The organism is Streptomyces sp. NPDC093149 (genome assembly GCF_044754145.1).
In the GTDB taxonomy this organism is placed as follows: Bacteria; Actinomycetota; Actinomycetes; order Streptomycetales; family Streptomycetaceae; genus Streptomyces.
In genome coordinates this window covers 112687-225174 of record NZ_JBIVON010000003.1, presented here as the reverse complement: position 1 = coordinate 225174, position 112488 = coordinate 112687, and the positions used below count along the sequence as shown (strand labels likewise).

The 112488-nt window shown below is 69.4% G+C and carries 104 protein-coding genes and 9 pseudogenes (2 of these 113 cut by a window edge); 63 read left to right on the top strand and 50 right to left on the bottom strand.

Annotated elements, in window-relative coordinates; genetic code table 11:
* The 4 genes from ACIQCZ_RS11565 to ACIQCZ_RS11550 form a co-directional block, all read left to right on the top strand.
* Window positions 1–1557 carry the 3' portion of a putative baseplate assembly protein gene (locus ACIQCZ_RS11565; protein WP_402281575.1) on the top strand. Its footprint begins 405 nt before the window's first position, so the window shows 1557 of its 1962 coding nt (coding positions 406–1962); its start codon lies off the left edge, out of view; it ends in the stop codon at window positions 1555–1557.
* A complete protein-coding gene (locus tag ACIQCZ_RS11560; RefSeq protein WP_402281574.1) occupies window positions 1554–2117 on the top strand; it encodes a phage tail protein in 564 nt (187 codons plus the stop codon). Before ACIQCZ_RS11565 ends, ACIQCZ_RS11560 begins: the two co-directional genes overlap by 4 nt.
* A 4-nt stretch (window positions 2118–2121) precedes the next feature.
* Window positions 2122–3264 (top strand): NADase-type glycan-binding domain-containing protein, encoded by a 1143-nt coding sequence (locus ACIQCZ_RS11555; protein ID WP_402281573.1) that lies wholly within the window; start codon window positions 2122–2124, stop codon window positions 3262–3264.
* A gap of 299 nt (window positions 3265–3563) precedes the next feature.
* On the top strand, window positions 3564–4022 hold the full coding sequence (locus ACIQCZ_RS11550) for a CBS domain-containing protein (protein ID WP_402281572.1): 459 nt from the start codon (window positions 3564–3566) through the stop codon (window positions 4020–4022).
* A gap of 316 nt (window positions 4023–4338) precedes the next feature.
* Here the strand turns inward: ACIQCZ_RS11550 and ACIQCZ_RS11545 are convergent, their stop codons facing one another.
* Window positions 4339–5367 (bottom strand): alpha/beta hydrolase, encoded by a 1029-nt coding sequence (locus ACIQCZ_RS11545; RefSeq protein WP_402281571.1) that lies wholly within the window; start codon window positions 5365–5367, stop codon window positions 4339–4341.
* Window positions 5368–5423: 56 nt separating this feature from the next.
* Entirely contained in the window at window positions 5424–7040 is a 1617-nt protein-coding gene (locus ACIQCZ_RS11540; RefSeq protein ID WP_402281569.1) for a phosphodiester glycosidase family protein, read from the bottom strand.
* Between the two features lie 529 nt (window positions 7041–7569).
* Between ACIQCZ_RS11540 and ACIQCZ_RS11535 the strand changes: the two genes are divergently transcribed.
* On the top strand, window positions 7570–8655 hold the full coding sequence (locus ACIQCZ_RS11535; protein ID WP_402281567.1) for a PP2C family protein-serine/threonine phosphatase: 1086 nt from the start codon (window positions 7570–7572) through the stop codon (window positions 8653–8655).
* Between the two features lie 125 nt (window positions 8656–8780).
* On the opposite strand, the gene ACIQCZ_RS11530 is transcribed toward ACIQCZ_RS11535, so the two are convergent.
* Entirely contained in the window at window positions 8781–10067 is a 1287-nt protein-coding gene (locus tag ACIQCZ_RS11530; RefSeq protein WP_402281565.1) for a hypothetical protein, read from the bottom strand.
* Between the two features lie 278 nt (window positions 10068–10345).
* Here ACIQCZ_RS11530 and ACIQCZ_RS11525 point away from each other — a divergent pair.
* Window positions 10346–10928, top strand: a pseudogene (locus ACIQCZ_RS11525) (isochorismatase family protein).
* Window positions 10928–11074: a hypothetical protein gene (locus ACIQCZ_RS11520; protein WP_402281564.1), complete on the top strand. Its 147-nt coding sequence runs from the start codon at window positions 10928–10930 to the stop codon at window positions 11072–11074. The pseudogene ACIQCZ_RS11525 and the gene ACIQCZ_RS11520 overlap by 1 nt, the downstream one beginning before the upstream one ends.
* On the opposite strand, the gene ACIQCZ_RS11515 is transcribed toward ACIQCZ_RS11520, so the two are convergent.
* From ACIQCZ_RS11515 to ACIQCZ_RS11490, 6 genes are all read right to left on the bottom strand, one after another.
* Window positions 11069–11644 carry a hypothetical protein gene (locus tag ACIQCZ_RS11515; RefSeq protein ID WP_402281562.1) on the bottom strand — a complete coding sequence of 192 codons (576 nt, stop codon included), beginning with the start codon at window positions 11642–11644 and terminating at the stop codon, window positions 11069–11071. The two genes, ACIQCZ_RS11520 and ACIQCZ_RS11515, sit on opposite strands and share 6 nt — an antisense overlap.
* A 291-nt stretch (window positions 11645–11935) precedes the next feature.
* Window positions 11936–12583: a nucleotide exchange factor GrpE gene (grpE, locus tag ACIQCZ_RS11510; RefSeq protein ID WP_402281561.1), complete on the bottom strand. Its 648-nt coding sequence runs from the start codon at window positions 12581–12583 to the stop codon at window positions 11936–11938.
* Window positions 12580–14451 (bottom strand): molecular chaperone DnaK, encoded by a 1872-nt coding sequence (gene dnaK, locus ACIQCZ_RS11505; protein WP_402281559.1) that lies wholly within the window; start codon window positions 14449–14451, stop codon window positions 12580–12582. Before dnaK ends, grpE begins: the two co-directional genes overlap by 4 nt.
* Before the next feature lie 69 nt (window positions 14452–14520).
* Entirely contained in the window at window positions 14521–15276 is a 756-nt protein-coding gene (locus tag ACIQCZ_RS11500) for a hypothetical protein (protein ID WP_402281558.1), read from the bottom strand.
* Window positions 15277–15382: 106 nt separating this feature from the next.
* Complete coding sequence (locus tag ACIQCZ_RS11495) at window positions 15383–16717, bottom strand: RNA polymerase sigma factor (RefSeq protein ID WP_402281556.1); 1335 nt, start codon at window positions 16715–16717, stop codon at window positions 15383–15385.
* Window positions 16714–17085: a YciI family protein gene (locus ACIQCZ_RS11490; RefSeq protein WP_402281554.1), complete on the bottom strand. Its 372-nt coding sequence runs from the start codon at window positions 17083–17085 to the stop codon at window positions 16714–16716. The genes ACIQCZ_RS11495 and ACIQCZ_RS11490 overlap by 4 nt, the downstream gene beginning before the upstream one ends.
* A 257-nt stretch (window positions 17086–17342) precedes the next feature.
* On the opposite strand from ACIQCZ_RS11490, the gene ACIQCZ_RS11485 reads away from it, so the two are divergent.
* Window positions 17343–18836, top strand: coding sequence for an MFS transporter (locus tag ACIQCZ_RS11485; RefSeq protein ID WP_402281552.1), 1494 nt, complete (start codon window positions 17343–17345; stop codon window positions 18834–18836).
* A gap of 326 nt (window positions 18837–19162) precedes the next feature.
* Here ACIQCZ_RS11485 and ACIQCZ_RS11480 read toward each other — a convergent pair whose 3' ends face one another.
* Window positions 19163–20128 (bottom strand): nitronate monooxygenase, encoded by a 966-nt coding sequence (locus ACIQCZ_RS11480; RefSeq protein ID WP_402281550.1) that lies wholly within the window; start codon window positions 20126–20128, stop codon window positions 19163–19165.
* A 562-nt stretch (window positions 20129–20690) separates the two neighbouring features.
* Between ACIQCZ_RS11480 and ACIQCZ_RS11475 the strand changes: the two genes are divergently transcribed.
* Together ACIQCZ_RS11475 and ACIQCZ_RS11470 are read left to right on the top strand one after the other, a co-directional pair.
* A complete protein-coding gene (locus ACIQCZ_RS11475) occupies window positions 20691–21320 on the top strand; it encodes a DUF1707 domain-containing protein (RefSeq protein ID WP_402282149.1) in 630 nt (209 codons plus the stop codon).
* A 154-nt stretch (window positions 21321–21474) separates the two neighbouring features.
* Window positions 21475–21999 carry a GNAT family N-acetyltransferase gene (locus ACIQCZ_RS11470; protein WP_402281548.1) on the top strand — a complete coding sequence of 175 codons (525 nt, stop codon included), beginning with the start codon at window positions 21475–21477 and terminating at the stop codon, window positions 21997–21999.
* A gap of 370 nt (window positions 22000–22369) precedes the next feature.
* Here the strand turns inward: ACIQCZ_RS11470 and ACIQCZ_RS11465 are convergent, their stop codons facing one another.
* Window positions 22370–23131: a maleylpyruvate isomerase family mycothiol-dependent enzyme gene (locus tag ACIQCZ_RS11465; RefSeq protein WP_402281547.1), complete on the bottom strand. Its 762-nt coding sequence runs from the start codon at window positions 23129–23131 to the stop codon at window positions 22370–22372.
* A 64-nt stretch (window positions 23132–23195) separates the two neighbouring features.
* Here ACIQCZ_RS11465 and ACIQCZ_RS11460 point away from each other — a divergent pair, with 64 nt between their 5' ends.
* Entirely contained in the window at window positions 23196–24128 is a 933-nt protein-coding gene (locus tag ACIQCZ_RS11460; protein ID WP_402281545.1) for a MerR family transcriptional regulator, read from the top strand.
* A 440-nt stretch (window positions 24129–24568) separates the two neighbouring features.
* On the opposite strand, the gene ACIQCZ_RS11455 is transcribed toward ACIQCZ_RS11460, so the two are convergent.
* Entirely contained in the window at window positions 24569–25588 is a 1020-nt protein-coding gene (locus ACIQCZ_RS11455) for a carbon-nitrogen hydrolase family protein (RefSeq protein WP_402281544.1), read from the bottom strand.
* Between the two features lie 748 nt (window positions 25589–26336).
* Between ACIQCZ_RS11455 and ACIQCZ_RS11450 the strand changes: the two genes are divergently transcribed.
* Window positions 26337–26951, top strand: a complete 615-nt coding sequence (locus ACIQCZ_RS11450) for an MFS transporter (protein ID WP_402281542.1) — start codon at window positions 26337–26339, stop codon at window positions 26949–26951.
* A 188-nt stretch (window positions 26952–27139) separates the two neighbouring features.
* On the opposite strand, the gene ACIQCZ_RS11445 is transcribed toward ACIQCZ_RS11450, so the two are convergent.
* A complete protein-coding gene (locus ACIQCZ_RS11445) occupies window positions 27140–27313 on the bottom strand; it encodes a CsbD family protein (RefSeq protein ID WP_402281540.1) in 174 nt (57 codons plus the stop codon).
* Window positions 27314–27610: 297 nt separating this feature from the next.
* A complete protein-coding gene (locus ACIQCZ_RS11440) occupies window positions 27611–27778 on the bottom strand; it encodes a hypothetical protein (protein WP_402281538.1) in 168 nt (55 codons plus the stop codon).
* A 408-nt stretch (window positions 27779–28186) separates the two neighbouring features.
* Here ACIQCZ_RS11440 and ACIQCZ_RS11435 point away from each other — a divergent pair, with 408 nt between their 5' ends.
* Window positions 28187–28837: an HAD family hydrolase gene (locus ACIQCZ_RS11435; protein ID WP_402281536.1), complete on the top strand. Its 651-nt coding sequence runs from the start codon at window positions 28187–28189 to the stop codon at window positions 28835–28837.
* Between the two features lie 153 nt (window positions 28838–28990).
* Here ACIQCZ_RS11435 and ACIQCZ_RS11430 read toward each other — a convergent pair whose 3' ends face one another.
* The 3 genes from ACIQCZ_RS11430 to ACIQCZ_RS11420 form a co-directional block, all read right to left on the bottom strand.
* On the bottom strand, window positions 28991–29251 hold the full coding sequence (locus ACIQCZ_RS11430) for a hypothetical protein (protein WP_402281534.1): 261 nt from the start codon (window positions 29249–29251) through the stop codon (window positions 28991–28993).
* A 148-nt stretch (window positions 29252–29399) separates the two neighbouring features.
* A complete protein-coding gene (locus tag ACIQCZ_RS11425) occupies window positions 29400–30653 on the bottom strand; it encodes a M20 family metallopeptidase (protein ID WP_402281533.1) in 1254 nt (417 codons plus the stop codon).
* Window positions 30653–31255 carry a trimeric intracellular cation channel family protein gene (locus ACIQCZ_RS11420; protein ID WP_402281531.1) on the bottom strand — a complete coding sequence of 201 codons (603 nt, stop codon included), beginning with the start codon at window positions 31253–31255 and terminating at the stop codon, window positions 30653–30655. Before ACIQCZ_RS11420 ends, ACIQCZ_RS11425 begins: the two co-directional genes overlap by 1 nt.
* A 325-nt stretch (window positions 31256–31580) precedes the next feature.
* Here ACIQCZ_RS11420 and ACIQCZ_RS11415 point away from each other — a divergent pair, with 325 nt between their 5' ends.
* Both ACIQCZ_RS11415 and ACIQCZ_RS11410 read left to right on the top strand, forming a co-directional pair.
* Window positions 31581–31784, top strand: coding sequence for an antitoxin (locus ACIQCZ_RS11415; protein WP_402281529.1), 204 nt, complete (start codon window positions 31581–31583; stop codon window positions 31782–31784).
* Between the two features lie 170 nt (window positions 31785–31954).
* Window positions 31955–33102: pseudogene (locus tag ACIQCZ_RS11410) on the top strand (IS630 family transposase).
* Window positions 33103–33255: 153 nt separating this feature from the next.
* Here ACIQCZ_RS11410 and ACIQCZ_RS11405 read toward each other — a convergent pair.
* Entirely contained in the window at window positions 33256–33633 is a 378-nt protein-coding gene (locus tag ACIQCZ_RS11405) for a nuclear transport factor 2 family protein (protein ID WP_402281528.1), read from the bottom strand.
* Window positions 33634–33968: 335 nt separating this feature from the next.
* Here ACIQCZ_RS11405 and ACIQCZ_RS11400 point away from each other — a divergent pair, with 335 nt between their 5' ends.
* The 6 genes and pseudogenes from ACIQCZ_RS11400 (at window position 33969) to ACIQCZ_RS11375 (ending at window position 38000) form a co-directional block, all read left to right on the top strand.
* On the top strand, window positions 33969–34538 hold the full coding sequence (locus ACIQCZ_RS11400; RefSeq protein ID WP_402281526.1) for a GNAT family N-acetyltransferase: 570 nt from the start codon (window positions 33969–33971) through the stop codon (window positions 34536–34538).
* A gap of 21 nt (window positions 34539–34559) precedes the next feature.
* Window positions 34560–35086, top strand: a pseudogene (locus tag ACIQCZ_RS11395) (transposase); the annotation flags it as partial.
* A 465-nt stretch (window positions 35087–35551) separates the two neighbouring features.
* Window positions 35552–36061, top strand: a complete 510-nt coding sequence (locus ACIQCZ_RS11390) for a LysR family transcriptional regulator substrate-binding protein (protein WP_402281524.1) — start codon at window positions 35552–35554, stop codon at window positions 36059–36061.
* Window positions 36062–36066: 5 nt separating this feature from the next.
* On the top strand, window positions 36067–36585 hold the full coding sequence (locus ACIQCZ_RS11385; RefSeq protein WP_402281522.1) for a hypothetical protein: 519 nt from the start codon (window positions 36067–36069) through the stop codon (window positions 36583–36585).
* Window positions 36485–37126, top strand: a complete 642-nt coding sequence (locus ACIQCZ_RS11380) for a hypothetical protein (protein WP_402281521.1) — start codon at window positions 36485–36487, stop codon at window positions 37124–37126. Before ACIQCZ_RS11385 ends, ACIQCZ_RS11380 begins: the two co-directional genes overlap by 101 nt.
* 166 nt (window positions 37127–37292) lie before the next feature.
* Entirely contained in the window at window positions 37293–38000 is a 708-nt protein-coding gene (locus ACIQCZ_RS11375) for an SDR family NAD(P)-dependent oxidoreductase (protein ID WP_402281519.1), read from the top strand.
* Window positions 38001–38040: 40 nt separating this feature from the next.
* Here the strand turns inward: ACIQCZ_RS11375 and ACIQCZ_RS11370 are convergent, their stop codons facing one another.
* Window positions 38041–38415, bottom strand: coding sequence for a hypothetical protein (locus tag ACIQCZ_RS11370; RefSeq protein WP_402281517.1), 375 nt, complete (start codon window positions 38413–38415; stop codon window positions 38041–38043).
* 46 nt (window positions 38416–38461) lie between these two features.
* On the bottom strand, window positions 38462–39340 hold the full coding sequence (locus ACIQCZ_RS11365; RefSeq protein ID WP_402281515.1) for an SDR family NAD(P)-dependent oxidoreductase: 879 nt from the start codon (window positions 39338–39340) through the stop codon (window positions 38462–38464).
* Between the two features lie 136 nt (window positions 39341–39476).
* Between ACIQCZ_RS11365 and ACIQCZ_RS11360 the strand changes: the two genes are divergently transcribed.
* The gene (locus ACIQCZ_RS11360) at window positions 39477–40187 is read left to right on the top strand and encodes a TetR family transcriptional regulator (protein ID WP_402281514.1); all 711 of its coding nucleotides are present in this window, start codon (window positions 39477–39479) and stop codon (window positions 40185–40187) included.
* Between the two features lie 509 nt (window positions 40188–40696).
* On the opposite strand, the gene ACIQCZ_RS11355 is transcribed toward ACIQCZ_RS11360, so the two are convergent.
* The 3 genes from ACIQCZ_RS11355 to ACIQCZ_RS11345 all read right to left on the bottom strand — a co-directional run bounded on the left by ACIQCZ_RS11355 (window position 40697) and on the right by ACIQCZ_RS11345 (window position 44065).
* Complete coding sequence (locus ACIQCZ_RS11355) at window positions 40697–41464, bottom strand: SDR family NAD(P)-dependent oxidoreductase (RefSeq protein WP_402281512.1); 768 nt, start codon at window positions 41462–41464, stop codon at window positions 40697–40699.
* Between the two features lie 840 nt (window positions 41465–42304).
* On the bottom strand, window positions 42305–43252 hold the full coding sequence (locus tag ACIQCZ_RS11350) for an NAD(P)-dependent oxidoreductase (protein ID WP_402281511.1): 948 nt from the start codon (window positions 43250–43252) through the stop codon (window positions 42305–42307).
* A gap of 45 nt (window positions 43253–43297) precedes the next feature.
* Window positions 43298–44065 (bottom strand): SDR family NAD(P)-dependent oxidoreductase, encoded by a 768-nt coding sequence (locus ACIQCZ_RS11345; RefSeq protein ID WP_402281510.1) that lies wholly within the window; start codon window positions 44063–44065, stop codon window positions 43298–43300.
* A gap of 873 nt (window positions 44066–44938) precedes the next feature.
* Between ACIQCZ_RS11345 and ACIQCZ_RS11340 the strand changes: the two genes are divergently transcribed.
* Window positions 44939–45979: a helix-turn-helix domain-containing protein gene (locus ACIQCZ_RS11340; protein WP_402281509.1), complete on the top strand. Its 1041-nt coding sequence runs from the start codon at window positions 44939–44941 to the stop codon at window positions 45977–45979.
* On the opposite strand, the gene ACIQCZ_RS11335 is transcribed toward ACIQCZ_RS11340, so the two are convergent.
* The 6 genes from ACIQCZ_RS11335 to ACIQCZ_RS11310 form a co-directional block, all read right to left on the bottom strand.
* Entirely contained in the window at window positions 45919–46596 is a 678-nt protein-coding gene (locus ACIQCZ_RS11335; RefSeq protein WP_402281507.1) for a S26 family signal peptidase, read from the bottom strand. The genes ACIQCZ_RS11340 and ACIQCZ_RS11335 overlap by 61 nt on opposite strands.
* A 12-nt stretch (window positions 46597–46608) precedes the next feature.
* Window positions 46609–48342 (bottom strand): ABC transporter ATP-binding protein, encoded by a 1734-nt coding sequence (locus ACIQCZ_RS11330; RefSeq protein WP_402281505.1) that lies wholly within the window; start codon window positions 48340–48342, stop codon window positions 46609–46611.
* A 161-nt stretch (window positions 48343–48503) separates the two neighbouring features.
* Window positions 48504–49052, bottom strand: coding sequence for a hypothetical protein (locus ACIQCZ_RS11325; RefSeq protein ID WP_402281504.1), 549 nt, complete (start codon window positions 49050–49052; stop codon window positions 48504–48506).
* Between the two features lie 14 nt (window positions 49053–49066).
* Window positions 49067–49693, bottom strand: a complete 627-nt coding sequence (locus ACIQCZ_RS11320) for a MauE/DoxX family redox-associated membrane protein (protein ID WP_402281502.1) — start codon at window positions 49691–49693, stop codon at window positions 49067–49069.
* A 64-nt stretch (window positions 49694–49757) separates the two neighbouring features.
* Window positions 49758–49982, bottom strand: a complete 225-nt coding sequence (locus tag ACIQCZ_RS11315) for a hypothetical protein (protein WP_402281499.1) — start codon at window positions 49980–49982, stop codon at window positions 49758–49760.
* Between the two features lie 1269 nt (window positions 49983–51251).
* Window positions 51252–52388: a hypothetical protein gene (locus ACIQCZ_RS11310; RefSeq protein ID WP_402281497.1), complete on the bottom strand. Its 1137-nt coding sequence runs from the start codon at window positions 52386–52388 to the stop codon at window positions 51252–51254.
* 545 nt (window positions 52389–52933) lie between these two features.
* Between ACIQCZ_RS11310 and ppk2 the strand changes: the two genes are divergently transcribed.
* Window positions 52934–53755, top strand: coding sequence for a polyphosphate kinase 2 (gene ppk2, locus ACIQCZ_RS11305; RefSeq protein WP_402281496.1), 822 nt, complete (start codon window positions 52934–52936; stop codon window positions 53753–53755).
* Here ppk2 and ACIQCZ_RS11300 read toward each other — a convergent pair.
* Window positions 53745–54650, bottom strand: coding sequence for a universal stress protein (locus ACIQCZ_RS11300; RefSeq protein ID WP_402282147.1), 906 nt, complete (start codon window positions 54648–54650; stop codon window positions 53745–53747). The two genes, ppk2 and ACIQCZ_RS11300, sit on opposite strands and share 11 nt — an antisense overlap.
* Before the next feature lie 325 nt (window positions 54651–54975).
* Between ACIQCZ_RS11300 and ACIQCZ_RS11295 the strand changes: the two genes are divergently transcribed.
* From ACIQCZ_RS11295 to ACIQCZ_RS11275, 5 genes and pseudogenes are all read left to right on the top strand, one after another.
* On the top strand, window positions 54976–56352 hold the full coding sequence (locus ACIQCZ_RS11295) for a nicotinate phosphoribosyltransferase (RefSeq protein WP_402281495.1): 1377 nt from the start codon (window positions 54976–54978) through the stop codon (window positions 56350–56352).
* Window positions 56353–56499: 147 nt separating this feature from the next.
* The gene (locus ACIQCZ_RS11290) at window positions 56500–56961 is read left to right on the top strand and encodes a cyclic nucleotide-binding domain-containing protein (protein ID WP_402281494.1); all 462 of its coding nucleotides are present in this window, start codon (window positions 56500–56502) and stop codon (window positions 56959–56961) included.
* Between the two features lie 47 nt (window positions 56962–57008).
* Window positions 57009–57632, top strand: coding sequence for a CBS domain-containing protein (locus ACIQCZ_RS11285; protein WP_402281492.1), 624 nt, complete (start codon window positions 57009–57011; stop codon window positions 57630–57632).
* Window positions 57629–57853, top strand: a pseudogene (locus ACIQCZ_RS11280) (MBL fold metallo-hydrolase RNA specificity domain-containing protein); the annotation flags it as partial. The gene ACIQCZ_RS11285 and the pseudogene ACIQCZ_RS11280, both read left to right, overlap by 4 nt.
* 258 nt (window positions 57854–58111) lie before the next feature.
* Window positions 58112–58768 (top strand): CBS domain-containing protein, encoded by a 657-nt coding sequence (locus ACIQCZ_RS11275; RefSeq protein ID WP_402282145.1) that lies wholly within the window; start codon window positions 58112–58114, stop codon window positions 58766–58768.
* A 143-nt stretch (window positions 58769–58911) separates the two neighbouring features.
* Here ACIQCZ_RS11275 and ACIQCZ_RS11270 read toward each other — a convergent pair.
* Window positions 58912–59249, bottom strand: a pseudogene (locus tag ACIQCZ_RS11270) (hypothetical protein); the annotation flags it as partial.
* A 50-nt stretch (window positions 59250–59299) separates the two neighbouring features.
* On the opposite strand from ACIQCZ_RS11270, the gene ACIQCZ_RS11265 reads away from it, so the two are divergent.
* The 6 genes from ACIQCZ_RS11265 (at window position 59300) to ACIQCZ_RS11240 (ending at window position 64113) form a co-directional block, all read left to right on the top strand.
* Window positions 59300–59836 (top strand): GNAT family N-acetyltransferase, encoded by a 537-nt coding sequence (locus tag ACIQCZ_RS11265; protein WP_402281490.1) that lies wholly within the window; start codon window positions 59300–59302, stop codon window positions 59834–59836.
* Window positions 59837–60023: 187 nt separating this feature from the next.
* Complete coding sequence (locus ACIQCZ_RS11260; RefSeq protein WP_402281489.1) at window positions 60024–61025, top strand: Acg family FMN-binding oxidoreductase; 1002 nt, start codon at window positions 60024–60026, stop codon at window positions 61023–61025.
* A gap of 13 nt (window positions 61026–61038) precedes the next feature.
* The gene (locus tag ACIQCZ_RS11255; RefSeq protein WP_402281488.1) at window positions 61039–61758 is read left to right on the top strand and encodes a universal stress protein; all 720 of its coding nucleotides are present in this window, start codon (window positions 61039–61041) and stop codon (window positions 61756–61758) included.
* Window positions 61759–61917: 159 nt separating this feature from the next.
* Entirely contained in the window at window positions 61918–62649 is a 732-nt protein-coding gene (locus ACIQCZ_RS11250; RefSeq protein WP_402281487.1) for a helix-turn-helix domain-containing protein, read from the top strand.
* A 185-nt stretch (window positions 62650–62834) separates the two neighbouring features.
* Entirely contained in the window at window positions 62835–63296 is a 462-nt protein-coding gene (locus ACIQCZ_RS11245; RefSeq protein ID WP_402281486.1) for a cyclic nucleotide-binding domain-containing protein, read from the top strand.
* A 106-nt stretch (window positions 63297–63402) separates the two neighbouring features.
* A complete protein-coding gene (locus ACIQCZ_RS11240) occupies window positions 63403–64113 on the top strand; it encodes a response regulator (RefSeq protein WP_402281484.1) in 711 nt (236 codons plus the stop codon).
* Between the two features lie 18 nt (window positions 64114–64131).
* On the opposite strand, the gene ACIQCZ_RS11235 is transcribed toward ACIQCZ_RS11240, so the two are convergent.
* The 10 genes from ACIQCZ_RS11235 to ACIQCZ_RS11190 form a co-directional block, all read right to left on the bottom strand.
* On the bottom strand, window positions 64132–65853 hold the full coding sequence (locus ACIQCZ_RS11235; protein ID WP_402281482.1) for a GAF domain-containing protein: 1722 nt from the start codon (window positions 65851–65853) through the stop codon (window positions 64132–64134).
* A gap of 687 nt (window positions 65854–66540) precedes the next feature.
* Complete coding sequence (locus tag ACIQCZ_RS11230) at window positions 66541–67128, bottom strand: HPP family protein (RefSeq protein ID WP_402281481.1); 588 nt, start codon at window positions 67126–67128, stop codon at window positions 66541–66543.
* An 856-nt stretch (window positions 67129–67984) separates the two neighbouring features.
* On the bottom strand, window positions 67985–68656 hold the full coding sequence (locus tag ACIQCZ_RS11225) for an HAD family hydrolase (protein ID WP_402281479.1): 672 nt from the start codon (window positions 68654–68656) through the stop codon (window positions 67985–67987).
* 434 nt (window positions 68657–69090) lie between these two features.
* Complete coding sequence (locus ACIQCZ_RS11220) at window positions 69091–72132, bottom strand: alpha-mannosidase (protein WP_402281477.1); 3042 nt, start codon at window positions 72130–72132, stop codon at window positions 69091–69093.
* Window positions 72133–72352: 220 nt separating this feature from the next.
* Window positions 72353–74107, bottom strand: coding sequence for a glycoside hydrolase family 35 protein (locus ACIQCZ_RS11215; RefSeq protein WP_402281475.1), 1755 nt, complete (start codon window positions 74105–74107; stop codon window positions 72353–72355).
* Between the two features lie 48 nt (window positions 74108–74155).
* Complete coding sequence (locus tag ACIQCZ_RS11210; RefSeq protein ID WP_402281473.1) at window positions 74156–75970, bottom strand: glycoside hydrolase family 5 protein; 1815 nt, start codon at window positions 75968–75970, stop codon at window positions 74156–74158.
* Window positions 75971–76205: 235 nt separating this feature from the next.
* Window positions 76206–77051, bottom strand: a complete 846-nt coding sequence (locus ACIQCZ_RS11205) for a carbohydrate ABC transporter permease (RefSeq protein ID WP_376292306.1) — start codon at window positions 77049–77051, stop codon at window positions 76206–76208.
* Window positions 77052–77056: 5 nt separating this feature from the next.
* Window positions 77057–78046 (bottom strand): carbohydrate ABC transporter permease, encoded by a 990-nt coding sequence (locus tag ACIQCZ_RS11200; RefSeq protein WP_402281471.1) that lies wholly within the window; start codon window positions 78044–78046, stop codon window positions 77057–77059.
* Window positions 78046–79317 (bottom strand): ABC transporter substrate-binding protein, encoded by a 1272-nt coding sequence (locus ACIQCZ_RS11195; RefSeq protein ID WP_402281470.1) that lies wholly within the window; start codon window positions 79315–79317, stop codon window positions 78046–78048. Before ACIQCZ_RS11195 ends, ACIQCZ_RS11200 begins: the two co-directional genes overlap by 1 nt.
* Window positions 79318–79457: 140 nt before the next feature.
* Complete coding sequence (locus ACIQCZ_RS11190) at window positions 79458–80615, bottom strand: ROK family protein (protein WP_402281468.1); 1158 nt, start codon at window positions 80613–80615, stop codon at window positions 79458–79460.
* A gap of 155 nt (window positions 80616–80770) precedes the next feature.
* Between ACIQCZ_RS11190 and ACIQCZ_RS11185 the strand changes: the two genes are divergently transcribed.
* From ACIQCZ_RS11185 to ACIQCZ_RS11170, 4 genes are all read left to right on the top strand, one after another.
* Window positions 80771–82888, top strand: coding sequence for an alpha-galactosidase (locus ACIQCZ_RS11185; RefSeq protein WP_402281467.1), 2118 nt, complete (start codon window positions 80771–80773; stop codon window positions 82886–82888).
* Between the two features lie 44 nt (window positions 82889–82932).
* Window positions 82933–83793, top strand: coding sequence for an alkaline phosphatase family protein (locus tag ACIQCZ_RS11180; RefSeq protein WP_402281465.1), 861 nt, complete (start codon window positions 82933–82935; stop codon window positions 83791–83793).
* A gap of 706 nt (window positions 83794–84499) precedes the next feature.
* Window positions 84500–85087 carry a hypothetical protein gene (locus tag ACIQCZ_RS11175; protein ID WP_402281464.1) on the top strand — a complete coding sequence of 196 codons (588 nt, stop codon included), beginning with the start codon at window positions 84500–84502 and terminating at the stop codon, window positions 85085–85087.
* Window positions 85084–85650, top strand: coding sequence for a signal peptidase I (locus tag ACIQCZ_RS11170; RefSeq protein WP_402281463.1), 567 nt, complete (start codon window positions 85084–85086; stop codon window positions 85648–85650). The genes ACIQCZ_RS11175 and ACIQCZ_RS11170 overlap by 4 nt, the downstream gene beginning before the upstream one ends.
* A gap of 330 nt (window positions 85651–85980) precedes the next feature.
* Here ACIQCZ_RS11170 and ACIQCZ_RS11165 read toward each other — a convergent pair whose 3' ends face one another.
* Entirely contained in the window at window positions 85981–87312 is a 1332-nt protein-coding gene (locus ACIQCZ_RS11165; protein ID WP_402281461.1) for a phosphoribosyltransferase family protein, read from the bottom strand.
* A gap of 372 nt (window positions 87313–87684) precedes the next feature.
* Between ACIQCZ_RS11165 and ACIQCZ_RS11160 the strand changes: the two genes are divergently transcribed.
* Complete coding sequence (locus ACIQCZ_RS11160; protein WP_402281459.1) at window positions 87685–88164, top strand: Hsp20/alpha crystallin family protein; 480 nt, start codon at window positions 87685–87687, stop codon at window positions 88162–88164.
* Window positions 88165–88604: 440 nt separating this feature from the next.
* A complete protein-coding gene (gene polX / locus ACIQCZ_RS11155; protein ID WP_402281457.1) occupies window positions 88605–90332 on the top strand; it encodes a DNA polymerase/3'-5' exonuclease PolX in 1728 nt (575 codons plus the stop codon).
* A 202-nt stretch (window positions 90333–90534) separates the two neighbouring features.
* Here polX and ACIQCZ_RS11150 read toward each other — a convergent pair whose 3' ends face one another.
* Window positions 90535–91089 carry a DUF2231 domain-containing protein gene (locus ACIQCZ_RS11150; RefSeq protein WP_402281456.1) on the bottom strand — a complete coding sequence of 185 codons (555 nt, stop codon included), beginning with the start codon at window positions 91087–91089 and terminating at the stop codon, window positions 90535–90537.
* 252 nt (window positions 91090–91341) lie between these two features.
* Window positions 91342–91713: a hypothetical protein gene (locus ACIQCZ_RS11145; protein ID WP_402281455.1), complete on the bottom strand. Its 372-nt coding sequence runs from the start codon at window positions 91711–91713 to the stop codon at window positions 91342–91344.
* A 452-nt stretch (window positions 91714–92165) separates the two neighbouring features.
* Between ACIQCZ_RS11145 and ACIQCZ_RS11140 the strand changes: the two genes are divergently transcribed.
* Window positions 92166–92600 carry an ester cyclase gene (locus ACIQCZ_RS11140; protein ID WP_402281454.1) on the top strand — a complete coding sequence of 145 codons (435 nt, stop codon included), beginning with the start codon at window positions 92166–92168 and terminating at the stop codon, window positions 92598–92600.
* Between the two features lie 233 nt (window positions 92601–92833).
* Here the strand turns inward: ACIQCZ_RS11140 and ACIQCZ_RS11135 are convergent, their stop codons facing one another.
* The gene (locus ACIQCZ_RS11135) at window positions 92834–93256 is read right to left on the bottom strand and encodes a VOC family protein (RefSeq protein ID WP_402281453.1); all 423 of its coding nucleotides are present in this window, start codon (window positions 93254–93256) and stop codon (window positions 92834–92836) included.
* Between the two features lie 139 nt (window positions 93257–93395).
* Between ACIQCZ_RS11135 and ACIQCZ_RS11130 the strand changes: the two genes are divergently transcribed.
* Both ACIQCZ_RS11130 and ACIQCZ_RS11125 read left to right on the top strand, forming a co-directional pair.
* Complete coding sequence (locus ACIQCZ_RS11130) at window positions 93396–94385, top strand: helix-turn-helix transcriptional regulator (protein ID WP_402281452.1); 990 nt, start codon at window positions 93396–93398, stop codon at window positions 94383–94385.
* An 11-nt stretch (window positions 94386–94396) separates the two neighbouring features.
* A pseudogene (locus ACIQCZ_RS11125) lies at window positions 94397–94762 on the top strand (IS5/IS1182 family transposase); the annotation flags it as partial.
* A gap of 11 nt (window positions 94763–94773) precedes the next feature.
* Here the strand turns inward: ACIQCZ_RS11125 and ACIQCZ_RS11120 are convergent.
* Window positions 94774–95166 carry an ester cyclase gene (locus ACIQCZ_RS11120; RefSeq protein WP_402281451.1) on the bottom strand — a complete coding sequence of 131 codons (393 nt, stop codon included), beginning with the start codon at window positions 95164–95166 and terminating at the stop codon, window positions 94774–94776.
* Window positions 95163–95579, bottom strand: coding sequence for a DUF3224 domain-containing protein (locus tag ACIQCZ_RS11115; RefSeq protein WP_402282143.1), 417 nt, complete (start codon window positions 95577–95579; stop codon window positions 95163–95165). Before ACIQCZ_RS11115 ends, ACIQCZ_RS11120 begins: the two co-directional genes overlap by 4 nt.
* Window positions 95580–95857: 278 nt before the next feature.
* Between ACIQCZ_RS11115 and ACIQCZ_RS11110 the strand changes: the two genes are divergently transcribed.
* A complete protein-coding gene (locus tag ACIQCZ_RS11110) occupies window positions 95858–96337 on the top strand; it encodes a hypothetical protein (protein ID WP_402281449.1) in 480 nt (159 codons plus the stop codon).
* Window positions 96338–96591: 254 nt separating this feature from the next.
* Here the strand turns inward: ACIQCZ_RS11110 and ACIQCZ_RS11105 are convergent.
* Window positions 96592–97050: pseudogene (locus tag ACIQCZ_RS11105) on the bottom strand (PfkB family carbohydrate kinase); the annotation flags it as partial.
* Here ACIQCZ_RS11105 and ACIQCZ_RS11100 point away from each other — a divergent pair.
* A pseudogene (locus tag ACIQCZ_RS11100) lies at window positions 97039–97370 on the top strand (transposase); the annotation flags it as partial. The pseudogenes ACIQCZ_RS11105 and ACIQCZ_RS11100 overlap by 12 nt on opposite strands.
* 153 nt (window positions 97371–97523) lie before the next feature.
* The gene (locus tag ACIQCZ_RS11095; RefSeq protein WP_402281447.1) at window positions 97524–97904 is read left to right on the top strand and encodes a hypothetical protein; all 381 of its coding nucleotides are present in this window, start codon (window positions 97524–97526) and stop codon (window positions 97902–97904) included.
* Window positions 97905–97943: 39 nt separating this feature from the next.
* Here ACIQCZ_RS11095 and ACIQCZ_RS11090 read toward each other — a convergent pair whose 3' ends face one another.
* On the bottom strand, window positions 97944–98864 hold the full coding sequence (locus ACIQCZ_RS11090) for an NADP-dependent oxidoreductase (protein WP_402281446.1): 921 nt from the start codon (window positions 98862–98864) through the stop codon (window positions 97944–97946).
* A gap of 901 nt (window positions 98865–99765) precedes the next feature.
* Here ACIQCZ_RS11090 and ACIQCZ_RS11085 point away from each other — a divergent pair.
* The 15 genes and pseudogenes from ACIQCZ_RS11085 to ACIQCZ_RS11015 all read left to right on the top strand — a co-directional run bounded on the left by ACIQCZ_RS11085 (window position 99766) and on the right by ACIQCZ_RS11015 (window position 110416).
* Window positions 99766–100176, top strand: coding sequence for a VOC family protein (locus ACIQCZ_RS11085; protein WP_402281445.1), 411 nt, complete (start codon window positions 99766–99768; stop codon window positions 100174–100176).
* A 309-nt stretch (window positions 100177–100485) separates the two neighbouring features.
* Window positions 100486–101007, top strand: a complete 522-nt coding sequence (locus ACIQCZ_RS11080) for a helix-turn-helix transcriptional regulator (RefSeq protein ID WP_402281443.1) — start codon at window positions 100486–100488, stop codon at window positions 101005–101007.
* Window positions 101007–101672 carry a glyoxalase gene (locus tag ACIQCZ_RS11075; protein WP_402281441.1) on the top strand — a complete coding sequence of 222 codons (666 nt, stop codon included), beginning with the start codon at window positions 101007–101009 and terminating at the stop codon, window positions 101670–101672. The genes ACIQCZ_RS11080 and ACIQCZ_RS11075 overlap by 1 nt, the downstream gene beginning before the upstream one ends.
* A gap of 56 nt (window positions 101673–101728) precedes the next feature.
* On the top strand, window positions 101729–102214 hold the full coding sequence (locus ACIQCZ_RS11070; RefSeq protein WP_402281440.1) for an iron chaperone: 486 nt from the start codon (window positions 101729–101731) through the stop codon (window positions 102212–102214).
* Between the two features lie 782 nt (window positions 102215–102996).
* Complete coding sequence (locus ACIQCZ_RS11065) at window positions 102997–103722, top strand: dienelactone hydrolase family protein (RefSeq protein WP_402281438.1); 726 nt, start codon at window positions 102997–102999, stop codon at window positions 103720–103722.
* 39 nt (window positions 103723–103761) lie between these two features.
* Window positions 103762–104208, top strand: a pseudogene (locus ACIQCZ_RS11060) (helix-turn-helix domain-containing protein); the annotation flags it as partial.
* A gap of 355 nt (window positions 104209–104563) precedes the next feature.
* On the top strand, window positions 104564–105010 hold the full coding sequence (locus ACIQCZ_RS11055) for a hypothetical protein (protein WP_402282183.1): 447 nt from the start codon (window positions 104564–104566) through the stop codon (window positions 105008–105010).
* A 183-nt stretch (window positions 105011–105193) separates the two neighbouring features.
* Entirely contained in the window at window positions 105194–105634 is a 441-nt protein-coding gene (locus tag ACIQCZ_RS11050) for a DUF6083 domain-containing protein (protein ID WP_402281435.1), read from the top strand.
* A 150-nt stretch (window positions 105635–105784) separates the two neighbouring features.
* Entirely contained in the window at window positions 105785–106057 is a 273-nt protein-coding gene (locus tag ACIQCZ_RS11045; RefSeq protein ID WP_402281434.1) for a DUF6225 family protein, read from the top strand.
* Window positions 106058–106564: 507 nt separating this feature from the next.
* Window positions 106565–106918, top strand: a complete 354-nt coding sequence (locus ACIQCZ_RS11040) for a hypothetical protein (RefSeq protein ID WP_402281432.1) — start codon at window positions 106565–106567, stop codon at window positions 106916–106918.
* Window positions 106918–107274 carry a hypothetical protein gene (locus ACIQCZ_RS11035; RefSeq protein WP_402281430.1) on the top strand — a complete coding sequence of 119 codons (357 nt, stop codon included), beginning with the start codon at window positions 106918–106920 and terminating at the stop codon, window positions 107272–107274. The genes ACIQCZ_RS11040 and ACIQCZ_RS11035 overlap by 1 nt, the downstream gene beginning before the upstream one ends.
* Window positions 107258–107965: a hypothetical protein gene (locus ACIQCZ_RS11030; RefSeq protein WP_402281428.1), complete on the top strand. Its 708-nt coding sequence runs from the start codon at window positions 107258–107260 to the stop codon at window positions 107963–107965. The genes ACIQCZ_RS11035 and ACIQCZ_RS11030 overlap by 17 nt, the downstream gene beginning before the upstream one ends.
* 452 nt (window positions 107966–108417) lie before the next feature.
* Complete coding sequence (locus ACIQCZ_RS11025) at window positions 108418–108939, top strand: MarR family winged helix-turn-helix transcriptional regulator (protein ID WP_402281427.1); 522 nt, start codon at window positions 108418–108420, stop codon at window positions 108937–108939.
* Window positions 108940–109032: 93 nt separating this feature from the next.
* The gene (locus ACIQCZ_RS11020; protein WP_402281425.1) at window positions 109033–109497 is read left to right on the top strand and encodes a hypothetical protein; all 465 of its coding nucleotides are present in this window, start codon (window positions 109033–109035) and stop codon (window positions 109495–109497) included.
* Window positions 109498–109561: 64 nt separating this feature from the next.
* On the top strand, window positions 109562–110416 hold the full coding sequence (locus tag ACIQCZ_RS11015) for an NmrA family NAD(P)-binding protein (RefSeq protein WP_402281423.1): 855 nt from the start codon (window positions 109562–109564) through the stop codon (window positions 110414–110416).
* A 379-nt stretch (window positions 110417–110795) separates the two neighbouring features.
* Here the strand turns inward: ACIQCZ_RS11015 and ACIQCZ_RS11010 are convergent, their stop codons facing one another.
* Complete coding sequence (locus ACIQCZ_RS11010; protein WP_402281421.1) at window positions 110796–112373, bottom strand: FAD-dependent monooxygenase; 1578 nt, start codon at window positions 112371–112373, stop codon at window positions 110796–110798.
* A gap of 73 nt (window positions 112374–112446) precedes the next feature.
* On the opposite strand from ACIQCZ_RS11010, the gene ACIQCZ_RS11005 reads away from it, so the two are divergent.
* Window positions 112447–112488, top strand: partial view of a CGNR zinc finger domain-containing protein gene (locus ACIQCZ_RS11005; RefSeq protein WP_402281419.1) — the beginning only. 522 nt of this gene lie beyond the right edge of the window; only the first 42 of its 564 coding nucleotides appear in the window; it begins with the start codon at window positions 112447–112449; the stop codon falls past the right edge of the window.

The following is a 112488-nucleotide window of genomic DNA, read 5'->3' as shown; positions in this document are numbered from 1 at the left end:
CTGGTCACCGCGCCGGTGTCGGGCGAGCAGACCGACCGCACCGCGCCGCTCGGCGCGCACCAGGACATCCCGTGTTTCCAGGCCCGTCCGGAGCCGGGCGACGCCGTGCTGTTCGGACTGCCGACCGCCGTTCCCCGGTGCATCGTCGCCGTACGCCTGGACAGCCGCGTGGAAGGCGTGGGCGTCGACCCGCGGCAGCCGCCGCTGGTGTGGGAGGCGTGGGACGGTGCCCGCTGGGTCACGTGCCGGACGGGCAGCGACAGCACCGGCGGCCTGAACAGACCCGGCGAGGTCATCGTGTTCGTCCCCGCCGGGCACACCGCGTCGGTGGCCGCGGGAACCCGGGCGGGGTGGCTGCGCTGCCGGGTCACCGCGCCGGAACCGGGCCAGCCGTTCTACTCCGAGTCGCCGACGATCCGGGAGGCCGAGGTGTTCACCGTCGGCGGCACCACGGACGTCGAGCACGCGGAGACCGTCCGCGACGTTCCGCTCGGGGTCTCCGAAGGCGTCGCCGGGCAGAGGTTCTCCGTGAGCAGGGCACCGCTGCTGCTGGACGGGGAGGCTCCGGTCGTCCAGGTGTCCTCCGCGGAGGGCTGGCAGTCCTGGACCGCCGTGGAGCACTTCGGTGCCTCCTCCCCGGACGACCGGCACGTGCGGATCGACGCCGCCTCCGGCGAGTTCGTGTTCCCCCCGGAGGTACGCGAGCCGGACGGGACGATGCGCGCGTACGGAGCGGTGCCGGAGAAGGGCGCACAGCTGCGGGTCCCTCGCTACCGGACGGGCGGCGGGGCGGCCGGGAACGTCGCCCGGGGCGCCATCCGCGTGCTGCGCAGCTCGGTGCCGTACGTGGCGGGCGTCGACAACCGCGAGGCTGCCCGGGGCGGGGTCGACGGCGAGACGGTGGAGAACGCGAAGGTCCGGGCGCCCCACATCCTCCGGGTGCAGGAGCGGGCGGTCACGGCCGAGGACCACGAGATCATCGCCCGTGAGGCCGCGCCTTCCCTGCGCCGGGTCAAGTGCCTGCCCGCCGTTGCGGGTGAGGGCGGTGCGGTACGGGTCCTGGTGGTGCCCGACGCGGTCTCCGACGAGGGCGGCCAGCTGCGGTTCGAGCAGCTGATCCCGCCGGACTCCGTGCTCTCGACGGTCGCGGCGCGGCTCGACGAGCGGCGGCTGGTCGGCACCCGGCTGGTGGTGGAACCGCCGACGTACCAGGGCGTCACCGTGGTCGCGAGGCTGGTGGCGGCCGACGGTGACGTGGACCGGGTCCGCGCCGAGGCGCTCTCGGCGCTGTTCCGCCACATCGACCCCCTGCGGGGCGGCGTGGACGGGCAGGGATGGCCGTTCGGCAGGCCCGTGCAGTACGGCGAGGTCTTCGCCGTGCTGCAGGGCGTACGGGGGGTGGGCCTGGTGGACGAGGTACGGCTGTTCCCCGCGGACCCGATCACCGGGCGACGCGGGGCGGCGCAGGATCGGATCGACGTCGCCCCGGGCGCCCTGGTGTTCTCGCACCAGCATCAGGTCGTGGTCACCGCGGGCGGGGCCGGTGACGGCTCATGACCAGGGCTGCGGTACCGGGTCTCGCCAGCCGCTATCCGATCGGCGGTCTGCTGCCCGGCTTGTACGCGGACGACGACCTGGCCCAGCGGTTCACGGCGGGCCTCGACACCGTCCTGGCGCCCGTCCTGTCCACCCTGGACAATCTCCCCGCCTACTTCGACCCGGCGCTGGCCCCGGCCGACTTCCTGCCCTGGCTGTCGTCGTGGGTGGGCGCGGGCATCGATCCCGCGTGGCCCGAGGAGCTGCGGCGGGCCGTCGTCGCCCGCGCCGTCGAACTGCACCGGTGGCGCGGCACCCGCCGCGGCCTGGTCGAACATCTCCGGCTCTGCTTCGGTGTCCACGCCGACATCCGGGACGGCGGCGGCGTCGCGTGGTCGTCCGAGCCCGGCACCGCACTTCCCCCGGCTCCGACCGGCGAACTGCTGGTCCGGGTCTGGGCGGTGGGCGGGGGGCCGGTGGACGCGAGCCGCGTCCTGGACGTCGTGGCGGCCTCGTGCCCCGTACATCTCACGTGCCGGGTGGAGATCCTGCCGGGCCCGCCAGCAGAGACAGGAGGCTGATGCGATGCGTTCGTGTCCGGCGTGCGGTTCGGCCAACCGCGAGGACGACGACTTCTGCGGGAACTGCGGTTCCTATCTGGGCTGGTCCTCCCGGGCGGCGCGGAACCCACCCGCCACCAACGATGTTGACGAGTCATCAGATCACTCGGGATCGGCCGGCCCGACGACCGGCACCCCGGTCAACCCCGCCACCGGCACCACCCCGGACGCCACGGACCCCGCGCCCGGTAGCCCGCCGGTGGAACCCACCCGGTCGCGCACACCGGAACCTTCCGGGCCGCCGCCCGCGGAACCCGCGCCCGCCCCCGAGCCGCCCCCACGCCCGGCACAGCCCGCCCCCGTACGGCCGGAACCATCGGCGGACGACACTCCCGTGGTCGCGGTGCGGCCGGCCGAACCGATCGCACGGCGGCCCGTCGTCAGGCCCGTGGCGGCCGAGGAGGAACCGGACGGGCCGCCGTGCCCGGCGTGCGGCACCCCGAATCTGCCGGGGCGCCGGTTCTGTCGGCGCTGCGCCGCACCGCTGCAGACCCGGGAGCAGCCGAAGCCGCTGCCCTGGTGGCGCACGGTGTGGCCGTTCCGCCGCCGGGTGCGGACCGGATCCGGCCGGGTGCTGCGGCGGACCCTGCTGGCGCTGGCGGTCGTGGGGCTGCTGTTCGCGGGCTTCCTGCTCCTGCCGGCCGGCCGCTATGTCTACGAGGACGTGCGGGACAAGCTCGGCGGAACGGCGGAGATCAGCCCGGCCGAGACCACGGCGAGCTCGCGGGCATCCGGCCATCCCGCTGCCTCGGCCGTCGACGGACTGACCAACACGTACTGGGGGGCGCCCACGCTCGGCTCGTCACTGACCTGCGTCTTCGACAAGCCGTTCCGACTCGTCGGCGTCGTGGTGCACACCGGTGTGTCGAAGGAGCCCCGGGAGTTCCGGCAGGGGGCCAGGCCGACGCAAGCCGATCTGATCGTCACCACGTCGGACGGTGAGGTCCACGAGAAGGCGGTGACGTTCGCCGACAAGCCGGGCCCCCAGACGGTGCGGACCGGCATCAGCGATGTCGTCTCCGTCCGGCTCGTTCTGCGGGCCGCGGCCGGTCGGGGCGAGGGGCGGCCGATCGCGATCGGGGAGGTCGAATTCTTCAAGCGAACCTGAGGTGGAACAACCCGCCTGGCGACGTACGACAACACCCTCCGGTTCACCACCGAGCCGGACGGCGACGCGTTCACGTCGCTGAACGCCGTGAAAGACACGACCACCCGCACACCGGGGGCCGCGGTCGGAGCTGCGGGTTCGGGCTCCGCGGCAGCTGTTGTCGGGAGCGCACGCATCCGGTCCCGTCGGGTGCGGCGCTCGGGATCCCCGTATCGCGGACGCCTCCGGGGAGCGGTGTTGAGCCGTTCGTGTTGTGATCGATTGGGAAAGAGAAGCTCTGTCGGGAACGGGAGGAAGTCATGGCTGAGAAGCTGCGAGCGCGAGACATCATGTCCGGCGGCGTGCAGTGCGTCGGCGCGCACCAGTCGCTGTTCGACGTGGCGAAGATGATGCGCGACCTGAACGTCGGTTGCCTGCCCATCTGCGGCGACAACAACAAGCTCACAGGCCTGATCACCGACCGTGACATCATCGTCAAATGCTGTGCCGAGGGCATCGACCCGGCAACCGTGCAGGCTGGATCGCTCAATGCCAAGGTGCACTGGATCGATGCCGAGGCGGACGCCACCGATGTCCTGACCACCATGGAGGAACACCAGATCAAGCGGTTGCCGGTGATCGACGTCCAAGGCGGCCACCGTCTGATCGGCATGATCACGGAGGCCAATCTCGCGAAGAATCTGAGCGACGAACAGATCGCCGAGTTCGCGAGCCGCGTGTACGCGGTCGCCGGGACGTCCGGTCGGTCCGCAGGCTGAAGCCGGTCAAAACCCTTCGCCGAATCCCCGGAGGAGCCCAGCCGGGTCGTCCGTGATGGATGCCGCCCGGCAGGACGGAGGCGCCTCTGTACGCAGCCGAGGCCCCTGTACCGCACGCCGCACCGGTCCTCGCCACTTCGCAGGGCATCGCCATCGGTCGCGGGCCCGGGCCTCGGCGCGTCCTCATGACGCCGTCCAGGCGGTCGGAGAACTGCCGGGGCCGAAGAGGCCGGCGGCGCCGATGAGCGGTACGGTCACGCGATCCCGGCCCCGAGGATCCGGTCACAAGGCCCCGAGGATCCGGTCACAAGACCGTTCAGCCATCGGCCCTCAGGGCCTGGAGGAGCATCGGCAACGAGGCGTGCAACTCACGCTGCCAGTACGCCCAGCCGTGGGTCCCCGGCCCGTAGAAGTGGGTGGTGACGTGCTTCGCGCCCCTGCGTTCGAGCTCGCTCGCAAGGGCCTGGTTCTGCCTGTTGAAGTCCGCCTCGAGTGCGCTCGTCGTGCCCGGCGGGTCCAAGGGGCCGGTGGTGCCGTCACCGCACGACAGGTAGACGGGGATCGATCTGAGGTGCTTGGCCAGGTGGAACGGGTCGTGGGACGCCCAGACGTCACGCTGCGCGACCGGGTCGCCCCAGACCCTCAGCGGGTCGTTTCCCTGACCGGCGAAGAACCCCATGATGCGGTCCACCGACTCGTCGTTCAGGAGCGGGTGCACGGAGCCCGAGTAGGCCGCGGCGGCCTTGAACATCCCGGGGTGGCGGGCGGCATACAGCAGAGCGCCCTGGCCACCCATCGAGAGCCCCGCCACGACGCGGTTGCTGCTCGCCCCCCAGCCGTGCTCAAGAAGGAGGCGCAACTCCTTGGTGTGGAAGGTCTCCCACGCGGGGTCACCGCCCCGGCCGTGGTTCCACCAGTCGCTGTACCAGCCGTTCCAGCCGGCCTCCGGCATGACCACGAGGACATCGCGCAGGCTGTCGGTCCGTGCGATGTCGGTCCGAGCGGTCCACGACGTGTAGTCCCCGCAGCAACCGTGCAGCAGCCAGAGCGTCGGCCAGTGCCGGCCCCGGTCGCCCGGGTCCCAGCCATCGGGCGTGAGCAGACGTACGTTCACCGTCCGCCCGCCGAGGGCCGGTGAGCGGACCGACAGGTCGACCTGCCGCTCGGCGACCTGCGTGACCGCGACGACCTCGGCGCCTCTGGACGGGGCGCCGGACCCGCCCGTCTCCCGTGCGGCCGACACGGTCGGCACGGTGGCGTGCGCCGGTGTGGTCGATGCCAGGGCGAGCAACAGCGCGGCAAGGGCGAGCAGAAGGCGGAATCGGCGGATCGGGACGGCGGTCATGACGGCTCCCGGCGGTCGGTGGTCACTGGCAAGGGCGTTGTCGGACCGGGCGGGGGTCAACCCCGGTCCGGCAGGATCAGCAGCGCGTCCCCGACAGGGCGTTCGCCGGTCGCGTCGGACGGGGCGTTGATCACTCCTCCGTCGACCACCATGGTGGTCGATCCGCCGCCGTCAAGATTGACCGCGTCGCGCAGGCCGAGTGCTCGGGCGACGGCGGCACTCTCGGGGATGCTCAGCCCGAGCGCTTGCGTGCTGCGACCGTCGGCCGTGACGAGCACGGTCCTGCCCGCGGCGTCCACTCCGGCCAGCGTGCGTGGATTGCGCTTGTGCATCCAGCCGTAGTAGAAGCTCGCGTTGCCGGGCTGCACCATCCCGTCGGCGGCAGGTGTGACGTACAGCCGTCCGTCGCGGACCAGTTCGGGACCACCGTTGAGGATGCTGGTCGCCGGTGACGGGGAGACCCTGCGGCCGCTGCCGTCCCGCAGCGTCCCCTCGATGCGCAGGGGCCGGCCGACCTGCGCCAGGGCGGCCAGTTCGGTGACGCGGGTGCCGGTCGCCTGCACGGAACCGCCGTCGGCCGGCAGCGGTCCGCCGCGCGGTGAGCGCAGTTCGAGGACTCGTCCCCGGCTGTCCAGTACGGCCTCGAGGCCGTCGCCCTGCGGCGTCCGCCGTCCGTAGTCGGGCGTGAAGGCGACGAGTTCGTCGTGGTCGGTGCAGGTCACGTCGTGCAGGGGCAGCGATGTCGGAGTGTCGTCGGCCGTGCCGCCGCAGTTCCTGATCAGGCCCGGTACGCGGTCGACACCGTCCAGGGGCAGCGACGCTTCCCGGCTGACGACCCGTCCCTTCCAGCTGAGCCGGGCGACCTCGCTGTGCCGGCCGGAGTCGCGTATCACCAGGCCGGGGCGCCCGTTCACCGGCTCGCTCAGCAACCGGCCGTCGTAGACGCCGACGCCGGCCGGATCGCCCGGTGCTCCGGAGCTCGGGTCGAGGACGAAGAACCCGGCGTTGACCGCCGCGGTCGCGCCGGCAGCGGCCGCCAGCTCGCTGGTTCTCTCGCGGTTCTCCAGATCGGGCCCGTACGACGCCGTGAGCCTGCCGCGGAACCGGTCCGGGTCGATGGTGAGCACGTCGATCCGCCATGGACCGCGGTCGTCGGGGTTTGCGTCCCAGCCCGTGTACACGACGGACCCCGTGTACCCGGCCCCCTTCAGCCGAGTGCGCTCGGCCGTCCCGGCGGACTGCGAGTCGAACCGCCCGACCCGGACCCGCCATCCGAGCGTGCCGCCGGCGTAGTCGGCGACCGCCGGAGTCGTGACCTCCTCGACCCTTGCGTCGAAGCCGTCCGCCCGCGCATCGGCGGCCAGCTCCTCGGCGCTCGCCCGGTCCTTCAACGCCGACGGCGGCGCGTCGGGGTCCGGCGAGGTGGCGCCGCCGGGTATGGAGACCTCGACCGTCCACGCGAGCGCCGGGGCGTCGGCACCGCGCACGATCCGAGTGAGGGTGACACCGGGCTGCAGCGTCCGCGTGCTGCGGGTCTCGGTCAGGTCGGCGGCACCCAGCGGCAGGGCACGCGCGGGCCCCGGTCGCGGCTCGGAGGAAGCGGGCGCCGGCATGGCCCCCATCACGGCGAAGAGTGCCAGGGCCGGACACGCCCCGAGCAACTTGCGGTTCACGTACCCCCCTTGTGAAGAACGGCCCCGCAACGGTGCGTGCGACAGCACCCGCCAGTCAAGACGTGTGCACGTCAATCTCTGCACCCGTGTTCGCACGGGCATCACACCGCCGCCCGTGCTCGGATACGTCACGGCGCGCCGCGTCGACGCCTGCGCGCGGCGCGCGAAGCGACCCACCGAGGTCACGCACGGTGGTGACGCGGGCGATACGAAGGGGCTGCGCCGTCGCTCGTCGACCGCACCGTCCTGACATGCCACGGGCTGGAGCAATGACCGGTTCGAAGCCTCGCGGCCCAGCAGGATGGGCGTCTTGACCACCTCTTGTTCAGGAGTTCCGCGTGTACGGGCTGTGTGAGTGGAGCCGCCGGGAGCGCCGTCCGCGCTCGGGCCGGACCGTGGCTCCGTGCTTCGACGGGGCAGCGTCCGTGCTCGCGCCGCTCGCCGCGTGCCGGAGGGCGCAGTGAGGTGGCCGGGTCGCCCCAGGGTGGTGGGCGGCCCGGCGGCGCAGGCCGGCAGCGAGGGCCCTTCGATGCCCGCCACGCCGACATGGATGCGCTGGCTGCCCGCCTTCTACGTCGCGGGCATCCTGGCGATCGAACCCCTCACACCTGTGCAGTGGCCCGTGAGCTTCCTGCTCATCGCCCTCCCCGTGATCGCCGCCTTCGCCCACGGCCCCCGTGCCGTCGCTGCCATCACGGTGTTCGCGATCGTCTTCGAAGGGGTCCTGGCCGGCACCCCGTGCTGCGCGGGCCGCCCGGTGAGCTACGTGTGGGACCGCCACTACGTGACCGCCTATCTGTGCACCGCACTGGTCGGTGTCCTCGGCACCATCCTGGCCGCCCACCGTGTGCGCCGGGAACGCACCCTCGCCACCGTGCGTTTCGTGGCCGAGATCGCGCAGCGTGTCCTGCTCAGCCCGGTCCCCCACCGCATCGGCCCCATTCAGGTGGAGACCCTGTATCTGTCCGCCGTCGCGGAAGCACGTATCGGCGGTGATCTGTACGAGGCCGTCCCCACCACGTACGGACTCCGCATCGTCATCGGCGACGTGCGGGGAAAGGGCCTCGCCGCCGTGGAGACGGCCGCCACCCTCCTCGGCGCCTTTCGCGAGGCCGCCCACGACGAACCCGACCTCGCGGGCATTGCCCGCCGGGCGGAGAGGAGCATGAACCGCAGGGCCGCCCGCCTGGCCGGAAGCGACATGGGCGAGCGCTTCGTCACCGCCGTCTTCGCGGAGATCCCCCGCCGTCATGTGGTCCGCATCGTCAACTGCGGCCACCCACCGCCCCTGCTCATCCGCGCCGACAGCGTCACCGAGCTGGAAGCGGGCGAGCCCGCACCACCCCTCAACCTGGGCATGCTCGTCACGGATACCTACCGCATCGACGAGTACCCCTTCGGTCCCGGCGACCAGTTGCTGCTCTACACCGACGGCGTCACCGAAGCACGCGATGCCGGCGGCGCCTTCTACCCCCTCCAGCAGCGGGTCCTCTCCTGGGGCCCTCTGCCGCCCCGGGAACTCCTCGACCGCCTCCACCACGACCTGCTCGACTACAGCCACAACCGCCTCCACGACGACACCGCCGCCCTCGCCGTCCTCCATCTGCCCGACTGAGGGCTGTCCCGCAGGGTCGTCGAATGCCGCTCGGTCGCGCGTGCCGGTGACGCTCCCGGGTGTCGGTCAGGACCTCACGGGCCCCTCGTCCCGACGGGCGTTCCACTCGTGGTCGGGAGAGGGTTCTACGACGACTGGTCCGCCGGCTCGGCCGAGGGCTGACGGGCACGGCTGCGGCGGTCGTACGCCGCGCGGGCCGCCGCTCGCAACCGCACGTAGAAGGGGTTGTCCTGGCTGGTCTGCCACATGTGCAGATAGATCAGCATCTGATTGAGCACGGTGTCGTACTCGACCAGCGTGCCGGATGCGTCTCCGGCCGCCCTGCCCCAGCCCACCAGACGCTCCTTCTGCGCGACGGTGATCTTGCCCGCCTTCGCGAAGGAGTCCGCGTACCGCTCCAGTTTGTGCGGCTGAGCGCCGTAGACCAGCTTTTCCTTCAGCATCTCTTGCTGGAATTCGTCGAACTCGGGGTTTGAGGCCAGCGCCGCGTTCAGGTCATTGAGCGCCTGCTTGCGCTCGGCCGCCAGCGCCGCGACCTCCTCGTCGGTCGCCCCCGACTGCACCAGTTCCATCACCGGGCTGCTGCCGAACGCCTGGTGGGCCGCGACATGGGTCAGCTCGTGGGCGATGTGCCCCAGCAGGAAGGAGGTGCCGCCCCTGGCCTGGGTGTCGACGTTGAACGTGAACTCCGGGCCGCCGCCGTCGGTGGCCGGGTTGAGCTTCATGCCCGGCATGCCGCCCCGCGGGTACTGCATCACGGTCACCAGCGGCACCACGGCCATCAGCTCCCCGATGACGGCGCGCGTCTCATCAGGTAGTCCCTGGTCCTCACGGAGCGCACCGAGCTTCTGGACGAAGTCGCCCATCATCGCGTGGAACCGGTCCGCGGGGACGGCCTGGGCGGCTTTCTGCGCCTCACCGGCCGGCATGCGGACGTCGAGATCCGGGTTCTTCCCCTCGCTCATCATGCTGTCGAGTTCGGTCAGCAGGCCCCGGAAGACCGCCTCGGGGTCCAACTGTCCTTTCGCCGCCTCGGCCTGCTGGCCGAGCTGCTGTGCACCCTCGACGCGCGACCCTCCCTCGGCCTTGTGGGCCGCGTAGTCGCCGCACGCCTTGACGATGTCCTTGAGGGCGAGCAATCGGGCGCCCTGCCTCGTGTCCGGCAGGGCGTAGAAAGCCTTGAGCGCCCTGTCCACCTTGGTGATCTCGGAGCGGCCGCGCGGCCCGGCGGTCGCCGTGCTCTGCTTGAACTCGCCCTCGGTCATCATCCGGGACACCGTGATCAGCTGCGACACGGCCGTGTTGCCCATGGTGCTCTGCAGTTCCGCGAGGCCCTGGGGGCCGTCGCTGTTCCGGACGGCGGACGCGGGCAGCGTCCGGTGTGTCTGCCCGGGGCTCTCGTGGGTGCGCATGGCGACACGCTAGGTGGTCGCAGGCGCGGGCCCCAGGGACAGGAGGGCACGGTGCGGGCAGCCTCCTTTGCCCCCACGGCACTTGCGGGTCGGGGCGCCGCCACGGAGGCGGGCCACGCGGTGGCCGAGAAGGCCGAGTCCCCCGTTCGGTGATGGGCATGTCCGTATCTGCAAGTCGGACGTCATTGCTGACGCAGCAGTCGGGCCATAGCGTTCTGAACACGGCCCACACTCTTCGGGCCACCACTCCTCACACGACATTCGAAGGCGGTACACCCATGTCCAGAACCACGCTGCGCGAGCTCAACGGCCTCGATCGAACGCCCGCGAAACTCTCCGGGTCGACGCTGATCCTGATCGACTTCCAGAACACCTACACGCGGGGCGTGATGGAACTCGACGGCTGGGAGGCCTCTCTCGACGCCGCCGCGCAACTGCTGGCGCGAGCCCGCCAGGAGGGCACGAAGGTCGTGCACGTCATCAACGACGGCGGGGAGGGAACCCCCTACGACATCCGTGCCGACATCGGTCGGATCCACCCCCGTCTTGACGCCGATCGACGGTGAGCCCGTCGTCGTCAAGCGGGCCCCGAACGCGTTCCACGACACCGACCTCGGCACGCACGTTCCGAACAGCCAGGTCATCATCGCCGGCTGGATGACACACATGTGCGTCGCGTTCACCGCGCAAGGCGCCTTCTTGCGCGGGAACCACCCGACGGTCGTCGCCGACGCCACCGCGACCCGGTCGCTTCCGGTGGCCGGCGTCGACCTCGATGCCTGCCAGGTGCATTACAGCGCCCTCGCCACCATCGCCGACCTGTACGGGGTCGTCGTTCCCTCGCGGAAGGACATCGTCTGATGAGTGCCGGGATGCGCGGCGGCCACCCCGTCGCCGGGCTGCCGTCCGCACCGACGGCGTCCTGCGGCAACATCCTCGACGCCGCACCGGAGTTCATCGGCGCCTCGGTCACGGCGAAGACGTCCGACATGAATCGGCTCTCATGAACCCGCTGCCTGCGGGGGCGCGACAAGGTCGATCAGCTTCCTGATGAGCTCGACCCCCTGTCGGGCCATGGCACGGGGGAACTCCAGACGGGCGACCTCACCGCTGTCCACTCCGATGTCGAATCGCGATGCCTTGATCAAACCGGTCGGGGGTGCCGGCTTCGTGACCCATCCGATCCGCGCGAGCGGTATGTCGTGGAGCAGCTTCGTCGGCCGCGCCGTGGGGAAGCCGCCCAGCTTGTAGACGAGCAGCCGGCCGGTCGTCAGGGCGAGGAAGTTCCGTTCCGCGACCGGCAGATCGGGGCCGGCGGTGCGGTCCAGAGCGGCGTCACGCTGCTTGTTGAGGGTCTTGGCCATGGACGCCGAGGTGATCAGACCGCCAAGATTCCCGGTGGCGCCGCCGAGGACGTCCCCGGCAGTCCTGGTCATGATCTGTTGTACTTTGCCTGCCCGGTAGGCGCCCACCACGGCCAGAACGCGCTCGTCCTCGGCACGGGTGAGCGCGAGATGCTTCCTGACATGCGCCTCGTGCGACGGCTTCACCGTGGACTCGGCGCCATCCCTGCTCATCGATCCTCCTGCGACACACTCGCGGTCATTCCGCGGTGCACCTTATCGATGGCCTTCCCACGAGGCAGCCGTCGCGCTCGATTTCGTTCGCGAGGCTGAACTCGTGGTGACGCAGGGGCTGATGGTTCCCGCTCCCTGCGGAATCACCGCGGCGTGCGATCCACAGGGAGCCGGACGACTGCCGAACGTCGGCGGAATCGCGGGAAGTCACGGCTCGCGGCGGGCGAGCGGTTCGGCCGGGCCGGGACGCGGAACTCGCGCCGTGCGGGCCCCGGGACCTGCCCCGCGCGGCTATTCGGCGGGGGCGAGCCCTGTCACCGCTACCTGGGCCGGTCTCAGGAGGTGGTCGCCGACCCGGTAGCCGTACCGCAGCACCTCGGCACATATGTCCTGTGCCGCACCGGAGTCGTCGTAGGTGATCGCTTCATGCGTGCGGGGATCGAAGGGGTCACCCGCCGCGCCGACGGTGCGCAGGCCCAGTGCCGCCAGCCGTGCCTCAAGCACGTCGGCGAGGACTGCCGCCGCGCCGTGATCGTCGCCCTGCCGGTGGATCTCTTCCAGGACATCCAGGACCGGAAGCAGGCCGGTGAGGACGTTGACCACCGCGATCTCCCGTATCGCCAGCCGGTCGCGGCGTACCCGCTTGCGGTAGTTGTCGTACTCGGCCTGTACCCGCTGCAGGTCCGCGGTCAGCTCCGCGATCCGCTCGGGCAGCCGCGCGGCCTCCGCACGGTCGGTCCGGCCGACGCCCGGACCTGCCGTACTCGCGCCGCCCGCACCGGTCCTGGCCGAACCCGTCCCGGCCGGACCGCTCCCGGTCGTACCGGAGGCATCCGGGCATCGCCCGTCCCGGAGGGTGACCGGCGTGATCCTGCGCGGGTCGCACACCACCGCGGGCGACCGATCGCCGTGATGCTCCGAGTGAGGGTTCTTGCTCATCCGGCACCTCCCTTCCGCTCGTCGTCGACGATCTCCGCGTCGACGACCTCCTCGTCACCGGTGCCCGTGCCACCGGGCGTGCCACCGGCGGCGGTAGCGTCTGCGGCGGTTCCGCCGCCCTGGGCCTGCGCGTACAGGGCGGTACCGATCTTCTGCGCCGCAGCCGCCGCCTTCTCCGTGGCGGCACGGATCTCGGCGGTGTCCTCGCCCTTGAGCTTCTCCTTCAGCTCGGCCAGAGCCGATTCGGTCTCGGTACGCACATCCGGGGGGATCTTGTCGGCGTTGTCCCGCAGCAGTGTCTCGGTCTGGTAGACGAGGGTCTCCGCCCGGTTGCGGGTCTCGGCGGCCTCCTTGCGCCGCTGGTCCTCCTCCGCGTACTGCTCGGCCTCGCGCACCATACGGTCGATGTCGTCCTTCGGCAGCGAGGAGCCGCCGGTGACGGTCATCTTCTGCTCCTTGCCGGTGCCGAGGTCCTTGGCGGCGACGTGCATGATGCCGTTCGCGTCGATGTCGAAGGCGACCTCGATCTGCGGGACACCGCGCGGGGCGGGCGGCAGGCCGGTCAGCTCGAACATGCCGAGCTTCTTGTTGTACGCCGCGATCTCGCGCTCGCCCTGGAACACCTGGATCTGCACGGACGGCTGGTTGTCCTCGGCCGTCGTGAAGATCTCGGAACGCCTGGTAGGGATCGTGGTGTTGCGCTCGATGAGCTTCGTCATGATGCCGCCCTTGGTCTCGATACCGAGGGACAGCGGGGTGACGTCGAGCAGCAGGACGTCCTTGACCTCGCCCTTGAGGACACCGGCCTGGAGCGAGGCGCCGATGGCGACGACCTCGTCCGGGTTCACACCCTTGTGCGGATCCTTGCCGGTCAGCTCCCTCACCAGTTCGGTCACCGCCGGCATCCGCGTCGAACCGCCGACCAGAATCACATGGTCGATGTCCGCCACTTTGATCCCGGCATCCTTGACCGCGTTGTGGAACGGCCCCTTGCAACGCTCCAGCAGTGGTGCCGTGAGCTGCTCGAACTGTGCGCGCGTGAGTTTCTCGTCCAGATGCAGCGGACCCTCGGCCGAAGCCGAGATGTAGGGCAGGTTGATCGTGGTCTCGGTCGCGGCCGACAGCTCGATCTTCGCCTTCTCCGCGGCCTCGCGCAGACGCTGCAACGCCATCTTGTCCTTGGACAGATCCACGCCGTAGCCGTTCTTGAACTGCTTCACCAGGTGGTCGACGACCTGCTGGTCCCAGTCGTCACCACCGAGGTGCGTGTCACCATTGGTCGCCTTCACCTCCACCAGGCCCTCGCCGATCTCCAGCAGCGAGACGTCGAACGTGCCGCCACCGAGGTCGAAGACGAGGATCGTCTGGTCGTTCTCCTTGTCCAGGCCGTAGGCCAGCGCCGCGGACGTGGGCTCGTTGATGATCCGAAGCACGTTCAGGCCCGCGATCCGGCCCGCCTCCTTGGTCGCGGTGCGCTGAGCGTCGTTGAAGTAGGCCGGGACGGTGATCACCGCGTCCGTGACGTCCTCCCCGAGATGCGCCTCGGCGTCCCGCTTCAGCTTCTGCAGCACCCGGGCGGAGATCTCCTGCGCGGTGTACCGCTTGCCGTCGATGTCGCCGGACTCGGGAAAACGCCACTGGGTGTCCCCCATGTGCCGCTTCACCGACCGCGCGGTGCGCTCGACGTTCGTCACCGCCTGCCGCTTGGCGACCTCGCCGACCAGCACCTCACCGTTCTTCGCGAACGCGACCACCGATGGAGTGGTCCGCGTGCCCTCGGTGTTCGTGATGACCGTCGGCTCGCCGGCTTCGAGCACGGATACCACGGAGTTCGTCGTTCCCAGGTCAATGCCCACTGCCCGCGCCATCACTGCCTCCCTCATGTCTTTCACGGATGGACCTGAGCCAGCTGTTGAACGAGTGGTCTGCCTGCCGCTTCACCTCCCAGGCCCGGCCGTCGGGCGCTCCGGCCCCGATGCCCCCGGCCTGCCGCTCACTGCGCGAGGACTTCTGCGGCTGCGCAGGCTCTCGGCCTGCCGGACGATGCGGTCCACACGCTCGGCGAGATCGCGGCGCCCCTCCAGGTACGGGCGTGCCTCGGCAAGCGGCCCGACGAGACGGACGGGGTCCTTTCCGTCGAGAGCGACACCGAGTTCGCCCACGGTGACGTGAGCGGCCTCCGGAAGATCGTGGAGGGACGTGATCTCTCCGGCCAGAGTGCGCAGGTCCGCCGCGTTGCCCCGCGCCCAGGTCGAGACGGCGCGGTCGGCGGCCCGGCCATCGCGGACGGCCTGTATCCGCTGTTCCCCAGTGGTGCCCAGGTGACCTGTGCACAGTCGCAGGTATCGGCGCTCGGCGGCCTGGCGGCTGCTGACGCCCAGTGGATGAGCGATATCGGCCCAGCTGGCCCCTGCTCCACGTGCCGCTTCGATCAGCGCCGGTTCCCACACCGCCAGCCGACGGCACACGTCGCGCAACAGCCGGAGAGCGTCCAGCGCCTCTCCCGGCCCTGCCGCGTCACCGGCGATCTCCGCCCCGCCGGGTGCGCCGGCCCGGCGCACGGCGGCTTCCACCGCGCCCAGCGCCTGCGTCGCGGCGGCAAAGGACACCGGCGGACCGGGGAGGTCCGGCGTCTTCGGGGCTGTTCCGGTCACGGACAACCCACCAGGTGAAATGCGTGTCATCGTTCGCATGACATCCCACTTGTCATCCTTTGGATGACATTTTACAACCGGACCGAGAGGAGATGTCCGGTCATGAGGACCCGTCGTCGGCGCCTCGCGCCGCGCGACGGACGGCTCACGCGTCCGCTCGGCGGTCTGCCTCGCCCCGGCCGTCCGCCGCCGGAACTGCTCGGCGCACCGCCGACGTTCGAGGCCGGGACACCGCCGCACCGGGCGGGCGACCTCCGACAGCTGCTTCGGACTCTCTCACCCGGCCGGCCCGGGACTCCAGGTAGCGCTGCTCGGCGAGGCTGGCGGTGGCCTTCGCGGCGCGCCGGTAGTGCTCGTACGCCCCTGCCGTGTCACCGGTCTTCTCCAGCAGATGCGCCCGTACGGACAGCAGCCGGTGATGCCCAGCCATCCGCGCGTCACCGTCCAATGTGGTCAGCAGGGCCAGCCCGGCCTGCGGCCCCTCGGTCTCGGCGAGCGCGATCGCCCGGTTGAGGGTGACCATCGGGTTGGGTGCGATCCGTTCCAGGATCAGATAGAGGGCGTGCACCTGCGGCCAGTCGGTCTCCTCGACCGTGGCCGCGTCGGCGTGCGTGGCGGCGATGGCGGCCTGCAGCTGGTAAGGCCCCAGCGCCGAGCCTGCCAGCGACGCCTTGACCAGCCCTGTGCCCTCGTCGATCAGCCCGCGGTCCCACTTCGTACGGTCCTGCTCGTCCAGTGGCACCAGGCCGCCGTCCGTCGTCGTACGCGCCTCCCGGCGGGCATGGGTCAGCAGCATCAGCGCGAGCAGCCCGGTCACCTCGCTGTCCTCGGGCAGTTGCGCGTGCACCATCCTGGCCAGCCGGATCGCCTCGTGCGCGAGGTCGGCGCGGTGCAGTTCGCTGCCCGAGGAAGCCGTGTAGCCCTCGTTGAATATCAGGTAGAGCACATGCAGGACGACCCGTAGCCGCTCTTCGCGTTCCGCGCCGTCCGGCAGGCTGAACGAACTGCCTGCGGCCTTGATGCGCTGTTTGGCCCGGCTGATCCTGGCAGCCATCGTGGCCTCCGGCACCAGGAACGCGCGGGCGATCTCGGCGGTCGTCAGACCGCCGACCGCCCGCAGCGTCAGGGCGGTCTGCGAGGCCGCGGTCAGCGTCGGATGGCAGCACAGGAACAGCAGGACGAGCGTGTCGTCGGTGTCCGGTACGTCCTCCGGCACCACCTCGGCGGCCGTCGCCGACTCCCGCTCGCGGCGCGCGTGGTCACTGCGCATCTGGTCGATCAGGCGCCGGGACGCGACAGTCACCAGCCAGCCGCGCGGGTTGTTCGGCACACCCTCGACCGGCCACTGCACAGTGGCGGCGAGGACGGCCTCCTGTACGGCGTCCTCACACCCTTCGAACTGGCCGTGCCGACGTACCAGCACGCCGAGGACCTGCGGCGTGAGTTCACGCAGCAGGTCCTCGGTGGCTGGTGCTGTCATGCCTCCAATTGTCCATCAGCGAACATCACCTGTCGTACCTCGACCCCCAGACCCTCGATCCCGGCGTCCGGGATCTGCGATGCCAGCTCGATCGCCCGCTCCTTGTTCTCGCAGTCGATCAGGTAGAAACCGCCCACATACTCCTTGGACTCCAGGAAGGGTCCGTCGGTCACCACCGGCTGGCCGTTGCGTACGGACACCACAGCGGCCTGTGACGGATCGACCAGCGCCTGCGTGGTGATCAGCTCACCCGACTGCTTCAGCGCCTCGATGAACTTGCCGTGACCGTTGCCGATCGCCCCCTTCTCCTCGTCGGTCAACGCGTCCAGCACGGCCGGGTTCATGTGCAGGCTGATCAGGAACTTCATCTCGTACTCCTTGTGGTTCGCGAGCCCCGGCGGGGCCCTTCGACCGGTTGGTCGGAGCCATCGCCGCCGTCTTGACGTCCCCCACCGAAAAGTTCGCACCAGTTTTTCACCGTCGCATCGCCCGGACCGTGAGGTCGTCGTTTCCGCCGGCGCCCCGCCGAGCCGGGCAGGAGGAATCTCCGGCCGTGCCGATGTCAAGAAGCTCTCGACCGCTCCGACCAACCGGCGAAACGTCAAGAGAACAGGGAGTTTCGGAAATGCGAGTCAACCGGGCATGGCTGGGGCTGGCCGTCCTCATGCTGCCGACACTGCTCGTCGCCATGGACGTGACGGCGTTGCTCCTGGCGCTCCCACGGCTGAGCGCCGACCTGGGCGCCGACAACGTCGAGCAGCTGTGGATCAGTGACAGCTATGGATTCATGGTGGCCGGCCTGGTCATCACGATGGGTACGCTCGGCGACCGGATCGGTCGCCGACGGCTGCTGTTGATCGGTGGAGCTGCGTTCGCGGTGCTGTCGCTCGTGGCGGCCTTCGCAGTCGATCCGCTGATGCTGATCGTCGCGCGTGCGTTGCTGGGCGTCGCCGGCGCGACCCTGGCGCCGTCCACACTCGCCCTGATCACCAACATGTTCCACGACGAGAGACAGCGCGGGAAGGCCATCGCGATCTGGGCGACCTGCCAGTTCGCCGGCGGCGCGCTCGGACCCGTGCTGGCCGGATTCCTGCTCCAGTACTTCTGGTGGGGCTCGGTGTTCCTGTTCGCCGTGCCGGCGATGGTGCTGCTGCTGCTCGCAGGGCCGTTCCTGCTGCCGGAGTTCCGCAGCGACCAGGCCGGCCGATTGGACCTGGGCAGCGTGGGGCTGTCGCTCGTGGCGGTGCTTCTGATGGTCTACGGCATCAAGCAGCTGACCGTCGAAGGCGCGCCGGTCGTGGCGACGACGGCCCTCGCCATCGGCGCCGCCTTCGGATTGCTGTTCGTACGCCGGCAACTGCGGCTGGAGACCCCGCTCCTCGACCTGCGACTGCTGCGCAACCGCCCGTTCACAGCCGTACTCGTAGCGCTGGTCTTCGCCGGCATCGCCATGGCCGGTACGGGGCTGCTGGTGACCCAGTATCTGCAGAGCGTGCTGGGCCACTCGCCGTTCGCATCGGCGGTGCTGTTCGCACCCATGGGCCTGGGCGTGGCGGTCGGCACCATGGCCGCGCCGGCGCTGGCTCGGCGGATGAAACAGACGACCGCGATCGCCGGCGGGCTCGTGGGGTCGGCGCTGGGCAGTCTGCTGCTGGTCGGCGTCGACGGTGCGAGCGCCCTGCCGCTGGTGATGACCGGCATCGCCGTGCTGGCGCTGGGTACCGGCCCGCTGTTCGCGCTCGGCACCGGGCTGGTCGTCGGATCCGTACCGCCGGAGCGCGCCGGCTCGGCGGCGTCGATGTCGGAGACCGGCAACTACTTCGGCGGTTCGCTCGGCTTCGCACTGCTCGGTGTGGTGGCCGCAGTGGTCTACCGCGGCCGGATGAACGGAACGTCCGACTCACTGGCCGGGGCGGTCGCCGCCAGCCGACATCTTCCCGCCGACCAGGGCGCGGAACTGCTGCGCACGGCGCGAGAGGCGTTCACCGCCGGCTTGCACGTCACCGGCGTCGTCGCCGCTGTCATCTTCGCCGGGCTGGCCGCCCTGATCCTGGCCATGCGCCCGAGGACACAGACCGTCCCGGCCGCACTCCCCGACTACGAGGCGACACGCTCGTAGAGTTCTGCCGAGCTGTGTCGTGGCTGTCCTGTCCCCACGCGGCACTCGGCACTTGGCACTCCGTCGTCACCTGCACGCGTGACGAGCATGGCCGACACCCGACCGGTCCTGTGGCGAACAGCGATCACGAGGCGGGCCCGGACACGGAAGGCGGACCGCGGAGGCGCCGCACCGGCCCGCCCGCGGCCATCGGCTCCGGGCGGGCCGCCCTCGGCCGCCGTCATCCGGCGGGGCGGCAGGATCCTCGCCGACGGCCCCGCCCCGGGACCTGGACAATCCTGCGGGGCCGGCCGACTCCGGCGGCCATCGCTCCTGGGATGGTGCAGTCAGTGCCTTCCTGCTCGGGCGAGGGCCTTGTCCGCCTGGGCGGCCAGCGCGGCGACCAGATCGGCTGCGGGTGGCAGGTCGTCGACGAGGTCGACGCCCTCGCCGGCCCACACCGGCAGCGGGGGCACGGCGCCGCGTGCCACATCGGCCTGATAGGCATGCCGGGCCCGGGCGTCCGCGGCGAGTTCGTCCTCCCTGCCCCGCCAGCGGTCGAGGTAGGGATGGCCGAGGGTGCGAGCCGTGTACTTCGTCGTCGGCCATCGGGCTCCCCGGGCGATGTCGAGGACACTGTTGCGTTCTGTGTCCTCCCCCCGCCCACGGACGATCGTCTCGGCGATCGAAGGGTCGACGAGTGCCTCCGCCGTGGCCTGGAAGCGGGTGCCGATGAGGGCCCCGGCGGCCCCCAGTGCCAAGGCGGCGGCCACGCCACGGCCGTCGGCGATCCCACCGGCCGCCAGCACCGGCACCGGTGCCGCCAGGTCCACCACAACGGGCACGAACGGCAGCGTGGCCCTCCCGTGCCGGGCTCCGTGCCCACCGCTCTCGCTGCCCTGCGCCACGATGACGTCGGCCCCCAGATCCACCGCCTGCCGGGCCTCTTCGAGATCGGTGACCTGAACGATCACCGAAGCACCGGCCGCACGGATTCGCCCGACGAACGGGGTCGGATCCCCGAATGACAGCGTCACAGCCGCGGGGCCGTACTCCAACGCCTGCTCGACCGCGTCGACGCCGACCGCCCAGCTCAGGAACCCGACTCCCCACGGCTTCCCGCCCCCGGCCACGATCGCCAGCTCACGGCCCAGCCAGTCCCGGTCATCTCCGTACCCGCCACCCAGCAACCCCAGCCCACCGCCGCGGGAGACAGCCGCAACCAGTGCTCCGCCGGCCGACCCGCCCATGGGCGCCGACGCAATCGGATGCTGCACACCGAACAACTTCGTGAACGCCGTTGACAATGCCATCCCGTCATCATGGCCCCAGGCGGTCGGAACAGATCAACCAGCAATACCTGCCGCAGAGCTCACCCACGGCGACCGCAGCCGGCCATCGCCCGGCCGGCCGGCGGCCGCGAGTGGGAAATGACGGCCGCCCGTCGATGGGCCGCCGACATCGCCAGGAGAGGGGTACGTCGCACAACCTCAACGCCTCTCCCCCGCTCCCTCACTACCCGTGCTGCTCCCCCTTCTGTCCGTCCCCGACCAAGCGAACCGTGCAGCGCATTCCTGGACGCTGCCGCCTTCACCGACTGCTCAGCCCTTGAGGCCGCTGAAGTCCGGGCCGAAGCAACTCCGGTTCCGCTGAACTCCGGGTGGTCCGTGGAGTGGGCCGCTTCCGGTACGGAGTGCGACGAGCACGTGCCGGCGAGCCGTCGCGAAGGGAACCGGCCCGGCGGTCATGGCCGGTCCGGGCGTTGGAGGTTGCACCGGCATCCCCTGAGATCTGTCGGGGTGATCCCCCATTTTCCTCGATCAGAGGTTGTCGGCCCTACGAGCCTGCCAGCACACTGACCGCATGCCAGGCAATATCACCAGAGCAGATGACTCTTCTTCACCTCGTCACCACGCATCCGATCAGCGGGTATCTCATCGAGACCGGGATCAGGCCGTGGAGATCCTTCAGGTCGCGGCCGGAGACGGCCGGCTGACCATCGCCGAGCTGGACGAGCGTGTGGAAGCGGCGCTTGCCGCACGTACCGCCTCCGACCTCGCGGAGCTGACCGCCGATCTGCCGCTTGAAGGGATGCCGTCGCAAGCCCGCGAGGTGATCCAGATCGACCAGCGCTTCGGAGAGGGCAAGCGCACTGGTCGCTGGCTGGTTCCACGCCGGATGGAGATCCGGCTGATGTTCAGCGACCTGAAGCTCGACTTCACCGAGGCCGTGATCACCCACGACACCCTGCACATCGAGGTGGACCTGCGCATCGGCGGAAATCTGACGTTGGTGACCCCGCCGGGGATCGTGGTCGATGCCGACGACGTCACCTACAGTCGCGGCGACATCAAGCTCCGCCCGGTCACCGGCCAAGATGTGCCGGTACGACTGCGTGTGGTACTGAGCGGCAAGTCGACCGGTGGCGACATCGTCGCTCGGCCGCCACGGCGCACACCCGGCCAGTGGCTTCGACGCAAGCCTCGAACAGTCAATGGCCGCTGACCGCATGACGGCTGGTCGACCGTCACGTGCACGCGCCGGGTGGGGCGGGGTGACTTGACGGGGCCGAGCGGAAACGGCTGCGGCCGTCATGGTGTCGAGCAACAGCTCAACTGCGCACACCAGGCCCTCAGCACCACCAAGGGAGGAATCCATCGTGCCTGACCGCTGGGTCAAGTTGGAACTCGACGTGAACACCTTCGACGCGGCGCGCTTCGACAGGTACGTGAAGCGCTGCCAGGACACCGGGATACGTTTGATCACCATGGCCGAGTTGGGTGACACCCCACGGCACCGGCGCGCACTCTATGAACTCAACAAGGAGTGCTCCGCCGACATCCCGGGCCGCGGCGAGTTCTACACCTTCGACGAGTACTTCGAGCGCAGGATCGACGTCCCCTCCTACGATCCGCGCGGAGTCGTGATCGCGCTCGACGACGACACATGGTGCGGGCTCGCCGCGACATCGGACCGGAGAGCCGCAGGCATCGTCTTCAACGAGATGACCGGGGTCAGATCCGCCTACCGCAGTCGGGGCCTGTCGATCGCGATGAAGACGTTCGGCATGGGATTCGCATGCCTGTGTGGTGTGGACAGGATCCGCACGATCCACCATCCGGACAACAGCATCGCCATCGGAATGAACCGGCGCCTCGGATACATCGACGCCGAGTGGGACTGACCTTCGGGTTCGGCAGTTCGGATTCCGCGGAGATCCGTGGGGGTCGCTCTACGGCTACTTCCCCGCCTGGTCGAAGGACGGCGTGTTCGGTCGGCTAGTGACTCAGGACCAGGGCCTCTCGTCCGGATCGTGCCGGGCTCGGGTGCCCCGGTGGCCCGGTGCCGCGCCTCGCCGTGCTGCCGTCGCTCGCCATGGCGGCTTCCCCGAACTTTCGGCTCCTCTCGAGGAGGGGAGGCCATCCGACTACCCTCCCCCGCCTCGCGATCCACGGCACCGGACCCCGCTCGCCGACCCGACCCGGTCGGCGGTCGGCGGTCGGCGGTCGGCCTGATCCAAACGAACCCCTGGTCCGAACGAAAGAACCAAGAACCTAGAGCTCCGTGTGAGCCAGCCAGTGGTCCAGCAGCGCGCGGTCGCCCGTCACCGTCACCCGGTCGTCCTCCGGAGGGACGCGGTGCGAGAACACCAGCATGAGGTCCGCGACCGCCCCCGACACCACCACGTCGGCTTCGGCCGATCCGCGCTCCCACCGCAGCACCTCAGGCGTCCTGGTGATCACCCAGCCCTCCGTGGACGTCGGCCTGAACCCGATCCGCTCGCCCCTGCCGCGCAGTCCGGCAACGGTCGGCCTGGCCGTCTCGAAGCCCGGCGTGGCCAGCAGGTCCAGGTTCTCGCTGATCGCATCGGCCGCGAGGTCGTCGGCGATCTCGAACGCGGCGCCCGTCGCAAGCGCCGCGTCATAATGGTGGACGCAGGTGTCGCTCAGAACCCTGCGCAGCCAGAAGGCGTTCGGCCGCGGTCCGAAGAACGTGTGCATCTCGGCGTCCGCACCGGTCTCCTGGATCGCGCGTATCAGCTCCTCCGCGCCCTCACGCAGCCACCCGGCCCACCCGTCCGGGGCGCCGGGATCGGCCTGTCGCGGGTCGGGCACGGGCAACTGCTGGCCATTGCATATGAGTTCGGCCGCCCACCGGTGCTCCTGGCCGACGTGCCCGACGAGGGTACGCAGCGGCCATTCCGGGCAGGTGGGCACCCGAGTGTCCGGGGCTCTTCCGGCGACCGCGCGGGCAAACCCTGCGGTCTGCTCCCTCAGGCCCTCCACGCACCGTGCGGTGTCCAGCGTCGACGTCATCACGAAAGCTCCTCTCACGGGGTGATGCGGGTACGGTAGAAACTCCAGTCCAGTGGAGATTCAAGTGCCTTTGCTCGATGAGACGTTCGGGATCGGCGACCTGGCGCGGCTGACCGGCGTACCGGTGCGGACCATTCGCTTCTACTGCGACGAAGGCATCGTCGACTCGGTGCGCAGCACGGGCGGGCACCGCAGGTTCGACCGGGCGGCCGTGGAGCGGCTCGGCCTGGTCAGACGGCTGCGGGGGCTGGGGCTCGGGTTGCCCTCCATCAGGTACGTGCTCGTCGGCGAACGCTCGGTGGCCGAGGTCGTCGCGGCCGAGCGGGCCGCGCTCGACGTGCAACTCGCGGACCTGGCCTGGCGGCGGGCCTCGCTGCGTGCGGTCGAGGAGGCCGGACCGGCCGACCGGGCCGCCAGGCTGGAGCTGGTGGCCGCTGTGGAGAGCGGGGGTGCCGCCCGTAACGCACTGATCGACTTCTGGAGACGCACGATGGTCGCCCCGGTGTCCGACGCGATGCTCACCGCGTTCGTGACCATGGCCGTGCCCGATCCGCCCACGGACCCGACCCCGCAGCAAGTGGTGGCATTCGCCGAGCTGTTCGCCCTGGCCGGTGATCGGACACTGACACGCGGCCTGTTGGCCATGGCGCGGGCCAACGCCGAACTCGTCGCCGACGAGGCCGAGCTGATGAACGGGATCAGCGAGGCGTGCACGCTGGCCCAGCCCATGGTGCAGGCGGGCGAGCCTCCCCGCGTCGGCCCCGAACTCGACCGATTCGTCGCGGCACACGTCTCGGTGCGCGGCGGCAGGGACACTCCGCAGTTCAGAGGTCGGCTGCTGGACCACGTGGCCGCCGACCGCGACCCACGGATGCGACGCTACTGGCGGCTCGTGGCCGAGGCCGGAAGCGACCCGGCCACACTCGGTACGTCCCACCTGTGGCTGACCGACTCCCTGGAACACTCCGTGAGAACGGGCGGTGCTGCTGAGGCGTGACCAGCAGTCCGGGGCGGTCCGCGGTGATGTCGGGGGCCGGAGAACGTGCAGTCGCTGCCGCCCGGTTGCTCAACAACGGAAGGACTCCGGGAGGGTTCCGTGGGCATGTCGGGCCTGCCGCAGGCTGTGACATGTGACGGCGTGCGGGCGGACACCGCCGAAGACGAACTGCGCTGAAGCAACACCCTGACGAACCTTCTCGCCGATGGACCTCCGCGACCGGAGTCCGCCGCGCGGAGGTCGCAACTCCCCCGGCGCGGCTGTCCGCTGCGCAGGAACAGGGGTCCGTCCTCCCGGGGCACGGACCCCTGCTTCATGTGGCAGTGTGCCGACCGGTCAGGCAGAAGAGGCCGAACTCCGCGCCGGGCCCGTGGTGCCGACCGCTGATGTACTCAACTGCCGGGCGGAGCACCCCTGAAGACCGATGTCCGCACTCGGGCTCAGGCCGTTTCGGCCGCCGGGGCTGCGGTGCTGTCGCTCGGGGCGGCAGGCCATTCGCGGTGCCCTTCGTCGTGCCAGAGCGGGCGTCGGTCGACCCGTAGGCCGAGGATCTCCGGTCGCGCGTAGTGGCCGCGGGAGTCGACCCAGACCTTGACGGCGTTGATGTCGGCAAGGTCGATCTCGGCGGTGACGAGCTTCTCCTCAAGGCCGGTGTGCGGGCCGGCGAGATACTGATTGAAGGGGTGGATCACGGCCGACCAGCCGCCGCCCGCGGTGATGTGCTTCTGCGGTCCGATGGTCTGCTCCATCCACTGCAGGCACATCTCGTCCACCGGATTTCCGGCGGAGATGACGAACGCCTGGGCCGTGAGAGCGTGCGTCTTCATCATGGCGTCGATCTGTACGTCGGCGACGGCCTCGAAGCCGGTCATGGTGGACAGACCGGGCCATGCTGCGGCGTGGATCTGCTGGCCCTGGGTGATCAGTGACTGGCGGGCCAGATTCATGGTGTGTTCCCAGCACGCCAGACCGCCGATCCGGCCCAGTGTGCTGTCGAAGACTCTGAGAGTGGCACCGCCGCCCTGAGCCCACACGATCCGTTCGGCGTAGGTGGGCTGGAGCTTGCGGTGAACTCCGAGAAGGGCACCGTCGGGTTCGATGAAGACCTGACTGTTGAAGCACGTACGGGTACCCGCGAGCCGTTCGCTGACGCCGAGGACGATGCCGACCCCGGCACGGCCACAGGCGGCTTGGACTCGGGCGATCTGCGGACCGGGCACCTCGACGGACGCCTCGGCGTAGGCGGCGTTGGCACCCTGCTGGTCCAGCGGGGCGTAGGCCTCGATCCAGTACGGGTATCCGGGCACGAAGGTCTCGGGAAACACCAGCAGGTCGATACCTTCCCGGCCGGCCTGTTCGATGAAGCCGATGACCTTGCCGACGGTCGCCTCGGTGTCCATGAACACCGGGGCTGCGTGCACCGCCGCGACAGTTCGCTTCGTGGAAGCGGGAGATGGCATGTCGGAGTCCTCCTCGGAAGTGGAGCGCACCGGCAGGAACAGGCCGTCGAGCAGTGTCCGAAGGTGCACAGTCCGGATGCGGATGAATCGGTGGGGCGGTCACGAAACAGCCTGCCATCGTTCGTGGCAACGTGTGCCATTGCTGGCCAGTTCAAGCAAGGCATGTCAAGAACTGCCGACTTCGGCGTCGATGTGCCGAACCGCAGACCGACAAAGATGGCTTGCGCCGTGGGAGATGCACGATGCGTGTGCGCCAACCACGCCACGAGATCGTCCCTGCCATGCGCCCGGGACTGCGTCGGGGCGCCCCATGCCCTCTTGTGCGTGACATCGCCGTTGTCCGGCTCGCCCGGGTGTAGTGGCCGCCGGCGGACTCGGGAGCGGAACCGATGAGCAGGGCAACGGAGTTGACGGCGTCGGCAATGGAGCGTCGTAACGCTCGCCTGTATCTCATCGGGCTCGGGCTTTCGGTGATCGGCGATACCGCGCTCAGCCTGGTGGCCGGGATGTGGGTCAAGCCGCTCACGGGGAGCAGCGCGCTTGCCGGGTCGGCACAAACGTGCATCTACATCCCGTCGCTGTTCGGGCCGCTGGCGGGACTGGTCGCGGATCCTGTCCCGCGACAGCGCTTCCTCATCATCGTGAACCTGTGCAGTTCGATCGCGGTCGCGTGCCTGCTGTTCGTTCACGGCCGGGATCAGGTGTGGGTGGTCTTCGCCGCGATGACCCCATACAGCACCTCCCTGGCGTGGTGCTTGTCGATCCCGCCGAGACCGCCCTGTTCGCCCATACGTTCCGGCCGCGGACCCGCCGGCGGATCAACGGCTGGCGCCTGGGAATACAGGAATCAGGGCGCCTGGTCTCGCCGTTGGTCGGGGCAGGCTTGTTCAGCTTGCTCGGCGGTGGGGCCGTTGCCGCACTCGACGCCGCCACCTTCGTGGCGGCGGCCGCTGCAACGGCATTGCTCAAGTCGCCACCCGAACAACCCCGGCCGTCGCGGGCTCGATGGCGCACCGAGATCCTCGCCGGCGTCGCCCATATTCGCGCCACTCCGCCACTCGCGCGGATCCTCGTCGTCGCCGCACTGGTCATGGCGGTGTCGGGTGTGGGCGTAGCGGCCCAGTACAGCCTGGTCGCCGGGCTGCATCAGCCGCCCAGCCACCTCCGTGTACTCACAGCACTCCTCGGCGCCGCGTCCGTGCTGGCCAGCCTGGTCAGCCCCCGCGTGATCGCGCGGGTCGGCTTGGACACCCTCACGCTCCTGGGTCTGGTTGCTTTCGCCGGTGGTTCGATCCTGCGAACCCTTCCCTGGATGCCCCCGGTATGGTTCGGTTCCTTCTTGCTCGGGTTCGCGCTTCCGTAGGTCTTCCTCGCCGCCCTCAACGGCGCCGCGGCGTTGCAATCACCCGGGACCGCCGACCGTCGGCGAACCCCTGTCGAGCGACAAAACCTGACGCCTGGGGCCGACCACTCGGCCGGCCCCAGGCGGCGCCCCGGCGGGCATGCGACGCGGACGCGGCCGCCCCGGGTACGCAGCCCAGAACGCAGGTCCTACCGTCCGGACTTCTTCAGCTGCTCAGCCGCCTTTGCCGCGGTCTCCTGGGCCTTACCCGTCATTTGCTGACCGCGACCACCTGCCTGCATGCCCTTGTCGTCCATGGCACCGCCGACGGTTTCCTTCATCTTGCCCTTGGCCTGCTTGGCCTTCGCCTTTGCCTTACCCATGACGATTCCGTCCTTCACTGTGGGGGGACTGACGCATCCACCTTGCGTCGATCACTCCAAGGCCGCAATCGGTGACGCTTCGCACTCACGAGTAACCGGAAGGAACGGCGGTGGGAACGGCACTCTTGCGTCGGTCGGGGCGGGCCGGGGAGCGTACGGGGTCCGGGCCCCGGCGTCCGGGGCGGGGCCGCGCCCAACTGGGGCTCGGGTTCGCCGGGAATCGACCCGGACGGCGGCTGCGGGTGCGCCTGCCGCCGGGCGCGTCCAGGGGGCGTCAGCGGTGGGAAGAGTTCCCGGTCACACGGCATTGTCGGCCGCGCAGTGGGCCTTTCTGAACAGCGCCGCGGTGTGCGCCAAGGCCCGCTCGACAGCTGCCGGGTTACCGGCATCGCCGGTGAGGAACCGGCCACCGGCGTCCTCGATCTGCAGGTCGACCTCGTCAAGCATGTCGGCGCGCTGGCCCACGAGAGTGACGGCAGCGCCGTCGCAGCGACCATGCCGCTCCCTGCACCGGTCACGAGTGCGGTCCTGCCCGCGAACTGGTTCATCGAGCGTTCTCAGCGTTGTCTTTCCGGTGTGAGGACGACCGCGACGATCGAGGTCATTCGATTGGGCCTGCTGCGTGACCTGCGGAAGGATCTCCAGGATTCCAGCCGTCCCGCCCCACGTTCGACGAGCGCCCAGGCCTGGGCCGGTCATCGGTCGACCATGCGCCCACTGCCCGAGCGACGTTGACGACGAGACGGATTTCGGGGTCGACGACGACATGGTGGTGGGAGTAGGGGTCGTTCTTCGACCACAGCCCCCCGAGCAAGCCACCACGACTTCACCCACCATCACGAACCAACTCGTGTGCTCCCGTAGCATGCAGGTGTGATCAAGCCCGTAGAGCTCGTGATATTTGACTGTGACGGCGTTCTGGTGGACAGCGAGCGCATCGCGGTACGCGTCGACGCGATGAGCCTGGCGTCGCTCGGCTGGCCGCTCAGCGAGGCCGAAATCGTCGAACGCTTTGTAGGCCGCTCACACGCCGACATGATCACCGACGTCGAGAAGCACCTCGGCTACAAGCTTCCGGACGGGTGGGAGGCGGAGCAGCGCCGCCTGTACCACAAGGCCATGGAGGCCGAACTTACCGCTGTTGACGGCGTGGTGGAGGCCCTCGACCAGATCCAGCTGCCCGCCTGTGTGGCCTCCAGCAGCAGTCACGACGGCCTTCGCCACACCCTGGGCCTGACCGGGCTGTACTCGCGCTTCGAGGGACGCATCTACAGCGCGGCGGAAGTGGTCGACGGCAAGCCCGCACCCGACCTCTTCCTCCATGCGGCACGGCAGATGGGATTCGCCCCCGAGGTCTGCGCTGTTGTCGAGGACAGCCGCTACGGTGTACAGGCCGCCCGCGCCGCCGGCATGCGCGCATTCGGCTACTGCGGTGGGCTCACGCCCGCAGAATGGCTGCACGGACCGGGCACGGTGGTCTTTGACGACATGCGTGCGCTACCAGCTCTCCTTGCCGAGGCGTGATCCTCGGCTGTTGTTCATAGGACACCACTGTTCGTTCCTGTCCGGATCCGGTTGATCCGGCGAGTGCGTGCTGCGGTCAGGTCGTGGCACCGGTCCGGCAGGACCGGAAGCGCAAAGCAAGCTTTGCGGCAAGGAGCCGGCCCGTATGCTCGCTCATTTCTGACCGAGCTTGATGCGTTCGGTCAGGTCGCCGATCGCGCTGCCGAGTTTCTGCACGGGGTCGGCGAGGGTGGACAGGGCAGACTTGATATCTACTGTGGCGGCCGTGTGGTTGTCCATGCCGGCTACGTGGTCCAGCCGTGCCCACACGGCGGCCTCGGCCACCAGCGCGTTGCGCTGAGGGCTGGCGACCGGGTGATGGGATGCCTGGGTAAGCAGTTCGCGGGCCTTCTGGCCGGGGTCGCTGTCGGTCATGGACCGTATCTTGCCAGCGGCCTGCCGCTCCGGGTGGATTCGGTGGGCGGACACCATTCGCGTCCTGCTCTTTGCTGTTCAGCCTGGTCAGGATGGTGTTCGCACAGGACCGCCTCCGTCATGGTTCGCTGGAGATGCCGGGCCTGTGTCAGCTGTCGAACCAGGCGAGCGCGGCCACCGTCATGGCGCTGACGCCGGTGTCCAGGGTGGGCTGGATGACGGGGGCGAAGTTCGGGCTGTGGTTGACCGGCACGTCCTGGGCGATGGTTCCCTTCTTGGCGGCCTCGGCGTACAGGTCGGCGTCGATGCCTCCGATGCCCCAGTAGGTGAGCGGCGCGCCGAACGCCAGGGAGAGCTCGCTCATGTCCTCGCTGGCGGTCTGCAGGTCGATGGTGTGTGCGTCGTCGCCGAAGTGGGCGGCGAACGCCTCGGCGACGCGCCGGGTGGCTTCCTCGTCGTTGACGGTGGGCGGGAAGGCGGCCGTCTTCTCGATCTCCGGTGCCTTCGGCGCCCCGGACGCCTCGCACTCGATCCGGACGATGCGTTCGATCGCCTTCAGGACCTGGTTGCGCGTGGCGTCGTCGTAGGTACGGACGTTGAGCTGGATGACGGCGCTGTCGGGGATGACGTTGGGGCCGCTGCCCGCGTGGATGCTGCCCACGGTGACGACGGCGGGGGTGGTGGCGGCGAGTTCCCGGGAGACGATGGTCTGCAGGCGCACGACGATCATGGCGGCCATCACCACGGGGTCGACCGCGGCCTGGGGCATGGAGCCGTGCGCCCCTCGACCGTGGACGGTGATGCGCAGGCTGTCCGCGGCCGACAGGAAGGATCCCGGGCGGGTGCCGACGTAGCCGGCCGGATAGGGCAGGACGTGCTGGGCGAGCACCACGTCGGGCCGGGGGGCCCTTGCTGTGAGCCCGTCGTCGATCATGGCCTGGGCGCCGTCGCCGTTCTCCTCCGAGGGCTGGAAGAGCGCCACGAAGGTACCGCGCCAGGCGTCCTCGGCCTGAGCCAGCAGCCGTGCGCAGCCGATCAGAGCGGTCACGTGCACATCGTGCCCGCAGGCGTGCATGACCGGCTGCTCGGTGCCGTCCGGACCGATCAGGGTCGCGGTGGAGGCGTAGGGCAGACCGGTCTGCTCGCGTATCGGGAGGGCGTCCATGTCCGCGCGGGCCATGACGGTAGGCCCGTCGCCGTTGGCCAGCACACCGATCACGCCGGTGCCGCCGATGCCGTCCGTGACCTCATAGCCGAAGTCCCGCAGGGCGTCGGACACCTTCTTCGCCGTGCGGTGCTCCCGCAGGCCGAGTTCGGGGTGCCTGTGCAGATCCTGGTAGAGGCTCTCGAGATCTGAGCGGATTTCGGCGAGGCCGGACAGCACGGCATGGGTACGGTCCATCACGATGGCTCCTTGCGCGGGTGGGGCTGCTCTTCCTCCCCGTTCCGGGTGGCGGGATCGGCGCGGCGCCCCGGCGTCGCGGCCGTCTTGGAACGGGGCTGCCGGTCCAGGCTGTTGGTCAGGTTCCAGCCGAACCGTATGGCGGTGAGCCGGAAGGCCAGGGCCAGGGCGATGCCCAGGCCGACGCCGACCCCCGGCACGCCGAGGTACACGCAGATCACCGTGACTCCGGCGACCGCGACGGCGACGGCGACGGCGACGGCGACGGCGGCGTACAGACCGTTGCCGCCGAAGACAGCCGGCACCCGGCCGAGGACGACGTCGCGCAGGGCGCCGCCGCCGACTGCGGTCACGGTACCCAGCAGGACGGCCGGCAGCCAGCCCAGGCCGACTGCCAGCGTCTTGTTCACACGGGTGATCGCCCAGAACCCGATGACCGCGGCGTCGAGGGCGGTGAACAGCCGGCCCCAGAACTCCTCACTGATCCTGATGAGAACAACCACCACGACGCCGGCGACGGCGGTCGGCAGGTAGGCGTAGTCGGTCAGTGCGACAGGGGTGCCGTGCTGCAGCAGCACGTCCCTGATCACGCCTCCGCCCAAGCCGGAGATGATGCCCATCACCAGGAACCCGACAGGTCCAGGCCCGCCGTACGGGCGACGGCACCACCCAGCAGCGCGCACGACAGGACACCGGCAAGCGGCATCATGGACGAGCCGGCCGTGAGCGTCTTCGTGGAGGGTCGCGCCCTCCTTCCTTCCGCGGCAAGTTCGCCGGTTCCTGGCCCGTGGGTGCGGCGCAGGCAGCGCCGCGCACCGTGCCTCCTGCTTCGCACCGGGCATGCCCCCAAACCTGTCTCGTCCACCGCAAGCTCCGTGGGAACATGTCCCTGACCAGGCAATCCAACCCGAGGAGACAGACCCACACATGTTCGACGCCCTGAAGAACCTCAAGGACAAGGCCGAGGATCTCGCCGAAGCTCACGGCGACAAGATCTCCGAAGGGCTCGAGAAGGTCGGCGACTTCATCGACGACAAGACCGACGGCAGGCACAGCGACAAGATCGACACTGCTGTCGACAAGGCACAGGACTTCGTCGAGAAGCTGGGTGAGAAGGAGAAGGAGGACTGAGCCGCCCCGCCGCCCGGCAACCGGAGTCTCGACCACATCGCTGACGACTGATCACGATCAGCGCAGTCCCGGGTGAGATGCTCCGGCGAGTGGCCACAGGTGGGTCCCGATCCACCAGGATGCCAGGCCGACGAGAGCACAGGCATCGCGCAGGACACTGCTGGACGGGGATGGAGCGCGATCCACTGGCGCACTCGTTGCGCCTGGGTGTCGCGCCTGTCCGTGTGCGCAGACTGACCGACCAGGAGGGGCAGCGGCTGCAGCGGATCGTGCGTCGGGGCAGCACCAACTCGCTGCGCTATCGGAGCGCGATGATGCTGCTGGCCTCGGCCGGCGGGAACCGGGTGCCGCTGATCGCCCAGCTGGTGGCGGCCGACGAGGACACCGTGCGCGATGTGATCCACCGGTTCAACGAGATCGGCCTGGCCTGCCTGGACCCTCGGTGGGCGGGAGGCCGTCCCCGCCTGCTCAGCGATGAAGACGAGGACTTCGTCGCCCAGACGGCCACCACCCGCCCCACCAAGCTCGGCCAGCCTTTCACTCGCTGGTCGCTACGCAAACTCGTCGCGTACCTGCGCACAGTCCACGGCCGAGTGATCCGTATCGGCCGTGAGGCGTTACGCGGCCCGCTCGCCCGCCGTGGAGCCACCTTCCAGCGCACCCAGACCTGGAAGGAATCCACCGACCCTGACCGCGAGGCGAAGCTGGACCGGATCGAGCACGTCCTGGACCGTTTCACCGACCGGGTCTTCGCGTTCGACGAGTTCGGCCCGCTCGGGACCCGGCCCACCGCAGGCTCGGGCTGGGCCGAACGGAAACACTCCGACCGGGTGCCGACCACCTACCACCGCACCCATGGAGTCCGGTACTTCCACGGCTGCTACTCGGTCGGCGACGACATGGTGTGGGGCGTCAACCGCCGCAAGAAAGGTACCGCGAACACGCTGGCCGCGCTCAAGTCGATCCGCGCCGCCCGGCCCGACGGCGCCCCCAGCTGCATGATCCTGGACAACCTGTCCGCCCACAAAGGACCGACATCCGCCGCTGGGCTACAAAGCACAAGGTCGAGCTGTGCTTCACACCGACCTACGCCTCTTGGGCCAACCCCATCGAGGCCCACTTCGGACCGCTGAGGCAGTTCACCATCGCCAACTCCAACCACACCGTGCAGACACGAGCCCTGCACGCCTATCTACGCCGGCGCAACGCCAACGCCCGCCACCGCGACGTCCTGGCCGCCGAACGCAAGGAACGCGCCCGCATCCGAAGCGAGAAGGGCATCCGTTGGGGCGGACGCCCCCTCAACACCGCAGCCTGACCAACCGCGAACTTACACAGCCACAGCGCATCATCGGTCCACTCGTGGCCAAGCGCGGACGACCGAAGCGTTGTGAAGACGATCTCGGCCAGGCAGACCCGGAGCCCCGAACGGGGCCGGTTCAGGAGAAGAACGGCGCCAGAGGAGAATGACTCAGGAGGCGGACGACTCGATCTCCCCCGCGAAGACGATGACCTGGTCGATGAGGCTCCGCCGCAGATGGACGACGTCCGTTCCCGCCAGGCGGGGGCCTCCCTCCGGCGTCGTGAAGACCCACTGGTACCGGGCCCACTCGTCCGGCATGTCCACCGCCGAACAGCGCACCATCGTGCCAGTCCCCGCGGGGTGGCGCCGGATGTCCAGCACGAACCGCTCGACCGCCTCGATCCCCTCACTGCGGCCCAACGGTCCCCAGAAGACCACGTCCGAGGTTAGGGCCTGGGAGAGCAGCACAGTCACACAGCTGTCGTCCGAGGCGTTGAACGCGGAGATGAACGTGTCGATCGCGGACCGCGCGGTCTCTTCCTGCATGCATCAGTAATACCACTCGCCTCGCGAACCGCGCTCGTACCGTGAGCCGTCTCCCGACCACGGTGAACCATCCCGGTCACAGCACTGGCCATGACGCCGACCGGATATCAGCCTTCTTTACCGAAGGTGCCGAGTGGCGGGCGCCTGTCGGCAACGTCACCGCCGTCGCGCTCGATGTCCCTAGGAGCGTGAGTCAGTAAACAACTCCTGGAATGCCACGCCTCATGGTGGAGTGGGGCTGTCGGGCGCTGCTGTTGAAAAGGCGTGGCTGGCCGTCAGTCGTGATGCGACAATCAGTCCGCATCTTGATCCAAATCCGCGTTCCGGAGGTCCGCATGGACATCGCCTCGCTGCAGCCGATGACCACGCCCCGGTTATCGCTGCGTCTGTTCACTCCCGGCGACGTCGACGACCTGTACGCCTACCAGAGCCTGCCGAGCGTGGCGCGCTACTTGTACCGGCCGGCGCACACGCGGGAGCGCAGCGAGCAGGTTGCGGCCGAGCGCGCGGCGCACTCGGTTTGGTGCGCCGACGGGGACAAGCTGGCGCTTGCTGTGTGCCGACGCGACGAGCCCGGCGTCCTTGGCGAGGTGACGCTCACCCTGGCCAATGCCCGCGCCGCCCAGGCCGAGATCGGCTGGACTCTCGACCCACGTCACCAGGGGCACGGCTATGCGACCGAGGCGGCCGTGGCGCTGGCCGGGTTTGCCTTCGACAAGCTGGGCGTGCACCGGCTCTACGCACGGCTGGATGTGGAGAACACCGGGTCTGTGCGGGTCTGTGAGCGCCTCGGGATGCGTCGAGAGGCGCACCTGGTCGAGAACGACCTCGACGGGGATCGCTGGGGCAGCGAGTACATCTACGCGGCGCTGGCCGCGGACATGGGCGGTCAATCAGGCAGTTGAGCCCGACGCCGCCTCCTGTTCGTGATCTTCCATCCGCACCAGATCATCACCGCCGCCGATGTGACGGCGAACTCTCGGACGCGCTGAACAACACCATGATGCTCGACCAGTCCGCCGCGAACACCGGTATCCATCCCAAGCAGGCGCTGGTCGACACAAGGTACTGCTCCGAGGCGAACCTAGTGCTGTGGCCGCGGCCGACCGCAAGGAAGAGCACGGCACCGTCACGTTCATGGCCACCGGTCGTCTGACCCACGACGAGCAGGTCAGCGCCGCACCGCGCGGACGCATCCCACAGGACGCCACGGCCCGTGAGCGCATGGCCCGCAAGCTGCGGACCAAACCCGGCCGCGCCGCCTGCAGCCGCCACAAGGCCATCGCCGAAACCGTATTCGGCCAGATTATGACCTGCCAGGATGGCCGTGAACTGCTGCTGCGCGGTGAGAAACGGGGCCCGTGGCGAATGGCGACTGCTGGCGGCCTGCCACAACCTCCGCGAGATCTTCCGGCACGCCGGAACCGCCGGGCTGGCCGCCGCCCGAGCCTGACGGCCCGGCCGGAGCCCCCTGAACAACGGCCCACCGAGCCCGCCACTGCGGCACCAGGCCCGAACAAACGGCCGCGACCGGCCATCAGCCGATCCACAACCGCTCGTCGGCCGGGCCATTACCGACGCACACTCCTGGCCGCATGGTCGGCAACATGGGGATCGCGCAATTCATTGCCGAAGAACTTCGCCCGGCTCTTCGTGGAGGACGTCAACGTCGCTTTCGGTGGCGTATGTGCGGGCGGCGACTGCGTGGTCGTCGAGGAGACGATGAGCGCGACCCTGGTGGAAATTCCTACGTCAACGACTACTGCTTCATCTTCGAGTTGAAGGGCGGGCTGATCCATCGGGTGCGTGATTACATGGACACCGCGCACGGGCACCGAATGGTATTCAGCGTGGCATGCCGCTGGTTCCGTACTTCGCGGGTGACTGAATCGGCTGGTTCAGGCCTGCGAGTGGCTCCGTGCATGAGGAGATCGGACAGCAGCTGCAGCCCGAAGTCCTCTCGCGGTCGCTCGACCTGGCGCTGATCGGGATCGCCGGGCGGACCGAACCCGGGCTCGACGTCACCGTCTTCGTCAACGAGCCGATCGCCGCCATCATCCCAGAGGGGCACCGGCTGGACAGGCACTCGCTGCAACTCTCCGATCTCCGGATGGAGAAGGTCCTCTGCCTGCCAAGAGGCACCGGAACCCGGGAAGCGTACGAACGCTCCTGCGCCCAGGCCGACCTCGTACCGCAACTCGACATCGACGCCGGCTCGCCCAACACCCTCCTCCGCCTCACCACACGCGGCACCGGTGTCGCCGTCCTGAGCCCGTCCTCCGCAGCCGACGACGGCCCGCGCGTCGTACCCGTCAAGGACGCCGCGACACACGCCTGCCTCGGCCTCGCCGCCCACCCCGGCCGGCACTCGCCCGCCGTCCGCCTCTTCCGCGCCAGGCTCCGAACGGCACCGCAGGGCAACCGCTGAACGTCATGTGCGACAGCGGCCGTTCTGCCACGATCTGGATCGTCCCGGATCAGGTCGCCTGCCGCGACGGCTCCCTCACCTACCGGCAGGGCATCACCACCGGCGCGCCCGACGCCGTGCAGGTCAGCGACCGCTTCCACCTCTGGCAGGGCCTCTCCCGCAGCGTCCAGGACATCGCCTCCACCCACCGCGGCTGCCTGGCCGCAGCATTGCCACCGGACACGGAGACCGATCCCGCACCGGTCGAGGAGACCGCCGGAATCACCGCGGCAGACACCCGGGCAGGGCGCCTCGCCCGCAGGCTGTTCGAGGCCGTGCATGATCTGACCCACACCGGCCGGAGCCACAGCTCCGTGGCCCGGGAACTCGGCCTGGACCGCCGCACCGTGCGCAAGTACGCCCAGGCACGCACCTGGCAGGGTGATGCGCCGCCCGTCCCGCAAGCCCTCCACCCTGGACTCCTACCTCAATTACCTGCAACAACGCTGGGACGAGGGACAGTACCGCGCGAAGAGCCTGCATGAGGAACTCCAGGCCAAGGGCTACCTCGGCCACTACCAGCGCGTGAAAATGGCCGTCGCACCCCTCCGACGGGGCCTGCCGCTGGACGAGCCACGCGAGCGACCGCCCTCCCCACGCGAAGCCGCCCGCTGGATCACCACCCGCCCGGGCCGGCGCGACCCCCACATCAACGAACGTCTGCCCCGACTCCTTGACCACTGCCCCGAACTCAGGCACACCCACGAGCTGGTCCGCCGATCCGCCACCATGCTCGACAACCGCGATGCCACACCCATGCCAGACTGGCTGAACGACCTCGCGAACAGCGCACTGGCCCCTCTCGCCGACCTCGCCAGAGCCCTGCGCGAAGACCGCCATGCGGTCGCCCAAGGCATCACCACCCCTTACAACTCCGGAGTCAACGAAGGCCGCATCACCGACGTCAAGCTGCAAAAACGCCTGATGGCTGGCCGCGCCGGCGTCCCACTTCTCCGTCACCGCGTTGTCCTGATCGCCCATTTCCGCCGCCGCTCTGCGGACCGGCCGACCATGTCACCGGGATGATCTCCGGCTACGAAAATCTTGCCAGAGCCGCTTTTCTCTGTACGCCGACACCATGAGGACTACGTCCAAGGCCGCGGCCCGCCTGCGACTCGGGCCGGATCTCTGCACGCAGAGCGACAACCTAGTGTGCTGATCGGGTCCAGATCGTCCGCACCGAGGAGAGAACATGAGCACCGCCGCGCCGGTATCGCTGGTCACGGGCGCCAACCGGGGAATCGGCCGGGAGACCGCGCGTCAGCTCGCCGCGCTCGGCCACACCGTCCTGCTGTGCGCCCGCCGTCCGCGGGACGCCGAACAGGCCGTCGCCGACCTGGCCCCCCAAGTGCCCGGCGCGCTGCTGCCGCACCGACTGGACGTGACCGACGCCGACGGTGTCCGTGCCCTCGCCCGCAGCGTGGAGGCGGAGTTCGGGCGCCTCGACGTCCTCGTCAACAACGCCGCCATCAACTACGACACCGGCCGGCACGCCGCCTTCGCCGACCTCGACGAGGTCCGCCGTACCCTGGAGACCAACCTCTTCGGCGCCTGGCGGACCGCGCAGGCGTTCTTGCCGCTGCTGCGCCGCTCCGCCCACCCGCGCCTGGTGAACGTCTCCAGCGAGTCCGGGTCGCTGGAACTCATGTCCGGCGGAACCCCCGCCTACGGGGTCTCGAAGGCGGCCGTCAACGTCCTCACCCGCAAGCTCGCTGATGAACTGCGCGCCGAGCGGATCCTGGTCAACGCCGTCTGTCCGGGCTGGATCGCCACCGACATGGGCGGCCCGGGCGGAGGACCCGTCGGGCAGGGCGCCGCCGGTGTCGTCTGGGCTGCCACTCTGCCCGACTCGGGCCCCACCGGCGGCTTCTTCCGGGACGGCGAACCACTGGCCTGGTAGGCGGCTCCTCCCCGGCTGCCGCTCACTGTGCTGGACCGGCTCAGCCAGCAGAACCCCACGCTCGCAGACACCACCGTTTTCGGTGTCTGCCCGATGCTGTCATGACCTCGGCCAGGCGTCTGTCCCGTGCCCGCTGCTGTCCTTTGGCGTTGCCGGTGGAGAGCACCACGATCCGGCGGACTTCCACTTTCGGGTCACGCTTGCGGGGTCCGGACAGGACGTGGGTGTCCTCCAGCACGCGGTAGGTCTCGCGCCGATCAAGCAGGGTGTTCTCGTCCCGGTCGGGGATGCAGTCCACGACGGTGGCCGCGTCCAGGTCGAGAGCCGCGTAGACCGCGTCGTCGATGGCGGAGGCCGGGGCCGCGGCGATGAACGCCCCACCGTCGGCAAGCAGCCACGCCGCCGCAGCGCGCATGCCACGGCCGGCACCGGTCACGAGTACGGCCTTGCCCGCGAACTGTTCATCGCAGTCCCCCGGCCTCCTGCGCGAGGGCGACCGGGTAGTCCTGATCGAAGTCGGCCGACCGGCTCACCGGCTCCCATGTGGCCGCCTCTTCCAACTGGCCGCGCGAGTAGCTCTGCGCCATCTGGACGGCACCGGCCCCGAGGATGAGATGGGAGGGCAGGCTCGGGTGCTTGACGAGTCGGACCAGGATCTCACCGGCCCGCTCGGGGTCGCCCAGGACGGACATGCTGCCGAACCTGCGTACCATCTCGCCGACCGTCGATTCGTACTCCGGTGGGACGTCAGGGATCCGCATCGAGGCTCCGGCCCAGTCCGTGGCGAACCCGCCAGGCTCCACGACCAGGCACTTGATGCCGAACGGCGCGGTCTCGGCCGCGAACACCCGGGTGAAGCCGTCCACGGCGAACTTGGCCGCCTGATAGGACCCGAGCCCCGGCGTACCGCCGACGCGACCGCCGATGGAGGAGAACTGCACCATCGTGCCGCCTCCCTGCGCCCGCAGGACCGGCAGCGCCGCCGTCGAGACGTTGTAGACGCCCCAGAAATTGGTTTCGAACTGACGACGGAAGTCGTCCTCGGGCGTGGTCTCGATCGCCGAGGCGTTGGCGTATCCGGCATTGTTGACCACCACGTCGACCGTGCCGAACCGGTCGACCGCCGCCTGCAGAGCGGCGACGGCGGCCGACCGGTCGGTGACGTCGAGCGCAACGACGAGAACGCGGTCTCCGTACCGCTGCACGAGATCGTCCAGCTGTTCCGGCTTGCGTGCTGTGGCGACGACGTTGTCGCCGCCTTCGAGAGCGGCGATCGCGAGGTTGCGACCGAAGCCGCGGGACGTTCCGGTGATGAACCAGGTGTGGGTGTGTGCACTCATACCTCTAGCGCAACACAGTTGCGCTATTACCGCAACCCCGTTGCGGTAACGCACTGCCGCATCGCCCCCGCAACCCGCTTTCACTATTACCGAAACGCGGTTTCGTTATACTGGGGAGGTGACCAAGGCTGACTTCATGCGCGCCCGCAGCCCCGAGGCCAAGCGCGCCCGCGAAGAGGCGATCCTCGCGGCGGCGGAACGCCTCGCGACCATGGACGGGGTCCGGGAGGTGACCGTGACCGCCATCGCCGACGAGGTCGGCATGCACAAGTCAGCGGTGCTGCGCTATTTCGAGACGCGCGAGGACATCTTCCTGCGCCTGGCGGCGAACGCCTGGAAGGACTGGTCAGCCGAGGTGCGCAGCAGCCTCGAGGCCGGCACGCCCCGCCCCGCCGCCGAAGGACGGGAGTGGGGTCGGACCGCCCACTCGATCGCCGACACGCTGACCCAGTCGCTGGTGGCCCGCCCCCTGTTCTGCGACCTGCTGGCGCACACCCCGCTGAATCTGGAACGCAACGTCTCCACCGACACGGTCAGGGCGTTCAAGCGAGTCGCCGTCGCGGAGGTCGCGGACATCAGCGCCACACTTTGCGCGGTCGCGCCGCTGGACCTCGAACAGGCACACGGCGTGGTGGTGACCGCCACGTCGATGGCCGGAGCCCTGTGGCAAATGGCCGCACCCGGCACCCAGTTGCGCGCCTTCTACGAGACCGATCCCGAACTGTCCCATTCCATCGTCGACGTCGAACCCAGGCTGGCCGGCATCCTCACCGCTCTGCTCACCGGCTACGCTGCCGGCTTGCCCCGACCGGACCGCAATCGGGGAGTACCGGATGCTGCAGCGTGACCCGCACGTCGACCGCCGAGCAGCCTGCCGGGCCCGCGGTCCGCAGGCGATGTCCCACATGCTGCGGTCCCTGCGCTCCGGCGCCGAACAGTTCCAGTGGCTGAGCAGTTCCAGTGCAGGAGTTGGTCGTCCTGCGACATCGACCCTTCAGAGCGGAACGTGAATCGGTACGCGGCCGCGGCGCTCAGAGTGGCGGCGGTCGCGCGGACGCCGGGCGGATGTTCTTGCTCAACGAGTACGGCGACACCGAGGAGAACCCGAACCCGGTCGCGATCAGGATGTCGACTGCGCCGTCCGGCCGGAGCAAGGCCGCACCCGCCGGGTCTCCCGCCCGATCCTCGACGCGCTCGCCGGCGTGCCCCAACTCACGACGGCCGAGAGCGACTTCTTGCTCCCCGTCGCCGACGTGCCGCCTGCCGCTGCCACACGGCAGCGCCCCGGCCTGAAGACGCGGGGTATCCGCGGTGATGCTCCGGTCCGAACGGTGACTCGGCCGGCGATCTCGCGGTTCACGAACTCGGGAACAGGGGCCCGCCCGCCATGAGGCCGCCGTCGGCAAGGAGGATGTGCCCGGTGACGTAGCTCGCCTTGTCCGAACCCAGGAACTGGACGACCTCGGCGATCTCCTCCGGGGTACCCGCCCGGTGCATGGGCAGCACCGCATCGACCGCCGCGCGAGCCGTGTCGTCGCCGGTGAACCGCTCGTACATGGCGGTACGGGTGTAGCCGGGCGCGACCGCGTTGACCCGGATACCGTGAGCGGCGCCTTCGAGTGCAGCCGCCTTGGTGATGCCGACGACGGCGTGCTTGCTCCCGACGTACAAGGCTGCCCCGGGATATCCCATCAGGCCGAAGTTGGAACTGACGTTGACGATGCTGCCGCCGCCCTGTTCCCTCATGACTCGGAACTCATGCTTCAGGCACAACAGCGTTCCCTTGACGTTGGTGTCGAAGGTGGCCTGGTAGGCCTCGTCGGTCACCTCGGTGACAGGGCTGGGTGTTCCCTCGGTGCCTGCGTTGTTGAAGGCGACATCGATCCGACCGAACCGCATGACCGCACGGTCGACGAGGTCCTTCACCTCGGCGTCGAAGCGGACATCGGCACGCACGAACTCGGCCGGGGCGCCGAGGTCGGCCAGTTCCCCGGCAAGCTGCCCACCCGCGTCCTCGTGACGGCCGGAGACCACAAGGTTTGCGCCTTGTCGGGCGTAAGCGAAGGCGGTGGCGCGGCCGATACCGGTGAGCGCGCCCGTGATGAGGACGACGGGATCAGGCACGTCGAGAGTCCTTCCTTCAACCCCCGGGCGAACGACGGGCAAGCGGTTGGGAACCCGCACGACACCGGGTTCCTCTTCGGACCGGGGCGTATCCCATCCCCCGGTACGCCCGCAAGGAAGGTGTCCCAGCCCGACAGCAACCTCATCGGACCCGACCGCCGCATCCGTCGAACGGCGGCACTCGACGACCCGTACGGCCCACGGACGCCTACCGGGACGGACGATTCGCAGGCGGTCGCGCGGACGGGAGGCGAACCATGGTTTCGGACGGACGCCGCCATGGGTCGCAGGCCGGGGACGGTGCGCATGCTGCAGCCCACTTGCGGGCCGATCCTCCCTCTCTCGCTCCTCGACGCCACCCGATCAACTGACGTCTTGCGGAGCGCCGGTCCCAGTGGGTGGAGTCCGGCACGAACGCGTGCGAGTGGTCCGGGTCTCGCGCGGCGGGGCGAGCACAGGAAGGGCCGCACCAGCGAGATCGGCAGCGGGAGGGCGCGAGCCGGTGTGAGACGCGCACCTCGCGTTCCGACGTCGCGCCCCGGCCCGGCCGCGCGATCCGCACGATCGCTCCTTCAGACGAGGTTCAGCGCGTCCAGGAAGAAGCTCGCCGCCTGGCGATTGCCGGTCACGGTCACATGGTCGCGCCAAGGCCCCCTGGTCGTGGACCAGGCTCGGCCGTGGTGTGCAGGGGATACGTTCCCAAGTCGAGGTACGGCGCCTGCGCCTCTCGTCGGCCGCCTCGGTCGAGTGGGCCCGCCGGCTGCCGGGCGCGGGCGGTGGCGTCGCGCCGCAACCGTCGGCCGGGACCGACGGGCCGCGCCCGTGGTGTCGGAGGGCACGTCATGCCCGCGGTGACAGGCCGTCGTCCACGGGCACGTTCTGGGGGTTGAGTGTGATGCCGGAGTTCCTGGCCTGTTCGAGGATCAGGGCAGCGAAGTCCTCCTCGACGTGCCCTGCCCCGATGGCGCCGGCGACGAGCTGAGCGGTGGTGGCGGCGAGCGGCATCGGGACCCCCAGCTCCCGGGACGCGGACAGTCCCAGGTCGAGGTCCTTGCTCAGCAGCGGCATCGTGAACGTCGGTGTGAAGTCCAGGTTGACCAGCGCGGGCGACTTGTAGCGGGTGTAGACCGAGCCCATCACGGAGTCGTTGAGGAATTGCAGGAAGGCGGCACGGCTGACACCGCCCTTCTCCGCGAGGACCGTGATCTCGGCGAGCGACTGGGTGACGACACCCAGAAAGACGTTGTGCGCGATCTTGACGAGACGGGCGACCTCGTCCTTGCCGACGTACGTCACCCCGCGTCCGAGGAGTGCCAGCAACGGCTCGACCTGGTCGAACACCTCGCGCGAGCCGGAGGCCGCGACCGTCAGCTTTCCCGCGGCGATCACCTTCGGGTTCCCACTCACCGGGGCGGCCAGGAAGTCGGTCCCGCGCTTGGCGGATTCGCTCCGGATCAGCGCGGACACCCGAGTGGACACCGTCGAGCTGTCGATCAGCACCCCTGGCGCGGCATCCGGCGCGGTCAGCACGCCGTCGGGGCCCGTGGTGACCGCCTCCAGGTCGGGCGAGGCGGAGACCATGGTGAAGACGACATCCCGGTCCGCCAGATCGGCCGGCCGGTCGACGATCGTCGCTCCCTGCTCCGCCAGCGGTTCGGCCTTGGTGCGGGTCCTGTTGTAGACGGCTACGTCGTGCCCCGCGTCCAGCAGCCGGGCGGCGAGTTGAAACCCCATACGGCCGGTACCGATCCAGCCGAGGCGCGGACGGTCCTGGGCGACATACGTCATTCCTCTACCTCAATCCTGGGAACGAGTGATGCGGCGCTTGTCGGGTCAGAACCAGCCGCCGTCGGCCTGGATGGTCCGACCGGTGATGAACGAGGCATCGTCCGACACCAAGAATGAGACGACCGCGGCGATTTCGGATGGCTGGGCCATGCGCCCGAGCGAACTGGCCGTGCGAATGAGGGTGTGGAATTCTGTGTCGACGTCGGGATGGACGTAGTGCGAAGCCGCGTGGGCGGACATGTCGGTGACGGTTCCCCCGGGCGCGACGACGTTGATGGTGATGCCGCGCCGGCCGAGTTCGGGGCTGAGGTTGAGCGCGATGCATTCGACGGCGGCCTTGCTCGACGCATAGAGGGCATGGTAGAAGACCGCCTTGTGGGCACTCTGCGATGACGTCAGTACGACCCGCCCCCCTTCGCCCATGTGGCGCACTGCGTGCTGCACGGCGAAGAACTGGGCTCGTGTGTTGATCGCGAAGACACGGTCGAAGTCGGCGGGCGTAACGTCGTCCAGCTTGCCGAAGTGCTCAATTCCGGCGTTGCTGACGAGAATGTCGAGCCCACCAAGGGCTTCGGCGGCCTGATCGGCCAGTCGGCGGATCTCGTCCGGATCGCTGACGTCCGCCTTGATCGCGACCGCGCGGCGGCCGTCGGCGGCGATCTCGGCGGCGAGCGCCTCTGCCGCGTCGCCGCCGCTCCGGTAGTTGATGGCCACGTCGGCTCCGTCAGCGGCGAGCCTGCGGACCACAGCCGCACCGATTCCTCGTGCGCCCCCAGTGACCAGGGCCTTCCTGCCTGTCAGCTTTCCGCTCATCGGTCTTCTCCAGTCCACGGGCATCCGGTGGTCATGCCGAATGCGGGCATCGCGAGGACGGAACACCGCCGCGTCAACACCCGCAGGCTCCGAAGCAGGCGCTCTGCAAAGGCGGACCTCCCGCCCGCATGGGCCTCGGAAGCCATACTCATGTACCGGCGGACGGGCCGCAGAACGGCGAGACCACATGCCACCGCCCATGGCCGTCTCCGCAGGAACCCGCCGGGCCTGACGACAGCCGCCGAAGTTCAACGCTGCGTAGTCAGTACCAAGTCAGTACGGGATGGGTGATCAGGGCTGCTGACATGCGGCTTCAGCGCAGTACCCAACCAGCACGGGAGTCAGTGCCAGGGCAGTGAAGCATGCCGAACGGCGTTGATCCGACAGGCACCTGCCGGCCCGCAACGCGGTCCTCGAAGAAGTCTCGCCGTGCCGTTCATGGTGGCCCCGGGCACACCCGGCCCACGAACTATGGTGTCCCACCACGTGCGCCTCTGACCTGCCCATTCCTGCGGTGTGGCGACACGAGACCATCCCCGTCGGCCGCCCGGGAGCGGTGCTCATGGCTGCCTCGGCATCCGCCCCGCCGACCACCCGCTCGCTCAAGCGCATCGTCGCCGCAGGTCTCATCAGGACCACCATCGAGTACCTCCCGCGCTCTCCGTCGCAGAGGCGCGGCCCGCAACACTCGACCTCCCCAACTCCCCGGACATCAAATGTCGATCGCACCGCAGATCGCCAAAATTGCACCTACCCCTGCCCGTTCGGCGATGGCAAGATCTCGCCCAGGCAGCTCCCACCACTCATCAGGCCGTGTCGGACGCATGACGACCACATGCGGCCATGCACGGGACGTCACTATCGGGGGAACGAGTGAGAGACGAACTGTTGGAGCCGGAGGGCTTCACCGAGGTGGCGGCATTCATGGCGGGTCTCCGTCGATTACGCGCGCTTTCGGGGCTGACGTTGCGGGAACTGGCCCACCGGGCCGAGAAGGAGGGTCGCGCCCTGCCCGCCAGTACACTCTCCACCGCCCTGAGCCGGGAGAAGCTGCCGAGGGCCGAACTCGTGGAAGCGCTCGTGCGCGCCTGCGGCTGCCCGCCGGACGTCGTCGCCGCCTGGTTGGCGGCGCGCAGCAGGCTCGCTCATCCCGTAAGTCCTGAAGTCACTTCGAGCGATGCGCCGGCGGCGACCCCTGACAGGGAAGACTCGGCTGATGCGGCGGCGGCAGCACGGCGCGGGCGCCCGGGTCTGCGTCGGCAGGCGGGGGCGTACATCGCTGTGGCGGTTGTCGCCGCCGCTGCCACCTTGGGGCTGGTCCTGCACGAGCAGACCGGTTCCGGGGCCGCCGACACCGATCAGGGACCGGTCGCCGTTCCGGGTGATGCCACCGCACCATCGGCCCGGTCCGGGTCCGTACCGGAGGGCAGGTACCGTATTCGCGCCGTGCATTCGGGCCTCTGCCTCGCCGAGCGCGTCGGTGAGGGGTCGGGCCAGGTCCACCAGGCACGATGCGCCGATGCCATACCGGACTACGCCCTCGAACGGCTTGCCGACGGTACGTATCAGATCCTCTCCAACCACCCCGAGTTCGGTCCGGGGTGCATGGGCGTGACGGACCGGCGTACCGCCGAGCTCGCCCAGGTCGCCGATGACGTGTGCGGACGAAGGGGTCCTGCCGAGCGCTTCGCGCTGGAGCCCGCGGACACCGCCAACGTCAGCCGGCCCGCCACGACCGGTCCCGGCACCTCACCGGATCGGGGCCCGTACAGGCTGCGCCCACGCCATTCCCAGAAGTGTCTGGGTTTCGCCTCGTCGGCGATGTCCGGTGAGCGGGAATGGCAGCCGCTGCTTCAGCTGTCGTGCGACCCGGCGACCGAAGAACAACTGTTCGTGTTCGATCCGGTGAAGTGACGACGCCGAAGGCGGCGCTGGCCGCGGCTGCGGTCCTGGCGGGAACGGTGGGCGGCCCGGCCGAGCGGCCGTACCACGACACCCAGCACCTCCTCGGCCGAGTAGTAGCCGAATCGGCGTGAGTCGAAGCTCTGTGCCCGATTGTCCCCGAGCAGCACGAGCCTTCCCGACGGCACAGTGGTCTCGGGTACGTCCGCCAGGGACGGAACGCTGTCACGCGGTATCGCGTCACCCGGCACGGCGGCGACCCGCTTGATGATCCACTCGAAGTACGCAGGTTCCTCGGGGCCCATCACAGCGCGCCCGAGCACCGCGAGTTCCCCGACCGCTCGGACGGGGCCGCGTCGGACGAGGAGGCGGTCCCCGCCGCGGAGCGTTGGCTGCATGCTCGCTCCCCGGACCGTCACGACCACCCATCGGCCGCGCAGCAGGGCACGGCCGGAGGCCGGCGTCAACCAGGAAACGGGTGCCAGGACGGACAGCCACACCAGTGGTGGCGCGGGCCGGTACAGCAGCGCCGTCAGCACGGCCGCGATCAGCAGGGTCAGCCCGACAAGCAGCGGGACGCGCATGGGGCGGGCGAAGTGTTCGCCCCAGCGGGAGGCGGGAACGGTCATGGTGGGGTTTCCTCAGTCGCGCGCGGCGGCCCGGTAGCCGGATGCCTGGAGTGTGAACAACCGTGCGTAGGTCCTGTCCAGTTCGAGCAGTTCCGCGTGGCTGCCCTCCTCGGCCACGCGGCCGTCCTCCAGTACGACGATCCGGTCGGCGCCCCGTAGTGCACCGAGGCGGTGCGAGATGAGCAGACTGGTCCGGCCGGTGCGTGTGCGCTGGAGCGAGGCGTGGATCTCGGCCTCGGCCTCGGCGTCGAGACCGGCCGAGGGCTCGTCGAGGATCAGGAGTTCGCTGTCGTGTCGCAACAACGCCCGTGCCAGCGCGAGCCGTTGGAACTGGCCCCCGGACAGCACCACGCCCGTCTCCGGGTCGTCCTTGTCCCCTTCCATCATGAACGTCCGGGAGAGCAGGGTCTCGTAGCCGTACGGAAGACGGCTGAGGACGTCGTGTATGCCTGCCTCGCGTGCGGCGCGGGTGAGGCGCTCGCCGTCCCCCAGCGCACTCAGGTCACCCAGGGCGATGCTCTCGGCGGCGGTGAGGTCGTAGTTCATGTAGTCCTGGAAGACGACTCCGATCCTGCGGCGCAGTTCTGCGGGGTCCACCTCGCGCAGGTCCACGCCGTCCCATCGAATCGCGCCTTTCACCGGGTCGTAGAGTCGGCAGAGGAGTTTCACCAGGGTGGTCTTGCCGGCGCCGTTGAGGCCGACGAGTGCGAGGGAACGTCCGTACGGAACACGGAGGCTGACGCCCCGCAGGATCCACGGATGGTCGGCCGAGTAGCGGAACCACACGTCGTCGAACTCGATCGCCCCGGCCAGGGGCGGCAGGTCGCGCGGCGCCTCGGCGACGGGCAGGTCCTGTGCGGCGGTGGTGACGGCGACGAAGTGGCCGAACATCAGCAGCGACTGGTGGGTTCCGGCGATCGCACCCGCCAGACCCCCCAGCGCGGACTGCACGGCGACGACGGCGGTGAGGAACATCGCCACGTCCCCCAGGGACAACCCGCCCCGGCTCGCCGACGCCACCGCCCAGACCAGGCCGCCGCCCGAGACGAAGGCTCCCAGCATTCCCAGCCCCGCCTGCCAGGTGACCTCCCTGCGGTCGACGGTCCGCCGTGCGGCGTTGGCCGCCCGCCGCTCCGCCAGCATCCGGCCCCGCAGATGGGGGGCGGTTCCGAACAGCCGGATCTCCTTGGCTGCGGCCACGCTCGACAGCAGGTGGCTGTAGAACATCTCCCGGCGTTCGATGGGACCGACCGTGACCGAGACCGCCGCCCGCTGCCGGGACAGCGCCACCTCCGCGAGCAGTGTCGGGACACCGGCGAAGAGCACCAGGACCGTCATGCCCGGACTCAGGGTCCACAACGACAGCAGAAACCCCATGAGCACGAGCGCCGACTGGCCCAGGCGCAGCAGGCCGTCCACCGCCTGGAGGGGCATCGTCCCACCCGCCTGTTCGGCGAGGCGCAGCCGGTCGAGGAAGGCGGGGTCCTCGAAGCGGGCGAGGCCCACGAACCGCTCGACCGCGCGGAACAGCCGGTCCTGTGCCCGCAGGCCGACCGAGCGGTCGAGTTCGGAACGCAGGTACTCGGCACCCTGGGGACCGATCGCCAGCGCGACCCCCGCCAGGGAGAATCCCACGGCCGACCACACCGGATCCCAGGCGGGAGTGCGGCCCGACAGCCCGTCGAGGATCAACTTGGTCAGCCAGGCGGCCGCGACCGGCAGGACGCCGCCCACCAGAGTCGTCATCACATAGAGGCAGAAGGTTCCGGGCGCCGCAACGAAGGCCAGGCGGCAGGCCGTTCGCAGGGTCTGCCGACCTCCGTTCCCCGGTGGGGCCGTCGGCTCTCCGTCCTCCCGCCGTAGGGACGGCGGACCTCCGTCCCGCGGCGGGCAGGGCGCCTCGGCCATCAGATCAGAGCGCCCATCGGCTGGTCCAGGTCGATGCTGTTGGCGCTGACCCGTACCTGACCGAGCTCGTCCCGTGCGACGCGCAACATCGTCGGGAAGGCGGACACCTTGAATGCCCCGGCCACGGGGCCCATGCCATTGGTCACCACGACACGCGCGACCGGAGCCAGCGCCTGAGCGAACTCCCGCTCCTTGCCGTCGTCCTCGGCGACCACCACGAGGGTCTGGTCCCGGCCGCCGGGCAGCTTCCTGGCGTACTCGACGAAGCGCGGCATCTTCTCCCGGCACGGCGAGCAGTCGTGCATGAAGAAGGCCACGACGCAGTCCTCGGCGAGGTCATCGCGTCCGACTTCCGTACCGTCGAGCGTGACGGCGGCGAACTCACCGACCTCCAGGCCGACGGGCACGTCCGACTCGTTCGGACCGCCGCGCTCGGCCAGCAGTTCGCTGTGCTCGCGCAACCGCCTGACCACGCCGATGGTCAACAGCAGGTTCAGGCAGCACAGCGACCCCACCACCAGAACGAGAACGAGGAACAGGGCATTCATTGTCCAACTCCGTTTCAGGTACGTGAAAACTTCTGACGCTTCAGGGATGACGAGCAGGCCGCCCGGGGAGCCGACAGTCCCCGGCGAACACGGTCACGGGCAGGGACCTTTGCGGCGGCGCCCGGCCTGAACAGCGAGACGATGTCGTCGAGCACCGTGACCAGACCGCCCAGCACGGCCCCGGCGCAGCCGGCGCCCACCGCCCCGGACCACACCAGCGTCCCGTGCGGCGCGGACGATGCGAAGACACCGGTGGCCGCGGCGGCGACGAGCAGCGCATTGCGCAGCAGGTGGCGCGGCGCGAGCACCTCCGACGAGGCCCCGAAACAGCGGCACGGCCTGCCGCCGCCGCGCCACAGCAGGACCACGATGGCGACGGAGAAGACGAGCAGGAGCAGGCCTGCGGCAGCGAAGCCTGCGACGGCGAGGAGGCGCGAGGGAGCGGCAAGACAGGCGACCAGGGCGAGTTCACCCGCCACGACACAGCCGGCGGCCGACGCGGTCAGCCGGTCCGGCAACAATCTCATGGCACGCAGAGACGCACGGAATTCCCGATGGGACGACGGCCCCAGCTTGCTCAGGGACGAGATCAGGAACACGAAGCCGATGAAGCAGCGCAGGCCGAGAGCCAGGTAGTGCATGAAGACATCCACCTCTACTGGAAAGAGCGGCGCCGCGTGGGCGCCGCCCCCGCTTCGGGCCCGATCAACAGGACGTCGCGCCGCACCATGTGCTCTTGACGACACAGCCCTGTCCGTCGCAGCAGTACGCCTTGCACTGCTGGTTGCTCGGGCACTGCCAGCACGCCTTGAACCACTTGCAGCCACACTGCGCCGCAGAAGCCTCGATGCCGGGCACGAACCGCTCCAGCAGACCGGCGCCCATGGCCTCCAGTTTCTTCAACAAGGGATTGCCTCTCTTCCGGGTCACCCAGCCCTTCCGTGGGCCGAGCCGGAACCAGATTCACCAACCCCTGAGGTGCCGTGCAATCGACCTGGCGCACCGGCACGGTACGGATCGATTCCGTACCTTTCCCGCGGTGAACGTGCAGGTCGGAGCAGGTTTCTGATCCTGTTCCGAACAGGCTGGTACAACCCGGAACGAGGAACCGTGCGCAGGCCCCGAGCCCAGGAGCGCCTGTCCTTGGAGAACGCCGCCCTCTCGGGCCGGGATGCTGCCGCGGTCGAGGTCCGAGCATGCCGCGGCAGCTGCAGCACGTGCCCTGAGATCGGTCCCTCAACAGCTCGTCGCGCACCGGAATTCAGTCCAGGACGGACCGCATGCCGTCCTCCGGGGACAGCCCCCGGCGTCCACCGCGGCAATTCGACCGCTCGGTCGCTCGGTCGCTCTTGGTGTGGCTGCCGACGACTCACCGGGTCGCGGTGCGGTGTCGATGGTTGCGAAGGCTGTGCTGACGACGTTGTTGAACTCGGCGCGCAGCTCCCGAACCGTGGTGCCGGATTCTGTGCCCATGCTGATCGCGATCGGTCGCCGCGAAGGCCGACGCGATGGCGTCCACCGGCTCACCCGTGCTCGTCTCCGACGCGGCCGCACTGTTGAACCCCCGCCTCGGAGCGCCCTCACCCCTGAACACCCGTACGAGGCTTCGCCCTTACTCCTTCGATCACTTGGCGCTGATCGTGCGTACCGCCGAACCCGTCGGTCCTGGTGGCAACGGCCGCCTAAGGTCTTTCGTTCGGAGCAGCCCGGCTTGATCCAAGCGAGGGGCCCTAAGGGCTGTCCCGTAACCCCTGGCCGGAGCAGCGCGCGGCGTCGGATGCGGTGCATCGCAAGGCGGAGGGACGTCCGCATACTGGATGTATGCGGATGTTCCGACAACGCGGCGAGGTGCCGTAGCTGTCGTCGCGCGCCCGCCAGGGGTTACGGGACAGCCCTTAGCGGCGCGGGGTACCGCCGACCCCGCGCCCGGCCCGACCGATGGCCGAGGAGATCGCCGTACCGGGCAGCCTGGACACCCACCCCTGCCGGGCGCTGCGACCGATGCCGGCCTCGCCCAGCGACGACGTCCTGCCGGGGCACCCCCTGCAGGGCGGCGGACACCTCCCGCACGCCCAGCAGGACGAGTTGCTGCTTTCACTGCCCTGGCGCTGCGTGCCCGCGACCAGCCCTGTCGTCCACCGGGTCGGACGCGCCGCGCGCCTGGGCTCGCGCAGGGCCGGATCGGCCCCGCGCAAGCGGTCAGGGTCGGCTCAGCAGGTTCAGAGTGTTGGTTGCGTTGTCGACGAAGTAGACCCGGTTGGGGTTTTTGGCGATCGCGAGTCCGAACAGTGCGCCCGCTCCCGGCGGGGTGCCGCTGGTGTCGAGCGTACGCACGGCCACCTGGGCGCCGCGGGGGGTGGTCTCCACAATGTTGCCGTCGCCGCCGTTGACGGTGAGGATGTCGCCCTTCGGGGTGATCGCCAACCCGAGCGGGCCGTTGAGGTATTGGCCGGTGGTGACCACTCGGCCGATTCCGGCGCTGGTGCGCCGATTCAGTGCGTCCGGGATCGCGGTGATGCGGTTGTCGACGGTGTCCGCCACATAGAGCGTCCCGTCCCGCAGGCCGACACCGGTCGGCCCGATCACGAGGGCTGTCGGGTCGGTCTTCTCGGCGAAGCCCGAACCGATCTCGGTCGTGGCGATCCAGGTCGGCGGCCGGTTGTCGTGGGTGCGCAGGGTCATCCGCAGCACGGAGCCGTGCCGCACGACGTTGCCGCCGCCGGCGACCGTGTCGTTGAGCACGTTGGTGACGAACAGATCAGTCTTCTCGCCGCGGCTACTCGCGGTCATGTCCCAGGGACCGTTGATCCCCTGGCCGCTGAAGGTCTCCCGGACCTTTCCGTGGCGGTCCAGCACGAGCAGGCAACCGGCCTGCGCCGTGGCGGATGTGCCGTCGGTCGTGGGCAGACTGCCCACCACCACCCAGCCGCCCGGCAGGATGGACAGTGCGGTGGTCAGCCCCACACCCCCCGGACACGGGCCTGGCAGGTTCTGCGGGTCGATCTGGGCGAACAGTCTGGTCGTGCCTTTCGGGCTGACCTGCACGAGAGTGGTCCCCGTGCCCTGCTGATTCCCGGCATTGTTGAAATTACTGATCAGTACGTTGCCGCGCCGCAGGTCACCGACACTCTTCTCGACCAGGGCAGTGCCGTACGGGTTCTGGTCGCCGTTGGCCGGAACAGTCGACGCGACGGTCGAGATGGTGTGAAGCGGCCCGAGGAACGGTTTCCCGTCCCCACCCGGCGGCACGGCGGATGCCGTCTGGCCCACCATCATGATCGCTGTCGCTGCGGTCACAGCCACCGCCGCGAGACGCGAAGTGAGAACAAGCCTCATCAGGGTCATACCTCCTCATGGTTGTGCGGCCGTCCTACGGTCCACGACGGTCACAGAGAGTTGCCAGTCATCACATAATCGGACTCCATGGCGCAGTGCACGTCGGACAGAGCCGGATGCGCGACCCGGTCATGGAGCGAGGCAGGCTGTGGCAGCAGCGCAGTGCGGCGAAGGGGTCAGACCAGCTGTCTGAGCGTCAATCACGGCTACTTTGCAGGCGGGTTCGCCCTAAGGGCTGTCCCGTGATCCGCGATGGAGCACCGCGCGGCGTCGGATGCGGTGCATCGCAAGGCGGAGGGGCGTCCGCATACTGGATGCATATGGACATTCCGACGACGCGGCGAGGTGCCGTAGCTGTCGTCGCGTGCCCGCCGGGGATCACGGGACAGCCCTCAGCCCGACGAACCTGCCGTTCCGGCCACCGCCGAAATACCGATGCGCTCGCCGTCCCGCCTCATGGAACACGCCGTATCGGGTGCGCGCACCGAAGCCCATTCGGCGCTGTCGCTTGACTTCGGGCATGTTCTCCTCCATAACGTCATCCCATGTCGGACGAGAAGGGCTCGGGCGAGCCCGCAAAGCTGCCTCGCTCGCTGTACGAGCCGGAGCTGTACCGGCTCCAGACCGAGCTCGTGAAGCTCCAGGAGTGGGTACGCGTCGAAGGCGCACGGCTCGTCGTGGTGTTCGAGGGACGTGACGCGGCGGGCAAGGGGAGCACGATCAAACGCGTCACCGAACACCTCAATCCCCGAGTGGCGCGCATCGTCGCCCTGCCGCGACCCACCGAACGCGAGCGCGGCCAGTGGTATTTCCAGCGCTACGCCGAGCATCTTCCGGCCGCGGGGGAAATGGTTCTGCTGGACCGGAGTTGGTACAACCGCGCGGGCGTCGAGCGCGTCATGGGTTTTTGCACCATGGAGGAATACCAGCGGTTCCTTCGGCAGTGCCCGATCTTCGAGCGGATGCTGGTGGAGGACGGCATTCTGCTGCGCAAGTACTGGTTCTCGGTCAGTGACGCGGTGCAGGAGGAGCGGTTCCGACGTCGGCTGCGGGATCCCACCCGCCGGTGGAAACTCTCGCCGATGGACCTGGAATCGATCACCCGCTGGGAGGCCTATTCACGGGCGAAGGACGAGATGTTCGTCCATACCGACATCTCGGAGGCTCCGTGGTACGTCGTCGAGAGCGACGACAAACGCCGGGCCCGGCTGAACATGATCGCCCATCTCCTGTCGAGCGTGCCGTACGAGGCGGTCTCTCCGCCGGTGATCGAACTGCCTCCGCGGCCTCCGGCCACCGGGTACCAACGGCCGCCGAGGAACCTTCAGACGTACGTCCCCGACCACGCGTCGCACCTCAGGAAGTGAGGAGAGGGGATTCGTACGATCGGGCCGCCAGAGGTACGACAGCCACCGGACAGTCGGAGTGGTGGAGCAGGGTATGAGCGACCCGGCCGAGTTGGAGTCCGAGGTGGCCGCGGCGGCGATGCGCCCCGACGACGATCAGGTCTGCAGCGGCCGAGCGCTGAACCAGCACTTTCGCAGCCGTTCCCTCGACCGCCGCCGAACGCAGCCGGACCGTCGGGTGATCGCGTACGGACTCGGCCACCGCTTCGTCGATCAGCGTCGCCGCACGTGCCTTGCAGTAGAGGTGCGGCTCACCAGCGGCACGCGAATGATCGGCGCGATCGTGCGAGGGACAGCGCCAGGCATGTACGGCATCCAGGTCACAGCCCCTTGCCCCGGCCTCGTGGAAGGCGAACCGGATCGCCGCCCCTCCCCTCTCCGGTTCCCCGACACACACGAGGATCCGCCCGTGCACGCCTTCGATTCCGGCCCTGTCACCACGCACGACGATGACGGGGCAAGGGGCCCGGGCGGCCACGACCAGGCTGACCGAACCGAGCAGAAGTCCGGTGAGCCCGCCACGGCCCCGCTCCCCGGTGATCAGCGCCTGGGCATCGCGTCCCTCGTTCAGAAGGGCGGTCACCGCGTCCTCGGGCGTCACCTCGATGGAGACGTCGACGTCCGGACGGCGGCGGCGGGCGCGGTCAGCGGCGGTTGCGGCGATGCTGTCGGCGAGCGCCTGGTCCGAAGGACGGCCCAGGCCGAGCGTCGGCGCGGCGCCCTCGTACTGCTCCCACCCGGACGCGTACACCAGTCGCAGCGGCAGCCCATGAAGAGCCGCCTCGTCGACGGCCCAGTCGACTGCCCGCAGGCTGGTCTCCGATCCGTCCACACCCGAGACCAGGGGCAACTCCATCATTCCCACCGCCTTCCACTCGACCGAGTGAGAAGTACCTGTCCTCACAGTTGCACTGGAGCGGGCCGTTCGTGAGGACCGGTCCGGCCCGGACGGGGAACGTTCGGCCCCCCTTCGCGGTCCAACCGGTCGGCACGCACGACGTGCTCTTCGGCAACGGCAGGAGCCACTCGGCGGCGCTGATTGCCGACCCGGCGCCTGGCTGGCCCGCGAGTCGCGGGCGGCCGATAGTGGAGGGAGGAGTGCAGGGTGGTGCGGCGCGAGCGCGCATGGGACGGGCGGCAGTCCCGGAAGGAATGAGGCGACGGGGAGGAAGGTGCCGTCGATGTCGGATGCCACGAGCACCGATCTCTACGAGGTCACGATGGCTCAGTCGTATCTGAGCGAGGGCATGACACGTTCGGCGACGTTCAGTCTGTTCGTGCGCGATCTGCCGCCGGACCGGGGGTTCCTTGTCTGTGCCGGGCTGGAACCGGTCCTCGACTTCCTCTCCGCCTATCGCGTGGACGCGGATGACGTGGACGTCTTCGCCTCTGTGCTGGGACGACAGCCCGAGGATCTGGCACCGCTGCTCGGCCTGGAATTCAGAGGCGACGTCCGAGCGGTCCCCGAAGGGCACGTCGTGCTGGCCGGAGAACCCCTGCTGGAAATCACGGCACCCCTCCCCCAGGCCCAGATCGTCGAAACCTACGTACTCAACCGGCTCAACCACCAGACCTCCGTCGCCTCCAAATGCGCCCGGTGCGTCCTGGCCGCCGCCGGACACCCGGTCGTGGACTTCTCCCTGCGTCGCACGCATGGCATCGAAGCCGGGCACCAGGCCGCCCGGCTGGGTGCCATGGTCGGCTTCGCCGGAACCAGCAATGTGGCGGCGGCCCACTCCGAGGGCCTGACCGCAGTCGGCACGATGGCCCACTCCTATGTCGAGGCCTTCGGTGCCGAGGAGGACGCGTTCCGGGCCTTCGCCCGGTCCCATCCCGGCCCGGTGACCTTTCTCGTGGACACCTACGACACCGTGACAGGCGTGGCGACGGCAGCGCGTGTACTGCGCGATCTGGGTCTCGGCCCGGGGTGCGCCGTCCGGCTGGACAGCGGTGACCTCGGGGCCCTGGCCGTACAGGCACGGACCATCCTCGATGCCGCCGGCCTCCGAAGAACACGGATCGTGGCGAGCGGTGGTCTCGACGAGTTCGCCGTGGACAGACTGGTCCGCTCCGAAGCGCCCATCGATACGTACGCGGTCGGCACCCGGGTCGGCGTCTGCGCAGATGCTCCCTTCCTGGATTCCGCATACAAGCTGGTCGAATACGACAGCCGGCCCGTGATGAAACTGTCCTCGGCCAAAGTGACCGCGCCGGGGCGCAAGCAGGTGTTCCGAAGACCGGGATACGCTGATCTCATAGCTCTCGTCGACGAGCGGCCGCCGCCGGACGGCGTCCCACTGCTGGAGTCGGTCATGAGAGAGGGGCGACGCGTTTCAGAACGTGCCGACCTGGACACGGCACGGCAAAGGTTCATGGCCGACCTCGCTGCACTGCCGCCCGGGGCCCGCACCACAAGGGCGCCCATCGCGCCGGAGGCGGGCCTCTCACGACGCCTCAGCTCGCTCACCGCGGATACCCGCCGATACATCGAGAGGAATCTGCTGCGGGGCACTCACGAAGCCGTCCGATCCGAGCTCGCGCCCGGACGCGAGGAGTGACTCGGCGGGCGGAGCAGCCCGGTGCTCCGAGATCGAAAGGCTTGCCCGCCCGGGGCCGGACGGGACCGCGGCGGGGGCCGGTCGGCCCCTGTCCGTGAGCCGACTGCCCCGCGATGCTGAAACCGGAGGCTACAGAGGAGGCCACCGATGAGCGTTTCTCCCACTCGCATCACCTCGGCCCTGCCTGCCCAGTGCCGGGCCCGCCTGATGGGGATCGGGCACGAGGTCAATTTCGCCCAGGGAACCCGTCTCTTCCAAGAAGGAGATCACGCGGACCGCTTCTGGATCCTGCGCTCGGGCACCGTCACGCTGGACATCCATGTACCGGGCAGTGCCCCGGCAGCGATCGACAGCCTCGGCCCCGGCGAACTGGTCGGCTGGGCCTGGCTGTTCGAGCCCTACGTCTGGCACCTCGGAGCAGAGGCGATGACGCCTGTCCGCACCCATGAGTTCGACGCGGCGACCGTACGGATGATGATGGACGCGGATCCCGTCTTCGGCTCGGCCGTCGGCCACTGGGTCGGGCAGGTACTCGCCCACCGGTTGCAGGCCACTCGGATCCGTCTGCTCGATCTCTACGCCCCTCACGGCAGCGGCGGGTTCGTGTGAGCACGCCGCCCTGCCACCAGCCAGGAGTCACGCCCGAGGAGCACCCCATGGCTGCATCCCGGTACACCGTCAGCGACGTCATGACCCACACAGCCGTGGCCATCGGCCGCGAGGCCTCGTACAAGGAGATCGTCGAGCTGATGCACCGGTGGAAGGTCAGCGCCGTGCCGGTCCTCGAAGGCGAGGGCCGCGTCGTCGGGGTCGTCTCCGAGGCGGACCTGCTGCCGAAGGAGGAGTTCCGGCAGGACGACCCGACGCTGCCCGGCCAGCTGGAGGAGGCGTCCAAAGCCGACGCGGTGCTGGCCGAGGGGCTGATGTCGAGTCCGGCCGTCACCGTCCACCCCGATGCCACGCTCGCCGAGGCCGCCCGCATCATGGCACGCAAGCGAGTGAAACGACTGCCCGTCGTGAACGATCTCGGCATGCTGGAGGGCGTCGTGAGCCGCAGCGACCTGCTGAAGGTGTTCCTGCGCTCCGACGAGGAGATCGACGAGGAGGTCCGATCCGCCGTGGTCGCCGAACTCTCTCCCTCGGACCGGGTGGAATTCTCCGTGCTGGACGGTGTCGTCACCCTGCGGGGCCCTCTCCGGAACCGTTCCGTGGTGCCACTTCTGGCTCGGGCCGTTCGCGCGGTGGAAGGCGTCGTGGACGTACGCATGGAGCTTGGCTGAAGTTCCCTCCAGACACTTGCCCGCACACTCAAGGTGTTCGGGCGGGTACGTACCCGTACGCGCTTGAGGCGACCGGCCTCCCGCACTGCTCGGCACACGCCGACGCCGACCAGATCATGGACTGGCTGCGCGGCGCCCCCGCGCCACGCACGACCCATGAGGTCCACGGCGAGGAATCGTCGTCCGGTGCCCTGCGGGACCGGATCGACCACGAGCTGGGCCGGACGGCGGTCGTATCCGGAACCGGTGAAGCCGTCCTGGTACGCCGACGGGCGCCGTGCGGCCGGCGCGATCTCACGCCACGAAGCTCTCTCGCAGTTCGTTCCCCCCGGTGCGAGGCTGCGAGTGAGGGACGGGAGGCACACCATGAACTCCATGGAGCCTCCGCTCGTCACGGATTCGACGCCGTGGTCGCATCGGACTTTGTCGCCCTCACGGCAGCAGTCGGCCGCTCGCCCGCATCCATCGAGGAGCCTGCCATGACCTCCGCCCGGTACACCGTCGACGACGTCATGACGAAGACCGTCGTCACCGTCACCCCCGACGCTGAATTCAAAGAGATCGCTGCCGTCATGGAGCGTTGGAAAGTCACCGCGGTGCCTGTCGTCGAAGGCGACGGCCGCGTCGTCGGCATCGTCTCCGAAGCCGACCTGCTCCCGAAGGAGGAGTTTCACGAGCACGGGCCCGGCATGATCGACCCCATGCACCGCCTGGACGACACCGTCAAGGCCGGCTCGGTCCGGGCCGAGGAAATGATGACGAGCCCCACCGTCACGATCGAGCCCGGCGCCTCCCTCCCGCAGGCCGCCCGGCTCATGGCCGACCGTCGCATCAAGCGCCTGCCGGTCGTCGACGCCGACGGCAACCTCAAGGGCATCGTCAGTCGCGCCGATCTGCTCAAGATCTTCCTGCGTTCCGACGACGACCTCGCCGCAGAAATACGCCACGAGGTCGTCGACCGGCTGTTCCCCGCCTCGCACGGCGACGTGAAGGTCAGCGTCACCCGCGGTGTCGCCACACTCACTGGTCGCGTCCGCGACGCCCCTCTCATTCCCGTCGCCGCCCGCCTCGCTCAATCCGTGGAAGGCGTCGTCAGCGTGGACTGCCGAATCGAAAGCCAAGCATCCGCCCAGTGACCCGAGTCGGAGATTCGTTGTCGGTTCGGTACGAGTTGTCCGGGTCCGGAGCTTTCGCCGTCGTAACTTCCGGCCTGGTGCACGATAGCGAGCGCGCTGTGTCGGAGAGTTGAGTGCGTCGTCGTTCGACGTCCCGAGGACGAGCGGTGATTCGTGGAGTACCGGTACTGTTTCGACTGCTCGGCCACCGCGTGGTCCCGGGTGGGCGCCAGGGTGGACGCCGAAGAACGGGGCGAGTTGACGCAGCGTCAGGTCAGCACGCCAGTACGCGGTGACCGGCCAGGCCCGGTCCTCCAGCGGGAGGCTCCACGGTCGTCCCCGGCGGACCACGTCCGTGCCTGCGCACCGTAGCGCGGTCGGTTGCTTGCCAAAAGCAGCGCGGACTCAGCCCGGGGAACGGGGCCGTCCAGGACAGCCCCGACGCGGTGATCACACCAGCCGCACCTGGATCACCGCCCGGGGTGGTGCAACCCTGCGCCATGCCGCAGGAAACCGATGGTGCGAGGCGCCTCCGGCATCAAGAATCACCGGATGCATGTAGTGAAGTTGTCCGACGGGATCATCACTCTGTCCCCGTTGCGCCTGGACGATGCGAAGGCGCACCTCACGGGGGAGGATGAGCTGCTCGTTCGCCGGCTCAACGGCGGTCCCGGCACGCGCGAGGGCGTCGAAGCCTACATCCGGCACTGCCGGGAACAGTGGGACACCGCCGGACCGCTCCGCGCTTTCGGTATCCGGGTGGGTGGAGACGAGATCCTCGCAGGGACGATCGACTTGCGGTTCGCAGGAGAGGGCTTGGCCCCCGGCCAGGTGAACGTCGCCTATGGCCTCTACCCGTCCTGGAGGGGACGTGGCCTGGCCACCCGCGCGGTCCTCCTGGCGTCCCAGTACGCGGCCGGTGCGGGCGGGAAAGAGGCGGTGATCCAGGTGGAGCCGGAGAATCCCGCGTCCGCCGCAGTCGCGCGGCGGGCAGGGTTCACCCCCGACCAGCGGACCCACGGCAACAACGGCAACAACGTCACACGGTTCGACAGGTACGTCCGGGACCTACGCACCGCTCCCCAGTGACGATCAGCAGTCAGCAGGACAGCCTTCAAGCCTCGATGGTCGGGCATCCGCCTGGACAGGGGTCGCATGTGGCCCTGCCGAGGGGCCATCCGGATCCGAGCGAGGGACGAACGGCCCATACGGACAGGGCTGCGATCCGCTTCATGCTGAAGCCATCGACCATTCCCGACTCCCCGGGAGACCTGCGATGCCCACGAGAGCGCTCGACGACACCACACTGGCCGGCCTCGTCGCCGATGCCACCGCCGCCCCGTCCATGCACAACGCCCAGCCCTGGCGGTTCCGCTACACACGCCACAACCGCACCTTCGCTCTCCGGGCGGACTTCGAGCGCGCGATGCCGGAGGCCGACCCCACCACCCGTGCACTGCACGTGGGCTGCGGCGCGGCCCTGCTGAACCTGCGTGTGTCCGCCGCCCACCACGGCCTGGACGCGCTCACCACGCTGCTGCCCGAACCGTCGGACCCGGCCGTACTGGCCACCGTCGGTCTCAACGTCCGCCCCGACGCCCGACGGGAGCCCGCGGATGAAGTCCTCGCCGCTCTCCACCCTGCGATCCGGGACCGGCACACCAGTCGCTATCCGTTCGACGAACAGGTGATCCCCGAAGACGTCCGTGCGCAGCTCGCCGACGCGGCCCGCATCGACGGCGCCAACTTCGCTTTCCTGGCACCGATCCATCTGGAAACGGTGCTCGAACTGATCCGGGACGCCGAAGGGTACGACCGCGGGGACCCGGCACGGGAGGCGGAGCAGGAGCGCTGGACCCGGAACACGAAGACCGAGGCGCCCGTGGACGGAATCCCCGACTACGCCTTCGGCCCCCGCGACGCCTCCGAACGAGCCACCACCCGCGACTTCGCGGGAACCGGGGTCGTCCCGGGCCGAGCCCGTGTCCTGTTCGAGAACCGACCTCAACTGGCCCTGCTGAGCACCCGGGGCGATCGGCCCACGGACTGGCTGCGCGCCGGTCAGGCCTTGGAACGCGTACTGCTCACCGCCACGCTCCACCAGGTGTCCACCTCGTTCGCGACCCAGCCCCTCGAATGGCCGGACCTGCGATGGCTCCTGCGCGACCCGGTCTACGGCACGGGACACCCACAGATGATCATCCGTCTGGGATACGGGCCGAGCGGGCCACGTACACCGCGACGCCCCCTCGACGAAGTACTGACCATCGAACCGTAGAGACCCGCACTGTATGCGTCGAGGCAGGCAGCCACCCGCGCAACACCTCCACGCGGAGGTGAGCGTGGTCGCCGACATACGGCCCGAAGACCCCGTGAGCGCATTGGTGCGCGAGAGCCATGAGGCAGCCCTGGTCGTCCTCGGATCCCGTGGCCTCGGCAGGATCGCCGGGATGCTCCTCGGGTCCGTACGCCTCGCCCTCGCAGGCCGGTCCCACTGCCCGGTCGTCGTGATCCCGGCGGCCACCCCGAGCGCTCGGCCGAAGCCGGGCCGCATCGTCGTCGGAATCGGGGACGCCGCAGGACCGTCGGCGGCCGCCCATTTCGCATTCGCGCAGGCGACATCGCGCCACGGCGAGCTGATCGCCGCCCGCGCCTGGCGCTGCCCGGCCCACGAAGCCGCGGACCATCCGCTCCTTGCGGGCTCCTCGGCCTCCACACATCGCCGGCAGGCCGAGGAACATCTCGAAGACGTACCGGCGGTACTGGAGCGGACCAGGTCCGATGCCGTCGTCCACCGATCCGTGCTGCAGGGACCCGTACATCAGATACTGATCGAAGAAGCCGAGGGCGCGGAACTTCTGGTCGTCGGTGCGCACCATGCCGGCGGGCACCACGGGCTGCGCCCCGGTCCGGTGAACCACGCGGTGTTGCACTGTGCGCCCTGCCCCGTCGCCGTCGTTCCGGACAACACGCGAAGCCTGCGGGCGGGAGCGCGTGCCACCCTCCCGTGAGCCCCGCGCAGCCCGCGGCATGGGCTGAGCGGGTCGTGGGACCGGGCCGGTCGGCCCAAGCGCCATGCGTCCCCTCCGGCACACGATGAAGTGGAGGAAGAGCGCGGGAGGAGTGACTGGCCCGACTGCCGGGCCGGACCCATCAAGGATGTGCGGACCATGGTGTACGGAGAAAGCCACTCATCGGACAGCAAGCCGGACAGAGCCCCGTCGGGAGACCTGGGCCGACGGGTGATGACGCGCCGCGAGCAGCTCGGGCTCAGCCGTGAGGAAGTGGCCGAACGGGCCGGATCGGCGCCCGGTTACATCCAGTACGTGGAAAAGCATCAGGCCACGCCCGGCATCGGGTTCCTGCTGCGACTGGCCCAGGCGCTGGAGACCAGCCTGGCCGAGCTGACCGGCAGCACGACGGAGCTGCCCCCGGGCATCGGCCAGGCCGGCTATCACACCCAGTTGCTCGAACTGGGCCCCCAGGAGTGCCACCGTCTGCTGTCCACCCACGGCGTGGGCCGGATCGGTGTGACGACGGCCGACGGGCCGGCGATCCTGCCGGTCAACTACGTCGTGGATGGTGACCGGATTTCCTATCGCAGTGCTCACCACGCGCTGCCCGCCGCCGCAGCGGACCACCTCGTGGCCTTCGAAGTGGATCACATCGATGAGGCGCTGAGCCAAGGGTGGAGCGTACTTCTCGTCGGTACGGCAACAACCGTCACCGATCCCGAAGCCTCACGAAGGCTGGACGAACTCGCTCCCACCACTCCGTGGGCCGGCGGCCCACGGAATGTATGGCTGACCATCACCCCCACCCGTGTGACCGGGCGCCGTATTCGCGTGCTCAAGAGCCACGCCGCGCCGGCCGGTGGTGAACCCCGAGATCCCTCGACATGACGCCGCCATGGATCCACGGCCGGGCCCGAGCGCATGATGTCGCAGGTTCGGGCCGACGGCGTGCGGCGTACGGACACGGCGTGGATTCCGTTTTGCATCACGCAGCACGACCGAGCGCTCCTTTGAAAGCACGCATATCGTTCAGAGCGGGCGGGCACACATCGCCGGCCAGGAACGGAGGGTCCATGTCCACGGCCAGGAGTCTGCTCGACGTGATCCCGTCCGAGAGCCGGGCCCGCCTGCTCGACGAAGCGGCCTGTGAAGTGCCTCTGGTCCTCGACACACGGCTCTTCGATGAGGGCAGAAGGGCAGACCGCTTCTGGGTCATCCGCTCCGGACAGGTCGAGGTCGACCTTCATGTGCCCGGCCGTCGTGCGGCGGTCGTCGAGACGCTGGGGCGGGACGATCTGCTGGGCTGGTCCTGGCTGTTCCCGCCGCACGTATGGCACCTGGGTGCGCACGTGGTCCAGGCGGGACAGGCCGTGGAATTCGATGCCGCGGCAGTCCGCTCGCTGTGCGAGGCCGATGCGGTGTTGGGCCGGGCGGTCTACAGGTACGTCGCCGAGACGGTGGCGGAGCGGCTGTACGGCACGCGGAAGAGGCTGCTGCAGCTGTACGGTCCCCGGGCCGAGGTTCCTGAGGCCTGAACGGTCCGCAGCGGGGGCCTTCCGGCCCTGGTACGTCTCTCCTGTGCGGACCCACGATGGGGAGGAGGTGGGACTGCGCAGCCCGTCGACAGCGAGGAGGGCCACCATGAGCGAAGAGACGGGGTTCTCAGCGCAGAAACCGATCCGCGTGTTCCTGCTGGACGACCACGAGGTCGTCAGGCGCGGGGTGCAGGATCTGCTGGACGCGGAACCCGACATCGAGGTCGTCGGCGATGCCGGCACGGCCGATCACGCACTCTCCCGCGGCCCGGCGCTCCGCCCCGACGTCGCGATTCTCGATGTGCGACTGCCGGACGGCGACGGGATCACGGTCTGCCGTGAGCTGCGCTCACGGATGCCGGAACTGGCCTGTCTCATGCTCACCTCGTTCGACGACGACGAAGCGCTGCTCGACGCCATCATGGCCGGCGCGGCAGGCTACGTACTCAAGGAGATCAAGGGTGCGGACCTCGTCACCGCCGTCCGCACGCTGGCTTCCGGACGCTCGACCCTCGACCCGTCGACCACGGCTCGGCTGATGAACAGCCTGCGCGAGGAGGAACTCGGCACTGGACCTGCGCAGGACGACGCACTGTCGGAGCTGTCCGCGAGGGAGATGGACGTTCTCGCGCTGATCGGTGAAGGACTGACCAACAGCCAGATCGGCAAACGTCTCTACCTGTCCGAGAAAACGGTCAAGAACCACATCTCCCGTCTGCTGGCCAAGCTCGGTGTCGAGCGCCGCATCCAGGCGGCGGTGATCGCCGCTCACGCCACGGATTCCGCCCCGCCCGGTGCCAGGCACCATCAGAGGTGAGCGTGCGGCCCCAGAACCTCAGGACAGTCGCAGCGGCACACGCCAGCACAGCCGGGTCCCGCCGTGCCCCGCCACCCCCACGTCCAGCTCGCCGCCGAGTTTCTCGGCGCGCCGCGCAAGGTTGTCGAGCCCGCTCCTGGAACCGACGTGCTCGGGCATGCCCACACCGTTGTCGGACACGACCAGGTCCAGCGCCCCGTCTCCCACCATCAGCGAAATGTCCACGGCCGTCGCCCTTGCGTGGCGAGCGACGTTGCTCAGTGCCTCGCCGAGGACCGCGATCACCTGATCGGCGATCCCGGTCGGCACATCGGTATCGATCAGACCGCCCATCCGCAGGGAGGGCTGGAAGCCCAGGGTCCGTGCTGCCTGCTCGACCGTGGCCGCCGTCCGGGCACGCAGCCCCTGGCCGGCCCGGCCCGAGTCACGGGTGCGGAGTCCGAAGATGGTGGATCGGATGATCTTGATGGTCTCGTCCAGGTCGTCCACGGCGCGCAGCAACCGCTCGCTCGCCTGTGGCTGTTCCACGAGCCGCACCACGCTCTGCAGCGTCATCCCTGTGGCGAACAGCCGTTGGATGGCCAGGTCGTGCAGATCCCGGGCGATGCGGTCACGTTCCTCCAGCAGGGCGATCTGCTCGGCGGACTCGCGCCGTTCGGTGAGTTCCATCGCCAGGGCCGCCTGTCCGGCGAACATCAGCAGGGGCTCGGTCTCCGAATCGGTGAAGGCGGGACGGTTCCGTATCCGGGCCAGCAGCAGTACTCCACGGGTCCGCTCCCCCGTCACCATCGGGACCGCGACAGCCGGGCCGAGTCCCGGCCACCTCGGGGGTCCTTCGGTGATCCTGGGGTCGTGTGCGACATCCAGGCTGGTGATCGGTTCGCCCGCGTCGAGAGCCGCGCCGACGAACGATCCCTCACGTGGCAGGATCAGACCGCGATGCATCTCGGCGTCCACGCCCGATGCCAGTACCACACGGAGGGACTTTCCCTCGGCGCCGTCGGGAAGTGCCAGGACGCCTAGATCCGCGCCGAGAATGCGCGAGGAGTGATCGACGATCATGTCCAGGATGTGCGCGTTGTCCTCTCCGCCCAGGAGGCCCGCGACGATCTCGCTGTTGGCTTCCTGCCAGCGCTGACGGTCACGCGTCTGCGCATACAGGCGGGCGTTCTCGATGGCCACACCCGCCGCCACCGCAAGTGTCGAGAGCACGGTCTCGTCCTCGGCGTCGAATGCGCGGCCGCCCCGTTTCTCGGTGAGATACAGATTGCCGAACACCTCGTCGCGGACCCGGATGGGAACCCCCAGGAACGAGTGCATCGGAGGATGGTTCGGCGGAAACCCGTAGGACGACGGGTGCTCGGAGATTTCCGCGAGCCGCAACGGCTCGGGGTGGCGGATCAGCTCGCCGAGGATGCCGTGCCCGTCGGGCAGCGGGCCGATGGCCTCACGCTGCTTCCCCGTGATACCCACCGGCAGGAACTGCGTGAGCCGGGTTCCCTCACCCACGACTCCCAAGGCTCCGTACTCGGCATCGACCACAATGACCGCGGCCTCGACGATACGGTGCAGCACCTGGGACAGGTCGAGCCCTCTGCCCACTGACATCACGGCGTCCAACAGGGCGGCAGTCTCGGCAGGGCCGCGTTTCACGGTGTCGAGGCGCCCCTGGAGGTCCTCCGGCAACGTGCTCAGCCGACGGCGCTCCTCGCCGCAGTGTTGCGTTCCGTTGTCGCCCACGGCGCCTCCGTCTCGCCCCGCACGTCCCGGGGCCGGCCACACCTCCACGTTAGTGTCCGCGCGCAAGTGGCCGCGCGCCGGAAAGCACCTGGAAACAGCCCGGGCAGGTGCCGCACGCCGCCCCGCGCGCCTGACGGCGATGCCCGAAACGGCGAGGCGGACCGCGTGCCCGCCGACGGAGTCGGGACTCCTGCGCCACCCTCTGACAGGGTTGAGGTGATCGATCACTTCGGTCACGTCGTCGATGTTCTCGACCTCCGCGAGCAGCCGCGGGACATCGGCTTCCACCATCCGGCCACTGACGTCCACCACGCTGTTGCATACGGTGACCTCGACGGTGTTCCGCGCGGCAGGAAGTTTTCGGCAAGGATCCTCGACCGAATCCGAGCTCCTGCGGCAAGTGTTCCCAGGTGCCCCCGGTTTGCAGCACGACCAGGGTGCCCCGGAACCCGGCTGGTCCGGATGCCGCTGAGCCCGGTGAGCCGTACCCGCCGCGACACTGACGGCCTGATCCACTCTCCAACGCGAACCAGGCCGTAACGCCTCCCACGATCCGCCTGCAGGCCGCAAGGGCCGGCGGAGAACAGCTGGAGCGGACACGGCCGCCAGCCCCCTCACAGCGGCTCTGTCAGGTGACACCAGGACAGCCGATGCCAGGTGTCACCTCGACAGCTCATAGGTGGCCACTCAGGGCACCGCCGTGCCACGGTAGCCCCGCCGGGGCGGGAGCCCGGGCAACACCGTGGACGGGGCCCGCGCCCCCCTGTCGGCGGGTTCCTCCCGTACCGGACGGCCGACGAGGGCCGCGACGATGTCGGCTGCGGTCAGCACCCCGGCGAGACGCCCGTCCTCCTCCAGCACCGGCAGTGCGTCGGCGTCGGCATAACTCATGATGTCGGCTGCGTGACGTACGGTCTGCTCGACATGGACGAGCGCCGACCTGTGGGCGGGCAGGAGGTCACCCACGCGCAGGCCGGACAGCGAGGCGGCCGGTGCCGCACAGACGACCGCCACGTCGGCCTTGTCCAGCAGACCGGCACAGCGACCGTCCGCATGCACGACCGGAAGGTGACGGAATCCCGATCGCTCCAGCAACTCCCAGGCCACGAGCACGGTTTCGTCGACATCGATCGTGACCAAAGCGGCGTGCATCACAACGGCGACCGTCCGCGCCAAGACCTCCTGCTCACCATGGACCGCCCGCTGCTCCTGCTCCTGCTCCTGCTCCTGCTCCTGCTCCTGCTCCTGCTCCTGCTCCTGCTCCTGCTCCTGCATGATCGCCTCCTTCTTGTTCGCGAGCGCCGCCACGGTGTCACAGGGAGGGCGTCGGCCTTCCGACAGCTCGTTCGTGGTACCTCCGAACGAGCGCCCCGAAGACCTCGTCTGGACGACCCCGGCCAGCAGTTCGGTGCCCCGAGGGGCGATCGGCTGGACGAGCACGCCGGTCATGACCTCGCCAAAGCGCAGCCTCCGTCGGCCAGCAGCGCGTAGGTCTCGGGAACGGCCGGGACGCCGGGTTTCATCGCGGCACCTCTCTCACGGATCCGGAGGACAGCAATCTCACAATGGGACGGCCGAGCGGCCTGGTCACAGGGGCCTTCCGGGGTCGCGCGGGGACCGACCGGCCCCGGGGTGGCTCAAATCAAATCGGTGCTCCGGGAGACTTCCGCCGCTCGTCGCGCGCCTCCGCGCCCAGGCGGCAGCGTCGCCCGCACCTACTGACCCTCGCGCGTTCGGACCACTTGTGTCCGCGCGCCCATGCCGCCGCCGGGCCCGGCGCGTCGATCTGCAGCTCCCGCAGGACAGCCCTGTCGAGTCGATATCGTCCATGAAGCACCTCTCTCCTCTGCGTGAACGGCATTTCATGTATTCGTTTCAAGCGCAATGAAGGATCTACACGATCGAATCAAGTATTGCGACGATAGAATCGAGCGCAGGAAAGAGTGCTCGCCAGTCTGCCACCGGATCGATCTGCTGCCGGGCGTCCACCTGAGGGGCCGCGGCTGTTCGGCCCACTCGCGGCGTAGGGGCCGAACAACAGGGATGAGACGACCACCCAGCTGCGGAATTCATCCGCGAACCCACCGTCCGGGGCACCGACGCGGGCTGTCCCGGGCGGCGGGTGACGGCATCAGGCGGTCGGCTTCGCCGGCCCGGTCAGCGCGGAGAGCAGCGCCAGGTCGGCCTGTTCGAGGCTGTCCAGCAGGGTGATCCGGTCGGCCCTGGCGATCGGCACGATGGAGGGAACGGCCAGCACCGAGCAGCCGGCGGCGCGCGCGGAGGCGACCCCGGTGGGAGTGTCCTCGACGGCCACGCAGGCGGCAGGGTCCAGCCCGAGCCGATCGGCGGCGGCCAGGTAGGGGGCGGGGTCGGGCTTGGTGCGCTCGGTGTCCTCGGCGGCGAGGGTGACGGTGAACCAGTGGTCGCCGAGGCTGTCGAGGACCAGGTCTACTACGTGGCGGGGGGAGGACGAGACCAGCGCGGTAGGCACGCCGGTGTCGCTCAGTTCGGCGAGCAGCGCCAGTGCGCCGGGCCGGGCGACGACCTCGACGGCGACCTTGCTGCTGAACACGTCGTTGAGGCGTTCGGCCAAGGCATCCACAGTGAAACTGGTCCGGGTCATGCGGCACAGGTGGGCGGCAGTGTGGTCGACGGCGCGGCCGAGCACCTCGGGCAGGTCCTCCTCGGTGAGGGTGTGGCCGAGGCCGGCGGCGAGTTCGGCGGTGGTCTGGAGCCAGAGGTGCTCGGTGTCGACCAGCGTGCCGTCCATGTCGAACAGGACGGCGGCGGGGAGTGCAGGCACGGCAGTCCTACCTTTTTGTTCGTGGGTTGACTGATCACTCGTAAGGTCGGTGACCCCGGGCCCATGGCCGACATGGTGAAGCAGATGGAGTGAATCAAGGATCACGGCTGCTCGGAGCCCCGCGACGGCTCAACCGCCCATGGGGATGAGCGACTTGAGTGCTTCGTAGGAATACATCGGTGAGGTCGTCCCGGTGAAGGCGTTCCTCAAGGCGGCGCCCTCGTCGGGGTGGTGCGTTGGACGCTTCCGGCACCGGCACCGGCACCGGTAGCGGGCACGCGGGTTCGGGCCGGCTCCGACGGCTCCGACGGCTCCGACGGCTCCGACGGCTCCGACAGGATTGCTCAGTCTCCGGGATACCGCTCGCCCTCGCGGGGTGAGATCCCACCAGCATGCTGCGGGCGGTGGAGACGGCCCGTCCCGGAGGGTTTCGGTCAGTCACTCCTCCGAGGCCTCAGCCGAAGAGTGAGGATCTGGAACGGGCGGAGTGCCAGGAGCACCCTTCCGCCGTCCGCTCGTACGGCGTCCACGTTCTCGCGCGGGTCGAGTTCGCGCTCCAGCAGATCGGTCTCGGCCGCCGACGCCAGCGGGAAACCGGCGGTCAGGAGAGTTCGGGCGCGTCCGCCGTGGGCCTCGTAGAGGCGTACGACGATGTCGCCGGAACGGTCGTCGGCAAGCTTGACCGTCTCGATGACGACGGCCTCGTTGTCCGCGGTCACGAGCGGTGGGACCTCGGCCGAGCCGGGGAGGCTGCGCTCGGGCTGGTTGAACGCGTAGCCCTCGCGGACGGCGTCGGCGATGTCGGCGCCGATGACGAACCCGTAGCGCAGGCGGTGGTGGCCCTGGTCGGCATCCGGGTCGGGGAAGCGGGGAGCGCGGAGCAGGGAGAGCCGGACAGTGGTGGTGGTGCCGCCGTCGGCGCGGACGTCTCGGGTGACCTCGTGCCCGTAGGTCGAATCGTTGACCACAGCCGCGCCCCACCCCCGTTCGCCGAGGTGCAGGAAGCGATGGGCGCAGATCTCGAACTTGGCGGCGTCCCAACTGGTGTTGGTGTGGGTGGGGCGCCGGACGTGTCCGAAGGGAATCTCCGCACTGGAGTGGTCGGCCCGCACATCGCACGGGAAGGCGGCCTTGAGGAGCTTCTCCTTCTCGTGCCAGTCGATCTCGGTGTCGATGTCCAGGCGTCGGGAGCCATTGGACAGGGAGACCAGCTGTTCGATGCGGGAGTCACCGAAGGTCCGCACGATCCGTACACCGCCTTCCTCTGCCCTGACCGAGTCGGCGTCGCGGAGGTTGTGAACGGTGTTGCGGTAGAAGGCGTCGATGTCCCAGGCGTCGTACTCGTTGGGGAAGTCCTGGTGCAGCTGCAGGAGGTTGGCAGCGGTGCCGGGGGCCAGCGCTTCGCGGTCGGCCCCTATGTCGTACGCCGAGGTCACCAGCCCCTGAGCATCGATCCGGACGCGGACCAGACCGTTGTCCAGCACGAAGCCGTCCCCGCAGGGGGCCGGGGCGACGGGTCGGCCCGGCGGCCGGGTCCGGATCGCGGCCCCGAGGGCGGGGACGCCGTCACGGGCGAACGGAGCGGAGTTGAAGACCACGAGCAGGTTGCCTTCGCCGGCCAGGGCGCGCTGGGCGGCGTCCGTGATCGCGCGCAGCTCGGCGGTGACGGCGGCGTAGGCCTGCTCCGCCTCCCGGTGCACCCAGGCGATGGAGGATCCGGGCAGGATGTCGTGGAACTGGTGCAGCAGGACCGTCTTCCACAGCCGGTCCAGGGCCTGGTAGGGGTACGGGAATCCGGTGCGCACGGCGGCTGTCGCCGACCACAACTCGGCCTCTCGCAGCAGGTGTTCGCTGCGCCGGTTGCCCTGCTTGGTCCTCAGCTGGCTGGTCAGCGTGCCACGGTGGAACTCCAGGTACAGCTCCCCCTGCCACACCGGCGCGTCGGGGTATTCGGCGTGTGCCCGCTCGAAGAAGTCCGCGGGGCTCTCGATGACGACCCTGGCCGATCCCTCCAGGTCGACAAGGCGCTCGGCCCGGGCCAGCATCTCCCGGGTGGGGCCGCCGCCGCCGTCTCCGTAGCCGAACGGGAGCAGCGAGCTGTTGGCCGCCTCCTTGTCCTGGAAATTGCTGACGGCATGGGCGAGTTCGGCGCCGGTGATCTCGGCGTTGTAGGTGTCGACCGGCGGGAAGTGGCTGAAGATCCTGGTACCGTCGATGCCCTCCCACCAGAAGGTGTGGTGCGGGAACTTGTTGGTGGTGTTCCAGGAGATCTTCTGGGTGAGGAACCACCGGACCCCGGCCAGTTTCATCAGCTGCGGCATGGCCGCGTTGTAGCCGAAGGTGTCGGGCAGCCACATCTCCTCGGTCTCGACGCCGAACTCGTCGAGGTAGAAGCGCTTTCCATGGATCAACTGCCGGGCGAGGGCCTCGCCGCCGGTGATGTTGGTGTCGGGTTCCACCCACAGGCTGCCGACGGGGAGGAACTGCCCCTTCTTCGCCTTCTCCTGGACCCGGCCGTAAACCTCGGGACGGTACTCCTTGAGCCAGGCCAGCTGCTGGGCCTGGGACATGGCGAAGAGGAAGCCCGGGTGGTCGTCCATGAGATGGGTGACGTTGGAGAGCGTCCTGGCGACCTTACGGACGGTCTCGCGCAGCGGCCACAGCCAGGCGGTGTCGATGTGGGCATGCCCGACGGCGGACACGCGGTGGGCGCTGGCGGCCGCGGGGGCGGTGAACGCCGGGCGCAGCACCTCGCGGGCCGCGGTGGCGCTGCCGGTGATGTCCTGCAGGTCGACTGCGTCCAGGGCCCGCTCGATGGTGTGCAGGAGCTGCCAGCGGCGTGGGTCGGCCTCGGGCAGCTCGCGCATGAGCCCCCCGAGGACGTCCAGGTCGTGGGCGAGTTCCCACACCTGCGCGTCGAAGACCGCCAACTCCAGTCGGAGCAGCTGGTACAAAGGTGCGCTCTCGGGTCCGACTCCCGTCATCCAGGAGGGTTGGTCCCCGGCCCGGGTCGGGATGTGGTCATCGACCAGGTTGGGGTTGGCGGCGGCCTCGACGTAGTAGGTGAAATCCTCGCCGCCGACCGCCGGGGCGGCGACCGGGACATAGGCGTTGCGGGGATTGAGGGCTTTCACCACGCTGCCGTCCGCCCGGTAGACCAGGCCCTCGGTGGAGAAGCCCGCGCCGGTGACGTCGAAGCCGAGGTCGATGACCGCCTCGACCCGCAGTCCGGCCCACTCCTCGGGAACCCTGCCGCTGATCCTGAACCAGCTCGTGGACCAGGGTGGCCCCCACCGGTGCCCGAGAGTCACGGGTTCGTACGGTGCGGCCAGGCCGTCGGCCACGGGGACCGGCTCGCCCGGCACGCTCCAGATCGCCATCTCGACCGGGACGGAACGGGAGTGGACCGCGGGCCTGATGCGCTGGTTCAGCACCCGGTCGAGCCGCTGCTCGGTGAGGCGTCGCTTGCTGTGCATGGATTCCTCTGTCGTCGGTGGAGGACGGTGATCTTGTTGCGGCCTGACGGCCGGCCGTCAGGAGTGGTGCGGGGACGGGGACGTCATTCCGCCCACCACACCATGATGTTCGCGGCCGGCTCGAAGCTCGCGCCGGGGCATGCTCGTTCCTCTGGAGGTTCGTTTCGGCGTGGCCGGTCGGTCCAACCCGGTTGCAGCGTGCTGTCCGGTGTCGCGGACGTCAGTCCTCGATGGGGCCCAGATCGGGAGTGCCCCGCAGTTCCACCGTGCGGGTGGTGGAGCCGTGCAGTTCGAGGACCGTGATCTCGTTCCGGCCGGCGTTCAGGATCGGTGCGGGGACATGGAGAGTGGTCTGCGGTCCTCGGGACCAGTACCGGCCGAGTGCGAAGCCGTTGATCCAGACGTGGCCCTTGGTCCAGCCGTCCAGGGCGATGTAGCCGTCGGCAGGCTGCTCGATGTCCAGGTGACCGCGGTGGAACGTGGGGCCGACCGGGGGCGAGGCGGAATCGAACGTGGTGAAGGACAGCCGGCCCAGATCGTCGAGAGGCAGCGGCCGGCTGTACCAGCCGTCCGGGGCCGATGCGTTGACGGTGACCTCGCCGAGCAGCCCCTTGCGGTCGTGCATGCCCCGCCCGTAGTTGACCCTGCCCTGGTTCTCCACCAGCACGGCCAACTGCGCGCCGCGCCGGGGGGTGTGGAAGGCGAGGGTGTGCTCATGATTCTCGCGTTCCAGGACGCCGACCGGCTGGCCGTCGACGAAGACCTGGGCGCGATCGTGCACCTCGGCGACGCGGAGGACGGCTGGCCCGGCTGCCGGGAGCACCGTCTCGTAGAGGATGAATCCGAAGGACTGGCCGAGCTGTTCCATGAGCTGCGGGCGGTCGGCGTGCACCGCGCTGCCGAGTCGCTCGCGCTGGTCCAGAAGGCTTGCGCATGCGGTGAGTTCGGCGACGGCCGGGGCGAGCTTGGGTGCGGGGGCGGGTACCGGTTCCTCGGGGACGGGCGCGTACCGGGCGATGACCTCGCGGAAGGCGGCGTATTTGGGGGCGGGGTCACCGGCCTCGTCCAGAGGCGCGTCGTAGTCGTACGACGTGACGGTGGCGCGGTACGTGCCCTTGTCGTTGGCGCCGTTGGTGAAACCGAAGTTGGTACCGCCGTGGAACATGTAGATGTTGACCGAGGCACCGGCCGCCAGCAGCCGGTCGAGGTCCGCCGCGGCGTCGGCCGTACTGCGGGTGACATGGGTGCCGCCCCAGCGGTCGAACCAGCCGATCCAGAACTCGCTGCACATCAGCGGCCCGGACGGCTGATGCCTGCGCAGTTCGGCGAGCCCGGCGTCCACCCGGCTGCCGAGATTGACGGTGCGCAGGACGCCGTCGAGGCCACCGCGCCCCAGGTCGGAGGGCTGGTCGCAGGTGAACAGCGGCACGTCGATTCCGTGCCGGTGCAGCAGCTCCGCCAATTTCTCCAGGTAGGCGGAGTCGTCGCCGTACGCGCCGTATTCGTTCTCCAGCTGGACGGCGAGGATCGGGCCGCCGTGCGTGCAGAGGTAGGGAAGGACGGACGGCAGCAGGGCGCCGAGGTAGCCGTCCACCGCCTTCAGATAGCGCGGGTCGCGGCTGCGCAGTTCGATGTCCTCGTCGGCGAGCAGCCAGGAGGGCAGGCCGCCGCCCTCCCACTCGGCGCAGATGTACGGTCCGGGGCGGAGCAGCACATGCAGGTCTTCGGCGGCGGCCAAGTCGAGGAACCGGGGAAGATCGAGACCTGCGTCCATCCGGAACTCACCCGGATGGGGCGAATGAAGGTTCCATGGGACGTAGGTCTCGATCGTGTTCAGTCCCATCAGCCGCGCCTTGCGAAGCCGGTCGGCCCACTGTTCCGGATGGATCCGGAAGTAGTGCAGCCCGCCGGAGATGATCCGCAGCGGTCGGTCGTCGAGACGGAAGCCGTCTGCGGCAACCTCGAGTCGTGGCATGGCCGTGGTCTCCTCGATGATGGAACTGATGGAACCGATGGGGATGGGTCAGCTCAGCGGACGGCAGAGCAGTACGTCGGGGACACCGCCGTTGTTCCGCTGCCAGGTGAAAGCAACGCCGGCGACGTACTCGTTGTCGGTGCACTGACCCTTGTAGTAGCCGGGGGCCCAGTCGCTTCCGACCGAGCCGCCCGTGGCGGGGCGGTTGTCGCCGTGATCGAACCAGACGTTGCGTCCGTTCAGCGGCAGCCGCGCGGCGGACGGCGCGCAGAGCAGGCCGGCCATCGATTTGCCGTTGACGCTGTACCCGACGGCGAAGGTGTTGTCGGGGCACTGGAGTTTGCTGTAGCCCGAGGCCCAGTCGCCGTGGGTGACGTAGCGCTCGTCATGGACGGCCACCCAGGCACCGGCTCCCTTGGCGGGCTGGTTCGCGTCGGTGCACAGGCCGCGCCTGTCGCTGCGGCCGAGGCCGACCAGGCGCTGGCTGTCCGGGCAGTTGCCCTTGCGGTAGCCGGGGCTCCAGTCGCTCTGGGCGAGCATGCGGGAGGAGACGTTGTGGTCCCGGAAGTCGAGGTTGAGCATGTTCCAGTGGTCGACCTGTGCGACCGGACCGGAGACGCCAGAGGCGTTGACCAGCTTGTTCCAGTCGGCGGACCGCCAGTCACCGGGGTCGCTGAGGCTCTGACGCTTACCGGCGGCGTCGTAGGAGATCAGGGCCCAGTTGTCCTGCGGAGCGCCGTTGGCGCCGGTCCATCCGACCAGCGGCCAGATGGCGAAGTCGGTGTCGTTCTCGACCAGGATGTCGGTGAAGTTGTCGAACCAGGTCTTTTCCTTGGTGTCGTTTGACCCCCGGCCGCCGGCACCGAACTCGCTGATCCAGACCGGGGCGGTGAAGTGCTGGCCGGACTGGGTGACGAACAGGGCCTCGTCGTGCACCAGTTGCTTCAGCTTGTCGAGCGGGAAGTCCTCGTACGGCCAGTCGTTGGTGTGCCCCGGTCCGCTGCCGGCACCCGTATAGTTCGGGCCGGTGTAGCCGTAGAAGTGCGCGGCGTAGACCAGCTTCCCCGAGGCGATCAGGGTGTTGGAGAGTTCACGGACCGGGGTCAGCATCGGCCTGCCGTAGTTGAGCCCGTCCAGCGGGATGCCGTACCAGTTGATGCCCTCCATGATGACCAGCATGTCGGGGTCGGCCGCCAGGATGCGGGTGCCCGCCAGCTCGAAGGCCGCGTAGGCGTCGTGGTCGTCACCCCAGCCCCAGTTGGGGTCGTCCCAGGTGTCGCGGCGGATCTCGTTGCGCAGGTCGGCGCCGACGACACGCTTGTTCGCCTTGTAGCGGTTCACCAGGAAGAGCCAGTCCTCCTGCCACTGCTCGGCGGACTGGCCGCTGTTCCAGCGCTCGTTGCCGTCCAGGCCGCAGCAGAAGCGGTAGGTGGTGGTGTGGTTGTTGAGGATGACCGCGAACCCGTCGGCGGTCAGGGCCGCCACCACCGCGTCGTACACCTGCAGCGGGGTCTTGCCCTTCAGCTGCGGGTTGGCCGCGACCGCGGAGTCCGGTACGACCGTGGTGTCGCGCATCATCGCGTTGGCGAACGGCAGGCGGATGCTGTTCAGCCCGAGCTCGTGGAAGTCGGCCATGATCTGCGTCATCGACGCGCGGTCCAGGCCCAGCGGGATGTTGTGCGACATCTGGTCCGCCTGGTGGTTCGCGGGGTCGTTGACATCTCCGCTGCCTTCCCAGGTGCCCTGGGCGCCCGCCCAGTTGCCGGCCTTCAGCTTGAAGCGGCTGCCGTTGGCGTCGACGATGTACCGCCCGCGGGTACTCAGTGGTCCCGTCCAGGAGGCTGCCAACTGCGGCCCGGTCATCGGAGTGGTGGTGGCAGTGGTGGTGGCGCTGGGGGGAGCTGCGGCGGAAGCGGAGGTTGCCGCGAGGGCGAGAGTAACCGCGACCGCCGTGGATGGCAGGATTCGGGAGAAAAATTTCCTGACGGTGGGAGTCGACCTGTCGGATCTCATGATTGTCCCCTCCAGGGGTGGGGTGAGGGTGGGGCGGATCTTCAGGTGGTGCGGCCCGGACCGGCGGTCCGGAGTCAGGAGCGGCTCAACCCTTGAGGCCGCTGGTGGCGATGCCTTCGACGATGTAGCGCTGGGCGACCAGGAACATGGCCACCAGCGGTGTGATGGTCACGACGGCTCCGGCGAACAGTCCGGGCAGGTTGATGGTCTGTGAGGTGAGGAACGTCGACAGGGCGATCTGGGCCGTCCACGCGGACGGGTCCTGGCCGATGACCAGTGGCCACAGAAAGGCGTTCCAGCTGTCGATGAAGGCGAGTGCGCCGAGCGAGGCGAGCATCGCTCCGGACGACGGCAACGCGATCCGGCGGTAGAGGCCGAGCCAGCCGAGCCCGTCCAGGCGTCCGGCTTCCTCGATCTCGGTGGGGAACTGGAGGTAGAAGTTACGGAAGAGCAGGACGGCGAAGGGGTTGAACAGCCCGGGTGCGATGATTCCCCACAGAGTGTTGACCCCACCCATGGAGCCCACGACGACGAAGGTGGGCACGAACGTCACCGAGCCGGGGATCATCAGCGTGGCCACCACCAGGGCGAGCAGGACGCCGCGTCCGGGCACCGGGATCCGCGCGAGAGCGTACCCGGCGGCCGAGGCGAGAACCGTCGACACCGGGGCGGTGATCGCGGCGATCAGCAACGAGTTGCCGAGGGCCTGGCCCATGTGCAGGGTGGGGTCGCTGAAGAGCGAGGTGAAGTTCTCCCAGTGCATGGTCGACGGCCACCACGTCCAGTGCGGTGACGTCAGGTCCTGCGTGTCCATCAGCGCGTTGCGCAGCATCAGGTAGAAGGGTGCCAGGAACACTGCCGTCAGCAGGCCGGCCAGCACGCCGCGCACGGACCGGCGCAGTACCTGCGGCAGTTCTCGTGTGGTTGCCATGTTGCTCATTCCTCCCCCTTGCCGAAGCCGGTGAGCCGGCCCTGGACCAGGGTCACAACGACGATGAGGGCGGTGAGCAAGAAGGCTCCGGCCGATCCGAGTCCGTAGTTCTGGGCGCCCATCGCGGTGTCGTAGAGATAGCCCAGCGGGGTTCGGACCGGGGCGGACGCCGCCCCGGACAGACCGCTGTTGAACAGGTTGTAGAACTCGTCGAACGCCTGGAACGCGGCAATGAACTGCAGCATCAGGACGGCCACCGAGGTGTTGCGCAGCATCGGCAGGGTGATCCTGCGCAGCAGGCGCAGACCGGTGGCGCCGTCAAGGGCGGCGGCCTCGTACATCTCCTTGGGAATGCCCTGGAGCCCGGCCAGGAAGAGCACCATGTAGAAGCCGACCTGGAGCCAGAGGCGGAGGGTGACGAGAACGACCCAGTACAGCGGCGGCGAGGTGGTCTGCAGCCACGGTTGGGCATCCATGCCGAACCATCCGCCGATCGTGTTGGCGACGCCGCCCGGCAGCCCGTTGAACAGACACATCTTCCACAGGAGGGAGGCTGCGACGTAGGAGACCGCGGCCGGGATCAGGAAGGCGGTGCGCAGCACGGCCCGGCCGCGCCGGATCCGGTTAACCAGCAGCGCCAGTCCCAGCGAGGCGGCGAACGTCACCGGCACGATGAACACCGTGAACAGCAGGATCTGGACGAGCGACTTGCGGAACACCGCATCGGTGAGCAGCGCCTGGTAGTTGTCCAGGCCGACCCAGTGCCCCAGAGCGATGGTGCCGCGGGCCTCACTGAGGCTGAGCAGAAAGCTCCAGCCGATGGCGACGTACTTGAAGAGGGCCAGGCCGATCAGCAGGGGTCCGGCGAGCAGTGCGAACGCTCCCCAGGCACGCCGGTCCGGGCGGGGACGGTGCGTGGGGGCGGTGCCCCGCAGCTCGGCTGCGGGGCACTCGGCACGCTCGTGGTGAAGCGTGGCAGGAGGTGCGGACTTCATCACGCGCGCTGCTTGTCGATCTCGCCCTGGGCCTTCTTGGCCGCGTCGGCCAGGAGCTGGGCCGCATCGCCCTTCCCGCTGACGATCTTCGCCGCGGCCGCGGTGAAGAGGCTGCTCACGGCGCTGTTCCAGGTGCTGGGGTTGTTCCTGCCGTACTTGGCGGCCAGCTCGACGGTCTCCTTGGCCGGACCCTGGGTGAGCTTGTCGGCGGAGGCGGCGACGGACGTGCGCGGGGGGATGTGGAGGCCGTAGCTCTGCGACCAGTCCGTCTGGAGGTCGGTCTGCTGGATCCAGAGCCACTGGACGAACTTCTTGGCCGCGTCCACGTTCTTGCCCTTGGCGTTGACGCAGGTGCTCCAGCCACCGACGCGCACCACGGGCTTGCCCCCGGCCTTGAAGGCGGGCCAGGGCAGGACGCCGAAGTCGTCGCCGAGCGCGGTCTTGATGGCGGGCATCGACCAGAGGCCGCCCCACTGCATCGGGACGACGTTCTGGGCGAGGGCGGAGGGATCCCACCAGTCGGTGGTGAATCCGAGCAGCAGGGAATGGTCGTCGTGAAGGCGCTTGAGCCCGGCCACGGCCTCGATTGCCTGCGGGGAGCCGAAGGCCGCCTTGCCGTCGGCGACCAGGTCGCCGCCGTTGGAGAACACGGCGAGGATGGCGCTGTCGCCCAGGCCGTCCTGGCCGACGAACAGGCCCTTGGTCTTCTTGGAGGTCAGGGCCTTGGCCGCGGCGGCGAGCGCGTCGAAGCTGTCGGGCGGGGTGATGCCGGCCTTGGACAGCGCGCTCTTGCGGTAGTAGAGCATCATGACGTCGTCGAGCGTCTTGACGCCGTAGAGCTTGCCGTCGACGGTCACCATGTCGCGGGCGCCCTGGTTGAAGTCGGATTTGGCGCTGCCATAGATGTCGTCCAACTGGGCTATCTGGCCGTGCCGGGCGAGGCTCTCGCTGAAGTCGCCTATCTCGAAGACGTCCGGGGCGGCGTCGGTGAGCAGAGTCGCGTAGAGCTTGGCGGAGTAGTCGCCAGGGGTCCAGGTGACCTTGACCGCGATGTCCGGGTTGGCCTTGGTGAACGCCTTGGCATAACGGGTGAGCGCCTGCTGGGTGCCGGCCTCGCCGTAGGCGTGGGACCAGAGGTTCAGGGTGGTCTTCGCCCCGGAGGAGGACCCGCCGGCCGGGTCGGTACTGCAGCCGACCGCCGCTCCGGCGACGAACAGAACGGATCCGCCGAGGAATCCTCTGCGGCTAAGCTGGGCTCTCTGTGCGCTCACTTCGCATCCTTCAGGTTGAGAGGGTGGGGGTACGTGTTGTTGTCCGGCGCAGCCGGTGTCCGGGATTCACAGTTGGCAGACGGTGACGGACATCGGCCGCGCCGGAAGCTTGGCCCGGCGATCGGGACGGTGACGCTCGCTCAGGGGAAGAGGGCCTGGATGCCGACGACGGCGGCTCCGCGGGCCCACTCCTCCCAGGGGAGTGGACGCAGGGTCAGCGGGCATTTGGCCGCTGCTTTGAAGCAGTGCGCGGCATAGGCGTCCTTGATGTGCATTCCGAAAAGGTCGTAGGTGTCGAGCCCCTCGCCGGTGACGACGACGCGCTCAGGACCTACGAGGTTCACGAGGGTGGCTATGCCGACGCCGATGGCGTGGCCCGCCCTCGCGAAGGCGCCCTGCGCGGCGGGGTCTCCACCACGGGCGAGCTGAACGGCGCCGTCGAAGTCCAGGTCCGGGTCGTCGGTGGCGCTGCGGATGGCGGCGAGGACTGCGTCGCTGGAGGCGATGGCCTCGACGCAGCCGACCTGACCGCAGTGGCACCGCGGCCCGGCCGGGTCGATGCTGATGTGCCCCATCTCTCCGGCGACGCCGTAGGCGCCGGCGACCAGCTCACCGTTGATGACGATCCCGGAGCCTATCCCGGCCCCGATGGTGACCAGCGCGAAGTACTCGGTACCGATGCCCTCGCCGAACCAGTGCTCGGCGGTGGTGATGGCCTTGACGTCGTTCTCCACGGTGACGGTCAGGCCGGTCGCCGCGGCAACGGTGTCGGCCAGCGGCACGTCGCGCCAGCTGGGGAGCACGGAGTAGCGGACACGACCGCGGGGGCGGTCCACGTCGCCGGAGACCGCGATGCCCAAGTGTCGGGTGCGGGAACGGTACTTGGGGTCGGCGTCGAGAAGTTCGGCGACGAGGTCGGCCAGTAGCCCGCACACCGCGGCCGGGTCGCGGTCGCCCAACGGTCGGCTGGCGGTGGTGCGCATCCGGGCCCGCAGGTCGCAGACCGCGCCGAAGAGGGTGTCGGCACTGATCTTCACACCGACGACGAACTCCCGGTCGGGAGTGACGGCCAGCGGGTTCACGGGGCGCCCGGCCCCTGGAGCGGTGCGCTCCGGGGGCAGCTCGTGCAGGTAACCATCATCGATGAGTGGTCGCGCGGCCTTGGTCACGGCGGTCGAGGAGAGGCCCGTCCGCCGGGCCAGCTCCACCCGGCTGAGCGGGCTCTCGGCCAACAGCAGGGCGAGGATGGCGGTTTCGGCCGGTGCGGTGACAAGTGGCCGCGAGTGGTTTGGAAACACGGCGGTAACCTACCGGCAAATAAATAACTTCGTCCAGTATTGATTTTCCCGCCCGGGCAGTCCTACGCTCTGGCCCAACTCCGGGCGCTTCCACTGTTGTTCGCCATGGCCGGCCGCCCGTCCTCACCGACGCTCGACACCCCTCGGGACCTCCTGTGCCTCCCACGCCCTCATCCGTTTCGTTCGACCCCGCCCGCGGACTAGCGGTCCTGCGGACCCCGCACAGCGTCTATGCCGTACGCATCGGCGCCGACGGCAGCCCCCGGCATCTGCACTGGGGGGAAGTGCTCGACACCGACGTCCTCGGCGGACTGCCCGCGGCCACCTCACCTGCCGCGAGCAGCTTCGAGGCAGACCCCGCCCCGGACGAATTGGCCCCGCAGACCGGCGCGCGGTTCGGGCCGGCCGGCCTCCAAGTGCGGTTCGCCGACGGCACCCGCGGCGCCCAGTGGTCCTTCGCCGGGCACACGGTCCGGGACGGGGAGCTTCGCCTGCACCTGGCCGACCGCCACTACCCGTTGGCCGCCGTACTGTGCTATCGCGTCCGCCCCGGCAGTGACGTCATCGAGCGCTGGGTGGAACTCACCCACACCGGAGCCGACGATTCGGGTCCGGTCACCGTGGACCGGCTGGACTCGGCCTCCTGGGCGGTACCGGCACTGCCCGACTACCGGCTCAGCCACCTCGTGGGGGGCTGGAACAGCGAGTTCCAGCTGCACCGGGACCGGCTCCCGGTCGCCGAGACCGTGCTCACCAGCCGCCGCGGCGTCACCGGCCACCACGCCAACCCCTGGCTCGCCCTCGACGACGGCACCGCCGACGAGGAACACGGCGAGGTCTGGAGCACCGCCCTGGCGTGGAGCGGAAGCTGGCGCATCACCGTGCACCGCGACCCGGTCGGCCGCACCACCTGGACCGGCGGCTTCGGCCACGAAGGAATCGGCTGGACCATCCGGCCCGGCCAGAGCCTGCACACACCCGTCTTCGCCGGCCTCTACACCCCCGGCGGCTTCGGTGCCGCCAGCCGCGCCTGGCACACCCACATCCGCTCCAGCGTCCTGCCCTCCCCCGACCACGACCGGCCCGTCGTCTACAACTCGTGGGAAGCCACCGGCTTCGACGTCGGCCGGCCCGGCCAGCTGCACCTGGCCCGGCTGGCCGCACGTCTGGGCGCCGAACTCTTCGTCCTGGACGACGGATGGTTCGGCGGCCGTACCGGCGACAGGGCGGGCCTCGGCGACTGGACACCCCGGCCCGAGGCGTTCCCCGACGGGTTGCGCCCACTGGCCGACGAGGTGCACCGCCTGGGCATGGCCTTCGGACTGTGGGTGGAGCCGGAAATGGTCAACCGCGACAGCGACCTCTACCGTGCCCATCCCGACTGGGTCATCCACGCAGCGACTCGGGACGCCACCGAACTGCGCAACCAGCTCATGCTGAACTTCGCCCGCCCCGACGTCGAGGCCTGGGCCCACCGGACCCTGGACCAGTTGGTGCGCGACCACGACGTCGACTGGCTCAAGTGGGATGCCAACCGAGCCGTCACCGAAGCCGGATGGGCCGGCCACCCGGATCCCGACCGGCTGTGGATCGACCACACCCGCGCCGTCTACCGGATCATGGACCGCCTCCGCTCCGACCACCCCGGCCTTCGCATCGAGGCCTGCGCGGGCGGCGGCGGACGAGCCGACCTCGGTATCCTTGCCCGCACCGACCAGGCCTGGACTTCCGACAACACCGATCCCGTCGACCGGATCAGCATCCAGCACGGCTTCAGCCAGCTCTTCCCCGCCCAGGCCATGGCCGCCTGGGTGACCGACAACCCCAACGTCACCACCGGCCGCACCACCCCTCTCCGGTTCCGCTTCCACGTCGCCATGGCCGGAGCCCTCGGCCTCGGCGGAGACCTCACCGCCTGGTCCGAGGAGGAGCTCGACGAGGCCACCGCGCTCGTCGTCCGCTACAAGCAGATCCGCCCCTTGGTCCAGCACGGCCGCCAGCACCGCCTGCACGGCCTCGGTGGAGTGACAGCCGTGCACTACGCATCCCAGGACGGCACCGAACACGCCGTCCTTGCCTGGCGCCCCGCAGCCCGCTTCGGCCACCAGCCCCCCGGGCTCGCCCTACCCGCCCTGGACCCCGCGGCCCGCTACCTCGACATCGACGAGGGCACCGCCCACAGCGGCGCCGTCCTGACCCGGCGGGGCATCGACCTGGGGCTGCCCGCCGGCGACTACGCCAGCCGCCTGATCCGGCTGCGCCGGATCATCTGACCCCCCGGCCCTCTTCTGCCCCGACTCACGAAGGAACCGAGAACATGCCCACACCCCGAGTTCTGGTCGTCGGCATCGACGGCGTCCGCCTCGACCTGTTGCCCCTGCTGGACACCCCCAACCTCGACGAAATCGCGAACGCCGGCTTCCTCGCGCCCGTCCACATCGACGACGACACACCGACCATGTCGGGCCCCTGCTGGACCACGATCGTCACCGGTGTCGGCGTGGCCAAGCACGGAGTCTGGGGCAACAACTTCACCGGAAACCGGCTCGGGGTGTTCCCCGACTTCACCACCCGGCTGGCCGCCGAGCACGGGCTGCGGACCTTCGCGGTCGGCGGTTGGGAACCCCTGTTCCTGGCTCGGCAGGGCGGCCCGGTCTTCGCGGCCCCGAGCAGGCTCGCCTACATCGCCCCGCGCGAGGACACCCCGCAGGCCTGGGAGGAGTGCGATCAGAGCGTGACCGACGAAGCCGTAAGGGTTCTCAGCTCCGGCGAAGACCTGGACGCCTCCTTCGTCTACCTCGGCGCCGTCGACGAGACCGCCCACTACCTCGGCTGCGGCCCCGAGTACCGGCACGCGATCGAGACCGCCGACCGACGACTCGGGCAGCTCCTCACCGCCGTACGCGGACGTCCCGACGCCCGGTCCGAGGAGTGGACCGTCATCGCGGTGACCGACCACGGCCACCGCGACGAAGGCGGCCACGGCGGGCGCAGCACATCGGAGCGCACCGCCTGGATCGCCGCGAACAGCCCCGGTATCACCCCTTCCACCACACCGGACGGCCTCCGCCACGCCGATGTCGCCGCCCACGTCTACGCCGCCCTGGGCATCGCGCCCGACCCGCACTGGACGCTCGACGGACGCCCCTTCCCCTCCCGCATACCGCAGACCGTCTGACGTCGGCAGGAAACCGCCGACCGACGGCCCCAGGCGCGGCAGCCCACCACAAGGACGCCCCCACTCGCGGTCCCCTCCGTGGATACCGCGCCAACCGAGTGTGCAAGCAGACCAGTTCGTCGCCCTCCGCGCGGCACCGCACGGCCCGATCAAGCGGTCCCGCGGGGACAGCGAGCACGACGCGGGCAGCCTCGCGCACCGTCGTCAGCAGCCCCCGCAGGCAGACCTGCGCCCACCGACGCCGCTCCTTCCGCGCGAACGACTCTCGTCCGGAGTCACGCGCCCCGGCGCCGCACCGAACCCCGAAGGCACGCACCACCACGTCCGACCTGACCAAGCACCGTTGGCCGACGTGGGCTGCGTTACCTCGTTCGGCCGACAGTGGTCGCTAGTGGTCATCAGTCGCGATGTCATGACAGTGCGCCCCTCGCTCGGAGTGGATGTGCGGCGGGTTTCGCAGTTCAGAGAGGTGAACCCGTGCAAGTCGGCCTCGGAGAAGGAGACAGTGATGGAGTGGGGCCGGTAGCGCAGACGCCACGGATCGCCGCCGACCTGGCACGGGGACGGACGCCTCGTTTCCGGTTCCCGACCCTCCTCGGGGGATCGGGCCTTCATCGGATCCGGATTACGACACGGAGCGGCACCGCCGCATGCAGGACAAGGGGACAATATGCTGCAATTGCGACGAAATTGAACGGAGTGGGCAATGGCGCGTCCCTGGCTGAGCGTGCTGGCCCAGGTGGTTCCCGTTCCGTTCGGGTTACTGCTCAGCGGTGCTCTGGTCTGGGGTGCCACCAACGCCGACTGGAGTGGGACCAGCAGCAACAGCGGCAACACATGGACCGCCGGCTCGGCGGGGCTGGCCAACGACAGCACGGTGCCCATGTTCCGTATCGACAACATGCGGCCTGGCGACAGAGGCTCCAACTGCATCAGGATCAAGTCGAACGCCGACTTTCCCACCGCGCTCAAGCTGTACAGCAACTCACCGAACTGGCCCAGCAACTTCCAATCCTTCATCAACCTCAAAATCGAGGTAGGCAGCGGCGGCACCTTCGGAGACTGCAACGGCTTCACTCCGCAGAGCAATGCGTTCGACGGCACCCTGGACGAGTTCATCGCCCTGCACACCGACTTCCGAACCGGCGTGGGCCCCTGGACCCTGCCCGGCAAGCCACCCAATTCGCTGAGCTTCCGCTTCGCGTGGGAGTTCAGCCGGAGCGCACCCAACAGCTCGCAAAGCGTGGACACCAACGAGGTGTCCTTCACCTGGGAAGCGCGGGAACACAAGTGACTCCCCCAAGTGACCTGGCCGTCAGCACGCTCCGCCGGCCCTCGGCAAAGGGCGCCCCGCACCCGATCCGCGTGGTCACCTCGGTCATCTCACGTACCGTGCTCGGCTCGGTGGTTGGGCTGCTGGTGTGGGCGCAACTGCCCGTGGTGGCGCTGGGCTGGACAGCGGGTGTGGTGCAGTCCGGCTCCATGCGTCCCGCTCTCATGCCGGGCGATGTCGTTCTCTACCAGCCGCCACCGCACGACCGCACACCGGCAGTGGGCCAGATCGTGCTGGCCCAGGATCCCACCCGGCCCGGCCAGCTGCTCACCCATCGGGTCTACCAGGTACTTCCCAACAACGACCTGATCACCAAAGGTGACGCCAACTCCGCACCGGACTCCACCCCGTTACGGCCCACGGCACTCCAAGGCGTCGCACGATTGCGCGTGCCCTGGGTCGGGCTGCCGGTCCAGCTCTGGCGCGCCAAGCAACCCGTGCCCGAGGCGATCGTGCTGCTCGGACTTGCCATTCTGCTCGCACTTGCCGCTCTGCCACTGCACAGCCGCAGCCGACACAAGTAGCCCCGGTGGCTTCTTCTGCCCGCACTGGCCCTCGGACCACTCGCCGAGGGACTCGCATGGGCACGCCGTCCCGGCGCGACGCGGCCTCGCCAGGGGTCGTCGCCCACGCGGTTGCGCCTGCGGCCGCAACCATCGCCCAGCGCTCGGGCGGGCGGCGCTGCCACTTGCGGCCAACCTCTGCCTGTTGAATCCTGCACGACCATCGGGCCGCGCTCCCGAGCACGGCCTCCGGCCTCCCGTGTTCCACCGCTGCACCGATGGCCACAGCGGGGCCGCACATGCCCCTCGTCCCGCCTGAGAGCCGCCTGTGACCTGAGCACGCGTTCGGCCTCAGGCCGCCCCATGAGAATCCGGGGCCATATGATCGGTGAACCAGTCACGGGCCAGATCGGTGACCTTCTCCAGGGCACCGGGTTCCTCGAAGAGGTGGGTGGCGCCGGGGACGACCGCGAGCCGGCTCTCGCAGCGCAACCGAGCCTGTGCCTCGCGATTGAGGTCGAGCACCATCTGGTCGTGGCCCCCGACGATCAGCAGCGTGGGCGCCGTCACCGCCGGTAGTCGTGGCCCCGCCAGGTCGGGCCTGCCGCCCCGCGAGACGACAGCGGCGATCCGCGCACCTGGCTCGGCGGCTGCCCACAACGCGGCTGCCGCGCCGGTGCTGGCGCCGAAGTACGCGACAGCGAGCCCTTCGGTCTCCGGCTGTCCTGGCAACCAGCCGGTGGCGTCCGTCAGTCGCCGGGCCAGCAGTCCGGTGTCGAACACGTTGGCCCGGTCGCTCTCTTCCTCCTCGGTGAGCAGGTCGAACAGCAGGGTGCCCAGCCCGGCCCGATTCAGTCCGGCGGCCACGAACCGGTTGCGCGGGCTGTGCCGACTGCTGCCACTGCCGTGCGCGAACACCACGATCCCGCCCGCACCCTCGGGCACCGTCAGTTGCCCGCGCAGCAGCACCGCACCGGCCTGCACGTCCACTTCCCGATCCTCGGGCACGGTGTGACGCGACTCGGTCCGGCGGGTGCTCACCGGGCGGGCGGCCGCTGCTTCCAGACAGGCGACAACCTCATCGTCGTCGACCTGGGAGAAGTCGATTGTGTAGAACTGTCCGACCGCGAAGAAGTTCCGCGGGGTGTGCAGGCACAGCAGTTCGTCGGCCTCCTCACCGAGCCGTGCGGTCCAGTCGTGAGGTGCCACGGGGATGGCGAGCACGATCCGTGCAGCCCCGCGGGCGCGGGCGATGCGGCAGGCCGCGCGCGCTGTGGACCCCGTGGCCACCCCGTCGTCGATCATCAGCGCCGTACGGCCTTCCAGCCCGATCGGTTCCCTCCCGCCCCGGTACCGCTGAGCACGGCTCTCCAGCACCTCCCGCTCACGAGCCTCGACCTCGGCCAGCTCATCCGGGGTGATGCGCGCCGTGCGGACCACGTCATCGTTGATCACGCGTACCCCGCCCTCGCCGATCGCTCCCATTCCCAGCTCCGGCTGGAAGGGCACGCCCAGCTTCCGCACCAGACAGACATCCAGCGGCGCGCCCAGTGCCTCGGCGACCTCCGCGGCGACCGGAACCCCTCCACGGGGCAGGCCGAGCACCACCACCTCAGCCCCCTTGAGGTGCGCCAGCCGGGCGGCCAGTTGCCGGCCGGCATCACGACGATCCATGAAGAACACGATCCGACCTCCTCGTCCCGGAGGAACACGTGGGCGACGCGCGCGCCCCGTACCTCCATCCTCACCCCTTCGCTGGTGCCTGTTACGCGGGCAGGCACGCGTGAGGCCGTGCCCGACGGGACCTGTCCGGGGTCCACGAGCACTTTCGAGGTGATGAACTGCGCTTCTCTCACCTCTCACCGAGGAACTGTGGACCGGCGACGTCACGGCGGTCGGCTCGAACGAGTGCGGCAGCCCACGTTCCGGCCCCGGGACCGGATTGCCTCGGCGACCTTCGTGCGATACATCGGTGCTTGCCCGATTCGCGAGGCGATCGGCAGCCACGCAGCATGGAGGTGTAGCCGAATCGTCATTTTGCGGAGGTGAACCGCGATGGGTCTTCCCGTCGTACACCGCAGGCCCGGCCGTCTCCTGGAACGGCCGTTCCCCTCGCTGGGCTGGGGCGAGCCGACCGCCGCCGAGTTCGATGACCTCTTCGAGCGGATGACCCGCTTCCTGGGAGCCGTCGGCACCGAGCCCTCCGCCGGGGCATGGTCGCCCCTGGCCGACCTGCACGAGACAGACGATGCCTACGTGGTCGAGGCGGAGCTGCCCGGGATCGAGCGTCAGGACATCGACATCGAGATCAGCGACCGGGAAATGTGCATCACTGGGGAGTACAAAGAATGTGAGCGCGAGGGCGCCCTGCGCCACAGTACGCGGCGCACCGGGCATTTCGAGTACCGGACGCTGCTGCCGACGGACCTCAAAGCCGAAAAGGTCACGGCGACGCTGGCCGACGGGGTACTGACCGTCACCGTGCCCAAGGCGCAAGCGGCCAAGCCGCACCATGTCGAGATCTCTCAGGCCTGAGGCATGCATGGCGGTGGGGGCGGTTCCCAGCCCCCACCGCCATGGAAAGGACCCCTTTCGTTTCCAGAAGAAATCGGTGGCACCGGGCCGCGGCATCGTCGACACCCGGTGTCGATCCCACGTACAGAGCCAGGCGAAACGGTGGGCACCGAGGGACACCGCCACCTGTGGGGACGACCTCCGGGGCACGGGCCTCGGCCAGGCCGACGCATCGGGAGTGCTACGCGGTGTGCGCACCACGTCATCGTCGGTCACGCTCACGCCGCAGATGTCGCTGCGCAAATCCTCCCGACTGCCGGTACACCCCCGGGCCCATGGCTTCGCGCGCTGGAGGGGCCTGGGGGCACGCCGAGGTGCGACGGCCTCCTTTCTGTCGCAGTGCCGCCGGGCACATGCCCTCAACTGGCATGTCGGACGGGTCGGTTCCTAGACTGTGAGACGTGGTCCGGCCCAATGAGGAGGTCGAGGCACTCCTTCAGGAGTACGCGGACCTCATCGCCATCACCGGAGGCGACGCGTTCAAAGCACGCGCCTACGAGAAGGCCGCCCGCGCGATCGGCGGCTACCCCGCCGATGTCTCCCACCTCGACGTCAGGGGACTGAAGGAGATCCCGGGTGTGGGCAGGTCGATCGCCGAGAAGGTCATCGAGTACTTCCGCACCGGCAAGGTCACAGTGGTCGAGGAGAGGCGGGCCCGGATTCCCTCAGGGGTACGACAGCTCATCACCATCCCCACTCTCGGCCCCAAGAAGGCGATGGCACTCTACGAGGATCTGCACATCTCCTCGGTCGGCGAGCTGGCCGACGCCATCAAGGCGGAGAGGCTGCGCGACCTGAAGGGCTTCGGAGAGAAGACCGAGAACAACATCCTGCACGGCATCGCCCTCATGCAGCAGGCCGGAGAGCGGATCCTGCTGAGCACCGCCACGGAGGCCGCCGAGGACATCGTCACGGAACTCTCCCGGATCACCGGCTGTGAAAACTGTGCGTACGCCGGATCGCTGCGCCGCATGAAGGAAACCATCGGCGACATCGACATCCTCGTCGCCGCCGACCGGTCTGCCCCCTTCATGGACGCACTCACCGATCTGCGCTCCACCGCCAAGGTCATCGCACGCGGCCGGAAGAAGACCTCGATCCGTACAGTCGAGGGCATCCAGGTCGACCTGCGCGTGGTGCGACCGGAATCGTGGGGCGCCGGCCTGCAGTACTTCACCGGCTCGAAGGCGCACAACATCCGCACCCGGACGATCGCCGTCCACCTGGGGCTGAAGCTCTCCGAGTACGGACTGTTCGAAACCGAGGGCGGAAAGCGGGTTGCCTCCCGCTCCGAGGACGAGGTGTACGCCAGGCTCGGCCTGCCCTGGATCCCGCCCACGCTGCGCGAGGACCGAGGAGAGATCGAAGCCGGCCTGCGCGGCGAGCTGCCCGATGTGGTGACCGAACAGGACATCCGCGGTGACCTGCACACCCACACCGACCTCACCGACGGCCTCGCCCCGCTGGAGGAAATGGTGGCAGCGGCCGCCGAGCGGGGCTACGCGTACTACGCGGTCACCGACCACGCACCGAATCTGTACATGCAGCGCATGACCGATGAGAAGGTTCTTGCCCAGCGCGAACTCGTGCGGTCATTGAACGGCCGGCAGCACGGGATGCGGCTGCTGCACGGCATCGAGCTCAACATCGGCCCGGACGGGGAAGTGGACTGGCCCGGCGAGTTCCTCCAAGGCTTCGACATCTGCGTGGCCTCGGTGCACTCCCACTTCAACCTCGGCCGGGAGGCGATGACCCGTCGGCTCGTACGCGCCTGCGAGAACCCCGACGTCAACGTCATCGGCCACCCCACCACCCGTCTGATCGGCAAACGGCCAGGCATCGATGCCGACCTCGACGAGGTGTTCGCCGCCTGCGCCCGCACGGGCACCGCACTGGAGATCAACGCCCAGCCCGACCGCCTCGACCTGGGCGACGAGGACATCCTCCTGGCCAGGAGTCACGGGGCGAAGTTCGCCATCGACACCGATGCCCACTCCGTCCTCCACCTCGCGTACCTCCGCTACGGGCTCGGCGCGGCACAACGTGGATGGCTCACTTCGGAAGATGTGATCAACACGTGGCCACTGCGGCGGTTGCGCCGGTTCCTGCGAAAAGAACGGGCGGACTGATACACACAGGTGTCCCCACAGACATCGCGTAGTGGCCGTGGCCGGTGCTCACACGTCGAGCGTCACGGGGTTCGCCCAAACCTCCGGCCCGGGTAAGAGCCGGTTCGTCCAGTGTGACCACCCTCGGCGCGGCCCCCTGACGTCCGTCCGGTCGCCACGCCACCCGGCCGGCCGGGCTGCCACCAGCACGACTGCTGCCGCATCACCCCCTGCCGCCGGACCCGCTCGTCGAGAAACTGCCATACCAGACCGCCTTCGCACCCGATTCACCGATCCGATACACGTCCACGACCGCGCCGACGGCCACCACCAGGACGATCACCAGCACCGCGACGCGCACCGCAACGGAAGAGGCCGGCCGAGCCACGGCCGACACCCAGCTCTCGGCGGGGCCGTCGGCCGCACCGCTGCGGCCACGCTCCCAGCGGGAGCCGGCCCGGCTGAGCAGCCAGACGATGACCGTCAGCACGAGCAGGGCGATCACCCACGGAGTGAGCCCGGAGCCCATCTCGGCGTGCTCCTCCAGCAGCGCACCCCCCTGCACCCGCGCCTCCAGCCACTCGCCGGATTGGGTGGTCAGCACCACCAAGGCAAGGGTGATCAGCCCCAGTACAGGCAGCACCCAGCCGAGCCGACGCGCCGCCGATGGCCACAGCGTGCAGACGACGAGTGCCAACGCCGTCAGGGGGACCAGCACCACTGCGCCGTGAACGAAGAGGGGATGGCCAGGAAGGCCGTTGATCAGCCCGACATTCACGAGATCTCCTTCAGCGGGCCTGTGACATGTCACGCCAATTTATTGCGTTTCAGGCATTGCGTGCGCAGATATGTCCGTGTACGGGGGGCGTGCGCACGTATGGAGCAGTGCCCGGAGCCTTCATCTTCCTGGGAGAAATGCAGCCGCAGGACGTGTGCAGTCCGTAGAGGCAGGGCTCAGATCGATGAGTTGATCGGGGGCGAGGCCCCCGCGGGCGCGGGTCGAAGTCCGGTAGCCGGCTCCGATGGAGGCTCAGCCGTTCTTGCCCAGGCAGAGCAGGACATGTTCGGTGCCGCTCTCGTAGTAGTTGGCAACCACACCAGGGACGCCGAAGCAGTCGGCCGGCTTACCGTAGGTCTTGCTCTTCAGCACCTTGTACTGTGCGTTCGGATCCGAGCAGGCGAGGACGTGGACGTCGGGCTCGCTCTCCGTGCCCTTGTTCTGCACACAGTCGCCGACCTTGGCGGCGGAGGGCGTCCCCCCGCTGAACCAACCAAGGAGGGCGGCCACGAGCAAACCCACCAGCAGGACGCCGCAGGCTCCCAGGGTCAGCAGGCACCCACAGCCCTTCCACGGACTGGACTGCGAGCCAGGATCCTTCGGCTGGGCAGGAGATACGGTCACGGGGTCCTCATGTCCAGTACCAGGTCGCTATGTGATGGGCAGCCATAATAGCGATCGCTTCATGCACGAGGACGGCCTCGGAGAACAGCGGTCAGCCACTGGTACTGAGACCACCTCCGCTTGATTCCCGGCAGGGGCCAATCGGGATGCGCCGGCCGGCGGGGCAGCTGCATGCTGCATGCCGAGTCGCTGACCCGCGCGGCGGCTCGGACCACGCTCAGAGAGCTGCCGGGTCCCGCCTCTGCGCGGCCGTCGTCGACCGCGTCGCCTTCGGCGACGACATCATCGAGACCGGCACCGACTCCTCATTCGTTGCTGACGAATCGTGGGAGCCAGGCCGCTACTCGCATCGCGTCACATTCCCGGGGGGTGTGTCGTCCTACTGCGGAGAAGCCGTACTGCTGAGACACCGTCCAGCGCGCGGCGAAGGAACAGACCAGAGGAGAGACCGCATGTCGACAGCCCGGGCAACGAGCAACGCAGCGACACTCGACCGATTCCACTCCGCCGTGAACAGCGGCGACCTGGAAGTCATCTCGAAGGCCATCGACGAGTTCGTCGCACCGGACATGCTCTTCCACGCGCCGGTACCGATGGACGCGACGGGAGCAGAGGCCCTGAAGCGGGTGTGGGAGGTGCTCCTGAGCGCGTTCCCCGACATCCACGTTGCCGTCGAGGAGACGATCGCGGAGGGCGACAAGGTCGTCTCCAGGAACACGGTGACCGGGACCCACCGGGGCGAGTACCAGGGGCTGCCGCCCACCGGAAAGACCGTCACCTACAACGAGATCTTCATCTTCCGCTTCGCCGGCGGGCGGATCGCCGAGATCCGGGGCATCGTCGACGTCCTCGCGCAACTGCGCCAGCTCGGGGCCCTTCCGTCCTGACGAGGGCTGCGGGACAGCCCTTGGGTTTCGGCACCGCAACTGCTACCGAGAGGTCCTGGTCACTCATGCCACTTCAGCGGTTCTCGCCCTGATCCGGCGATCAGTTCGTTCACGGGCTCCGGGGTAGGCGGAAGACAGCAGCGTTCACTTCCCATATGTACCGACTGCAGTCGGCGTCACTGATGCCGAGAAGCGGGCGGGGCGGGTACCGCAGGGTGCCCGCCCCGGGTGGGTCAGCCGTTGTAGGGGGCAGTGACGTCCAGGACCCAGGTCACGCCGAAGCGGTCGGTGAGCATGCCGTACAGCGGCGCCCACGCCGCGGGCTCCAGTGGACGCAGCACCTTCGAGCCGTCGGCCAGACGCTGCCACAGGGCGCTGATCTCATCGGCGTCCTCGCCGCGCACGGACACGAAGAACGGGTTGGCGCCCTGTTCGTACGGCATCGCCGAGGGGACGTCGTAGGCCATGACGTGGAAGCCGTTGTCGGCGACCACCTCGCCCCACATGACCTGGTCCGCCTCGCTCTCGTTCTGGACGTTGCCGGCGTCCTTGTAGGTCACAACGACGGCACGCCCGCCGAAGACGGACCGGTAGAAGTCCAGCGCTTCGCGGGCAGCGCCGCGGAAGTTCAGATGCGTGGTGGTGGTGACGGACATGGCCTGCTCCTAGCCTGATATGTGCCGACTGAAACGATCACAGTCACGACGGGGCGAAATGCCCTGATCCGTGATCTGGGATATACCGTGCCACCCATAGAGGACAGCTTGTGTCCTCTACTTCGGTCATCATGAAGACATGCAGAAAACGTCCTCGCGGCTCCTCACACTGCTCTCCCTGCTCCAGACCCGCCGGGAATGGAGCGGAGAGGACCTGGCCGAGCGGCTGGAGGTGACCGTGCGCACCGTTCGCCGCGACGTCGGCCGACTACGCGCCCTGGGCTACCCCATCGCAGCGGCCAAAGGGCCCGCCGGCGGATACCGCCTGCAGCCCGGAACGCATCTGCCTCCGCTGCTCTTCGACGACGAACAGGTCATCGCTCTGGCCGTCGCCCTGCAGAGCACCGCCCACCCCGCGATCGCAGAGGACGCCGACCGCGCACTCGCAACGATCCGTCACGTACTGCTCCCGCGCCTACGGCAGCGCATCGACGCACTCCGGTTCACCACCCTCCGCCCACCCGAACAGGAGACCTCGGCCACCAAGGCTCTTGACCTGCTCACCACCTTGAGCACCGCGATCCGGCGCCGCGAAGAACTACGCCTGGACTACACCCCGCACCTCGACGCCGCACCGCAGCAACGCCGTGTGCAGCCACATCACCTCGTGGCCTGGCGCACCCACTGGTACCTGCTGGCCTGGGACCTCGACCGCGACGACTGGCGAACCTTCCGCACCGACCGCACGACCCCACGTACTCCAACGGGCCCGCGCTTCACCCCACGCCAGGTGCCGGGCCAAGACATCGCTTCGTTCGTCACCAGCCGGTTCCGCGGATCCGATGGCACCGACGCCACCTGGCCCTGCCAAGGCGAGGCAACCCTGGATCTCCCCGCCACAGAGGTCATCCCCTACACCTCCGACGGCATAGTCGAACCCCTCGGCCTCGCACGATGCCGGCTCATCACCGGGTCCTGGTCCTGGACCGCACTCGCCGCCGACCTGGGCCGCTTCGACGCGGACATGCACGCCATCAGCCCGCCAGCCCTCCGCCAGGCCTGCACCACGCTCGCCCGGCGCTACGCCAACGCCGCAGCCCCGCGTGTGGAGCGAACGCAGGGAGCCTGATTGATGCACCCAAGTGCCGCCCGCCGGCATTGCTGCTGACTGTGGGACAGGCGGCGGACGGCCCGCAGTCCGTCCCCGTCCGGAAGAAGGTGCGGGTGCGCGGGCCTGGCGGCCGTCCCCGCACCCGGCCTGACGCGGTCGCCCGAGACAAGGCCCACTTCTCTCGTGGTAATCGCGCCCACCTGCGGAAGCGCCGCATCGAGGCGGTCGTCCCGGAGAAGAAGGATCAGGCTGCCAACCGGAAGATGAAGGGCAGCAGGGACGGCGGGCCCGTCGACCATGACACCGAGCACTACAAGGAACGGAACACAATCGAACGCACGATCAACGGAATGACGGCATGGCGAGGCATCGCCACCCGCTATGACAAGACCCCCGGGTGCGCTCCCTAAGCGCTGTCCCGTATCCCGTCAGCCGGCCTGGCGAGACTGGACAGCCCCCACAACTCGGCGATCAGGCCGTGCTGAACTCGGAAGATCTCCATCATGGTGGATGCAGGCTCCGCGCCGTTCAGCACGGAGTTCGAAAGCCCGCGCAGCACCGAACGGACGGCGACCCGGTCGCGGTCCACAAGCATGTCCTCGACGGAGACCTGAATGTCGGGATGGGCTGCGAACATCCTGGCCCAGGCATCTGCGACAGCCGCGATACCAGCCGCTCTCAGCGGGTGACTCACGAAGTCCGGTGCGAGGATCGTCTCCAGGGCGGCCAGGTCCCGGCCATTGAATGCCTCGTACATGCGCAGGCCGACAGCCCTTGCTTCATTCGCTTTGCCTGTCATCGACCCACTTCCAACTCGTAGTCGAACCAGATCCGATGCGTTCCATCGGCGTCGACGGCCATTCCTCCGGCACCAAAGATCCCGGCCAGCTCTTCCGTGCCGCTCGCGGGCACGATGGTGAAGAACTCCGCAGTGCGATCGCTGCCGGACGTCGTCGCCGAGTGCACGAAGTTGAAGGCGCCGGCCCGGCCGCGCAGCGAGCCTTCGAACGATTCCATGGCCACATAGGTGCCCACGCCGGTCGTCTGGTCGAAGGCAGCGGTGAACAGGGTCGCCGAGCGACCGGCAATCGCGCCTTCGAAGTGCTTCTCCATCGTCGCGACACCCACCGGAAGCCCGGTGGACACAGCCGGGTCCGGTTTCAGCTCAGTCGGTACGAACGCTTTGACAGTGAACGTTCCTGTAGCTCTCATGGCATGACCGTATCGGCGCGGTCTGACATCGCCCTCCCTCTGGATGGCGAAGGCCGAAGCGCTCACAGCCTGCTCCACTCTCCATCGTGCACCAGGCGGTTGGTCCGCAGCGCGGACGGCTGGGTCGGGATCTACCGACTCACCTCCGCCGCCAACCGCAATCCGCGGTTGATCACGACTCGATACGCGCCCTGAGGCGTTTTTCGAAAGTGCTGTTCACAGTCATTCGTAGCGAAATCCGCTGGTGCCGGCGCACCGGTTTGGACAAGCTGCGAGACATGGACTGGACGCCCCTGCTCTCCACACTGACCGGTGCCGTCATCGGCATCGCAGCCACTCTGATCGCCGACCGCAACCGGGGGCGGCGGGAGGAAGCCAGGCATGCTCTGGAAGTACGGCGCGAGGTTTACACGGAGTATGTTTCCGCCCTCAAAGCCGCGGGTGAGGAGATACGGGCCGTCGCCCTGGGCGACCACATGTCCGAGTCGGCACGCGACGCGGCGGTGCGGGAGGCCGTGCGCGGCACCGGCATCTACACGGCGAGCGAGCGCCTCTGGCTCGTGGGCCCGCCGCAGGTCGTGGTGGCGGGGAACGAGGCGTTCCACTGCCTGCGCGCGATCCGCGACGCCTATGCCCGTGGAGTGGCTGTCGGCTCCGCCGACGACGCGCCCCTGATAGAGCGGCGACGCAAGGCCATGGCGCAGATGCGTCGCCTCATGCGTGAGGACCTGGGCATCGGACCCCTCGGAATCGAGTGATGTGTCACCAGCCCTGAGCTCGTCCCAGCGTCGCGAGGTCCCCGCCACCGTGCTGGTCGCAGTCATTCGTCGAGGGCCGCGACCAGCACGGTCGCCTCGTGGCGGACGGCGGGCTTGTCGCACCTCGTTGCCGCTGCTCGATGGCGCTTGGGACGGTTGATGCCGCACTCCACCGCATGGCGCCCTTCGTGATCCGCGGCGTCGGAGCCCCAACACCCCACTCACGTCGAGAGATCCGGGAAACTGCGTCCAGGTCACCCGCCTCCCGCCCACTCCTCGGGAGTCGTGTCCAGCAGCGCGGCGAGGCGGGCGCGGTCCGACAGCGGGCCGTGGCCGCCGGTCACACGCAACGCGGCGCCCGCCGTGAGGTGCCCCAGCCGCAGTATCCGTACGGTGACCTCGCCGCGCAGCAGCCCGACGGGGAACCCGGCCGCGAACGCGTCACCGGCGCCCACCGGTTCGACGACTGCGACCCTGGGCGCGGGCACGGTGTGGACGTCGGATCCGTCGCAGGCGGTGGCCGCCCGCGGTCCGTCCTTGACGACGAGAATGCGCGGTTCCGGCAGCAGGTCCCGTACGGCGAAGGCGTCGCCCAGTCCGTCTCCCCACAGGGCCTGTGCCGCGTCGAGGCCGACGAACGTGATGTCTGCCCGTCGGACGAGCCCGAGCAGGACGACGGCCGCCGTCCCGTCCGGCCACAGGGCGGCCCGGTGAGTGCCTTCGGCGCCCCCGACCGCCTCGCCGGCTTCGGCGGAGTCGCCCGGTTCCCCGCGGATCCGGCAAGATCAGCGGGAATCTGCGGCGCCCTCAGCGATACAGCCGCAGACTCCGGCGCGCCTTCTGCACCTCGGCGCTGTTCAGCATCCGAAGGCGCAAGGAGCCCCGGCGGATATACGACCGCAAGCGAGCCGAGGGCAAGCGCAATACCCAGGCCGTCCTCGCCCTGACCCGCCGTCGCGTCAACGTCCTCCGGGTCCTTCTACGCGACGGACGGACCTATGAGCCCCTGCCGCCGGCGGCGCTTGCAGCGTGACGCCTCTGTCGTACAGCCGATCTGCCGGGTCAGCGGTGACGGTCGACAGGCGGGCAGGCCTGCGGGAGTATCCGCTTGCGGCATCCGACGGTGAGGGGCCCGGTGATCACTCAAGGAGTAAAGGTCACGGCGCGGTGCGACGACTGCGGTGGCGTGCTGATACTCGACGTCGGCCAGAGCATCGACCACGGGCAGTTGTGGTGGGGCACCGAAGGCCCATGCACTGCCTGCCCCAACGGATGGTGCGAGCAGGACACAGGCGGAGCGACGCCTGACGAGATCAGGAATGCCCTGCTGGCAGAGCACGGGCCCGCACGGCTTCGCCTCGCGGACGACGAGTCGAGCCTCGTCCCCGTCTTGCGAGTCCTGCGCGAAATGCTCCACCTGTCCCTGGGCCGGGCACGGGTGATGGCCGGCGCGCTCCAAGAGACCGGCCTGGTTGGCACGCTGGTCGAGATGGAGCTCATTGCCGACGGGCTGCAACGCCGATCAGTCGCTACAAAGATCGAGAGGTGCGAGACATCGACCGACTGAACCCCCACGCACCCAACCAGAACGGCTCGACAAACGGCATTAGGAATCGGTGACCCGGATGATCGTCTTGCCGGGGATGCGCGTGGCGGGGGCGAATGCGGCGGGTGCTTCGGCGAGTGGTCGCACCGCACCGACGACCGGCTTGAGCCGGCCGTCCCTGAGCTGCTGGGCGAGGTCGGTGAGCCGGGCGCGGTCGGGTTCGACCACGAAGAAGACCGCCCGCCCGTCCTTGGGCTGGACGTTGGGCGGCATGGCGATGGTGACGAGCGTGCCACCCGCGCGCACCAGGGTGGCCGACCGGTCGAGGATGTCCCCGCCGATCACGTCGAACACGACGTCGACCGCACCGGCGTCCTCCAGCTTCTCCGTCTGCAGGTCCAGGAAGGTGTCGGCGCCCAGGGCGAGCGCCCGGTCCCGGTCGGCGGACCGGCCGGTGCCGATGACGCGGGCGCCGGCCTCGCGGGCGAGCTGCACCGCAATCGAGCCGACGCCGCCGACGGCGCCGTGGATCAGGACGGTCTGGCCCGTGGTGAGGCGGCCGTGGTCGAACAGGCCCTGCCAGGCGGTCAGCCCGGAGATCGGCAGCGCGGCGGCCACCGTGTGGTCGATGTCCGCCGGCAACGGAGCGAGGTTTCGGGCTTCCACCGCGGTGTACTCGGCGAGCGTGCCGTTGCGGGCCCAGTCGGCCAGGCCGAACACCCGCTGGCCGACGCTCAGGCCGGTGGTGCCGTACCCCAGCTCTTCGACGACACCCGACAACTCGTGTCCGGGCACGCTCGGCGTCCGGTCGCGGCCCGCGCGATCGGTCCAGGTGCCCGGCCAGTCGAGCTCTCCGGGGGTGAAGCCCGCGGCGTGCACCCGCACGATGACGTCGTTCTCGGCCGCGTGGGGGTAGGGCATGTCCGACAGGGACAGCCCTGCGGGACCGGCGTCACGATCCCGAGCAATGATGGCTTGCATGACAGTCCTTACTGGGAGTGAGGTTCCCTCTGCGCGGGAGGTGCTGACTGGCTGGTCAGAGGGGGTTGACGGAGTTTCAGGTGAACTGGCTCGGCCACTGCCTGGTCGGCGTAGTGCATCTCCTCGAACTCGATGGGACTGAGGTAGCCGAGCCGTTCCTGGATGCGGCGGGGGGGTGTGGAAGCCGTCGGTGCACTCGGAGAGCGCGCGATCGGCCTCGGCTCTGGCGGCTAAAACACGACCGCGGATGCACTCAGTCTTGACCAGCATCCCGAGTTTCTCCGCCAGGGCGTTGTCGAACGATTTCCCGACCGAGCCCTTGGATCCCTGGATTCCGGCCCTGACCAGGCGTGTTGTGAGATTGACGGACGTGTATCGGCAACCGTGGTCGGCGTGGTGGATGAACCGACCAGTGGCGACCTCGTGGCCGGCGCGAGCGTATTCCGGCGAGCTCGGGTCCAGGTCGGCGTCCGTGCCCGCTGTACCGATGTTCCCCAAGGCCGTATCCGGGCAGGATCACCGCTACGGGCTTCAGTTTCCTGAACATCTACGAGTGGTGTCGGGCAGGGTGGCAGGCTGTCGCGGGTGACGGAGTGGTTGAAGAAGTTCCGCCGCGATTGGCGTGCGTCGGCGCGGGTACGGCGGGCCGCGTGGCGGCTGGAGCAGGCCGAGCGAGAGCGGGACCGGGTCCTGGCTGCCGCCCGGCACGAGAAGGTCTCCGTCCCGAAGGGCGCCGAGGCGGCGCGGACCAGCTCCCCGGGAGGGCGGCTGACGGGGTGTCGGGTGCACTGTCGCGGGAGGCGAGCTCGCTCCGCGTGACATGCCGTCAACGTCCGGGCGTGTCCGGATCGATCAGGAATCGAGAAGCGTGGCTCACAAAGCCGCCTCTAGCCTGCTCGCCATGGACATCACCATTCACACGACTTCTCTTCCGCACGACGACCCGGACGCGTCGCTCGCCTTCTACCGCGACGTCCTCGGCTTCGAGGTCCGCAGCGATGTCGGGCAGGGCAGGATGCGCTGGATCACGGTCGGCCCGGCCGGTCAACCGGGCACATCGATCCTTCTGGCGCCGCCTGCCGCCGATCCCGGCATCACCGAGGACGAGCGCCGCGTGATCACCGAGATGATGGCCAAGGGCACCTACGGCTGGGTTCTGCTGGCCACCCCGGACCTCGACGCCACGTTCGAGAAGGTGCAGGCCGGTGACACCGAGGTCGTCCAGGAGCCGACCGAGCAGCCGTACGGCGTCCGCGACTGCGCGTTCCGTGACCCCGCGGGCAACCTGGTCCGCATCCAGGAGCTGCGCTGAGCCGTGCGGGTGCCGATGCGGCCGTGCGGGCCGACATCGCGACCAACCATGAGAAACGCGGCGGCGCACCGGGGCGGAAGTTTCTGCCCTGCCCGTCGCCCGCCAGGGCCGGGTCCGGGTCCTCGTCGAACCGGCCATGAGCCCGGACTCCGTCCTGCTGCTGTCCGGCAGTTGCTCGACCGGCCGATCGAGCCCGGCGGGCCGGTCCGCGCCACCGGGCGTCTGGGGGTGCCTGCCGAGGCGGGGCACCCCCAGACGCCCGAAGACGTCGATGGAAATGGAAGATGAAAAACAAAGGGGACGGTTCTCATGTGTAAGCCTGAATGGCGGCGTGCACGCGTCCAGGCGCAGCGCCTGGCTGATCTCACGCGGCTGCGCCGCGTCCGCGACCGGATCGACAGGGAATACGCGCAGCCGCTGAACGTGGAGGCGCTCGCCCGTGATGTGAACATGTCCGCCGGGCACCTGAGCCGGCAGTTCCGGGGCGCCTACGGTGAGTCGCCGTACGCGTACCTGATGACGCGTCGCATCGAGCGGGCGACGGCGCTGCTGCGGCGGGGCGATCTCAGCGTCACCGAGGTCTGCTTCGCGGTCGGCTGCGCGTCGCTGGGCACGTTCACCACCCGTTTCACCGAGCTGGTCGGCATGCCGCCCGGGGTCTTCCGGCGCCAGGCGGCGGGCGTGGCGGCCGACCATGCCGATGTTGCGGGTACGGCCCGCGAGGCGGGGTCGGCGATCGAGGTGGAGGGGATGCCGGCGTGCGTGGCGAAGCAAGTCTCAAGACCGGTCAGGATTCGAGAAGCCCCGGCGGCCGCTCAGCCCCTAGCGTGATGGTCATGGCAACCACCACTTCCACCGCAGCCAACACGTCCCTCGCGTCCGTCACCCTTGAGGTGGCCGACCCCGAGGCCGCCCGCCGCTTCTACAGCGCCTTCGGCGTGGACACGTACATACGCCTGCGGGCGTCCGAGGCACACTCCACCGGATTCCGCGGCTTCGCCCTGGCGCTCACGGTGTCCGGGCCGGCCACCGTCGACAGCTTCGTCGGTGCCGCCGTGGACGCCGGCGCCACGGTGCTGAAGCCCGCCGCGAAGTCGCTGTGGGGCTACGGCGGCGTCGTCCAGGCCCCGGACGGGACGATCTGGAAGATCGCGACCTCGGCGAAGAAGGACACCGGCCCCGCCACCCGCGAGATCGACGAGATCGTCCTCCTGCTCGGCGTCGAGGACGTGAAGGCCACCAAGCAGTTCTACGTCGGCCGGGGCCTGACCGTCGCCAAGAGCTTCGGTGGCAAGTACACCGAGTTCGCCCCCGGTCAGTCCAGCCCCGTCAAGCTGGCGCTGTACAAGCATCGTGCCCTTGCCAAGGACCTCGGCGTCCCCGCCGACGGCACCGGCTCGCACCGCATCGTCCTCGGCAGCACCGCCGACACCTTCACCGACCCGGACGGTTTCGCCTGGGAGGCTGCCGCGCCGCTCGCCCACACACCGTCCTGACTCCCGGCCCCCACAGCCCCGCCCCGCCTGATCCTGCACGAGAGGAAACCTGCCCCATGCCGTCCACGAAGTCGCCCGCCGAGGACTCCGGAACGACCACCGAGAAGTACAACGGATTCACCGCCGAGGAGCGGGCCGCGATGAAGGAGCACGCACGCGAGGAGAAGAAGGCGGCGGCGCGGCGCGGTTCGTCCCGGGCGGAGAAGGAGGCGGCGGCGGAGCGGGACGTGCTCGCGAAGATCGCCGAGATGCCGGAGGCGGACCGCGTCCTCGCCGAGCGGATCCACGAGATCATCAAGACCGCCGCTCCGTCCCTCGCGCCCAAGCTCTGGTACGGGATGCCCGCGTACGCCAGAGACGGCAAGGTCGTCTGCCATTTCCAGAGTGCGGAGAAATTCAAGTCGAGGTATGCCACGCTCGGCTTCAGCGACCAGGCGGCACTCGACGACGGCGCCATGTGGCCGACCGCCTACGCGGTGAGGGAGCTGACCGCGGCCGACGAAGAGCGCATCAGCGCGCTTGTCAAGAAGGCTGTGGGCTGAGGCCGGCCGGGACAGAACCGGCGGCGAAAGTGACCGGGCCGTGGAACCGTGAAGAATGTGCACACGCTTGGCACAACGCGTCGCCACGGCCCGGCCGGTTCCGCAGGAAGGCGAGCCGGAACGCGCCAGTTCTGCCCCTCACCGACGCGCTCAGCCCGCCGATGCTGAGGCGGACGCTGGGAGCTCGGCTGGGACACACACGAGAGGTACGGCCGACCTGAAGAGCCGGCCGACCTGAACCAGGAGTTCATGACGGTTCAGGAGACAGCCTTTCTTCTCAGGTGCAGCCGTCCCTACCATGCGGCGGCGTCTGCAGGCCCTCGGCATCAAGAGCGAGCCCGGACGTCGGATCTTGACCAGCAAGCAGGACCGGCCCGACATCCATAACGCCCCCAGGGTCACGCCGCAGAAAACCCGCCGCTAAGACCGACCGGCAATTGGGGGGCGGCGTCGCGGGGCTGGGCACGCACATCTGCGGCGTTGTCGTCGGTCAACAATGCTCCGCGTTGCCTCCCTCCTCCGCCTTGCAGACGCACGCACCCAGCCCCGCTCCTTCTTCCCCCCCCATTTGCCGGCCGGTCTAAGTGGTCGGCTCTGTAAATCCTTCGGGGGTTGACTCCGGAACCTGTGTCGTGCGTGGTGCCGGGGCAGGTGTTGCCGTGGGAACGGGAGTTGTGACGGATCTTGTGAGCCACCGCCGCATTTCAGAGGGACACCCGCGCTGTTCTGCCAGCGGCGAACCCCGGCCCGACCGGACTCGACGATCACTACAGTCCAATCTCATGACGACGATTACCACGCGCACGGTCCAGTACCCGGCCGACGGTCTGACGATGGTCGGGCACCTCGCGCTCCCGGCCGGTGTCGGCCGCCGGCCCGCGGTGCTGCTCGGACCAGAGGGCATGGGGCTCAGCGACGTCGAGCGCCACCGGGCCGATGCTCTCGCCGAACTGGGATACATAGCGCTGGCCTTCGACCTTCACGGCGGGCGCTATTTGGGTGACCCCGAGGAGATGCTGGCCCGTTGCCTGCCACTGCTCGCCGACCCCGACCGGATGCGAGGCATCGGCCACGCGGCGCTCGACGTGTTGCGCGCCGAACCGCGGACCGACCCCGACCGGATCGCCGGTATCGGCTACGGCACCGGGGGCGCGATCGTGCTGGAACTCGGGCGCGACGGCGTCGACCTGCGCGCGATCGGGACAGTCAACGCAACTACCACGGGCCGACCGGGCGAGGCGGCGCGCATTCGCTGCCCGGTATGGGCCGGGGTCGGGTCGGAAGACCCGATCATGCCACCCGCGCAACGGAACGCGTTCACCGCTGAGATGCAGGCAGCGGGCGTCGACTGGCGCCTCGCGGTCTACGGCGGCGCCCTTCACGCCTTCCACCACCCACCGGTCGACCACCCCACGGTCCCCGGCGTCGGCTACCACCCACAGCACGCACAGCGAGCCTGGCGCGACGTCGTCGACCTGCTCGCCGAGTGCCTGCCCGTGACGGAGTGATCTGGTCAGTCCCAGCTCGGGCGCCCGCTGACCGCCGCGATGCCTGGGCTCCACTGCCACGGCGGGCAGGGAAAGCTGCGGCTCGCCAGTGATCCGCTTCGGCCGATCGGCTCGCCCGCCATACCCCTCCGCACTGCCTGTCCGATAGCCCCGAGTGCCGCCGAAGGCGCGCGACTGAAGACGATGGCCTACGGCCACAAGACCGAGCACCGGCTGCGGGGGCGTGCACAGGTGGTGCTGCACGCCGCGTGCGAACGCTCCAACGCGCGTATCGCCCAAGAGACGGGGCTGCACCTGGACACCGTGCGCCGCTGGCCTGGACGGTTCGCCGAACAGGGCTTGCCCGGGCTCAAAGACCGTCAACGCTGCGGCCGCCCGCCGGTGTTCACACCGCTGCAAGTCGCCGAGGTCAAGGCGCTGGCCTGCCGGCTGCCCGCCGAGAGCGGAGTGCCGCTGTCCCGCTGGTCATGCCCGGAACGGGCCTATGGGGCCACCCGGCAGGGCATCGCTGCGTTCGTGTCGGCGTCCACCGTGCGCCGCTGGCTGGCCGACGACGCGCTCAAGCCCTGGCAGCACCACTCCTGGATCTTCATCACCGACCCCGACTTCCGCGCCGAAGCCCAGCGTGTGCTGGACCTGTACGCCCGCACCTGGCAGGGCACCCCGCTCGACGCCGACGAGTACGCCATCAGCGCCGACGAGAAGACCTCCATCCAGGCCCGCTGCCGCTGCCACCCCACCCTCGCCCCCGGCCAGGCCCGCGCCATGCGCGTCAACCACACCCACGGACGCGGCGGCGCCCTGGCCTTACCTCGCCGCCTACGACGTCCACCGGTCGAAGGTGTCCGGCCGCACCGAGCCGCGCACCTGCATCGACCCGTTCATGAACCTGGTCACCCAGGTCATGACCCGCGCGCCCTACGCCAGCGCGAAACGCGTGTTCCGGGTCGCGGACAACGGCTCCGCCCACCGTGGGCAGAAGGCCGCCGACCGCCTCACGGCAACATTCCCGAACGCGGTGATGGTCCACACCCCCGTGCACGCCTCCTGGCTGAACCAGGTGGGGATCTACTTCTCCGTCGTCCAGCGCAAGGTGGTCACACCCAACGATCTCACCGACCTTGCCCAGGCCGAGAACCGGCTCCGAGCATTCGAAGACCGCTGCAACGCCACAGCACAGCCGTTCCAGTGGAAGTTCACCACCTCCGACCTGGACGATCTACCGGCCGGACTCGACCGGCACACCGCCGATCATCAAGAAGAATCCTCCGTCGCGCCGGCGGCGTGATCAACCCCCGAAGGACTTACGAACTCGACCACTAAGTGACCGTTCCGGCCCACCCGGCCGCGCCCCCTGCGCCCATACGAGCCCCGTGTGGCGCCTGTGAGCACGCCAGGCAGGTTCTCCCCCACCCGGCACGACCGGATCACGCCCTACCCGCGCTGACGGCCCGCCCGGACCCTGTGAAGCATGGGGGACACCGGAACACCGCAGACCGCCCAAGTGTGGGCCGAACTCCAGCAAGCCATCGACGACGCCCAAGGCCGCGATGACGGCGCCATCCCCGGCCCCGAACCCGCACCCGCCTGCCCCGACTGCGGACTTGCCGGCGACATCCACCCCACCCACTACCGACAGTGGATCCGCCTCGAGCCCGAAGACCCCGAACCCCTTGCCGCGCACACCATCCCGCCCCGACAGCGCTGGCACATCGACCCGGACGGCACCGCCTGGAACTCCCAGGACACTGAACCTCGGCCGGGGCAGACTTGCCGGATCAGCCACCACCTCGTCTGCCCCCGCACCGACCGCCCCGACCTCGCCAGGTGGCTGACCGCCCGAACCGCGGCAAACGAGGAACGCTGTGTACTCCTGCAGGCCCAGCTACGGGTACAGGGCGACGTCGCCTGACCGGCCCGGAGCCGTGTGCTGCGGCTGGGCTCACCCACCTCCGGTGACATGTTCTTCACCCCGGCCCCCTGTACCCCGGATCAGCGCTCTGGCCCGAGGTACAGCCGTGTCATCACCAGAACCCCCGGCCCGGTCCTGCATCCTGAGCCAATGGCCGAAACCTTTGACCACGCCCCGCAGGTATGGAACGCCGCACAGCTCCGCGAAGCGATCAAAGACCTGCCCGACGACACACCCATCCACATCGGTATCGCCGAGGACCCCGGCGATTTCGACGGGTACCGCGAATCCGTCCTCGTTGACGCCCACCACGTCGAGAATTGGTGGCCGGCCACCTTCGATGCACCGGAACGCACCGAGAAAGAGAAGGCGATCACCTTGTTCGCCGACTGGACGCCCGGGGAGTACGACCTCCTCGACTGAGCGAACCCCGATCGGCTACTGGGCAGTGCTTGCCCAGCCGATCCACGCCACGAGGCCCTGTACTGCTGCCTGCTGCTGGGTCGGCCGCTTGTCCCGGGTGTCGTCCGCCGAGGCCGACAGGACGATGAGTCTGGCCAGGGTGAGGCGTTTCTGCGCCTCTGGGTGACCGAGAGGCGGTTTCTGCGCCTCTGGGTGACCGACCGGACGTGTTGGCGGAAAGCACTTCGATCCATGTGCCGCTCGTCGAGTTCAGGATCGGCGTCGTGCTGCGTCGGGTACGGAGTAGCGGCGGCCGGGCAGGACGGGGCAAGTGTCGCCGCAGCCGAGGCTGCTTGAAGCGTACGAAGACCGGGCTGTCGTCATCCACATTGCCGGGTGCCGGAAAGCAGTCACGCGGGCCGTCTGCCGTACTCGGTAGATGAGGGGGCGCGTCTGGGCGGTCATCATGATGAGCCGGTGGCGGTCTGGCGTTCTGAGGTCCGCGGGAAGCAGGAGAGGGAGGCGCGGATGCTCGGGGCCGTGACCGAGGTGTTCGACAGGGCCGTGGACCTGCTCGTCGTGGCCTTGGGGCTGGGCTGCGTGTGGCTGGGTTGGCGGGCCGTGTTCCGACCTCGCCGGCCACCGGAGCCGATCCAGGGGCCCGTGTGGGTGGTCCGCGCCTGGGGGCTCGGCTTTGTCCTGCTGGGGATCTCTCTCGTCGTCGAGACGATGACCCTGATGGCAGGCGGAGAGCCGGGGTGGCCGGCGAGCGTGATGCGCTGGGTCGCCGGGCCGCTCGTGGTCGGCTCGATCGTGGCGGCCTGCGCCGCCCGGTGGCGGGAACGCCGTCGGACCCGGACCGTGAATGGGCGGCGGCCGTAGTGGACCGGGCCATCTCCTGGAGCGAGGCGACGCTCGTGGCCGCGGTCTGCTGGGTGGTCAGCGGCCTGGGTTGCACCGTGAGCGCCGCCCTCGACGAGCCGCAACTGTCCGTGGCTCCCCTCATCGGGCTGGGGCTTGTGCAGTGGTTCTGGGCGCGCCACCGCTCCTGGCCGGCAGCGGTCGCGGCGGGCCCCGCGGGGGCTGTCGTGCTGTTCGCTCTTGTCGACGTCCTGCGACCGGAGCTGGGCCGGTATGTCGCGGACGCGCTGTCCACGGGGGCCGCGGCGACCGTCTCCGTGGCCGTGCTCACGCTGGTGGGGCGTAGAAGGGGACGCCTTCATGACGCCGCACGCTGATCCGCGCGTTGGCCACCGCCTCAGCCTGCCGCCCGAGCCGGGTGCTGTGCGGCGCCGTACCGTCTGGCACCGCGGATGGGGGCTGTGCGCGGCTCTGCTCGGCATCACGATGCTCCTCCTCGGCGTCACGGGGCTGGCCGCCATACCCGACCTGATCGAGGACGAGAAGGCGTTTCGCACCGCGACCCCGTGCACTGCCCTGTCCTCTCCCCGCGACGACTGCCTGCGCTCGTACGACGCGACAGTGACCCGCACGGTGATCAAGGAACAAGCCAAGTCATCGCAGTACACGCTGTACCTGGACGGCCCGACGCAGGTGCCCCGCAGCATCGACATGGGCGCCTCGGAGCCGCTGCTCAAGCGCCTGCGCCCCGGTGACAACGTAATGGTCACCCTCTGGCGGGACTACGCGCCCGCGGTACGGCAGGGAAAGATCTCCCAGGAGACCGCCGACACCCCACAGGGGGAGCCGGCGTTCGTGTGCGCGCTCGCCCTGGCGGTGCTCTCCGGCGGCGCGTACGGCCTGTACGCGGGAGGCACAGCCCTGAGCCGAGCCCGGCGCCACGCTGTGCAGGCCCTGCCCGCCACACTAGTGACGCGGGGCAAGGAAGCGGCCGGAGCAGCCCTGTGCACACTTCCGGCCCTGGTAGTAGGCGACTTCACGAACGTTCCGGTCATGCTGGTGGTATAGCTGGGGCTGCTGCCGTTGGTCCGAAGGGTCGTGCACCGGCAGCAGCAGCGCAGTACGGGACGGCACGCCCGGCCGCCCGTGTCCACAGCCTGACGGATCCACGGGCCCTGAATACCCCGGGCCGTCTCACGCCGTCACAGCCTTGCTGCACAACGGCGAGGAGCGGAGCGAGGCGTGGAGCGGTGCGGGTCGGCGCGGATCGGACGGCCCGGCAGCGGCAGCGGCAGCGGCAGCGGCAGCGGCAGCGGCAGCGGACGGAGAGCAGCAGACGGCGGACCGGGGCTTCGACACGAAGGCGGAACGAGTGGAAGCCGGGCGACCAGACACCGTCGCCGTCGGCGAAGAGGATCGACGCGCCTTCGGGCACGACAGGTGTCGTCGGCGGCGCACTTGGTTCACGGTGGCGACGCGACAACTTGACTGGCGGATAGTTAGCCCCCATATTACTTCGCATGAGTGACGAGGACGCGAACCCCGGCGCCGCACCCACGCTCGAACAGGCGCGGAAGCAGATCGAACGGTACGGGCTTGATGCCGACCCGCAGGCGGTGCTTGTCGCGGTGCGGCTCATGGCTACCGGGGCCCGTCTGGACCGGGCGTCCGAAGTACACTTCTCGCGCTCCGGGCTGTCGACCGGACGCTACCGCCTACTCGTGGAGCTCGAGGACAGCGGCGGCGAGAAGTCGCCGTCACAGCTCGCGAAGAGCCTTGGCGTCTCGCGCGCCACGGTGACCGGCCTGGTCAGCGGGCTTGAACGGGAGGGCCTGGTGGCTCGCCGCGCCTCCACGGAGGACGGGCGGGGTGCGGTGGTCGTCCTCACCGCGCGCGGCGCCCAGCAGCTGCGTGACATGGCCGCGGACCACTTCGCACGCCTTGAGGCGCTCGTCGGCGGACTGACCGCCGACGAACGCGGACTGTTCCTGGACCTCCTGGAGCGGATCACTCGGCGGATCGGCGCATTGACCGCCGAATAGCGCCACCGCGCTCCGCGAGGAGCGGCCGCCGACCCGACGGCATCACTCACCATGCCCCAATAGTTAGCTTCCTAATTATTTTTGAGGAGTCCCATGAGCAGTCCCCCGCGCGGAACCGCCCCACGCGGTACCGTCACGCGCACGTTCACCCTCTGGAAGGAAGTCGCGACCGCCTACCTGGGCCCCGCGCTCACCGCCGGGCTCGGCGGAGTCCTCAGCGGCCAGTCCGAACTGACCACGGCTGCCTTCACCTCCATCGGGGTCACCTCGGCCCTGGTGGCCTGCGCCGTCGGCGCGTGGCTGCACCGCCGTGGCCGGCCCCTCCGCTGGACGACCTCGGCGCCACGGCCGGTACTCGCCTTCGCGCTCACCGTTGCAGCGGCCGGAATCGGCGGCCTGGCCGGATGGTTCGCGTCCGATTGGCTGCCGTCGCACATACCGGTACCTGATGCCGGATGGCTGGAGCGGCTACGGATCGACCTGCCGTTGTCGGCCGCCCTGGCCACCGCCATCGTCACCTGGCGATGGCACGGCACGACATCCCGGCAACAAGGGTGACCCTGCCCTCCCCACTCGTTTCTCAGAACCCTTCATCTACGAAAGGCACATTGTGATCACCATCGTGGGCGCAACCGGCGCCACCGGCGGCGCGCTGCTCCGGCGGCTGACCGAACTCGACGTCCCCTGCCGCGCCGTCAGCCGCACCCCCGACAAACTGGGCGTCGCCGCCGGTGCGAGAACGCCGGTCGAGACCGTCGGCGCGGACGCCGCGGACCCCCGCACGCTCCGCGCCGCGTTCGAGGGTTCCACTCAACTGTTCCTCGCCATGGCCAACAGCCCCCACCAGGCCGAGCTGGAGACCAACGTGATAGACGCCGCAGCCGCGTGCGGGGTGCGGCACGTGGTCAAGCTGTCCGCCCCAGCAGCCGAGCCCGCCTCGCCGGTGGCCGTCTCCCGCGGCCACTGGCGGGTCGAGGAACACCTGGCGGCAACCGGCATGACGGCTACGCTGCTCCGGCCGTACGCATTCATGCAGAAGCTGCTCCTGAACGCCCCGGCGATCGCCCAGGGCGTGCTCATCGGGGCGATGCGCGAGGCGCCCTGCAACTACATAGACGTCCGGGACATCGCCGACGTCGCCGCCGAGATCCTCCTGCACCCCGGCCTCGCCGGCGTCACGTACACCCTGACCGGCCCGCAGCCCTTCAGTCATCCCGAGCTCGCCCGTCTGCTCGGTGAGCTGACCGGCCGCCCTGTCCGCCACGTCGACCTGCCGCCGAGCGAGTTTCGCAGCCATCTCCTGTCGACCGCACATATGCCGCCTTGGCTCGCCGACCACGTAGTGGAGATCCAGCAACTGGCCGTCGCACGCCCGGAGTCCCCCAACGACACCATCGAGAACGTCCTCGGCCGCCCCGCCAGGACACTCCGCTCCTTCATCCACGAGCATCTCCACACATTCGCCCCGACCCCCTGACCGACAGCTCAGCCATCCGCTCCCGGATCCTTCGCTCCTCTCCGAGAAGCGGCGCCGCTTCTCGGAGAGGACGTGTGAGACGGACACCGTCCGCAGCACGTCGCCGTCCAGCCCGGCGTCGTCCGTGGCCGGGACAGCCTGGGTCGGCGGCCCCTGGTCGGCGAGCAGTTCCAGCAGGTGGGTGCGGCGCTCGATGCACGGGCAGCTGCGGAGGCCTCCGGTGGCCGGGTCAGGGCGCTGAAGCACGTCCCAGCTGATGTATGAGGCGGGGTACCGGGCGACACGGGTCACGGACGACGCGGCCCGCTTTGAGCGTGTCGCCCTTCGGAGGACGGTCGTTTCCCGCAAATCGGGTCGACTGAGCCGTCCCGGCGGGCGTTCACGGTGTCGCGAGGATGCGCCGTACGAGGTCCGGAAGGGTCGACAGGTCCGCCGGGCAGGTGCCGCGCCAGGCGATGTGCCCGTCGGGGCGCACCAGGAGCGCGGCTCCGGCGTGGTCGGTGCCGATCAGGCGTGCCCACTGCCCGGTCTCCGCCTCCTGTTGTGCACCGGTGCGGACGGCCCGGAGGGTGAGGGGGATCCCCGCCTGGCGTACGGCTTCGGCCTGCAGCTGCCACTGAGGGTCGTCGTCTGCTGTGAGCAGGGTGAAGCCGGGGCCGATGAGGTCGAGGGTGGACGTCACGTCCGCGGGTCCTTGGGTGAGGCGGACGTGGGGTACGCGCTCTCCCGGTCGGCAGCCGGGACGGTAGCCGGCCGCATCCAGGGTGCTGTGGCCCCCGGCCGGCCCGGGGTCGGGGACGACGGCGGCGGAGCGGTAGGCGGCGGTCAGGAGGAGTTCGTCGTCGATGCGGTAGCCGGCGCGGTTCGTCGCGTTGTCCGTGGAGATGTCGATGACCTGACGCGCCACGGGGCGCCGCTCGGCCTCGTAGGTGTCCAACAGGGCCTCGCCGGCGTACCCGGCGGTGACGGCAGCGAGCTTCCAGGCGAGGTTGTCGGCGTCACCGATGCCGGTGTTCATGCCATGCCCGCCGGTCGGCGGGACGACGTGGGCGGCATCGCCCGCCAGCAGGACGCGTGAGCTTCGGTAGGAGTCGGCGAGTTGGGCGTTCATGCGCCAGGTCATCGTGTCGCGGATCGTCACGTCCAGGTCAGGGATGCCGACGGCCGTACGGACGAGCCCGGCCAGGACCCGGTGGTCCTTCGGATCCGCCCCTGCACCCGCGTCCGCGGCGAGGGGGTACTGGTAGATCCAGTGACGGTCGTTGTCGACGGCCATGAACCCGCCCCGCCCGGGGGCGGTGAGGAAGTACGAGGCGCTGGCGCGGTCGGCCACCACCCGGCCCAGGGGTGCCTCAAAGCGGATACTCAGGTACCGCCCCAGACCGGTCGGGCCCTTCATCGCGATCCCCGCCCCGGCTCGCACGGTGCTCGCGGCTCCGTCGCAGCCGACGAGCCAGTCCGCCCGCAGGCCGTACCGTCGGCCGGTGGCCCGTTCCTCGACGACGGACTGTACGCCGAGGCCGTCGTCGGAGAAGGACACCAGACGGGCACCGAACCGGACCCGGGAGCCGGCGAGCTCCTCGGCGCGCCGTAGCAGCAGGGGCTCCAACACGTCCTGGGAGCAGATGAGGCCCGGCGACGGCGTGTGCTCGGGGCCCTCGCCGGGCTCCTGGGCGAGACCGGTGCGGACGTAGTCGGGGTCGACCAGATCGCGGCCCCGGTAGAAGTGGACCTGCCCGGCCGGCAGCCCCGCGGCGCGGACCACTCCCTCCAGCCCGATACGCCGGAAGACCTCCATGGACCGGGCCGAGACGCCCCGGGCCTTGGGATGGCGCGAGGCCGCGGGATGGGCCTCGATCAGCACGTGATCCACGCCGTGGCCCGACAGCAGACAGGAGAGGGCCAGACCGACGGGTCCGCCTCCGACGACCAGCACAGACGTATGCGACTCGGTCACGGCGAGCCTCCTTCCACCTGCGAAACCAGGAGGTAACGATTAAATCTATTTTAGACGTTACCATGATGAAGTGATGTCGGCCCTGAAGCGGGAGATGCTCATGCACCAGCGGTTC

Excerpts from the sequence above, each read along its gene's own strand:
- ACIQCZ_RS11180 (WP_402281465.1), top strand. The coding sequence starts at position 82,933 with ATGCCCACACCCCGAGTTCTGGTCGTCGGCATCGACGGCGTCCGCCTC.
- ACIQCZ_RS11345 (WP_402281510.1), bottom strand. The coding sequence starts at position 44,065 with ATGAGCGGAAAGCTGACAGGCAGGAAGGCCCTGGTCACTGGGGGCGCA.
- ACIQCZ_RS11085 (WP_402281445.1), top strand. The coding sequence starts at position 99,766 with ATGGACATCACCATTCACACGACTTCTCTTCCGCACGACGACCCGGAC.
- ACIQCZ_RS11110 (WP_402281449.1), top strand. The coding sequence starts at position 95,858 with ATGGACTGGACGCCCCTGCTCTCCACACTGACCGGTGCCGTCATCGGC.
- ACIQCZ_RS11250 (WP_402281487.1), top strand. The coding sequence starts at position 61,918 with ATGGTGTACGGAGAAAGCCACTCATCGGACAGCAAGCCGGACAGAGCC.
- ACIQCZ_RS11365 (WP_402281515.1), bottom strand. The coding sequence starts at position 39,340 with ATGAGTGCACACACCCACACCTGGTTCATCACCGGAACGTCCCGCGGC.
- ACIQCZ_RS11380 (WP_402281521.1), top strand. The coding sequence starts at position 36,485 with ATGCGCCGCCCGTCCCGCAAGCCCTCCACCCTGGACTCCTACCTCAAT.
- ACIQCZ_RS11555 (WP_402281573.1), top strand. The coding sequence starts at position 2,122 with ATGCGTTCGTGTCCGGCGTGCGGTTCGGCCAACCGCGAGGACGACGAC.
- ACIQCZ_RS11295 (WP_402281495.1), top strand. The coding sequence starts at position 54,976 with ATGTCGGATGCCACGAGCACCGATCTCTACGAGGTCACGATGGCTCAG.
- dnaK (WP_402281559.1), bottom strand. The coding sequence starts at position 14,451 with ATGGCGCGGGCAGTGGGCATTGACCTGGGAACGACGAACTCCGTGGTA.
- ACIQCZ_RS11160 (WP_402281459.1), top strand. The coding sequence starts at position 87,685 with ATGGGTCTTCCCGTCGTACACCGCAGGCCCGGCCGTCTCCTGGAACGG.
- ACIQCZ_RS11485 (WP_402281552.1), top strand. The coding sequence starts at position 17,343 with ATGCGAGTCAACCGGGCATGGCTGGGGCTGGCCGTCCTCATGCTGCCG.
- ACIQCZ_RS11090 (WP_402281446.1), bottom strand. The coding sequence starts at position 98,864 with ATGCAAGCCATCATTGCTCGGGATCGTGACGCCGGTCCCGCAGGGCTG.
- ACIQCZ_RS11065 (WP_402281438.1), top strand. The coding sequence starts at position 102,997 with ATGACGACGATTACCACGCGCACGGTCCAGTACCCGGCCGACGGTCTG.
- ACIQCZ_RS11500 (WP_402281558.1), bottom strand. The coding sequence starts at position 15,276 with ATGCGAACGATGACACGCATTTCACCTGGTGGGTTGTCCGTGACCGGA.
- ACIQCZ_RS11080 (WP_402281443.1), top strand. The coding sequence starts at position 100,486 with ATGTGTAAGCCTGAATGGCGGCGTGCACGCGTCCAGGCGCAGCGCCTG.
- ACIQCZ_RS11515 (WP_402281562.1), bottom strand. The coding sequence starts at position 11,644 with ATGAGCAGGGATGGCGCCGAGTCCACGGTGAAGCCGTCGCACGAGGCG.
- ACIQCZ_RS11480 (WP_402281550.1), bottom strand. The coding sequence starts at position 20,128 with ATGGCATTGTCAACGGCGTTCACGAAGTTGTTCGGTGTGCAGCATCCG.
- ACIQCZ_RS11030 (WP_402281428.1), top strand. The coding sequence starts at position 107,258 with ATGACGCCGCACGCTGATCCGCGCGTTGGCCACCGCCTCAGCCTGCCG.
- ACIQCZ_RS11205 (WP_376292306.1), bottom strand. The coding sequence starts at position 77,051 with ATGGCAACCACACGAGAACTGCCGCAGGTACTGCGCCGGTCCGTGCGC.
- ACIQCZ_RS11130 (WP_402281452.1), top strand. The coding sequence starts at position 93,396 with ATGCAGAAAACGTCCTCGCGGCTCCTCACACTGCTCTCCCTGCTCCAG.
- ACIQCZ_RS11020 (WP_402281425.1), top strand. The coding sequence starts at position 109,033 with ATGAGCAGTCCCCCGCGCGGAACCGCCCCACGCGGTACCGTCACGCGC.
- ACIQCZ_RS11360 (WP_402281514.1), top strand. The coding sequence starts at position 39,477 with ATGCGCGCCCGCAGCCCCGAGGCCAAGCGCGCCCGCGAAGAGGCGATC.
- ACIQCZ_RS11495 (WP_402281556.1), bottom strand. The coding sequence starts at position 16,717 with ATGACAGCACCAGCCACCGAGGACCTGCTGCGTGAACTCACGCCGCAG.
- ACIQCZ_RS11425 (WP_402281533.1), bottom strand. The coding sequence starts at position 30,653 with ATGGACCGTACCCATGCCGTGCTGTCCGGCCTCGCCGAAATCCGCTCA.
- ACIQCZ_RS11240 (WP_402281484.1), top strand. The coding sequence starts at position 63,403 with ATGAGCGAAGAGACGGGGTTCTCAGCGCAGAAACCGATCCGCGTGTTC.
- ACIQCZ_RS11045 (WP_402281434.1), top strand. The coding sequence starts at position 105,785 with ATGGCCGAAACCTTTGACCACGCCCCGCAGGTATGGAACGCCGCACAG.
- ACIQCZ_RS11520 (WP_402281564.1), top strand. The coding sequence starts at position 10,928 with ATGAGTGCCGGGATGCGCGGCGGCCACCCCGTCGCCGGGCTGCCGTCC.
- ACIQCZ_RS11310 (WP_402281497.1), bottom strand. The coding sequence starts at position 52,388 with ATGAGGCTTGTTCTCACTTCGCGTCTCGCGGCGGTGGCTGTGACCGCA.
- ACIQCZ_RS11275 (WP_402282145.1), top strand. The coding sequence starts at position 58,112 with ATGACCTCCGCCCGGTACACCGTCGACGACGTCATGACGAAGACCGTC.
- ACIQCZ_RS11210 (WP_402281473.1), bottom strand. The coding sequence starts at position 75,970 with ATGACCGGGCCGCAGTTGGCAGCCTCCTGGACGGGACCACTGAGTACC.
- ACIQCZ_RS11385 (WP_402281522.1), top strand. The coding sequence starts at position 36,067 with ATGTGCGACAGCGGCCGTTCTGCCACGATCTGGATCGTCCCGGATCAG.
- ACIQCZ_RS11175 (WP_402281464.1), top strand. The coding sequence starts at position 84,500 with ATGGCGCGTCCCTGGCTGAGCGTGCTGGCCCAGGTGGTTCCCGTTCCG.
- ACIQCZ_RS11200 (WP_402281471.1), bottom strand. The coding sequence starts at position 78,046 with ATGAAGTCCGCACCTCCTGCCACGCTTCACCACGAGCGTGCCGAGTGC.
- ACIQCZ_RS11560 (WP_402281574.1), top strand. The coding sequence starts at position 1,554 with ATGACCAGGGCTGCGGTACCGGGTCTCGCCAGCCGCTATCCGATCGGC.
- ACIQCZ_RS11300 (WP_402282147.1), bottom strand. The coding sequence starts at position 54,650 with ATGGAGTTGCCCCTGGTCTCGGGTGTGGACGGATCGGAGACCAGCCTG.
- ACIQCZ_RS11265 (WP_402281490.1), top strand. The coding sequence starts at position 59,300 with ATGCATGTAGTGAAGTTGTCCGACGGGATCATCACTCTGTCCCCGTTG.
- ACIQCZ_RS11455 (WP_402281544.1), bottom strand. The coding sequence starts at position 25,588 with ATGCCATCTCCCGCTTCCACGAAGCGAACTGTCGCGGCGGTGCACGCA.
- ACIQCZ_RS11400 (WP_402281526.1), top strand. The coding sequence starts at position 33,969 with ATGGACATCGCCTCGCTGCAGCCGATGACCACGCCCCGGTTATCGCTG.
- ACIQCZ_RS11245 (WP_402281486.1), top strand. The coding sequence starts at position 62,835 with ATGTCCACGGCCAGGAGTCTGCTCGACGTGATCCCGTCCGAGAGCCGG.
- ACIQCZ_RS11490 (WP_402281554.1), bottom strand. The coding sequence starts at position 17,085 with ATGAAGTTCCTGATCAGCCTGCACATGAACCCGGCCGTGCTGGACGCG.
- ACIQCZ_RS11375 (WP_402281519.1), top strand. The coding sequence starts at position 37,293 with ATGAGCACCGCCGCGCCGGTATCGCTGGTCACGGGCGCCAACCGGGGA.
- ACIQCZ_RS11260 (WP_402281489.1), top strand. The coding sequence starts at position 60,024 with ATGCCCACGAGAGCGCTCGACGACACCACACTGGCCGGCCTCGTCGCC.
- ACIQCZ_RS11220 (WP_402281477.1), bottom strand. The coding sequence starts at position 72,132 with ATGCACAGCAAGCGACGCCTCACCGAGCAGCGGCTCGACCGGGTGCTG.
- ACIQCZ_RS11535 (WP_402281567.1), top strand. The coding sequence starts at position 7,570 with ATGCCCGCCACGCCGACATGGATGCGCTGGCTGCCCGCCTTCTACGTC.
- ACIQCZ_RS11405 (WP_402281528.1), bottom strand. The coding sequence starts at position 33,633 with ATGCAGGAAGAGACCGCGCGGTCCGCGATCGACACGTTCATCTCCGCG.
- ACIQCZ_RS11325 (WP_402281504.1), bottom strand. The coding sequence starts at position 49,052 with ATGAATGCCCTGTTCCTCGTTCTCGTTCTGGTGGTGGGGTCGCTGTGC.
- ACIQCZ_RS11370 (WP_402281517.1), bottom strand. The coding sequence starts at position 38,415 with ATGCGCGCTGCGGCGGCGTGGCTGCTTGCCGACGGTGGGGCGTTCATC.
- grpE (WP_402281561.1), bottom strand. The coding sequence starts at position 12,583 with ATGAGCAAGAACCCTCACTCGGAGCATCACGGCGATCGGTCGCCCGCG.
- ppk2 (WP_402281496.1), top strand. The coding sequence starts at position 52,934 with ATGTCGGACGAGAAGGGCTCGGGCGAGCCCGCAAAGCTGCCTCGCTCG.
- ACIQCZ_RS11215 (WP_402281475.1), bottom strand. The coding sequence starts at position 74,107 with ATGCCACGACTCGAGGTTGCCGCAGACGGCTTCCGTCTCGACGACCGA.
- ACIQCZ_RS11335 (WP_402281507.1), bottom strand. The coding sequence starts at position 46,596 with ATGACCGTTCCCGCCTCCCGCTGGGGCGAACACTTCGCCCGCCCCATG.
- ACIQCZ_RS11115 (WP_402282143.1), bottom strand. The coding sequence starts at position 95,579 with ATGAGAGCTACAGGAACGTTCACTGTCAAAGCGTTCGTACCGACTGAG.
- ACIQCZ_RS11040 (WP_402281432.1), top strand. The coding sequence starts at position 106,565 with ATGCTCGGGGCCGTGACCGAGGTGTTCGACAGGGCCGTGGACCTGCTC.
- ACIQCZ_RS11330 (WP_402281505.1), bottom strand. The coding sequence starts at position 48,342 with ATGACGACTCTGGTGGGCGGCGTCCTGCCGGTCGCGGCCGCCTGGCTG.
- ACIQCZ_RS11075 (WP_402281441.1), top strand. The coding sequence starts at position 101,007 with ATGGTCATGGCAACCACCACTTCCACCGCAGCCAACACGTCCCTCGCG.
- ACIQCZ_RS11550 (WP_402281572.1), top strand. The coding sequence starts at position 3,564 with ATGGCTGAGAAGCTGCGAGCGCGAGACATCATGTCCGGCGGCGTGCAG.
- ACIQCZ_RS11255 (WP_402281488.1), top strand. The coding sequence starts at position 61,039 with ATGCGTCGAGGCAGGCAGCCACCCGCGCAACACCTCCACGCGGAGGTG.
- ACIQCZ_RS11120 (WP_402281451.1), bottom strand. The coding sequence starts at position 95,166 with ATGACAGGCAAAGCGAATGAAGCAAGGGCTGTCGGCCTGCGCATGTAC.
- ACIQCZ_RS11415 (WP_402281529.1), top strand. The coding sequence starts at position 31,581 with ATGTTCGACGCCCTGAAGAACCTCAAGGACAAGGCCGAGGATCTCGCC.
- ACIQCZ_RS11140 (WP_402281454.1), top strand. The coding sequence starts at position 92,166 with ATGTCGACAGCCCGGGCAACGAGCAACGCAGCGACACTCGACCGATTC.
- ACIQCZ_RS11545 (WP_402281571.1), bottom strand. The coding sequence starts at position 5,367 with ATGACCGCCGTCCCGATCCGCCGATTCCGCCTTCTGCTCGCCCTTGCC.
- ACIQCZ_RS11135 (WP_402281453.1), bottom strand. The coding sequence starts at position 93,256 with ATGTCCGTCACCACCACCACGCATCTGAACTTCCGCGGCGCTGCCCGC.
- ACIQCZ_RS11350 (WP_402281511.1), bottom strand. The coding sequence starts at position 43,252 with ATGACGTATGTCGCCCAGGACCGTCCGCGCCTCGGCTGGATCGGTACC.
- ACIQCZ_RS11025 (WP_402281427.1), top strand. The coding sequence starts at position 108,418 with ATGAGTGACGAGGACGCGAACCCCGGCGCCGCACCCACGCTCGAACAG.
- ACIQCZ_RS11320 (WP_402281502.1), bottom strand. The coding sequence starts at position 49,693 with ATGCACTACCTGGCTCTCGGCCTGCGCTGCTTCATCGGCTTCGTGTTC.
- ACIQCZ_RS11445 (WP_402281540.1), bottom strand. The coding sequence starts at position 27,313 with ATGGGTAAGGCAAAGGCGAAGGCCAAGCAGGCCAAGGGCAAGATGAAG.
- ACIQCZ_RS11070 (WP_402281440.1), top strand. The coding sequence starts at position 101,729 with ATGCCGTCCACGAAGTCGCCCGCCGAGGACTCCGGAACGACCACCGAG.
- ACIQCZ_RS11530 (WP_402281565.1), bottom strand. The coding sequence starts at position 10,067 with ATGCGCACCCACGAGAGCCCCGGGCAGACACACCGGACGCTGCCCGCG.
- ACIQCZ_RS11290 (WP_402281494.1), top strand. The coding sequence starts at position 56,500 with ATGAGCGTTTCTCCCACTCGCATCACCTCGGCCCTGCCTGCCCAGTGC.
- ACIQCZ_RS11430 (WP_402281534.1), bottom strand. The coding sequence starts at position 29,251 with ATGACCGACAGCGACCCCGGCCAGAAGGCCCGCGAACTGCTTACCCAG.
- ACIQCZ_RS11465 (WP_402281547.1), bottom strand. The coding sequence starts at position 23,131 with ATGACGTCGACGCTGGACACCGCACGGTGCGTGGAGGGCCTGAGGGAG.
- ACIQCZ_RS11050 (WP_402281435.1), top strand. The coding sequence starts at position 105,194 with ATGGGGGACACCGGAACACCGCAGACCGCCCAAGTGTGGGCCGAACTC.
- ACIQCZ_RS11230 (WP_402281481.1), bottom strand. The coding sequence starts at position 67,128 with ATGCAGGAGCAGGAGCAGGAGCAGGAGCAGGAGCAGGAGCAGGAGCAG.
- ACIQCZ_RS11285 (WP_402281492.1), top strand. The coding sequence starts at position 57,009 with ATGGCTGCATCCCGGTACACCGTCAGCGACGTCATGACCCACACAGCC.